The 112,063-nt window shown below is 67.2% G+C and carries 115 protein-coding genes (1 of these 115 cut by a window edge); 68 read left to right on the top strand and 47 right to left on the bottom strand.

Annotation, left to right across the window (positions count from 1 at the left end):
- Positions 1–829: the 5' portion of a monooxygenase gene (locus ACT3SZ_RS00575; RefSeq protein ID WP_444615883.1), read on the bottom strand. Its footprint begins 515 nt before the window's first position; 829 of the gene's 1,344 nt are visible here — the first part of the coding sequence; its start codon is at positions 827–829; its stop codon lies beyond the left edge, outside the window.
- Positions 830–1,123: 294 nt separating this feature from the next.
- Here ACT3SZ_RS00575 and ACT3SZ_RS00570 point away from each other — a divergent pair, with 294 nt between their 5' ends.
- A complete protein-coding gene (locus tag ACT3SZ_RS00570) occupies positions 1,124–2,425 on the top strand; it encodes an MFS transporter (protein ID WP_444617023.1) in 1,302 nt (433 codons plus the stop codon).
- Positions 2,426–2,446: 21 nt separating this feature from the next.
- Here ACT3SZ_RS00570 and ACT3SZ_RS00565 read toward each other — a convergent pair whose 3' ends face one another.
- Complete coding sequence (locus tag ACT3SZ_RS00565) at positions 2,447–3,457, bottom strand: type IV toxin-antitoxin system AbiEi family antitoxin (protein WP_444615882.1); 1,011 nt, start codon at positions 3,455–3,457, stop codon at positions 2,447–2,449.
- A gap of 286 nt (positions 3,458–3,743) precedes the next feature.
- Between ACT3SZ_RS00565 and ACT3SZ_RS00560 the strand changes: the two genes are divergently transcribed.
- The 5 genes from ACT3SZ_RS00560 to ACT3SZ_RS00540 are packed head-to-tail and all read left to right on the top strand — an operon-like array spanning position 3,744 to position 8,694.
- Positions 3,744–4,940 carry an LLM class flavin-dependent oxidoreductase gene (locus tag ACT3SZ_RS00560; protein WP_444615880.1) on the top strand — a complete coding sequence of 399 codons (1,197 nt, stop codon included), beginning with the start codon at positions 3,744–3,746 and terminating at the stop codon, positions 4,938–4,940.
- Positions 4,937–5,977 carry an ABC transporter substrate-binding protein gene (locus ACT3SZ_RS00555; RefSeq protein WP_444615878.1) on the top strand — a complete coding sequence of 347 codons (1,041 nt, stop codon included), beginning with the start codon at positions 4,937–4,939 and terminating at the stop codon, positions 5,975–5,977. The genes ACT3SZ_RS00560 and ACT3SZ_RS00555 overlap by 4 nt, the downstream gene beginning before the upstream one ends.
- Positions 5,974–6,888: an ABC transporter permease gene (locus ACT3SZ_RS00550; protein WP_444615876.1), complete on the top strand. Its 915-nt coding sequence runs from the start codon at positions 5,974–5,976 to the stop codon at positions 6,886–6,888. Before ACT3SZ_RS00555 ends, ACT3SZ_RS00550 begins: the two co-directional genes overlap by 4 nt.
- Positions 6,867–7,571, top strand: a complete 705-nt coding sequence (locus ACT3SZ_RS00545; protein ID WP_444615874.1) for an ABC transporter ATP-binding protein — start codon at positions 6,867–6,869, stop codon at positions 7,569–7,571. Before ACT3SZ_RS00550 ends, ACT3SZ_RS00545 begins: the two co-directional genes overlap by 22 nt.
- A 1-nt stretch (position 7,572) precedes the next feature.
- Positions 7,573–8,694 (top strand): serine hydrolase domain-containing protein, encoded by a 1,122-nt coding sequence (locus ACT3SZ_RS00540; protein ID WP_444615872.1) that lies wholly within the window; start codon positions 7,573–7,575, stop codon positions 8,692–8,694.
- A 13-nt stretch (positions 8,695–8,707) separates the two neighbouring features.
- Here ACT3SZ_RS00540 and ACT3SZ_RS00535 read toward each other — a convergent pair whose 3' ends face one another.
- The 7 genes from ACT3SZ_RS00535 to ACT3SZ_RS00505 all read right to left on the bottom strand — a co-directional run bounded on the left by ACT3SZ_RS00535 (position 8,708) and on the right by ACT3SZ_RS00505 (position 14,621).
- Complete coding sequence (locus tag ACT3SZ_RS00535; protein WP_444615871.1) at positions 8,708–9,604, bottom strand: siderophore-interacting protein; 897 nt, start codon at positions 9,602–9,604, stop codon at positions 8,708–8,710.
- Between the two features lie 31 nt (positions 9,605–9,635).
- On the bottom strand, positions 9,636–10,475 hold the full coding sequence (locus tag ACT3SZ_RS00530) for an ABC transporter ATP-binding protein (protein ID WP_444615869.1): 840 nt from the start codon (positions 10,473–10,475) through the stop codon (positions 9,636–9,638).
- A complete protein-coding gene (locus ACT3SZ_RS00525) occupies positions 10,472–11,641 on the bottom strand; it encodes a FecCD family ABC transporter permease (protein ID WP_444615867.1) in 1,170 nt (389 codons plus the stop codon). Before ACT3SZ_RS00525 ends, ACT3SZ_RS00530 begins: the two co-directional genes overlap by 4 nt.
- Positions 11,638–12,714, bottom strand: coding sequence for a FecCD family ABC transporter permease (locus ACT3SZ_RS00520; protein WP_444615865.1), 1,077 nt, complete (start codon positions 12,712–12,714; stop codon positions 11,638–11,640). Before ACT3SZ_RS00520 ends, ACT3SZ_RS00525 begins: the two co-directional genes overlap by 4 nt.
- Before the next feature lie 154 nt (positions 12,715–12,868).
- Entirely contained in the window at positions 12,869–13,258 is a 390-nt protein-coding gene (locus ACT3SZ_RS00515) for a hypothetical protein (RefSeq protein ID WP_444615863.1), read from the bottom strand.
- A 202-nt stretch (positions 13,259–13,460) separates the two neighbouring features.
- The gene (locus ACT3SZ_RS00510) at positions 13,461–13,862 is read right to left on the bottom strand and encodes a hypothetical protein (RefSeq protein WP_444615861.1); all 402 of its coding nucleotides are present in this window, start codon (positions 13,860–13,862) and stop codon (positions 13,461–13,463) included.
- A gap of 399 nt (positions 13,863–14,261) precedes the next feature.
- A complete protein-coding gene (locus tag ACT3SZ_RS00505; RefSeq protein ID WP_444615859.1) occupies positions 14,262–14,621 on the bottom strand; it encodes a hypothetical protein in 360 nt (119 codons plus the stop codon).
- 682 nt (positions 14,622–15,303) lie between these two features.
- Here ACT3SZ_RS00505 and rplN point away from each other — a divergent pair.
- From rplN to ACT3SZ_RS00485, 4 genes are all read left to right on the top strand, one after another.
- A complete protein-coding gene (gene rplN / locus ACT3SZ_RS00500) occupies positions 15,304–15,678 on the top strand; it encodes a 50S ribosomal protein L14 (RefSeq protein ID WP_444615858.1) in 375 nt (124 codons plus the stop codon).
- Positions 15,679–15,681: 3 nt separating this feature from the next.
- Entirely contained in the window at positions 15,682–15,996 is a 315-nt protein-coding gene (gene rplX / locus ACT3SZ_RS00495) for a 50S ribosomal protein L24 (protein ID WP_301442353.1), read from the top strand.
- Positions 15,996–16,568 (top strand): 50S ribosomal protein L5, encoded by a 573-nt coding sequence (rplE, locus tag ACT3SZ_RS00490; RefSeq protein WP_444615856.1) that lies wholly within the window; start codon positions 15,996–15,998, stop codon positions 16,566–16,568. The genes rplX and rplE overlap by 1 nt, the downstream gene beginning before the upstream one ends.
- 126 nt (positions 16,569–16,694) lie before the next feature.
- Positions 16,695–17,099 (top strand): DMT family transporter, encoded by a 405-nt coding sequence (locus ACT3SZ_RS00485; protein WP_444615854.1) that lies wholly within the window; start codon positions 16,695–16,697, stop codon positions 17,097–17,099.
- A gap of 452 nt (positions 17,100–17,551) precedes the next feature.
- On the opposite strand, the gene putP is transcribed toward ACT3SZ_RS00485, so the two are convergent.
- The 5 genes from putP to ACT3SZ_RS00460 form a co-directional block, all read right to left on the bottom strand.
- The gene (gene putP, locus ACT3SZ_RS00480) at positions 17,552–19,063 is read right to left on the bottom strand and encodes a sodium/proline symporter PutP (RefSeq protein WP_444615852.1); all 1,512 of its coding nucleotides are present in this window, start codon (positions 19,061–19,063) and stop codon (positions 17,552–17,554) included.
- Positions 19,064–19,143: 80 nt separating this feature from the next.
- On the bottom strand, positions 19,144–19,905 hold the full coding sequence (locus ACT3SZ_RS00475) for an SDR family NAD(P)-dependent oxidoreductase (RefSeq protein ID WP_444615851.1): 762 nt from the start codon (positions 19,903–19,905) through the stop codon (positions 19,144–19,146).
- Between the two features lie 9 nt (positions 19,906–19,914).
- Positions 19,915–20,658, bottom strand: coding sequence for an acetoacetate decarboxylase family protein (locus ACT3SZ_RS00470; protein WP_444615850.1), 744 nt, complete (start codon positions 20,656–20,658; stop codon positions 19,915–19,917).
- Positions 20,659–20,702: 44 nt separating this feature from the next.
- The gene (locus tag ACT3SZ_RS00465; protein ID WP_444615848.1) at positions 20,703–21,464 is read right to left on the bottom strand and encodes an acetoacetate decarboxylase family protein; all 762 of its coding nucleotides are present in this window, start codon (positions 21,462–21,464) and stop codon (positions 20,703–20,705) included.
- Between the two features lie 153 nt (positions 21,465–21,617).
- Positions 21,618–22,298: a GntR family transcriptional regulator gene (locus ACT3SZ_RS00460; protein ID WP_444615846.1), complete on the bottom strand. Its 681-nt coding sequence runs from the start codon at positions 22,296–22,298 to the stop codon at positions 21,618–21,620.
- 240 nt (positions 22,299–22,538) lie between these two features.
- On the opposite strand from ACT3SZ_RS00460, the gene ACT3SZ_RS00455 reads away from it, so the two are divergent.
- The gene (locus tag ACT3SZ_RS00455) at positions 22,539–23,756 is read left to right on the top strand and encodes a molybdopterin molybdotransferase MoeA (RefSeq protein WP_444615845.1); all 1,218 of its coding nucleotides are present in this window, start codon (positions 22,539–22,541) and stop codon (positions 23,754–23,756) included.
- A gap of 28 nt (positions 23,757–23,784) precedes the next feature.
- Positions 23,785–24,297: an HPP family protein gene (locus tag ACT3SZ_RS00450; RefSeq protein ID WP_444615844.1), complete on the top strand. Its 513-nt coding sequence runs from the start codon at positions 23,785–23,787 to the stop codon at positions 24,295–24,297.
- Positions 24,298–24,315: 18 nt separating this feature from the next.
- Here ACT3SZ_RS00450 and ACT3SZ_RS00445 read toward each other — a convergent pair whose 3' ends face one another.
- Genes ACT3SZ_RS00445 through ACT3SZ_RS00410 form a run of 8 tightly spaced genes read right to left on the bottom strand, consistent with a single transcriptional unit; the run spans position 24,316 to position 30,231 of the window.
- A complete protein-coding gene (locus ACT3SZ_RS00445) occupies positions 24,316–24,759 on the bottom strand; it encodes a riboflavin kinase (protein WP_444615842.1) in 444 nt (147 codons plus the stop codon).
- Positions 24,760–24,780: 21 nt separating this feature from the next.
- The gene (locus ACT3SZ_RS00440; protein ID WP_444615840.1) at positions 24,781–25,827 is read right to left on the bottom strand and encodes an LLM class flavin-dependent oxidoreductase; all 1,047 of its coding nucleotides are present in this window, start codon (positions 25,825–25,827) and stop codon (positions 24,781–24,783) included.
- Between the two features lies 1 nt (position 25,828).
- Positions 25,829–26,017: a tautomerase family protein gene (locus ACT3SZ_RS00435; RefSeq protein ID WP_444615838.1), complete on the bottom strand. Its 189-nt coding sequence runs from the start codon at positions 26,015–26,017 to the stop codon at positions 25,829–25,831.
- A 6-nt stretch (positions 26,018–26,023) separates the two neighbouring features.
- The gene (locus ACT3SZ_RS00430; RefSeq protein ID WP_444615836.1) at positions 26,024–27,508 is read right to left on the bottom strand and encodes an aldehyde dehydrogenase; all 1,485 of its coding nucleotides are present in this window, start codon (positions 27,506–27,508) and stop codon (positions 26,024–26,026) included.
- 40 nt (positions 27,509–27,548) lie between these two features.
- On the bottom strand, positions 27,549–28,319 hold the full coding sequence (locus tag ACT3SZ_RS00425; RefSeq protein WP_444615835.1) for an alpha/beta fold hydrolase: 771 nt from the start codon (positions 28,317–28,319) through the stop codon (positions 27,549–27,551).
- Positions 28,320–28,331: 12 nt separating this feature from the next.
- Positions 28,332–28,886, bottom strand: coding sequence for an amino acid synthesis family protein (locus ACT3SZ_RS00420; protein WP_444615834.1), 555 nt, complete (start codon positions 28,884–28,886; stop codon positions 28,332–28,334).
- Positions 28,886–29,518 carry an amino acid synthesis family protein gene (locus tag ACT3SZ_RS00415; RefSeq protein WP_444615833.1) on the bottom strand — a complete coding sequence of 211 codons (633 nt, stop codon included), beginning with the start codon at positions 29,516–29,518 and terminating at the stop codon, positions 28,886–28,888. The genes ACT3SZ_RS00420 and ACT3SZ_RS00415 overlap by 1 nt, the downstream gene beginning before the upstream one ends.
- Positions 29,515–30,231, bottom strand: a complete 717-nt coding sequence (locus ACT3SZ_RS00410; protein WP_444615831.1) for a GntR family transcriptional regulator — start codon at positions 30,229–30,231, stop codon at positions 29,515–29,517. Before ACT3SZ_RS00410 ends, ACT3SZ_RS00415 begins: the two co-directional genes overlap by 4 nt.
- Before the next feature lie 616 nt (positions 30,232–30,847).
- On the opposite strand from ACT3SZ_RS00410, the gene ACT3SZ_RS00405 reads away from it, so the two are divergent.
- Genes ACT3SZ_RS00405 through ACT3SZ_RS00395 form a run of 3 tightly spaced genes read left to right on the top strand, consistent with a single transcriptional unit; the run spans position 30,848 to position 35,312 of the window.
- Positions 30,848–31,810, top strand: a complete 963-nt coding sequence (locus ACT3SZ_RS00405; protein WP_444615829.1) for a flavin reductase — start codon at positions 30,848–30,850, stop codon at positions 31,808–31,810.
- Between the two features lie 32 nt (positions 31,811–31,842).
- On the top strand, positions 31,843–33,300 hold the full coding sequence (locus ACT3SZ_RS00400) for an NAD-dependent succinate-semialdehyde dehydrogenase (protein WP_444615827.1): 1,458 nt from the start codon (positions 31,843–31,845) through the stop codon (positions 33,298–33,300).
- 47 nt (positions 33,301–33,347) lie between these two features.
- Complete coding sequence (locus ACT3SZ_RS00395) at positions 33,348–35,312, top strand: BCCT family transporter (RefSeq protein WP_444615825.1); 1,965 nt, start codon at positions 33,348–33,350, stop codon at positions 35,310–35,312.
- A 51-nt stretch (positions 35,313–35,363) separates the two neighbouring features.
- Here the strand turns inward: ACT3SZ_RS00395 and moaA are convergent, their stop codons facing one another.
- Positions 35,364–36,473, bottom strand: a complete 1,110-nt coding sequence (gene moaA / locus ACT3SZ_RS00390; RefSeq protein ID WP_444615823.1) for a GTP 3',8-cyclase MoaA — start codon at positions 36,471–36,473, stop codon at positions 35,364–35,366.
- Positions 36,474–36,693: 220 nt separating this feature from the next.
- On the opposite strand from moaA, the gene modA reads away from it, so the two are divergent.
- The 4 genes from modA (at position 36,694) to ACT3SZ_RS00370 (ending at position 40,327) form a co-directional block, all read left to right on the top strand.
- Positions 36,694–37,500 (top strand): molybdate ABC transporter substrate-binding protein, encoded by an 807-nt coding sequence (gene modA / locus ACT3SZ_RS00385; protein ID WP_444615821.1) that lies wholly within the window; start codon positions 36,694–36,696, stop codon positions 37,498–37,500.
- A complete protein-coding gene (locus tag ACT3SZ_RS00380) occupies positions 37,481–38,314 on the top strand; it encodes a molybdate ABC transporter permease subunit (protein ID WP_444615819.1) in 834 nt (277 codons plus the stop codon). Before modA ends, ACT3SZ_RS00380 begins: the two co-directional genes overlap by 20 nt.
- 10 nt (positions 38,315–38,324) lie before the next feature.
- Complete coding sequence (locus ACT3SZ_RS00375) at positions 38,325–39,221, top strand: LysR family transcriptional regulator (protein WP_444615817.1); 897 nt, start codon at positions 38,325–38,327, stop codon at positions 39,219–39,221.
- Positions 39,222–39,463: 242 nt separating this feature from the next.
- Complete coding sequence (locus tag ACT3SZ_RS00370) at positions 39,464–40,327, top strand: formate/nitrite transporter family protein (RefSeq protein WP_444615815.1); 864 nt, start codon at positions 39,464–39,466, stop codon at positions 40,325–40,327.
- Positions 40,328–40,330: 3 nt separating this feature from the next.
- Here ACT3SZ_RS00370 and ACT3SZ_RS00365 read toward each other — a convergent pair whose 3' ends face one another.
- The 3 genes from ACT3SZ_RS00365 to ACT3SZ_RS00355 are packed head-to-tail and all read right to left on the bottom strand — an operon-like array spanning position 40,331 to position 42,441.
- A complete protein-coding gene (locus ACT3SZ_RS00365; protein WP_444615814.1) occupies positions 40,331–41,569 on the bottom strand; it encodes a molybdopterin molybdotransferase MoeA in 1,239 nt (412 codons plus the stop codon).
- On the bottom strand, positions 41,566–42,174 hold the full coding sequence (gene mobA, locus ACT3SZ_RS00360; RefSeq protein WP_444615812.1) for a molybdenum cofactor guanylyltransferase: 609 nt from the start codon (positions 42,172–42,174) through the stop codon (positions 41,566–41,568). Before mobA ends, ACT3SZ_RS00365 begins: the two co-directional genes overlap by 4 nt.
- Positions 42,175–42,441, bottom strand: coding sequence for a MoaD/ThiS family protein (locus tag ACT3SZ_RS00355; protein ID WP_444617021.1), 267 nt, complete (start codon positions 42,439–42,441; stop codon positions 42,175–42,177). It abuts the gene before it with no gap.
- Between the two features lie 38 nt (positions 42,442–42,479).
- On the opposite strand from ACT3SZ_RS00355, the gene moaC reads away from it, so the two are divergent.
- The 6 genes from moaC (at position 42,480) to ACT3SZ_RS00325 (ending at position 46,725) form a co-directional block, all read left to right on the top strand.
- Entirely contained in the window at positions 42,480–42,995 is a 516-nt protein-coding gene (gene moaC / locus ACT3SZ_RS00350; protein ID WP_444615811.1) for a cyclic pyranopterin monophosphate synthase MoaC, read from the top strand.
- Positions 42,996–43,003: 8 nt separating this feature from the next.
- Positions 43,004–43,513, top strand: a complete 510-nt coding sequence (locus tag ACT3SZ_RS00345) for a MogA/MoaB family molybdenum cofactor biosynthesis protein (protein WP_444615809.1) — start codon at positions 43,004–43,006, stop codon at positions 43,511–43,513.
- Positions 43,506–43,970: a molybdenum cofactor biosynthesis protein MoaE gene (locus ACT3SZ_RS00340; RefSeq protein ID WP_444615807.1), complete on the top strand. Its 465-nt coding sequence runs from the start codon at positions 43,506–43,508 to the stop codon at positions 43,968–43,970. The genes ACT3SZ_RS00345 and ACT3SZ_RS00340 overlap by 8 nt, the downstream gene beginning before the upstream one ends.
- Positions 43,970–45,034: a ThiF family adenylyltransferase gene (locus ACT3SZ_RS00335; protein ID WP_444615805.1), complete on the top strand. Its 1,065-nt coding sequence runs from the start codon at positions 43,970–43,972 to the stop codon at positions 45,032–45,034. Before ACT3SZ_RS00340 ends, ACT3SZ_RS00335 begins: the two co-directional genes overlap by 1 nt.
- A complete protein-coding gene (locus ACT3SZ_RS00330; protein ID WP_444615803.1) occupies positions 45,031–45,642 on the top strand; it encodes a pyridoxamine 5'-phosphate oxidase family protein in 612 nt (203 codons plus the stop codon). The genes ACT3SZ_RS00335 and ACT3SZ_RS00330 overlap by 4 nt, the downstream gene beginning before the upstream one ends.
- 135 nt (positions 45,643–45,777) lie before the next feature.
- Positions 45,778–46,725, top strand: a complete 948-nt coding sequence (locus tag ACT3SZ_RS00325; protein ID WP_444615801.1) for a hypothetical protein — start codon at positions 45,778–45,780, stop codon at positions 46,723–46,725.
- A gap of 133 nt (positions 46,726–46,858) precedes the next feature.
- On the opposite strand, the gene fdhD is transcribed toward ACT3SZ_RS00325, so the two are convergent.
- From fdhD to purF, 7 genes are all read right to left on the bottom strand, one after another.
- Positions 46,859–47,695 (bottom strand): formate dehydrogenase accessory sulfurtransferase FdhD, encoded by an 837-nt coding sequence (gene fdhD / locus ACT3SZ_RS00320; RefSeq protein WP_444615799.1) that lies wholly within the window; start codon positions 47,693–47,695, stop codon positions 46,859–46,861.
- Between the two features lie 19 nt (positions 47,696–47,714).
- Positions 47,715–50,033, bottom strand: a complete 2,319-nt coding sequence (locus ACT3SZ_RS00315) for an FdhF/YdeP family oxidoreductase (protein ID WP_444615797.1) — start codon at positions 50,031–50,033, stop codon at positions 47,715–47,717.
- A 109-nt stretch (positions 50,034–50,142) separates the two neighbouring features.
- Positions 50,143–50,442 carry a DUF6457 domain-containing protein gene (locus tag ACT3SZ_RS00310; protein WP_301443231.1) on the bottom strand — a complete coding sequence of 100 codons (300 nt, stop codon included), beginning with the start codon at positions 50,440–50,442 and terminating at the stop codon, positions 50,143–50,145.
- A gap of 51 nt (positions 50,443–50,493) precedes the next feature.
- Positions 50,494–51,660, bottom strand: coding sequence for a heme/hemin ABC transporter substrate-binding protein (locus ACT3SZ_RS00305; RefSeq protein ID WP_444615796.1), 1,167 nt, complete (start codon positions 51,658–51,660; stop codon positions 50,494–50,496).
- 50 nt (positions 51,661–51,710) lie between these two features.
- Positions 51,711–52,499 (bottom strand): hypothetical protein, encoded by a 789-nt coding sequence (locus ACT3SZ_RS00300; RefSeq protein WP_444615795.1) that lies wholly within the window; start codon positions 52,497–52,499, stop codon positions 51,711–51,713.
- 134 nt (positions 52,500–52,633) lie between these two features.
- Positions 52,634–53,254: a nucleosidase gene (locus ACT3SZ_RS00295; RefSeq protein WP_444615793.1), complete on the bottom strand. Its 621-nt coding sequence runs from the start codon at positions 53,252–53,254 to the stop codon at positions 52,634–52,636.
- A gap of 17 nt (positions 53,255–53,271) precedes the next feature.
- Positions 53,272–54,765: an amidophosphoribosyltransferase gene (gene purF, locus ACT3SZ_RS00290; RefSeq protein WP_444615791.1), complete on the bottom strand. Its 1,494-nt coding sequence runs from the start codon at positions 54,763–54,765 to the stop codon at positions 53,272–53,274.
- A gap of 400 nt (positions 54,766–55,165) precedes the next feature.
- Here purF and rpsH point away from each other — a divergent pair, with 400 nt between their 5' ends.
- The 17 genes from rpsH (at position 55,166) to truA (ending at position 66,717) form a co-directional block, all read left to right on the top strand.
- Positions 55,166–55,564 (top strand): 30S ribosomal protein S8, encoded by a 399-nt coding sequence (rpsH, locus tag ACT3SZ_RS00285; RefSeq protein ID WP_444615790.1) that lies wholly within the window; start codon positions 55,166–55,168, stop codon positions 55,562–55,564.
- 15 nt (positions 55,565–55,579) lie between these two features.
- Positions 55,580–56,116, top strand: coding sequence for a 50S ribosomal protein L6 (rplF, locus tag ACT3SZ_RS00280; RefSeq protein WP_444615788.1), 537 nt, complete (start codon positions 55,580–55,582; stop codon positions 56,114–56,116).
- 2 nt (positions 56,117–56,118) lie between these two features.
- A complete protein-coding gene (rplR, locus tag ACT3SZ_RS00275) occupies positions 56,119–56,523 on the top strand; it encodes a 50S ribosomal protein L18 (protein ID WP_444615786.1) in 405 nt (134 codons plus the stop codon).
- A 40-nt stretch (positions 56,524–56,563) separates the two neighbouring features.
- Complete coding sequence (gene rpsE / locus ACT3SZ_RS00270) at positions 56,564–57,208, top strand: 30S ribosomal protein S5 (protein WP_444615784.1); 645 nt, start codon at positions 56,564–56,566, stop codon at positions 57,206–57,208.
- Positions 57,209–57,213: 5 nt separating this feature from the next.
- Positions 57,214–57,399, top strand: a complete 186-nt coding sequence (gene rpmD, locus ACT3SZ_RS00265; RefSeq protein WP_441578941.1) for a 50S ribosomal protein L30 — start codon at positions 57,214–57,216, stop codon at positions 57,397–57,399.
- A 2-nt stretch (positions 57,400–57,401) separates the two neighbouring features.
- A complete protein-coding gene (gene rplO / locus ACT3SZ_RS00260; RefSeq protein ID WP_441578942.1) occupies positions 57,402–57,860 on the top strand; it encodes a 50S ribosomal protein L15 in 459 nt (152 codons plus the stop codon).
- A 448-nt stretch (positions 57,861–58,308) separates the two neighbouring features.
- Positions 58,309–59,640: a preprotein translocase subunit SecY gene (gene secY / locus ACT3SZ_RS00255; RefSeq protein WP_444615782.1), complete on the top strand. Its 1,332-nt coding sequence runs from the start codon at positions 58,309–58,311 to the stop codon at positions 59,638–59,640.
- Positions 59,637–60,182, top strand: coding sequence for an adenylate kinase (locus ACT3SZ_RS00250; RefSeq protein WP_444615780.1), 546 nt, complete (start codon positions 59,637–59,639; stop codon positions 60,180–60,182). Before secY ends, ACT3SZ_RS00250 begins: the two co-directional genes overlap by 4 nt.
- 19 nt (positions 60,183–60,201) lie before the next feature.
- Positions 60,202–61,005 (top strand): type I methionyl aminopeptidase, encoded by an 804-nt coding sequence (map, locus tag ACT3SZ_RS00245; RefSeq protein WP_444615778.1) that lies wholly within the window; start codon positions 60,202–60,204, stop codon positions 61,003–61,005.
- 196 nt (positions 61,006–61,201) lie between these two features.
- Positions 61,202–61,420: a translation initiation factor IF-1 gene (gene infA / locus ACT3SZ_RS00240; RefSeq protein WP_291477496.1), complete on the top strand. Its 219-nt coding sequence runs from the start codon at positions 61,202–61,204 to the stop codon at positions 61,418–61,420.
- 222 nt (positions 61,421–61,642) lie between these two features.
- The gene (gene rpsM / locus ACT3SZ_RS00235; protein WP_444615777.1) at positions 61,643–62,011 is read left to right on the top strand and encodes a 30S ribosomal protein S13; all 369 of its coding nucleotides are present in this window, start codon (positions 61,643–61,645) and stop codon (positions 62,009–62,011) included.
- A 3-nt stretch (positions 62,012–62,014) separates the two neighbouring features.
- Positions 62,015–62,419, top strand: a complete 405-nt coding sequence (gene rpsK, locus ACT3SZ_RS00230; RefSeq protein ID WP_038546448.1) for a 30S ribosomal protein S11 — start codon at positions 62,015–62,017, stop codon at positions 62,417–62,419.
- A 21-nt stretch (positions 62,420–62,440) separates the two neighbouring features.
- Positions 62,441–63,046, top strand: a complete 606-nt coding sequence (gene rpsD, locus ACT3SZ_RS00225) for a 30S ribosomal protein S4 (RefSeq protein ID WP_038546451.1) — start codon at positions 62,441–62,443, stop codon at positions 63,044–63,046.
- Positions 63,047–63,170: 124 nt separating this feature from the next.
- Positions 63,171–64,184, top strand: coding sequence for a DNA-directed RNA polymerase subunit alpha (locus ACT3SZ_RS00220; protein WP_444615775.1), 1,014 nt, complete (start codon positions 63,171–63,173; stop codon positions 64,182–64,184).
- Positions 64,185–64,289: 105 nt separating this feature from the next.
- Entirely contained in the window at positions 64,290–64,826 is a 537-nt protein-coding gene (rplQ, locus tag ACT3SZ_RS00215; protein ID WP_444615773.1) for a 50S ribosomal protein L17, read from the top strand.
- 131 nt (positions 64,827–64,957) lie between these two features.
- Positions 64,958–65,821, top strand: a complete 864-nt coding sequence (locus tag ACT3SZ_RS00210) for a DUF998 domain-containing protein (protein WP_444615771.1) — start codon at positions 64,958–64,960, stop codon at positions 65,819–65,821.
- Complete coding sequence (gene truA / locus ACT3SZ_RS00205; protein ID WP_444615769.1) at positions 65,818–66,717, top strand: tRNA pseudouridine(38-40) synthase TruA; 900 nt, start codon at positions 65,818–65,820, stop codon at positions 66,715–66,717. Before ACT3SZ_RS00210 ends, truA begins: the two co-directional genes overlap by 4 nt.
- Here the strand turns inward: truA and ACT3SZ_RS00200 are convergent.
- Positions 66,641–67,642 (bottom strand): arsenic resistance protein, encoded by a 1,002-nt coding sequence (locus ACT3SZ_RS00200; RefSeq protein WP_444615768.1) that lies wholly within the window; start codon positions 67,640–67,642, stop codon positions 66,641–66,643. The genes truA and ACT3SZ_RS00200 overlap by 77 nt on opposite strands.
- A gap of 10 nt (positions 67,643–67,652) precedes the next feature.
- Positions 67,653–68,423, bottom strand: coding sequence for a hypothetical protein (locus tag ACT3SZ_RS00195; protein WP_444615766.1), 771 nt, complete (start codon positions 68,421–68,423; stop codon positions 67,653–67,655).
- Between the two features lie 137 nt (positions 68,424–68,560).
- On the opposite strand from ACT3SZ_RS00195, the gene eccB reads away from it, so the two are divergent.
- Positions 68,561–69,730 (top strand): type VII secretion protein EccB, encoded by a 1,170-nt coding sequence (gene eccB, locus ACT3SZ_RS00190; RefSeq protein WP_444615764.1) that lies wholly within the window; start codon positions 68,561–68,563, stop codon positions 69,728–69,730.
- Here eccB and ACT3SZ_RS00185 read toward each other — a convergent pair.
- Together ACT3SZ_RS00185 and ACT3SZ_RS00180 are read right to left on the bottom strand one after the other, a co-directional pair.
- A complete protein-coding gene (locus tag ACT3SZ_RS00185; protein WP_444615762.1) occupies positions 69,727–70,659 on the bottom strand; it encodes a S8 family peptidase in 933 nt (310 codons plus the stop codon). The two genes, eccB and ACT3SZ_RS00185, sit on opposite strands and share 4 nt — an antisense overlap.
- The gene (locus ACT3SZ_RS00180; RefSeq protein ID WP_444615760.1) at positions 70,572–72,077 is read right to left on the bottom strand and encodes an EsaB/YukD family protein; all 1,506 of its coding nucleotides are present in this window, start codon (positions 72,075–72,077) and stop codon (positions 70,572–70,574) included. The genes ACT3SZ_RS00185 and ACT3SZ_RS00180 overlap by 88 nt, the downstream gene beginning before the upstream one ends.
- Before the next feature lie 166 nt (positions 72,078–72,243).
- Between ACT3SZ_RS00180 and ACT3SZ_RS00175 the strand changes: the two genes are divergently transcribed.
- Positions 72,244–75,573 carry an FtsK/SpoIIIE domain-containing protein gene (locus tag ACT3SZ_RS00175; RefSeq protein ID WP_444615759.1) on the top strand — a complete coding sequence of 1,110 codons (3,330 nt, stop codon included), beginning with the start codon at positions 72,244–72,246 and terminating at the stop codon, positions 75,571–75,573.
- Entirely contained in the window at positions 75,570–76,676 is a 1,107-nt protein-coding gene (locus ACT3SZ_RS00170; protein WP_444615758.1) for a type VII secretion-associated protein, read from the top strand. Before ACT3SZ_RS00175 ends, ACT3SZ_RS00170 begins: the two co-directional genes overlap by 4 nt.
- Here ACT3SZ_RS00170 and ACT3SZ_RS00165 read toward each other — a convergent pair.
- Complete coding sequence (locus ACT3SZ_RS00165) at positions 76,662–77,918, bottom strand: alpha-hydroxy acid oxidase (protein ID WP_444615757.1); 1,257 nt, start codon at positions 77,916–77,918, stop codon at positions 76,662–76,664. The genes ACT3SZ_RS00170 and ACT3SZ_RS00165 overlap by 15 nt on opposite strands.
- An 84-nt stretch (positions 77,919–78,002) precedes the next feature.
- On the bottom strand, positions 78,003–79,709 hold the full coding sequence (locus ACT3SZ_RS00160; protein WP_444615755.1) for an L-lactate permease: 1,707 nt from the start codon (positions 79,707–79,709) through the stop codon (positions 78,003–78,005).
- A 192-nt stretch (positions 79,710–79,901) separates the two neighbouring features.
- Between ACT3SZ_RS00160 and ACT3SZ_RS00155 the strand changes: the two genes are divergently transcribed.
- From ACT3SZ_RS00155 to glmM, 6 genes are all read left to right on the top strand, one after another.
- Positions 79,902–80,624 carry a FadR/GntR family transcriptional regulator gene (locus ACT3SZ_RS00155; protein WP_444615754.1) on the top strand — a complete coding sequence of 241 codons (723 nt, stop codon included), beginning with the start codon at positions 79,902–79,904 and terminating at the stop codon, positions 80,622–80,624.
- A 190-nt stretch (positions 80,625–80,814) separates the two neighbouring features.
- A complete protein-coding gene (locus ACT3SZ_RS00150) occupies positions 80,815–81,099 on the top strand; it encodes a WXG100 family type VII secretion target (protein ID WP_444615752.1) in 285 nt (94 codons plus the stop codon).
- A 44-nt stretch (positions 81,100–81,143) separates the two neighbouring features.
- The gene (locus tag ACT3SZ_RS00145; protein WP_444615751.1) at positions 81,144–81,425 is read left to right on the top strand and encodes a WXG100 family type VII secretion target; all 282 of its coding nucleotides are present in this window, start codon (positions 81,144–81,146) and stop codon (positions 81,423–81,425) included.
- Positions 81,426–81,701: 276 nt separating this feature from the next.
- On the top strand, positions 81,702–82,145 hold the full coding sequence (gene rplM, locus ACT3SZ_RS00140) for a 50S ribosomal protein L13 (protein WP_301443776.1): 444 nt from the start codon (positions 81,702–81,704) through the stop codon (positions 82,143–82,145).
- Positions 82,142–82,684 (top strand): 30S ribosomal protein S9, encoded by a 543-nt coding sequence (rpsI, locus tag ACT3SZ_RS00135; protein WP_444615750.1) that lies wholly within the window; start codon positions 82,142–82,144, stop codon positions 82,682–82,684. Before rplM ends, rpsI begins: the two co-directional genes overlap by 4 nt.
- Before the next feature lie 144 nt (positions 82,685–82,828).
- The gene (glmM, locus tag ACT3SZ_RS00130; RefSeq protein ID WP_444615749.1) at positions 82,829–84,175 is read left to right on the top strand and encodes a phosphoglucosamine mutase; all 1,347 of its coding nucleotides are present in this window, start codon (positions 82,829–82,831) and stop codon (positions 84,173–84,175) included.
- A 26-nt stretch (positions 84,176–84,201) separates the two neighbouring features.
- On the opposite strand, the gene ACT3SZ_RS00125 is transcribed toward glmM, so the two are convergent.
- A complete protein-coding gene (locus ACT3SZ_RS00125) occupies positions 84,202–85,641 on the bottom strand; it encodes an FAD-dependent monooxygenase (RefSeq protein ID WP_444615748.1) in 1,440 nt (479 codons plus the stop codon).
- Positions 85,642–85,695: 54 nt separating this feature from the next.
- Between ACT3SZ_RS00125 and ACT3SZ_RS00120 the strand changes: the two genes are divergently transcribed.
- The 4 genes from ACT3SZ_RS00120 to ACT3SZ_RS00105 all read left to right on the top strand — a co-directional run bounded on the left by ACT3SZ_RS00120 (position 85,696) and on the right by ACT3SZ_RS00105 (position 88,523).
- Complete coding sequence (locus ACT3SZ_RS00120; protein ID WP_444615747.1) at positions 85,696–86,409, top strand: TetR/AcrR family transcriptional regulator; 714 nt, start codon at positions 85,696–85,698, stop codon at positions 86,407–86,409.
- Positions 86,410–86,554: 145 nt separating this feature from the next.
- Positions 86,555–86,872 carry a hypothetical protein gene (locus ACT3SZ_RS00115; RefSeq protein WP_444615746.1) on the top strand — a complete coding sequence of 106 codons (318 nt, stop codon included), beginning with the start codon at positions 86,555–86,557 and terminating at the stop codon, positions 86,870–86,872.
- Positions 86,869–88,293 (top strand): hypothetical protein, encoded by a 1,425-nt coding sequence (locus ACT3SZ_RS00110; protein ID WP_444615745.1) that lies wholly within the window; start codon positions 86,869–86,871, stop codon positions 88,291–88,293. Before ACT3SZ_RS00115 ends, ACT3SZ_RS00110 begins: the two co-directional genes overlap by 4 nt.
- Positions 88,290–88,523, top strand: coding sequence for a hypothetical protein (locus ACT3SZ_RS00105; RefSeq protein WP_444615744.1), 234 nt, complete (start codon positions 88,290–88,292; stop codon positions 88,521–88,523). Before ACT3SZ_RS00110 ends, ACT3SZ_RS00105 begins: the two co-directional genes overlap by 4 nt.
- A 14-nt stretch (positions 88,524–88,537) precedes the next feature.
- Here the strand turns inward: ACT3SZ_RS00105 and ACT3SZ_RS00100 are convergent, their stop codons facing one another.
- Positions 88,538–89,434 carry an alpha/beta hydrolase gene (locus tag ACT3SZ_RS00100; protein WP_444615743.1) on the bottom strand — a complete coding sequence of 299 codons (897 nt, stop codon included), beginning with the start codon at positions 89,432–89,434 and terminating at the stop codon, positions 88,538–88,540.
- 143 nt (positions 89,435–89,577) lie between these two features.
- Here ACT3SZ_RS00100 and glmS point away from each other — a divergent pair, with 143 nt between their 5' ends.
- The 5 genes from glmS to groL all read left to right on the top strand — a co-directional run bounded on the left by glmS (position 89,578) and on the right by groL (position 97,792).
- On the top strand, positions 89,578–91,452 hold the full coding sequence (glmS, locus tag ACT3SZ_RS00095; RefSeq protein ID WP_444615742.1) for a glutamine--fructose-6-phosphate transaminase (isomerizing): 1,875 nt from the start codon (positions 89,578–89,580) through the stop codon (positions 91,450–91,452).
- Positions 91,453–91,469: 17 nt separating this feature from the next.
- Entirely contained in the window at positions 91,470–93,209 is a 1,740-nt protein-coding gene (gene alr / locus ACT3SZ_RS00090; protein ID WP_444615741.1) for an alanine racemase, read from the top strand.
- A gap of 179 nt (positions 93,210–93,388) precedes the next feature.
- Complete coding sequence (gene tsaD / locus ACT3SZ_RS00085) at positions 93,389–95,725, top strand: tRNA (adenosine(37)-N6)-threonylcarbamoyltransferase complex transferase subunit TsaD (RefSeq protein ID WP_444615740.1); 2,337 nt, start codon at positions 93,389–93,391, stop codon at positions 95,723–95,725.
- A gap of 136 nt (positions 95,726–95,861) precedes the next feature.
- A complete protein-coding gene (gene groES, locus ACT3SZ_RS00080) occupies positions 95,862–96,164 on the top strand; it encodes a co-chaperone GroES (RefSeq protein ID WP_301442640.1) in 303 nt (100 codons plus the stop codon).
- Positions 96,165–96,175: 11 nt separating this feature from the next.
- Positions 96,176–97,792: a chaperonin GroEL gene (gene groL, locus ACT3SZ_RS00075; RefSeq protein WP_444615739.1), complete on the top strand. Its 1,617-nt coding sequence runs from the start codon at positions 96,176–96,178 to the stop codon at positions 97,790–97,792.
- 87 nt (positions 97,793–97,879) lie between these two features.
- On the opposite strand, the gene ACT3SZ_RS00070 is transcribed toward groL, so the two are convergent.
- Positions 97,880–98,194, bottom strand: coding sequence for a WhiB family transcriptional regulator (locus ACT3SZ_RS00070; protein ID WP_444615738.1), 315 nt, complete (start codon positions 98,192–98,194; stop codon positions 97,880–97,882).
- 298 nt (positions 98,195–98,492) lie between these two features.
- Between ACT3SZ_RS00070 and ACT3SZ_RS00065 the strand changes: the two genes are divergently transcribed.
- Together ACT3SZ_RS00065 and ACT3SZ_RS00060 are read left to right on the top strand one after the other, a co-directional pair.
- Complete coding sequence (locus ACT3SZ_RS00065) at positions 98,493–99,077, top strand: sigma-70 family RNA polymerase sigma factor (RefSeq protein WP_444615737.1); 585 nt, start codon at positions 98,493–98,495, stop codon at positions 99,075–99,077.
- Complete coding sequence (locus tag ACT3SZ_RS00060; protein WP_444615735.1) at positions 99,077–99,964, top strand: hypothetical protein; 888 nt, start codon at positions 99,077–99,079, stop codon at positions 99,962–99,964. Before ACT3SZ_RS00065 ends, ACT3SZ_RS00060 begins: the two co-directional genes overlap by 1 nt.
- A 17-nt stretch (positions 99,965–99,981) precedes the next feature.
- On the opposite strand, the gene ACT3SZ_RS00055 is transcribed toward ACT3SZ_RS00060, so the two are convergent.
- On the bottom strand, positions 99,982–100,389 hold the full coding sequence (locus ACT3SZ_RS00055) for a DUF5319 domain-containing protein (RefSeq protein ID WP_444615734.1): 408 nt from the start codon (positions 100,387–100,389) through the stop codon (positions 99,982–99,984).
- 160 nt (positions 100,390–100,549) lie between these two features.
- On the opposite strand from ACT3SZ_RS00055, the gene guaB reads away from it, so the two are divergent.
- Both guaB and ACT3SZ_RS00045 read left to right on the top strand, forming a co-directional pair.
- Entirely contained in the window at positions 100,550–102,079 is a 1,530-nt protein-coding gene (gene guaB / locus ACT3SZ_RS00050) for an IMP dehydrogenase (protein WP_444617020.1), read from the top strand.
- A 15-nt stretch (positions 102,080–102,094) separates the two neighbouring features.
- On the top strand, positions 102,095–103,246 hold the full coding sequence (locus tag ACT3SZ_RS00045) for a GuaB3 family IMP dehydrogenase-related protein (protein WP_444615733.1): 1,152 nt from the start codon (positions 102,095–102,097) through the stop codon (positions 103,244–103,246).
- 94 nt (positions 103,247–103,340) lie between these two features.
- Here ACT3SZ_RS00045 and ACT3SZ_RS00040 read toward each other — a convergent pair whose 3' ends face one another.
- The gene (locus ACT3SZ_RS00040) at positions 103,341–104,597 is read right to left on the bottom strand and encodes a Na/Pi symporter (RefSeq protein ID WP_444615732.1); all 1,257 of its coding nucleotides are present in this window, start codon (positions 104,595–104,597) and stop codon (positions 103,341–103,343) included.
- Positions 104,598–104,767: 170 nt separating this feature from the next.
- Here ACT3SZ_RS00040 and guaA point away from each other — a divergent pair, with 170 nt between their 5' ends.
- On the top strand, positions 104,768–106,360 hold the full coding sequence (gene guaA, locus ACT3SZ_RS00035) for a glutamine-hydrolyzing GMP synthase (RefSeq protein WP_444615731.1): 1,593 nt from the start codon (positions 104,768–104,770) through the stop codon (positions 106,358–106,360).
- Between the two features lie 47 nt (positions 106,361–106,407).
- Here the strand turns inward: guaA and ACT3SZ_RS00030 are convergent, their stop codons facing one another.
- The gene (locus ACT3SZ_RS00030; protein ID WP_444615730.1) at positions 106,408–106,872 is read right to left on the bottom strand and encodes a hypothetical protein; all 465 of its coding nucleotides are present in this window, start codon (positions 106,870–106,872) and stop codon (positions 106,408–106,410) included.
- Positions 106,873–107,044: 172 nt separating this feature from the next.
- On the opposite strand from ACT3SZ_RS00030, the gene ACT3SZ_RS00025 reads away from it, so the two are divergent.
- The 3 genes from ACT3SZ_RS00025 to ACT3SZ_RS00015 are packed head-to-tail and all read left to right on the top strand — an operon-like array spanning position 107,045 to position 110,653.
- Positions 107,045–107,800 carry a hypothetical protein gene (locus tag ACT3SZ_RS00025; protein ID WP_444615728.1) on the top strand — a complete coding sequence of 252 codons (756 nt, stop codon included), beginning with the start codon at positions 107,045–107,047 and terminating at the stop codon, positions 107,798–107,800.
- Complete coding sequence (locus ACT3SZ_RS00020; protein ID WP_444615726.1) at positions 107,797–109,425, top strand: Y-family DNA polymerase; 1,629 nt, start codon at positions 107,797–107,799, stop codon at positions 109,423–109,425. The genes ACT3SZ_RS00025 and ACT3SZ_RS00020 overlap by 4 nt, the downstream gene beginning before the upstream one ends.
- A gap of 10 nt (positions 109,426–109,435) precedes the next feature.
- Entirely contained in the window at positions 109,436–110,653 is a 1,218-nt protein-coding gene (locus ACT3SZ_RS00015) for a sucrase ferredoxin (RefSeq protein WP_444615725.1), read from the top strand.
- Here the strand turns inward: ACT3SZ_RS00015 and ACT3SZ_RS00010 are convergent.
- Together ACT3SZ_RS00010 and ACT3SZ_RS00005 are read right to left on the bottom strand one after the other, a co-directional pair.
- A complete protein-coding gene (locus tag ACT3SZ_RS00010; protein ID WP_444615724.1) occupies positions 110,650–111,303 on the bottom strand; it encodes an AMIN-like domain-containing (lipo)protein in 654 nt (217 codons plus the stop codon). The genes ACT3SZ_RS00015 and ACT3SZ_RS00010 overlap by 4 nt on opposite strands.
- Before the next feature lie 124 nt (positions 111,304–111,427).
- Positions 111,428–112,063 (bottom strand): methionine ABC transporter permease (locus ACT3SZ_RS00005; RefSeq protein ID WP_444615723.1); only part of this gene is annotated, 636 nt, incomplete at its 5' end.

The following is a 112,063-nucleotide window of genomic DNA, read 5'->3' as shown; positions in this document are numbered from 1 at the left end:
CGCGGTGGTGCAGATCCTGCAGGACGTCCAGGGCCGTGTCCGCGTCCACCGCCGAGCGGAACGCCTCCTCGGTGGCGGTGCCGGGGCGCGCCCAGGCGAGGATGACCCAGGTGCTTGTGTCGTCTGTGCTGTCAGGTTCCCCGTCCTTGTGCAGGTGCGGGCCCACGAACACCTCGCCCTCCTCGTGCAGCGACAGCAGGCCGCCGGGCACCGTGCTGCCGCGTCCGGCGAAGACGTGGTCGGCCGGCAGGCCCTGGGCGGTGACGGTGAGCAGGTAACGCTGGGCGGAGTCATAGGGGGTGCGGTCAGTGTCGGCGTCGAAGATATCGGCGAGCCCGGCCTTGCCCGTGGCCACGAACGTGAGGTCGTGCTCGGCGGCCACGGCGTCCAGCGAGTCGGCGGTGATGTCCTCGACGATGAAGCGGCTGCGTTCGTGGGCTTCGGCGAGGAATTCGCCGAGCCGGTCGTCGGCGCGCAGGCGGGGATCCACCGACTGCGCCTCGTAGGTGAAGTTGGCGGTGAAGGACGCCTCGGGCGGTGCTCCGGCGATGACGACGGAACTCGCGGCGAAGTGGGCGGCGGCGTGGGCTGAAGAATCTGCGGCGTAGCGGTCGGTGGTGATGGTGCGGTCGGGTTCGCGCGAGGCGCCGAAGAGGATCGCGGTACCCGTGGCTGGCACCTCGTCGCGCAGTTCAGCGCGGGTGCGGTTGCTGTAGAGGTCCACCGCCCAGCCCTCGCGGTGGAAGGCCAGGGCGGCGTTGACGCCGGCGAGGCCCGCGCCGATGATCGCGATGGTTGGGGTGCTGTTCGTGTCGTGTGTGCTTGTCATGCCCCGGAACCGTAGGGGCTTGCCGGGAGGCTCCGACACCCTTCGCCACACTGCGTGGCGAACCCTTGACCGGCGACGATGTGGCACGGTAGAAGGCAGGGCAGGTGCGTCTACTCTTGCCCGGTGTCCTGTGCACGACGGGTGGGGAGTAGGTTTGCAGGGGTTCTGACGGGCGCTTATGGTTCGTCAGGTAGCAGCGCGTATTTCTTGAGCAGGAGGTTTTCGACGGTGGCGGACGACAGGCAGGGTGGCGACCGGACGCAGAGGCGTGGCAGGTTGCCCGGCGGACCGGTGATCCCGGTGGTGCTGGCGTTCGTCGCCGTGGCCGTCGCCGCGGTGAACCTGCGCGCCGGCATCGCCTCGCTCGGCCCGGTGCTCTCCGACGTCCTCGACGCCTACGGCACCTCCAGCTCCTATGCCGGGCTGATCACCGCGCTGCCCGGAGTGCTCTTCGGTGTGATGGGCCTGTGCGCGGTCCCGTTGGCCCGACGCTTGGGGCTGAGCCGCACCATCCTCATCGGCATGATCGTCTCCCTGGTGGGCCTGGTGGCACGCCCGTGGGTCGGCTCCATGGCGGTGTTCATCACCCTGACCGGCCTGGTCGTGGCGGGAATCGCGCTGGGCAATGTGCTGATCCCGGCGTGGGCGAAGAACTACGGCGGACGCCGCACGGTGGCCTTGATGACCGTCTACAGCGCGCTGCTCGGAGTGTCCGGCGCGGTGGGCCCGCTGTCGGCACTGTGGTTCGACGGGTCGGACGCCTGGCGTTGGGCACTGTTCGTGTGGGCCTTCCTGTGCCTGTCGCAGGTGCTGGTGTGGGTGGTCGTCGCCCTGCGCACCGGCTCCGACTTCCCCGGCGCGGCGAAGAAGCAGGACGCGCAGGACGTGGCGGACGCTGCGGACGCTGCGGCGTCCGGTGCGTCCGACACGATCCCCTCGGCGCTGCCGCAGCCGACGGCGCAGGAGGTCGAGCGCCTCACGCGCACCTCGCTGTGGCGCTCGCCGACGGCGGTGTTCCTCACCCTGTTCTTCGGCGTGCAGGCGATGAACGCCTACCTGCAGATGGGTTGGCTGCCGCAGATCTACGTGGACTCCGGGGTGTCGCGCGACGTGGGCAGTGTGGCGCTGGCGATGATCGGCGCGTTCAACATCCTCGGCGGCATCGTGATGCCCACCGTCATCGACCGGGCACGTAGTCTCGCACCGTTCCCGCTGGTGTTCGCCCTGTTTACCGCGGCTGGCTACCTGGGCGTGCTGCTCGCGCCGACGGCCGCGCCGCTGCTGTGGGCCGGGCTGCTGGGTCTCGGCGGATTCTGCTTCCCGACGGCGATCGCGCTGATCACCGCGCGTAGCCGCTCTTCGCTGGTCACCGCCAGGCTGTCCGGTTTTGTGCAGCCGATGGGTTACTTCATCGCCGGCATCGGACCGTTCGTGATCGGCCTGGTGCACGGGCACACCGGCGACTGGACGGGGATCCTCATCGCTCTGGTGATCATCGCCCTGGTGATGGGTGTGCTGGGTGTGCGCGCCGGCAAGAACACCCTCATCGACGACGAGCTGCTTGCCACACACTGGCGCGAGTACACGGGGCACTAGGGCTGGGTGGCTAAAGGCTCGTCAGCGGAAGCCGTCCAGTACCTGCTCTTTTACCGTTACTGCGACCTCATGCAGTCGGGGATCGTCGATGTCCAGGAGATCCGCGTACACCAGCGGCAGCGGCGGCCTACCGATCCCTTCGCCCGAGTACTCGGACGACCAGAACCTCCGACGGACCGTCACTTCGCCACGGTCGTCCTGCCGCCATCTGTTCTCCACTAGGACGGGAACCGGGACCCTTCCGCGGTCGTTAGCGTCAAGGTAGACGGTCAGTGTCTCCGGATTCCGAATCAACTCCGGAACCGCCTGCTCACCGCTGATATCCGCACCGAATCCTGCCGGGACGGCAAAGTCACGGTCGGAACGTGAGGCCGTCATCAACAACAGGTCTCGACCGAGACCGGAGCGGAAGGAACTGGCCCAGGCATCGAGCAGCAGCTGCGGTTCCACGATCCACCGCTCCCGACTGGTGGTCTCCATGTACTTGGACTGCACAAGCAGGTCCATCGTCCCCTTGGCGATTGCCAGTGACGTACCCGATTCCCTCGCTATCTTCCGGAGCGGGGCTCGCGCCAGTGATGCCTCGGTGAGAAGCATGCAGATCACCTGCGACCGCCGCGGAGTGAACAGGTTTTGCGGCTGAGGCCGGGGCCGGACCTGCTTGCGAATGCGCTCCTGCCTGCCCCGAATGTCCACGTAAAGGCCGGGGCCGGACAGGAAGGCGTTGCCGGAACGGTCCACGAACCAGTATCCGATCTCTCGAAGTTGGTCTCCGATCATCGGGGTCACCCGGTCGGCGACCACGAGCGTGTAGATTCCGCCCTTCCGGGCATGGTCCAGTCGCGCGAGATCCGGGGAGCGGAGCTGTGGCATGACCTGAAGCTGCGCCAGGTGAGTGCCGCCTCCACCCGGGAGCTGGAATTCCAGACACGTACTCGTCGCCGCATTCCGGGCCTGCCCGGTGCCTTCCACCGGGCTGACAGCTAGGCCGGTGTTCTCGCGCAGCCGGCGCAGGATGCTGTCGACGTCCAACTGAGTCGCGTCCATGCTCTACAACTTATACGCTTGTTCGCTTGAACTGAACGTTCACTAGGACCGAACACGGGTGCCCGGACTCGCTCGGGTGGTCGCTGCTTAGCTCGCACCGTGAGGAGAGAGGCGCCAGTACGGGCGGGGCGGGGGCCAAGATCGAGCGTGGGATGTTTGAACCGGTGGATTCAAACATCCCACGCTCGATCTTGGCCCCTCAGTCGGTTCATTCGGTTCATGGGGAGCGGAAGCCTAGGGCTCGGACTAGACAGAGTGGTTCACTCGGGCCATGCCATTACATGATGAACACACCTTAGAGCGGCACCATGAACCCGAACTGACCTTCCACTGGTACCTGCCGCCCTTCGTCGACTCCCGTTACGTGGTCGGCGGCGGCCCCGGTGGTCGCGTCGCCGCCAACGGTCGCGACGGCCTGCCGGACCGCCCGGTCGACAGCCGTTACCTCACCCAACTCGCGCTGGCCGCCGAGCAGAATGGCTTCGACAGCGTGCTCATCCCGGTGGGCCTGTGGTGCGAGGACCCGTGGCTCATCGCCACCAGCCTGCTGGGCGTGACCGAGCGGCTGAAGTTCCTGGTCGCGGTGCGTCCGGGGCTGGCGACGGCGTTGAAGGAGGCGCAGTCGGTGGCCACCTTCCAGCGGCTGTCCGGCGATCGGCTGAACCTCAATGTCGTCACCGGTGGCGAGCCGGTGCAGCAGGCCGCCAGCGGGGATCGGCTGGACAAGGCGCAGCGCTATGAGCGCACCGCCGAGTACCTCGAGGTGTGGAAGCAGCTCTGGACCAGCGAGAACCAGATCGACTACGCAGGACGCCACGTCGACGTGCGCGGCGCACGTCTGCCGGTGCGTCCGGCGACGGTGCCGCCGGTGTACTTCTCCGGGTCGTCCCCGGAGGCGTTGCAGGTCGCCGCCGAGCACGCCGATACGTACCTGACCTGGGGGGAGCGTCCTGCCGAGGTGGGCGAGAAGTTGCGCGCCGTGCCGAAGGCGCGCGGCGGGCTGCGCGTCCACGTGATCGCCCGGGAAACCTCCGAGCAGGCGTGGGACGCTGCAGCACAGTTGCTCACCCACGTCTCGGAGGAGGACGTGCGCGCCGCGCAGGAGACCATCGCATCCTCGGAGTCGGAGAGCCAGCGGCGCATCGCCGAACTGCACGGGCGCGGAGCGTCCTTCCATCGCGGTGACGACGTACGCGCACTGCAGATCCACCCGGGCCTGTGGACGGGCGTGGGCCTGGTACGCGGCGGGGCGGGCACGGCGCTGGTGGGTTCCTATGAGGAGGTCGCTGACCTGGTCCTGGAGTATCAGCGTGAGGGGGTCACCGAGTTCGTGTTGTCGGGGTACCCGCACCTGGAGGAGACCTACCACGTGGGCGAGGGTGTGATCCCGGCGGTGCGTCGGCGCGGTGCCGCCGTGACACATCACGGCCCGGCGCTGGCAGAGCAGGCAGAGGTGAAAAGCGCATGACACGCAACACCAGCCTCACCGCCCTGACCGCTGTGGTCGCGTCGACCGCCCTGGCGGTCAGCGGCTGCAACGCCGTGTCCGACAGCGCCGGGGACGCCGACTACGACGAGACCGCCGCGATTTCCGATGTGGTCGACCCGGACACCGTCCTGCGCATCGGCGATCCGCGCACGCAGACGGCGCTGGAGGCGTCCGGCCTGATCGATGAGCTGGACTTCACCCCGGAGTGGGCGAATATCGACGGCGGGCCGAAAACGTTGGAGGCCTTCCGTGCCGACGCGCTGGACGTGGGCGCGGTCGCCGACATCCCGCCGCTGTTCGCCACGTGGACCAATGAGCCGGTGCGCATCGTCTCGGCGCGTCGGACCGTGGACCCGCTGGAGCACCCGACCTATGAGTTGGGTATCGCCCCCGGCGCGGACGTCGCCGATATCAAGGACCTGAAGGGTAAACGTATCGCCTACAGTCCTGGTCAGGCGCAGGGCGCGTTGGTGCTGCGCGTGCTGCAGGAGGCCGGGCTGAGCAAAGACGATGTGGATCTTGTGGAGCTGCAGAGCACCGATGACACCTTCGTCAACGTCATCGCCAAGGGCGAGGTGGACTTGGCCCCACTGGGCATCTCGCAGGCGCGGTCCTACCTGGCGAAATATGAGCAGGATGGGGCGTCCACCATCGCCCCGGGCGTGCCGGACGACCCCTGGCACCTCTACGTGCCGACGTCCACGCTGCAGGACGAGAAGAAGACCGCGGCGCTGAAGCAGTATGCGCAGGTGTGGGACAAGCTCAACCTGTGGATCAACGATCACCGCGAGGAGTACGCGCAGGCCTACCTCGTCGACCACGAGGGCTTGTCCGAGCAGGACGCCGCCTACGTCGTCGAGCGCCAGGGCGACTTCGCCGTGCCGGACACCTGGGACGACCTCATTGCCGAACACCAGCAGACCGCTGATCTGCTCTCCACGGAGCAGGACCACCCCGAGATCGACGTCGAGGACCTCTACGACCGTCGCTTCGAACCCGAGGAGTTGTCATCATGACCACCACACTGGAACCCACGACCTCCCCGCCTGTACAGGACGTTTCTGCGCAGGACGCACCGACGCAGGACGCACAGACGCAGGACGCGGCGCGCGCCGCGTCCGGCAGCACCGGCACAGATGTGCGCCCGGTGCGGCGCAGTTACGGCCCCGGGCGGGCCACACGCCGCGCGCGCGGCTCCGTCGGCGTCCTCGTCCTGCTGGCGGCGTGGGTCGTCGGCTCGGCGACGGGCCTGATCGACCCACGCATCCTCGCCGCCCCCTGGCAGGTGGCGAGTGCGTTCGGCGAGCTGGTGGCGTCCGGCCGTCTGCAGGAGTCGCTCGTGGCCTCGCTGACGCGTGCCGGCATCGGCATCGCCGCGGGCGTGGCCGCCGGTGTGACGCTGGCGCTGCTGGCCGGACTGTCGCGCTGGGGCGAGTCACTGATCGACGGCCCGGTGCAGGTCAAACGGTCGATCCCCACGCTGGCGCTCATGCCGCTGCTGATCCTGTGGTTCGGCATCGGTGAGGAAATGAAGATCACCACCATCGCCCTGGCCACGCTGATCCCGGTGTACATGAACACCTTCGACGGGCTGCGCTCGATCGACCGGCGGTTCGTGGAACTGGCCAGCACCCTGGAGTTGAGCCGGGTGGAGTTCCTGCGTCGGGTGATCCTGCCTGGCGCGCTGCCCGGGGTGATCCTGGGGCTGCGCTACGGGGTGACCGCGGGGCTGCTGGCCCTGGTCGTGGTGGAACAGGTGAATACGACCTCGGGGCTGGGGTACATGATCACCTTGGCGTCCAACTACGGGCAGACCGAGATCATCGTGGTGGGCCTGGTGGTCTACGCCGTGCTCGGCGTGGCCGCCGATGCACTGATCCGCACTATCGGAGGGAGGGCGCTGACATGGCGACGAACCATCAGCTGAGTGTCCGTAATCTGCACCGCACCTTCGACGGCACCCGCGATGTGCTCGCCGGGGTCGACCTGGACATCGCGCCGGGCGAGTTCGTGGCACTGCTGGGACGCAGCGGATCCGGCAAATCCACGCTGCTGCGTGCGCTGGCCGGGCTGGATGCCGATGTCGCCGGTCGCGGTGTCGTCGCCGTGCCGGAGCGGGTCTCGGTGGTGTTCCAGGACTCGCGCCTGGTGCCGTGGCTGCGCATCGCCGACAATGTGTCCCTCGGGTTGCCGTCCACCGGTGCCGCAGGGCGGGCGACCGAGAAAGCCGTGGCCGACGCCCTGGAGGAGGTCGGCCTGGCCGGGCGCGAACGTGCCTGGCCGGTGGAGTTGTCCGGTGGCGAGCAGCAGCGCGCCGCGCTGGCCCGTGCCCTGGTGCGCCAGCCGGAGTTGCTGCTGGCCGACGAGCCCTTCGGTGCGTTGGACGCGTTGACGAAGATTCGGATGCACGGCCTGCTGCGCGACCTGGTCGCCCGGCACCGACCGTCGGTCCTGATGATCACCCACGACGTGGACGAGGCGATCGCCCTGGCCGACCGGGTGGTGGTGCTGACTGACGGGCAACTGAGTCTTGATGTGCGCACGGACAGTACGGATGGCGATCTGCGTGAGCGCCTGCTGGAGGAGTTGGGGGTTGTGGCACACTCCTGACATGAGCACTTCTGCACAATCTGTGGCCGCGCTGATGCGCGCGAGGGCGGCGGACGGCCGGCTGCCCGGCGGTGTCGTCGCCGATGGGGAGGACGTGGCGGCCGTCGGCGTGCAGGACCTGGCGTCCGGCACGCCGGTCACGCCGGACACCCTCTTCTTCTGGGACTCCCTCGGCAAACCCGTCATCGCGGCGGTGGCGTTGACCTTCGTCGCCGAGGGGCTGCTTGACCTGGACACCCCGGTGACGCGCTGGATACCGGAACTCGCCAATCCGCGCGTGCTCGTCGACGCCACCGGCTCCCTGGAGCACACGGTGGACTGCAACCGTGAGGCCACGGTGGAGGACCTGCTCACCCTGCGCGGTGGGCTGGGCTACATCCCGGATTTCGAGGCTCCCTACAGCGTCCGGCTGTTCGCTGACCTGCAGGAAGGCCACCACGGGGAGGTGTCGCGTGAGCAGTACCTCGCTGCCGCCGCGGCGATGCCTTTGGCGCACCAGCCGGGGCAGGGGTGGACGTATAACACCGGGGCCACGCTGCTCGGTCTGCTCGTCGAGCGCGTCGGCGGGGCCTCACTCGAAGAACTGACCGCTACCCGTGTGCTGAGACCGCTGGGTATGGACGATACGACGTGGTGGGTGGACGCCGCGCGTCGTCCGCGCTTCGCCTCCCGCTACGTGGATTCGGCGGAAGGCATTCGTCTGGTGGACGCTGCGGACGGCGTGCACGCCGCACCGCCGTCGTTCGCAGACGGGGCGGGTGCGTTGATCGGCCCGGTGGGTGACTGGGTGCGTTTCGCCCGGATGCTCGCCGGCGGTGGGGAACTCGATGGGGTGCGGGTGCTGCCGAAGGAACTGGTCACCGCGATGATGACGGATCATCTCGACGACGCCCAGCGGGCGATGGGTGGCTTCTTCCTCACCGACATGGACGGTCAGGGCTGGGGCTACGGAGGCAGCGTGCGCCCGGACGGCTCCTATGGGTGGGCCGGTTCGGCCGGCACGTGGGGGCGGGTGGACCCGGTCACCGGTGAGGTGCTGGTGGTGTTCACCCAGTTGGCGCTACATGGCCCGCAGGGTTCGGCCCTGTTCGACGAGGTCGAGCAGGTGTGGGGCGCACGCTAGAGCCAACAACCGGTCACGGCCGGGGCTTGCCCTCGATCCAGTAGGCGACCCAGTCGACGAAGGCGGTGTCCACGCCCCAGTCGTCCACGGCCACACCGCGCACGGCCTTGGTCATGCCGACCTCCCCGCTGGCCCACACGTACTGGGCGGCGGTGCACGGGTGCGAGATCGAGGCGGCTTCGTGCAGGTGCCGGGTCACGGCCTCGGCCTCCATGCCGGGGGAGGTGTAGATGATCTGCAGCGAGGCGACCTTCTCCGACCAGTCCTCGGCGATCCCGCCCTCCAGGTCCTCGGGGGAGTGGGCGACGATAACCAGGTGGTAGCGGTGCAGGTCGTCCGGGTGGTGATCGGCGGTGAACTCCAGGATCGTCAGCAACGCCGGCACGGCCGAGGGGTCGGCGACGAAGAGCGGACGCTCGGCGTGCCGGATCCAGATCGCATTGCACAGCCACACTCCGGCGGTCGCTCCGGGGGAGACCTCGCTGACCCAGGTGGCACCGGGGCCGGGGTGGTCGTCGTGCATGACCACGTCCACGTCGATCTCGCCAACGTCCTGGCGCAGGTGGCGTACCGTGTACCAGCGCAGACCGGGCCGGACGTCCTCCTCGATGTCGGCGACGGCGGCGCGGATATTGCGTCCGGCGGTGTCGAAGGGCTCGAAGTCGCGTCCGTCCTGCGGCATGAGCAGGCCGAAGAACTCGTCCGGGCCGGTGAGTTCCAGCTCCCGGAAGTCCGGGGAGGCCAAGGTGAGCCGGCGCAGGTTCGGGGCGATGAGTTCATTGGCGGACACGGTGACCGCGATGAGCCGACCGCCGAAGTCGTCGGCGGGTTCGGTGCCCTCGGAGGCGTCGCGGCGCGGGTGCTCGCGCAGCTGGATGTCGCGGACGGCGGTGGCGGGTGTGGTGGCCATGGATGTGGTGTTCCTTATTCTCTTACGGTGTTTATATGGTGTCGGCGAGGTGGTCGCCGGTCTCCGGCGGGGCGGAGGGGACGATGAGCGGCCCGCCGACGACGGGGTCCTCGATGACGACGGCGTCCAGATTGAAGACGTCGGCCAGCAGTTCGGAGGTGATGATCTCACCGGGGCTACCGGTGGCCTCTATGGCACCGTTGCGCATCACCACGAGGTGGTCGGAGTAGCGCACGGCGAGGTTGAGGTCGTGCAGGACCATCACCACCGTACGGTCCAGGCGTCGCTTGAGTTCGCGGACCAGGTCGAGGACCTCGATGGAGTGCGAGAGGTCGAGGTAGGTGGTCGGCTCGTCGAGGAAGAGCACCTCGGTCTGCTGGGCCAGGACCATGGAGATCCACACGCGCTGGCGCTGCCCGCCGGACAGGGAGTCCACGGGACGGTCGGCGAGGTTGGCCACCGAGGTCATCTCGAGGGCGGCCATGACCTCATCCTCATCGGTGGAGGACCACTGGCGGATCCAGCTCTGGTGCGGGTGACGGCCGCGGGCGACGAGGTCGGAGACGATCAGCCCGGGAGGCGACAGCGGGGACTGCGGCAGCACGCTGATGACCTTCGCCAGGTCCTTGCGCTTCATCGAGCCGATGTCGGTCTCGTCGAGGAAAACGTCGCCGGTGCGCGAGGGCAGCAGGCGGGACAGGGAGCGCAGCAGCGTGGACTTGCCGCAGCCATTGGGCCCGATGATGGTGGTCACCTTGCCGCCGGGGATGTTCAGCGACAGGTCGCTGATGATCGGGTCGGCTTTGCCGTAGCCGACGGTGAGGCCGGAGGCGCTGATGGTGTTGGTCTGGAGACTCTTCTGGGTACTCATTCGGTGGAGGCCCTCCGGTTGTTCTGGATGAGGAGGTAGATCAGGAACAGGCCGCCGACGGCGGAGGTCAGCAGTCCGACGGGCAGTTCGACGGGGAGGATCGACTGCGTGGCCATGTCGGCGAGGATCAGCAGGCAGGAGCCGAACAGGCCGGACGCCAGCAGCGGCGGGGTGGAGCGTCCGCACAGTCGTTGCGCGATCTGCGGGGAGACGAAGGCGACGAAGCCGATGGGGCCGGCGGCGGAGACCGCGACGGCGGCCAGCGCGACGGAGAACACCAGCAGCGCGACCTGCACGCCGGTGACGTTCTGGCCCAGCGAGCGGGCGACGTCCGGCCCCAAAATGCTGGCCATGAGCTGGAAGGAGATCCAGGCGAACACCGGCACACCGATGAGCACCACGAGGATCACCGGCATGGCGCGCGTCCAGTTGGAGGCGTTCAGCGAGCCGGACAGCCACATCTGTGCGGTGGTGGCGTCGCGCAGGTCCGCGCGTGTCATCAGGAAGGAGATATAGGCCATCAGCAGCGCGGAGATGATGATGCCGGAGAGCACCAGGCGGAAGGGGTCCATGCCGCGCTGGTAGGCGAGCAGCCAGATGGCCACACCGGTGAGCAGGCCGCCGATCAGGGCGGCGACGGGGATGCCGACGCCGGAGAGCCAGCCGACCAGACCGCCGGACGCTCCGCCGCCGAGCACGATGATCGTTACGGCCATGGCGGAGGCGCCGGTGGTGATACCGAGGATATCGGGGCTGGCCAGAGCGTTGCGGGTGACGGACTGCGTCAGCGCGCCGGAGAGCCCCAGGGCGGCGCCGACGACGATGGCGGTCACCGAGCGGGGCATGCGCCAGTCGAAGACCACGAGTTCCTCGATGCGGGAGGGCTCTACGATCATGTCGCGCAGGCCGGTGAGGTGCAGGGCGTCGAAGAGGCGGGAGCCGATGACCTCGGCCACGCGGATCGGGGTCAGCGGGTAGTCGCCGAGGCAGATGGACACCAGCAGCAAGAGGACGACGCCGACGGCGAGGGTCGCCGAGACGGCGAACTGCCGGGGACGCCAGACCATCGATAGTGCCCCGAGGCGGAAGGCAGGACGCCCGGGGACGCTGCCCTCGTGGACGTAGGTGCGCTTGGCGCGCTTGCGCGTGTCGGCGTTCTGGGTCATAGCTGCACGACCTTCCTGCGCACGAGCATGTAGATGAACAGCGGGGCACCGACGAAGGCCAGCACGATGCCGACCTGGAGCTCACCGGGGCGGGCGACGAGGCGTCCGAGCACGTCGGCGTAGAGCAGCAGGGTGGCACCGCCGAGCGCGGAGTACGGCAGGATCCACCGGTAGTCCGGCCCGGTGATGGAGCGCACCAGGTGGGGGACGACGAGTCCGAGGAAGGCGATGGGGCCGGCGGCGGCGGTGGCGGCCGCGGCGAGCAGGGCGATGATCACCATGCCCATGAGGCGGGCGAGCTTGGTGTTCACGCCGAGGGCGGTGGCTACGTCGTCGCCGAGGTTGAGGAGGTTGAGCTGCGGGCCGGTAGCGAAGGCGAGGATCAGGCCGACGATGATGATCGGCAGCACGCCCCAGAAGATCGTCATGTCACGTCCGGCGACGGAACCGACGGTCCAGAAGCGCATCCGGTCGAGGTTGTTCTCATCGGTGAGGACGAAGGCACTGATGATGGCCTGCAGGACGGCGTTCATCGCGGCGCCGCCGAGGATGAGGGTCAAGGGGTGGACGTTGCCGCCGCCGACGGAGGCGAGTCCGAAGACGGCGCAGGTGGCGATCAGTGCACCGCCGAAGGCCCAGGCGGCGGTGGCGCCGGTGCTGGAGACGTTGAAGACCGCGAAGCTAACGACGACGGCGAGGGCGGCACCCGAGGAGATACCGAGGATGCCGGGGTCGGCCAGCGGGTTTCTGGTGTGTCCCTGGATCAGGGCACCGGCGACACCGAGTCCGGCACCAACGATGATGCCGATGAGGGTCCGGGGGAAGCGGAGTTCGGCGATGACCTGGAGATCGGGGTCGGTGATCTCGTCGGCGCGCAGCGCGGAGGGCAGCTGGCGCAGGGAGTCCAGCATCACATCGGTGGGGATGACGCGGGAGCCGTAGGCGAGGCTGAGGACGAAGCCGACGACGAGCAGGACGGTGAGGCCGAGGAGGCCGAGGAGCCGGCGTCTGCGAAGTCGGGAGGTGGCGGATGGGCCGGGTGGCGCGGCAACATCGGTGGTTCCCGTCGTCATCGGGCCCCTTTCACTCGTCGGAACGAGCGTGGAGGCATGGTTCGACCCCTGCATCCACGCTCGAGGATAGGTTCACCTTAGATCTTGGGTGAGCTATTCCGCAATGGATGCAGGGGTCGGGGGCGACCAGCGGGGAGTACCCGCCGGGGTCTCCTTAGATGACCAGGCTGCCCAGGCCGATGGCGGCGGAGATGAGGCTGATCACGGTGGTGATGTTGCTGACGCCGTTGGCCCAGTCGCCGTCTTCCCCGGTCACGAAGGAGCCGAGGATGCCCTCGTCGCCGAAGATGTCCGCGAGGAATGCCTCGATGTCGATGTCGGAGGAGCCCGAGAGGGAACCTTCGCTGGAGCCCTCGCCGGAGCCCTCGGAGGAGCCGTCGCCGAGGGAGGAGGTGATCGAGCTGAGATCGCTGGACTCGGTCTCGCTGGAGGTGGAGAAGGAGCCGGTGGGCAGGCTGCCTTCCTGCGCGGTGGCGATACCGGTGCCGGCGATCGCGAGGGTGGCGGCGGTGGCGCCGGCGAGCAGAGACTTCTTGAGCTTCATGGGGATTCCTCTTGTGTCAGTGTCCAGCTACGCCAGGTGGTGTAGCTGACGTGTTCGTTCCGCCTCTTATCATGTTGTATAGAGGAAGAAAGGTCCACAGCTAGATCTTATTGTGCCCCGATCGGGTGTAGTTGGACTGGGCTGACATGCAAAAACACCCCGCCGGAGGGGGCGGGGTGTTAAGCGGTCGGCTGTTTTTCGCTTAGTCGAGCTGGCTCTCGATGAAACCGCGGCTGTTCTCGACGACACCCTGGAAAGCATCAGATGCGTCGACGACGGCGACGTAAGCACCGGCGAGGGTGGCGACGGCTGCGCCACCGGCGGCAAGGCTGACGAGGGCCTCAGAGGCCTTGTCGTAGTCGAACTGTCCGTCGGTCCAGGAGCCGAGGGCATCGGCGCCGGTGACGGAGCCCAGGACGTCGCGCTCGTTCGAGAGCTCGGCCGACGGAGCGGTCGGGGCGCTGCCGGACTCGTCGTTGGAGGCCGAGCTTCCCGTGCTGCCGGTCTCGTCAGGCAGGTCCTCCTGTGCGGAGGCGATACCGGTGCTGGCGATCGCCAGGGTGGCGGCGGTGGCGGCGGTCAGGAGAGTCTTACGGGTCTTCATGCTTGTTTCGCTCCTCTTGAGGATCGGTGGTGAGGGGGACAAAGCAGAACGTAGCATGAACGATTTTCTCCGGGTAGGGATATATTCGCACTGGTCAAAGTGAAATACAGGGGAGGGTATCGGTGTGTGGGGCGGCCTTGTGGCGTCCATGTCGGCAGGGGGATACGGGGCAGGGTACGAGAGCGTCGGCGGTGACGGGCGGGATCGTTGGCGTAGGGAGAGGGGGTATGTCCTGAAGTGTCGGTATGGAGAAGGACGCTGAGAGGATGTACCTGTGTCGAGGGTGCTGGCCCTCGTTTGGGGGTGCAGGCATGTGAAACGGCCCCGACCGTGTGGTCGGGGCCGTTCAGCTTCTTCTGACCCCTCTATGGGGCTGTCTACCGCGTGGGCGGTGTCAGATCAGAAGGGGAGGGCGGGGAGGTTGCCGGAGATGTCCTCGACCATGTCCTGGAAGTCCTGGACGGCGGAGTAGATGGCCGGAGCGGCACCGATCGAACCGGCAACGGCGGCACCGGTCACGGCAACGGCACCGAGTGCATTGAGCGCCTGCTCGATCGTGGCTGATTCTCCACCCTCCGGGACGGAGCCGAAGATCTGTGAGCCTTCGGTCGACAGCGCTTCGCCGTCGAAGGAGCCTTCCACGGAGCCAGCTCCGGCGTCGGGAAGGTCGCCTCCGTCGGCGGCGGAAGCGATGCCGGTGCCGGCGATGGCGAGGGTGGTGGCGGTGGCTGCGGCGAGCAGGCTCTTCTTGATGGTCATGAAAGTGTGTTTCCTCACTGAACTGGGGTGTCCGTCCGGAGCGTCAGGTCTCCGATCGGGGGCGGAGGTCCCGCCGTTCGGGAGAAAAGTTACCAGCGCGACGCGCGCTTGTCGCGGGGTAAAACAGTTTCATTAGCCCTACGTTCTATCCTGAAATGTAATTGGAGGCTTACCTGAGTCCACGGCATTACGCCCCTGGGTATGCGTCCGATGAGTTCTAAATCATCGAAATGTGGCATCACGCCGAGGTGCCAACAGGCTTGCTGGCGCTGTGAAACTACTGGTAGGCGACTGGATGGCGGTGTTATGAACGGTGCGTGTGGACTGGGTGGTGCAGGGGCACCGCGGTGGCGAGAATGGGTGAATGTGACGTAATTCGCCCCTGTGGGAAAAGTGAGCCAAACACAGATTGAGCCGTTACTGTGACGTACCCCATAGGGTAATTTACGGGGGTACTTTCGTCGTAATGCGCGGACCGCGACCGTCGCGGACGTAGACAGGTTTGGCTCGTGGCGGTGCTGGTGGCATACTTGAGCGGTTGCCTGTGGTCCATAGGTCGCTCTGGTGTGCTTCGCGCGTACCGGATCGCCGACCGGCTGGACCACGAAGAGGCACGGACCGCGCACGTGAGGGTCGGTAATCCCACGTGCACAGAACTACTAGGTCTACAAGGAGACTAGAAGTGATTCAGCAGGAATCGCGTCTGAAGGTCGCCGATAACACCGGAGCCCGGGAAATCCTGGTCATCCGCGTGCTCGGCGGCTCCACCCGACGCTCCGGCGGTATCGGCGACGTTGTCGTCGCCACCGTCAAGGAAGCAACCCCCGGCGGAAACGTGAAGTCCGGTGACATCGTCAAGGCTGTCATCGTGCGCACCAAGAAGGAGACCCGTCGTCCGGACGGCTCCTACATCAAGTTTGATGAGAACGCTGCCGTTCTCATCAAGGGTGTCGACAACGCCGACCCCCGCGGTACCCGCATCTTCGGGCCGGTCGCCCGTGAGCTGCGCGACAAGCGCTTCATGCGCATCGTTTCTCTCGCACCGGAGGTGATCTAACCCATGAAGATTCATAAGGGCGATACCGTCCTGGTCATCTCGGGTCCGGACAAGGGCGCAAAGGGTCGGGTCATCGAGGCCTTCCCGCAGCGCGACAAGGTCCTGGTCGAGGGCGTTAACCGCATCAAGAAGCACGTCGTGAACTCCGCACCCGAGCGTGGTGCTGAGTCCGAGGGCATCGTCACCCAGGAGGCCCCCATCCACGTGTCCAACGTGATGGTCCTCGACGCTGACGGCGAGCCCACCCGCGTCGGCTTCCGCTTCGATGAGGACGGCAAGAAGATCCGCATCTCCCGCCGCACCGGGAAGGACATCTGATGAGCGACAACTACACCCCCCGTCTCAAGACCCGCTACCGCGGTGAGATCCGGGAGAACCTGAACAACGAGTTCAACTTCGACAACGTCATGCAGATCCCCGGCGTGACCAAGGTCGTCGTGAACATGGGTGTCGGCGAGGCTGCCCGCGACTCCAAGCTGATCAACGGTGCCATCAAGGACCTCACCCTGATCACCGGTCAGAAGCCGCAGATCCGCCAGGCCAAGAAGGCGATCTCGAACTTCAAGCTGCGTGAGGGCATGCCCATCGGCGCCCGCGTCACCCTGCGTGGCGACCGCATGTGGGAGTTCCTCGACCGCCTGCTGACCGTGGCCCTGCCCCGAATCCGCGACTTCCGCGGTCTCTCGGACCAGCAGTTCGACGGCAACGGTAACTACACCTTCGGTCTCAACGAGCAGTCCATGTTCTACGAGATCGACGTCGACTCCATCGACCGTCCCCGCGGTATGAACATCACCGTGGTGACCACCGCCACCAACAACGAGGAAGGCCGCGCGCTGCTGCGCGAGCTGGGCTTCCCGTTCGAGGCCGGCCAGAACGCCGAGAAGTAGTCTTCCGGCCGCGTCGAGTTCTTCTCGACGCCACTGACGCCGTTCCGTCCTGCCGATCCGGCTGGACGGGACGGCGTTTTCTGTGTTGTTTTCAGGTGGGCACTCCTGGCCTTTGCCCGCGAGCCCGTGGTGGCGCTGGGGAAGTGCGAGTGCCGGAGCAATTCGCATGATTCGCTAGTTGAGGTTCTTGGCGGCAATTCAGTCTGGGGTGGGCGCGTCACTGTATCCGAAGCGGCGGCGGAAAATCCGGGCTGGTATCTCGTCGTTGCAGGTTACTCGTTCGTGTTCTACGTGCTGTTTCGGACATTAAAGGCTGGCCTGGGATGGGGAGTTGCCTTCGGATTCTGGACGGTGGCCGGCGCGGCACTGACAGCCGTCCTCGGGTTGGCGGTCTACGGCGGCCCGATGACGGCGGCGAAATCCGTGGGGACATTGCTGGTGGAGATCGGTGTTTGCAGCGCACCTCACAGCAGGCCGAGGAAAAGATCTACCGATTGCCTGGCTGCTTCTGACCGTCGCTGTCGTCTTTGAAGTGGCTTCGCGGTTTGCCTCCGGATGTCCGTCACTGGATCCCCGACTGGTGCGGCCTCGTCGCCGCCGGCTAGGTTCTAGCGTTCACTTCACTGGCAATGGGCTTGGGGGCACGGGATGGGAATTCGCATAGCGTACGGCAGAAAGTTCCTCGGGTGAGGCGGTGTCAGGCGTGGTGACGGTGGCCCGGAGTGCTTTCTCGGGGCCCGGTCATCCGCGCCCCGCTCATCGGCGAGGTCAGAGGAGCAAGTGCCCGTCGTCATCCAGGAGCAGTGTGGCATCCTGCATTGTCGGCACGGCGACCGATCTGGCGTCGATATAGTCGGTGACGAGCCAACGCAGTTCCCCGGGGAATTGTCGGAGGAACTAAGACCGGCGGTATTGCCGTGCAAGGGCGAGTTTCGTTACGGGTCGCGTGCTGAGGTAGGACGGACCAGTAGCTGGAGAAAACTCTACCCGTCGGTGGGCGTCTTCCGCGGCGCTTTCTCTGTGGCCACTAACTCTGAGCTTGCGGCGAACTCTGTCTCGATCTCCTCATTGCGTTGGTAGGTTATGAGGCTCACAGCCATCGTGGTGACGAGTGCGAGGATAAAGGCCGGGAGTAGTTCATATAGGCCCGTATCGAGGGCATTCCATCCGAACACGCTCGCTGCGCCGACGATCATCCCTGCGAGCGCGCCCCAGTTCGTGAGCTTCCTCCAGAGAAGACTGAGGAGAACAATCGGACCGAATGCGGCTCCGAAACCTGCCCATGCGAAACTGACTAGGCCGAGAATCGTGTCACTGGGCGAAAGTGCCAGCACTGCGGCCACTGCCGCAATCACCAGAACACCTACCCGTCCGTAGACGAGGAGCGTATGGTCGGGCGGCGGGTTCTTCCTCGCAACCTTGAAGAGGTCTTCGATGAGAGCCGAGGAGGTCACGATCAATTGGCTCGACATCGTGCTCATGATCGCGGCGAGAACAGCAGCCAGGATGAATCCAGCCACCAGCGGGTGCAGCAGTGTTTGAGCCAGAACAAGGACCACGGTTTCAGGGTTGTCAAGACTTCCGCCGGAGTGCGTGAAATAGGCGAGGCCGATGATTCCGGAAAGGATCGAGCCGAGCATTAGGACATATGTCCAGCCAACCGCAATATGGCGACCTCGCCGCGCATCCGCGGAGCTCCGAAGTGCCATGAATCGGACTAGGATGTGCGGCTGTCCGATATAACCCAGCCCCCACGCTAGACCAGAGACAATGGTTAGGATGGTGGCCGTACTCAGCCCCTCACCGACGAGGGAAAAGTAGGATGGATCGATATCATTCACGGTGGAGGTGACCTCGCCTATTCCGCCGACAGCGAAGAGCGCAGCGACAGGGACGGCAATTAGGGCGAGGACCATCATGATTCCCTGCACGACGTCCGTCCATGACGCGGCGAGGAATCCACCCACGAGCGTGTAGAGAATAGTCACGCCCGAGACTATGAGCATCCCGACCATGTAGTTCCCGCCCAATGAGCCCTCGACGAAGACTCCGCCGGCGACCATTCCCGATGACACGTACAAGGTGAAGAAGACCAGGACAATTACCCCGGCGACGATCCGGAGGATGCGGGTCTTGTCGCGGGTTCTGTTCTCGAAGAAACTCGGTAGGGTGATCGAGTTCTTAGAAACCTGACTGTAGGCGCGTAGCCGGGGAGCTATGACTTTCCAGTTGACATAGACCCCGATACCGAGCCCTACCGCAATCCATGCTTCGACCAGACCGCCGAGGTAGACCGCACCTGGAAGCCCCATCATGATCCATCCGGAAGAGTCGGATGCTCCCGAGCTCAGGGCGGCAACCCACGGTGGTAAAGCACGGCCACCGACCATATAGTCCTCGTGTCCTGTGGTCTTCCTGTAGGCGGCGTAGCCGATCAACAGCATGATAACGAGATAGATGGCGATGGCTGTGTAAATCAGAGTCTGGTCGGACACTGGCTTCTCCTTTGTCCGGTGGTGTGGGGACGGACGGTGGTGGGGAGGTGTCGAGACGGCATAACGCCCGTCAGGACCGATTAATATGCGGCCATCCAGCCACCATCGACGACTAGAGTGTGCCCGGTGACCCAGGATGACTCGCGGGAAGCCAGGAAGACGACGGCTCCTGCGAGGTCCTCGGGTTCTCCCACTCTCCCGAGGGGGATCTTGGTCTGCACTAGCTCTTCTTCGCCCGCGGTGTCGGGGATAAGGCCTTCGATCATCGAAGTGTGGATGTAACCAGGTGCTATTGCATTCACCCGGATCCCGTACTGTGCCCATTCATAGGCGAAATTGCCGGTGACGTGTTCAATGGCGGCCTTGGATGAGTCGTAGACGGATGACTGGGGTCCGTCGACAGTGAGGGCTCCGATTGATGCGATGTTGATAATGCTGCCGCCGCCCCGCGTTCGCATCAAGCGCGCCGCGGTTTGTGCAACAAAGTAGGCTCCACGCGAGTTAACGCTGAAAGTGCGGTCGTAGTCTTCCTCGGTAGCCTCAAGTGCGGAACGACGGAAGGACACCCCGGCGTTGTTGAGAAGAATCGACGGCACTTTTCCGTTGATTTCAAGATGCTCGAAGGCGGACCGGATCTGTGAGACGTCGCGGACATCCATCGGGAGAGATGTCGCTGTGAATCCTTCCGCGCACAACGTTTCGGCAGCGGTTCTACTGGTATTGGTGTCGTGGTCTGAGACGATGACTTCGGCACCGACCGAGGCGAGTGCGCGGGCTTGCGCGAGTCCGAGGCCTCGTGCGGCACCGGTGACTAGTGCGATTTCTCCGGTGAGGTTAAACATGTTTTCTCCTCAAATCAGGCTTTCCACGACGTGGGGGATGCCGTTCGCAGTAGTGGAGTGATAGTCCCCGATCTGCAGCTCGGCACCGAGAACTTCGAGAACTTCGAGCTTCTCGCCGTCGAGAATGTTGTTGGCGATGTCCACCTTGCCGATGGTTACCTTCGCCTGTCCGAGCCGCCGGCTCTTGGGAATGTAGTCGACGGACGGGTCGCGTGACACGACATCGAGGATGTCGAAACTGCTTCCGTTCTTCTGTGGGACTCCACGCACCTGGTACTGCGGATAGATAGCGAGATGGTCCCACTTTTCGTCACGGACTGAGTCATCGAATGTGACATCGACGGAGAAGACCTCGGTGTCGTAGTCGGTGACTTCGGCATGAATACCCTCGGTAGTCTCGGCGTACTCGACGCGGGCGAAGGCTTTCGGATAGCCCCAGGTTTCGCGGCCCATCGCTACGGACGCGTGTTGGTCTTCGTACTCGAAATAATAGGTTCCACCCTTCTCACCGTTGAATGTGATTGGGAGGATGATGCTGGCGTCAGCCCACCCAGGGCCGTCGGAGAAGTCCCCGACCCCCAGAATGAAGATGTCATCCTGCAACTCGAACGGAAGAAAACCTGATAGACGCTCGAGTTGAGCTCGGTCGCCGCGGCAGTAGACCCACAGCTGGTGAAGATCCTTAACGGAGTAGGTGCTGTTTCCCGGCATCATGCCGGTATAGGTCAGGAGGTTGTTGATCTGGTAGCTCATGGTGCTGTTCTCCAAAGGGGTAGCGCGCACGGAGGGTGATGGCGTCAGGCGAGCGAGTCGAGCACTTCGGGTGTCCCGTGTTCGGGCGTCGATGCGAAGTCCGTAACCAAGTATTCGCCGCCGAGTACCTCAAGGACCTCAAGGCCTCCGGGACCGAGGATGTCGGAACCGATGTCCACGCGACTTAGGTTCGCCGATGCACGGCCGAGTCGTCGCTGTTTGACTACGTTGTTCGCCGCCGTATTCCGCATTGATATGTCGAACTGTGAATAGGACGGGCCGTCGAGCTGCGGAACGGCGCGTGCCTGCAGCGTGGGGGCAAATACCGTCTCGGCCCATCCTTCGCCGGTGACTCGGTGGTCAAACTCCACGGCGATGTCGAGGATCGGGGTCTCGTAGCTCCAGATTTTTCCTCGTGCGCCGCTGTCGTCGACGTCCATGGAGAACTTGGCGTATCGCTTGGGATAGCCCCAGAGCTCTCGACCGGCTGCCGTGCTCCAGTGTTCATCCTCGAATTCGAAGAAGTAGGTGCCTGCAGCGCGACCGTTGTAGGAGATTGGCAGGATCACCCCGCCGTCGAAGTAGCTGCCTTGGGTCATCGTGCAGTTCGCGAAGTCAGCAATGGTAACGACAAAGATGTCGCTTTCCATAGTAAAAGGGGTCAGGTGAACGAGGTCCTGCAGCTGTTCCCGGTTCCCCCTGCAGTAAACATTGATCGTTGCAAGGTCAGGGCACTCATACTGTTGGTCGCCGGGGTCGAAGCCGAGGAACGTGAAGAATCTGTGCGGGTCGAATTGTCCTTGCATGGTGTCGTTCCTCCTGCAGCGTGATGGTGGTGGCAGGTAAGAGCCGTGAGTACGGCTCGTGACCTACTGCAAAGACTAACATTTCAGTAGTTGGATCACCAGTATTTTTCGCTATGAACGCTCTTGTCGGGGCCAGGTCAGGCCTGCGCGGGCCTAAAGGTCCAGGTCGCGAACCATAGAGAGGGCAGATTCGGTGTCAGCGTGCACGTGTTGCCTCATTGCCTGCTCAGCAGCGCCACCGTCCCGGTCACGGATCGCCTGCACTATCTCGCGGTAGATGCTGGCGTCGTATCTGGACAGCGAGAACGTCTGGGCCCGGTGGCAGTAATGCCAGATTCTCAGCGCATGGGCAAAGTGTCGTTCAAGGTCAGGGATGAGGCTGGGGTTGTGGGTCTCGCGGTAGATTATCCGGTGCAGAGCACTGTCAAGATCGGTGAACTTCATGAGTGTGGGAAGTTCGTCCTCGTCAGCATTCTCCGAGAGGTTCTCCATCATCCCCACGTGGGTGAGCATCTCGGAATGGGCGGCGGATGAACTTCGCTTAGCGGCGAGCCGGGCGGCGAACCCCTCGAGCTCTTCGCGTATCTCAAGCTCCCATTTCACGGAGCTGAGTCCGATCTCGGTGGTAAGTGTGCCTCGGCGTGGAAGTATCATCACGAGCCCGTCGTACTCCAACCGACGTAGTGCCTGTCGGACGGGGGAGAGGCCCATGCCGAGGTTCAGGCTGAGTTCTTTCTCGTTGAGAGTCGTGAGCGGGGGGTAGTCGAGATGGACGATTCTCTGCCAGATCTCCTGATAGGCGCGTTTCCCGAGAGTGTCATCGGCGTTCGCCACAGGTATTCCTCCGCTAGGGTCAGTCGCAATGGGGAAGATTCGTCGGCACGTATCGGCGAACTACATGTCAGACTAGCATTTCAGTTTGGTGTCAGAGTGCCGTCGACCCATCGTCGAGAGTTGATCAGGTGTGATCAGTGTAGGGAGTGCCTCGATCTCACAGGTAGGATCTGCCAGGCAGCCCGTCACGCAAACGCAATCGTTATACGATGACCCGGAAGCCGTAGAGGATCCCACACCATGAAGCCTGCAGATACTCGAACCCCCGACGAACACCTCGATGCCCTCCGCGCACTCGTCGGTGAGCTGCCCGTCGAGAACGTCGACCCGGCCCTGGCGCTTGGACGTCGCCTGGCCGCGGATGTCACGGCCGTCGAGGATTCGCCGCGCTTCGACAACTCCCAAATGGACGGTTACGCCCTGGCGTCCGCCCATTTGGCCGGCGGCACCTTCGCCGTGGACGCCACCATCGCCGCCGGGGCCGACCCTCGCGACGTCCTACCCGCCGGGGCGGTGGGGGACGCCGTGGTGCCGGTGATGACCGGCGCGCGTCTGCCCGCCCGCACCGCCGCCGTCGTACCCGTGGAGAAGTGCGCACCCGCGCACTTCGGCACCTCGCAGGTCACCGTCCCGCAGACACCGGACGCTCAGTTCGTCCGGCTGCGCGGCACCGACATCCGCACCGGCGACCTGCTCATCCCGGCCGGGGAGACGGTCAACCCCCGCACCGTCGGCGTCGCCGCCGCCCAAGGACTCGCCACCGTGCCGGTCACGCGCACGGCCCGCGTCCTGATCTGCACCGGTGGCGACGAAGTCACCGCCGGGCAGGACGCACCGGCACCGCTGCCCGGGGCCGCCACCATCCGCGACGCCAACGGCCCGATGCTGCGCGCCCTGTGCCACGTCCACCACATCGACGTCGCCGGCACCGTGCAGACCAGCGACAACCCCACCGCCTTCCGCGCCGCACTCTCGGCCGCCATCGCCAAGGCGCAGCCGGACGCCGTGGTCACCAGCGGCGGCATCAGCCACGGCGCCTTCGAGGTCGTCCGGCAGACCCTGGAGGACGCCCCCGACGCCTGGTTCGGCCACGTCGCCCAGCAGCCCGGCGGCCCGCAGGGCCTGGCACGCTTCGACGGCGTGCCGGTGATCTGCCTGCCCGGCAACCCGGTGTCCACGGCCGTGAGCTTCCGGCTCTTCGTCGCGCCCGCCCTCGGCGAGGCGTCCTGCGCGGTCACCGCCAGGATCACAGTCGCCGAGGACGGCCTGCCGGACAAGGACCGCTACCTGCGCGGACGCACGCAGGTGCGCGAGGGCGAACTGACCGTGAGCCCCGTCGGCGGTGCGGGCTCACACCTGCTGGCCCAGTCCGTCACGGCCGATGCCCTGATCCGTGTCCCTGCCGGAGCCACGCTGAGCGCCGGTGCGCTCGTGGAGATCCATCCTCTCGACAGATAGCCCCACCCCGGGGACGTACCCTGTACGCATGTCGACGCCGCCCCACCCGCACAACCCCTTCATCGGATTCTTCGCACGGACGCAGCCGAAGTTCACTCCGGCGGCCCTGCTGGTCTCCGGGGCGGCCGTGACCGTGGTCATCTGTGTGCTCGGCCTGCTCACCGAGGCCATCGGCCACCCGTTGTTGATGGCCGGGTTCGCGGCGTCCTGCGTCCTGGTCTTCGTCCTGCCCGCCGCACCGGTGTCCCAACCGATGAACGTGCTCGGCGGACACCTCGTAGTCGCCGTGGTGGCGGTGCTGGCCGACTACCTGCTGCCCACATCCTGGTGGGCGATCGGCCTGGTCACCGGCATTTCGGTGATGCTGATGTGCGCGCTGCGCATCCTGCACCCGCCGGCGGCGGTGCTGCCGATCGTGATGATGACCTCGCACGAGCACTGGGAATTCGTGCTCACCCCGGTGATGCTCGGTGCCCTGATCGTGACCCTCGCCGCCGTGGCCTACCGCGGTATCCTGCGCGGGCGCATCCGCTGGTTCTGAGGGCGGGGAGGTTTTCACCTAGCCGGCGAAGGCGTTGCTTTCCGCGCTTTCCGTCCGTGCGGGTTCGGCGGCAGCGTACGCTCTCGTGACGGCAACATCCTTCTCCATGCACACGATGAGTTCGTCCAGCGACGTGAACTCCTGTTGCCCACGGATGAATGTGTCGAGATGGACCTGGAGCTCTCGGCCGTACAGGTCTCCAGCGAAATCAAGGAGAAAGGCCTCTACCAGGAGTGGGCCCTGGTGATCGTAGAACGTGGGCCGCCTTCCTACCGAGACGGTGCTGATGAACGTGGCACCGGTCATCGTGTCCTTTACCCACCCGGCCCATACTCCCGTGAGCCCGGCTTCTCTGCCGGGGGAAACGTGGGAGATGTCGATATTCGCCGTCGGGAAACCGAGTTCGCGTCCACGGCGATCGCCGTGCTCTACGCTTCCGCAGATATCGTGGGTGCTGTCCATGATGCCTCCTTTGCAGATCTCTTACTGGAAGTTCGGGATAACGTCGTCGATGAACAACTGCAGGGACTTCTTCTTGTCCTCATGTGACATCGAGTTGTCGGTCCAGAATGCGTACTCGTCGTAGCCCATCTCTTCGTACGACTTCACCCGCTCGGTGATCTCTTCGGGAGTGCCGATCATCGCATTGCGATGCAGTGCGTCGACATCGAACTCGGGTCGATCCGCAACCGAGGACAACGGCTGAGGATCGAGGAAGCCGTCCTCGGGAGCCTGCTTGCCGAATGCCCAGGAACTGAAAGTGCGGTAGAAGCGGCTGACTGCTTCTGCGCCTGGCCGCCACCCCTCAGGATCGTTGGGAGAATGGACGTAGGTGTGCCGGAGGACCATGATCTCAGGCTCATGGGCGACCTCTGGATGGGCGGCCACTGCTGTATCGAACTTGTCCTTGAGGTCCTGTACCTCGGCATCACCCTTCATAAGCGGTGTGACCTGCACGTGGCAGCCATTCGCGATGGCAAACTCGTGAGTTTCTGGAGTGCGGGCCGCTACCCAAGTCTTTGGTCCAGGTTTCTGCACAGGCTTGGGTACCGATGTGGATACCGGGAAAGACCAGTGTTCCCCATCGTGCGCATAGTCGCCTTCCCACAGATTCTTCACGGCCGGGATGAGTTCCCGCAGGTAGGAACCGCCGTCCTTGGCGGACAGTCCATCAGCCAGCCGGTCGAACTCGAACTGGTAGGCACCTCGGGCCACTCCCAGTTCCGCGCGTCCTCCGCTGATCACGTCCAGGAGTGCGGTCTCTCCAGCGGCGCGGATGGGGTTCCAGAACGGTGCGATGATAGTGCCCGCGCCCAGACGGATGGTGGTCGTCTGAGCAGCAAGTGAGGCGAGTGCCACCATCGGGTTGGGGGCGACGGTGTACTCCATGGAATGGTGCTCGCCAGTCCAGACGGTTCCGAAACCACCAGCCTCAGCCATGGTCACCAGTTCGACGAGGTTATTCCAGTGCTCCTCGTGGCTGATGGAGTCATCCCAACGCTCCATGTGGATGAACAGTGAGAATCGCATGTCATTTCCTTTCTGCGATGGTGGTGTTTGTTCGTGCCCAGAGGTGATGAGGAACCTCCCGGACGATGACGGTGATGTTTTCTGGTGCCGCGTCGACCGTGGACTCTGCTACGCGGTGGAGACCGTCGATGAGGTCCCGTAGCTGTTCGGGTGTGCGGCCTTCGGCGATGGAAACGTCGATCAGTGGCATGGCGCTCTAGCCCCTCATGACGAATGGGTCGGCGACTGGAGATTCATCGGTGTTGATCCAGACGGACTTCAGCCGGGTGTACTCGTTCATTGACTCGATCCCGTGCTCGATGCCGACACCGGACTGTTTGAACCCCTGCCGCGGCGACATCGGTGACATTGCCCGGTAGGTGTTAATCCACACGGTGCCTGCGTCGAGGCGCTGGGACATGCGCATCGAACGCTGCAGGTTAGACGTCCATACCCCGGCAGCCAGTCCGTAGTCAGTGTCATTCGCCAGACGAAGGACTTCTTCCTCCGTATCGAACGGGATGACCGCTGCAACGGGTCCGAAGATCTCCTCCTGGCAGACCCGCATGTCGTTGGTCGCGCCAGTGAGGACAGTGGGGGAGAGGAAGTAGCCGGGAAGATCCAAGCCCTCGGGACGGGTACCGCCGTAGTGCAGGGTGGCTCCCTCATCGACACCGATGTCGACGTAGGACTTCACCTTGTTCAGCTGGTCCTCAAAGGCTAGGGGACCGAGTTCGGTGTCGTCGTCCAGCGGGTCACCGATCTTGATGGTCGACGCGCGGTGAGTGATCTTTTCGAGCAGCTCGTCGTGAATGCTCCGGTGTGCGAAGATCCGTGATCCTGCGATGCAGGTCTGGCCGGCTGCGGCGAAGATGCCGGCCACCGCGCCCATGGCGGCGTTGTCGATATTCGCGTCGTCGAAGACGATATTCGGGCTCTTGCCGCCCAACTCCAGGGTGCAACCGATGAAGCGCGAGGCAGCGCTGGAGGCAATGTTCGATCCGGTGGCGGTAGAGCCGGTGAATGAGATCTTCGCGAGTTCCGGGGAGGCGACAAGAGCGGCCCCGGCTTCTGCGCCGTAGCCGGTGACGACGTTGACGACACCCGCGGGGAAGCCTGCTTCGATAGCGAGCTCTGCCAGACGAAGGATGGTCCGAGACGTGTATTCACTCGGCTTGATGACCAGGGTGTTCCCCGCAGCGAGTGCAGGCGCAAGCTTGGAGATCGTCAGCGTGAGTGGTGAATTCCACGGTGTGATTGCTCCGACGACGCCCAGCGGCTCACGCATCGTGAAGTTGATGATGTCCAGCGAAGATGCCGGGATCTGTGAGCCCTGAACCTTGTCTGCTAGACCTGCGTAGTAGTAGAGGTACTCTGGCACGCTCTTGAGCTGGCCGGTCATTTCGCGCAGTAACTTGCCATTGTCCAGGCTCTCATACCGCGCGAGCTCGGGACCGTGCTCGCCGATCAGGTCGCCGAGTCGTCGCAACAGGTGGCCACGCTTCGTCGCGGTGAGACCTGCCCACGAAGGACTCCGGAATGCCTTTTCGGCGGCAGCTACCGCTGCGGCCACGTCTTCGGCGGTGCCTCGTGCGGCCTCGTAGAGGGGCTCGAGTGTGGCAGGGTTCGTTGAGGTGAAGTATTCCCCATCTGCCGGATTGTGGTGTTCTCCATTGATGAAATGGGTGAGGCGGTCAATCATGTGGTGCTCATCTCAGTGGTGAATGTTCAGGGGGTGATGCTCAGTGGTGGAGGTCAGTCGAGCGGGCTACGTTTCTTAGGATCAATGTCGACAGAACCTCCGGGTGAGTATCAGGGATCATGTGACGGGCCCCGTCGATGACATGGACCGGTGTTCCGGGGATCCGCTCAGCGATGCGCCTGCTCATCTCCGGTGTTGATCCAGGATCGAGTTCGCCTGTGACTGTCAAGACCGGTTGCTTTATGAGGTGGAGGTCTGGCTCCAGATCCTTGTCTCCTTGAGCGAAAACTCGGTAGGCGTGCAGATAAGAATCGACGTCGTTCGCGAGGAGGATCTTCTGTGTTCGCTCTCGGAGCGCCGCTGCGTCCGGTATGCCGGTGCCGTCCGGGAACCACCGTTCCAATGCTTTCTGCGCGCTTCGCTCGAAGTCCTCTGCGGCGGTATCCAGTCGCTGCATGACCGCGGCCGACTCTTCGTCGGTCCTGGCACACACGGAACTGACGCAGGTAAGGGACGCGACTCGGTCTGGGTAGTGCACGGCGAGGTACTGCGCTATGAGGGATCCCAGGGAAAAACCGACCAGATGCACTGGTTCATCGGGAACCCCGGGGAGGCGGCTCACGACGTCGGCGGTCAACTCCGCCAGGCTGGTGGCGCCTTTCAACGGGAGCTCGCCGCCATGTCCTGGCAGGTCGAGCGCGATGACCGGGCCGATGGCATCGCCTTCGGCGCCGGCCAGCGCGGAGATGACGGCGTCCCAGATGCTGGCGTCAAGGCCGACGCCGTGGAGGAGAACGATGGGATATCCCATGGGAACGACCCGCTACTTCGTTTCCGTCGAGAGGTCCGCGAGACGCTGCTGGGGCCGCCCGGTCCCCGTACCGCCGAGAGCGATGACGATCTCATCGGGATGCGGAGCGTCTGCAACCCGGCACTCCACGGTCTGGTGGTGTGAACGGATCGTGGCATCGGTGAAGTGCTTCAACGGCATGTCGAACGGAGCACCCGAAATGCCTCGTCGTTCCACGGCGGGCAGGAGGGTGGAGGCGTCAGCTGCGTCACGGAAGTGGTTGCCGAATTTCAGCGTGTGGATCAGGCCTGAACCGTGCTCGATTTCCCCATTCGTCCCGACGATGGCGGCCTTACCGTAGGCCTCCAGCGGAACTCCGAGAGCCTCCATGACCCGGGGGGCCAGCAGTGCTCCGAGCTCGGAGGCGTTGGCCTCGATCCCCGGGGCGAGGTCGTCGACGAATCCTTGGCCTGCCCACGGGTTCTTGATGACAGCAGCAACGACGACCACTCGCTTTACCGGGTCGACACTACGGCCGCCCTCGGAGAAGATCTCGTCGACAGTGGTGGTGAGTTTACGGAGTTCCATTAGATGAGTCCTTTCAGGATGTCAGTGGTGACGGGCTGATCAGTGCGGCGGTCGCCGATACGGGGGAACGGTCGAGGCCCGGTGGACGCGGCCGCAATCACACAGATCTCATCGGCGTGAGGTGCATCAGCGAGATTTACGTCGATCGTCTGGTAGTGGTCGCGGTTGGCAGCGTGGGTCTTGTGCCACATCGGCACGTGCACAGATGTGCCCTCCGGCACCCTCCCGTCGGTGAAGCAGATGATGGACGTACCGCCCAGCAGCTCGCGGACGAGATTGCCGAAGTACGGGGTGTGGACGAGTGCTCCAGCGTGCTCGAGCTCACCGTCCGTGCCGACGAGAGCGGCCTTTCCGAAGGCCTCGATGTTGTCGGCCCCGCCCAGCGAATCAGTCAACCGCTGCGCCAAGAGGGCCGCCAGGACCGGGGCCACTGTGCGCGTCTCTTCGGCCAGATCCTGCTCCGGTCCGCCGCCAACCCAGGGGTTGCGAAGTACCGCGATGGCCGCGGCTTTATGCACAGGCTGTGCCAGGCTGGTACCCGCCTCGGCGACGACTTCTTCATGAACCAGCGATAGTCTTCGCACGCCGAGGCTGGCTCCCAGTTCCTCAAAGGTGCTTGGTTTGTTCGTCATTTGTTCTCCTCTGTGGGGTCAGTCGGGACGCCAGGTCCGAAGTTGTCGCCGAAGCTTTGGTAGAGCGCTGCCCGGCTCGACGCCCCGACATGGGCTCGCATCGCCATTTCTGCGCCATACGGGTCTTTGTCCCGGATGGCCGCGAGTACGTCGTGATGCTCGCGGTCAGACTCGGTGAGGCGTTGGGGGTCGGTCACCGTCTTCTTGACGAGGTGGTCGTACGCCAGTTGGTTCATGAGCCACCCGTAGGTTTCGTAGAGTTTCTCGTTGTCGGCACCACGAACCAGGGTCCAATGGAACTCGCTGACCAGCCTGGCGTACCGATCGCTGTCACCGTCGCGAGCTGCGTCGTCCGAATCGAGGACATTGCGCTCCAGAACATCGAGTTCAGCAACCCGGCCCCGTTGCGCCATGAGGTTGGCAGCCAGTCCCTCGAGCGATTCCTTGAGCTGGAAAAGCTCGATGATCTCGCGGCGGGTCGGTGCCCGAACGAAGGTGCCGACCCGTGGCCGTATTTCCACGAGCCCGATCATCTGGAGGGCCTTGAGGGCTTCGCGGACCGGGGTTCGGCTTACCCCGTACTCCTCAGCGAGCGAGGTTTCGGGGATCTGGTCACCGGGAGCGAACTCGCCGGAGGCGATGCGAGCTCTGATGCGCTCATGGAGCGTCAGATCGGCATCGCTGTCCGAAAGGCCTGTGGTCGTCTGTTGCATACAAGAAACCTAGCGCGGATCTCGCCTGTAATGCAAGACGTTCAGCAAAACTATCTAAAAAATCCTGCACAAGGACCTCGGTTCCGTCCACGATGCTGGCGCTTACGGCCCGGTCAGGAGTGTCTCGCTCGGGCGTGTGGGGGCGCTTTTTTCGGCATCTCTTGCTGCATCGCTTTCCCGCCTGATCCTGCGGAGATGGGTTGCGCACCGCATGTCGATGGATGGGTGGGGCGGGTTGGCTGTGGATCGTCCAGTTCAGTTGTTACCCCACGATAATGGCTATTTCTGCAGGCGTTCCGATGTTGCCTTTGGTCCGGGGGAGTCTCGCTGAGGAGTGGGGTCAGAGAGGGGGAGTGGACATAGGTCACCTGCCTGCTACTGGCCTCGGTGACCCGCGCTCGTCTCGAAGAAGCGGCGGTAGGCCTCAGTGCGTCCTCTCGACCCTTTGGGTTGAGGCTGGGCGGACGGCGGAAGCTTGTTCAACGTGAGTCCTTGACGTGATGGCCAACACTCTCTATGGTTTGTTGTGTGCAACATAACGTTGCTGTTGAATACAACAGAGGCGTTGTCCTGAGGCCGACACGAGCCCGGACACGTATTGAGGAAAGAGGTGCGCATGAGTCAGAACTTGAAGAAGGCCATCACCGATGCCTGGCACGCAGCATGGGACAAGGGTGATGTCTCGGTCTTCGATAAGCTCATCGACGACAACTTCCGCCGCAAGAGCGCGCATTCGGGCGGACTGACCGATCTGAACGCGATCAAGACGGACATTCTCGGGATTCGAGCAGCGTTCCCCGACTTGACCACAGTTGTCGACCACATCGTCATCGACGGTGACGACCGGGACTGCAAGGCGGCGGTGTACTGGCATTCCACCGGGACCTTCACCGAGCCTTTGGGTGATGTGCCGCCCACGGGAACAAGCGTTGTCACCCATGGATCAAACCTGCTGACTTTCGACGCCGGCAAAATCATCCTGGAGGAAGCAACGTGGGACCCGAGCGCACTGCTCGCTGACCTCGGACTGAAGTCACTCAGCTCGGCCTTTGACCAGGAAGCCAGCTCGGTCAGTGACAATCTGGACGGAGAGCCGACAAAGGAAGCGCTGAAGGCGTTCAACCGGCAGTTCATCACAGGGGTCACCGTCGTGACGGCCGTGGACGCAGAGGGCAAGCCACGCGGACTCGCTGTGAACTCCTACAACTCGGTGTCTCTGGAACCGCCGCTGGTGATGGTCTGTGTGCAGAAGACCTCCTCCACGTATGCATCGCTGTTCCAGGCCACTCATATGGGCATCAACATTCTGGGCGGCGGCCAGCGGGATACGCTGCGCACTTTCGCATCCAAGGGGGCGGACAAATTCGCTGACCTGGACTGGCATCACGCGCCGAACGGGTCTCCACTGCTGGACGGCTCGTCGGCATCGATTGAGGTGGAGATCAAGGAACGCTTCCAGGCGAACACGCACACCATCTTCGTCGGTCGGGTGCGCTCGGCCGAAGCCACGGACGACGATCCCATCATCTACAAGGCCGGTCAGTTCTTCGAAGGCTCCGAACTTACCCCGCTCGACTGAGCGGGCCAGCGTTCCGAAAGGCGAACCAACGTATGTCCCTGCCAGCTTCTGTACCTACCGGTCTCCTCATCAACGGACAATGGCGTGAGTCGTCAGACCGCACCACCTTCGACGTGAATAACCCTGCGACCGGCGACACGATCGCTACCCTGGCATCGGCTACGTCTGAGGATGCCGTTGCCGCTCTCGATGCTGCCTGTGGCGTCCAGGACGATTGGGCCCGAACCTCACCGAGGTCACGTGCCGAGATTCTGCGCCGCGCTTTCGACCTCGTCAGTGAGCGCAGCGAGACGTTCGCTTCGCTGATGACGCTAGAAATGGGTAAACCTCTGCGCGAAGCCCGTGGGGAAGTCGCCTACGGTGCGGAGTATCTGCGATGGTTCGCCGAAGAAGCGGTCCGGCACTATGGTCGGCACGTCGAAGTTCCCGAAGGCACACTGCGCATGACGACCCGCCACAAACCTGTCGGCCCATGCCTGCTCATCACTCCCTGGAATTTCCCGTTGGCGATGGCGACGCGCAAGGTCGCTCCGGCCATCGCTGCTGGATGCACGATGGTGCTCAAACCCGCCAAGCTCACCCCGCTGACCGCGCAGTACTTTGCGCAGACACTGATCGATGCCGGGCTTCCCGATGGCGTGCTCAACGTCGTGTCCTCGGCAAGCGCCTCGCAGATTTCCGCGCCGTTGATGGCCGATTCGCGCTTGCGGAAAGTGTCGTTCACAGGATCCACGCCGGTGGGCGTGACATTGCTGAAAGCAGCGGCGGACAATGTGCTGCGTACCTCGATGGAACTCGGGGGAAACGCCCCGGTCATCGTCTTCGACGATGCCGACATTGATGCTGCCGTCGACGGGGCATTGGCAGCCAAGACCAGAAACGGCGGCGAAGCCTGCACCGCGGGCAATCGCATTCTGGTCCACGAGTCGATCGCCGAGGAGTTCACGGAGAAGTTCGCAGGAAAGATGACCGCCTTGTCTGTCGGCAATGGGATGGATGACGGCACCGACATCGGTCCGATGGTTGAACCCAAGGCGGTGACCAACCTGGAGTCACTGGTCAGCGACGCGGTAGCCCACGGGGCCAGGGCGATCACCGGTGATGCCCCGATCCCCGAGTCGGGGTACTTCTTCCGTCCGACCGTGATTGTTGACGCGCCGAGGGATGCACGGGTGTTCCGTGAGGAGATCTTCGGCCCGATAGCCCCCATTTTCACCTTCGGTTCGGAGGCGGAGGCGATTGCGATGGCCAACGACACGGAGTTCGGTCTGGCGTCGTATGTGTTCTCGGGGGATCCGAGTCGGATGTACCGGTTGGCAGACGGCTTGGAGTTCGGGTTGATGGGGTTCAACTCCGGGGTGATCTCCAACGCAGCCGCGCCATTCGGCGGGGTCAAGCAGTCCGGGATGGGCCGTGAGGGAGGCGCTGAAGGCATCGACGAGTACTCCACCGTGCAGTACATCGGACAACTCGACCCGTACCGGTCATAACCAGGACCCACACCGCCCAACCCATCACAGAGACAGGACTACCTGACATGAGCGGCAAAAATGACAACACCGAGCAACCCAATGAACGTCGCAAGCGCGGGCTGAAGCGATCATCACGGAACCCGGTTGACGCGCTCCGAACGTCGACCACCCACAGCTCAGTCGGGCTATACCCCCATGATCTCCATCCGGGGCTGGTCCCTGGCATCAGCGTTGAAGAGCAACGCAACAGGTTTGGCCTCGACAAAGTGGTTTTCGGGGTTGCCGCGGTGCTCATGGTCTCGTTCATCACATGGGGCATCGCGAGCCCCGAGTCGGTGGGCTCTGTCTCGTCGACGATGTTCGTGTGGGCTCTCGAGCACTTTGGGTGGTTGCTGAATACAACGATGATGCTCGGCGTCATCGTGATGGCATACCTGGCGTTCTCCCGCTTCGGAAAGATCAAGCTAGGCAAGGACGATGAGAAGCCGGAGTTTTCCCGTTTCGCCTGGATCGCCATGATGTTTGGTGCCGGCATCGGTGTGGGTATCTTCTTCTTCGGCCCATCGGAGCCGTTGTCGTACTACTTGAGTCCTCCGCCGGAGACTGTCGACGCAGAGACGCCAGCGGCGTTGCACCGTGCAATGGCGCAGTCGCACTTCCACTGGGGCCTGTTCATCTGGGGTCTGTATGCCATGGTCGGTGGGGCATTGGCCTACAGTTCCTATCGCCGAGGGCGCGTCACACTGATCAGTTCAGTTTTCCGGTCGCTCTTCGGCCGGCGCCACACCGAAGGAGTGGCGGGCCGACTCGTTGACATCATGGCGATCATCGCTACGCTCTTCGGCACCGCGGCCACCCTGGGCCTGTCCGCCATTCAGATCGGACAGGGCGTGCAGATCATCTCCGGCGTCAGCGAGGTAACGAATACCGTTCTTGTCGCCATCATCGCTGTGCTGACGATATGTTTCGTGGTCAGTGCAGTGTCTGGTGTTGCACGTGGAATCCGGTATCTGTCGAATACCAATATCACCTTGACGCTCGGGCTCGTTCTCTTTGTATTCCTGCTCGGCCCCACGCTGTTCCTGCTCAACCTCGTGCCCGCCGGTATTCTCAGCTACTTCGACAATATGCTCGACATGATGAGCCGCGGACTCTCCTGGGGTGACGAGACGGTGGAATTCCAGTCCTGGTGGACTGCCTTCTACTGGGCCTGGTGGATTGCCTGGACGCCCTTCGTGGGCATGTTCATCGCCAGGATCTCGCGCGGTCGAACAATCCGAGAATTCGCGATCGCAACGACCGTCGCACCGACGTTCATTCTCATCTTGGCGTTCACGATTTTCGGCGGAACTGCCATCAGCTTCAGCAGGGAAGGTAGAGAGGGATTCGACGGGTCGGCGTCGTCCGAAAACGTCCTGTTCTCGCTGTTTAATGAACTACCTCTCGGTACGATCACTCCCTTCCTCCTTATGTTGGTCCTCGCGATCTTCTTCATCACCTCGGCCGACTCCGCCTCCGTCGTGATGGGCACGCTCTCGGAGCGAGGCAATCCGGAACCCCGCAAGGTCATCGTGGTCTTCTGGGGGCTGTGCATGATGGGTATCGCTGTGGTGATGCTTCTTGTCGGCGGCGAAACGGCGTTGACTGGTCTCCAGAACCTGACCATCCTCGTCGCCATGCCGTTCTCGCTGGTCCTGGTAGGAATCGCAGTAGCGTTCATCAAGGATCTATCTACCGACCCTGCAGCGATCAGAAGGACATACGCCCAGAATGTGATTCAGAATGCCGTGATCAAGGGCCTTGAAGAGCATGGCGACGACTTTGAACTTGAAGTCTCAGCGTCGTCGGATGGGCGAGGGGCCGGTGCGGACTTTGACTCGACGGACCAAACCATCACCGACTGGTACCGGCGGACAGACGAGGACGGCAATGAGATTGGCTACGACTACGAGTCACGTGCCTGGGCAGATAGTGAGGAATCAACGGACGACAGGCATCCCGATACTGAGGGGAATCTGCCTCGGCACTAGCCGAATCACGACCGAGCCTCAGTGACCGCGGCCGGCATAGGGGAGGGGTAGTTACCCGCCGATGGCGCTCATCGTGCGCTCGGGCTGCACGTACTCCGGGTCGTTGAGCGTCACCGCGTCCGAGCCATAGGCCCGCGGCTTGCCCCACATGGCCGTGGCCCAGGCCTGCGCGACCTCCACGTCGTCGGCATCGCCGCGCAGCAGGTGCATCAGGTCGGTCTCCTGCTGGGAGAACAGGCAGGTCCGGATCCGCCCATCGGCGGTGATGCGGGTGCGCGAGCACGCCGCGCAGAACGACTCCGTCACCGAAGCGATGATGCCCACCTTCCCCAACGCGGGGGAGGACGCCGCGGCACCGTGCTCGCGGACCTCCCACAGCTCCGCCGGCGCGGAGCCGCGCGGGGTAGGGTCGGACGCCAGGTCGAAGCGTTGCGACAGGCGTGTGCGGATCTCCTCGGCGGAGACCAGGTTGTCGCGCGCCCACGTGTGGTCGGCGTCCAGGGGCATCTGCTCGATGAACCGCAGCTGGTAGCCGCGCTCCAGGCACCACTGCGCCAGGTCGGCCACGCCGTGGTCGTTGACCCCGCGCATCGCCACCGCGTTGATCTTCACCGGCTCCAGGCCGGCGGCCTTGGCCGCCTCCAGCCCGGCGATGACCTGCGGCAGACGGTCGCGACGGGTGACCTCGGCGAAGGTCTCGCGGTCCACAGTGTCCAGCGATACGTTCACCCTGGTCAGCCCGGCGTCCAGCAGTGCATCCACCCGCTTGTCCAGCCCGATCGCATTCGTCGTGATCGAGATCGGCACATGTGGGTGGAGGGCGCGCACCCCGGCGATGATCTCCTCCAGGTCCTTGCGCACCAGCGGCTCACCACCGGTGAACCGGATGTCCTTGACACCGAGCACCCGCACACCGATATCGGCGAGGCGCACGGCCTCGTCCGCGGTGAGCAGGGCGTCCTTCTTGAGCCACGGCAGCCCTTCGGCGGGCATGCAGTAGCTGCAGCGCAGGTTGCACTTGTCGATCAGCGAGATGCGCAGGTCGTCGGCGGTGCGTCCCCAGCGGTCGGTCAGGCGGAGGCCGGCCTCTGGACGGGTGGACGCGAGCGTTGCGGTGATGGGGGCCTCCTCCTTCGGGTGGTCGTGGTGCTGTTCTGCCATGGTAACCCCGTGGTGTGGGCCTGTCTCTCCACCCTGTCTACCGTGAACTGGGGTGCGTGCGTGAATGACGGGCGTGCGGCAGTTCCGAATGCCGGTCCGGAGGTACAGGCCGGTGCTAGCGCTTCCTGCCCGAGCGCCGTAGAGCGCACGCGGCTAGCATGTCTGAGATGCGCGCCTTCGGCGTCGGCAGAGGAGAACCACACAGCAGAACGGAAGAATAATGGCAGCACTCACGACCCGAATCCTTCGCACCACGGCCGTCCTGGCTGGGGCAGGGGGGCTGGTGCTGGCCGCAGCCTGTTCCACCTCCGGTTCTGATGGTTCTGAGCCCTCCTCTGTGCAGGTCTTCGCCGCCGCCTCGCTGAACAACGCTGGCGACGAGCTCGCCGAGGCCTTCGCTGACGAGCAGGGGGACGACGCCGACATCACGTACAACTTCGCCGGCTCCTCCGCGCTGGTTCAGCAGATTGACCAGGGTGCAGACGCCGACGTGTTCATCAGCGCCGACGAGAAGAATATGGACGACGCCCTCGCCCTCGACGCCTTCGACGGTGCCGAGCCCGAGGTCATCGCCACCAACCAGCTGGTGCTGGCCACCGCACCCGGCAACCCGGCGAATATCACCGCGCTGGACGACCTGGCCACCACCGCCGATGCACGACTGGCGATCTGCGCCGACGGCGTTCCCTGCGGCACCCTGGCCCACCAACTGCTCGAGGATAAGGGCTACGACCTGGCCAACTGGACGGTGTCCGAGGAAGCCAATGTCAGCGACGTCGCCACGAAGGTCTCCACCGGTGAGGTCGACGCCGGTTTCATGTACGCCACCGACGCGATGGCCCTGCAGAAGAACTCGTCCGAGGACATCACCGTCGTCGAGCTGGACGAGGACCTCGAGCCCAACGCCTACCCCGCGGCGCTGACCGTGGACGGCCAGGACAACGAGACCGCCGTCGAGTTCCTCGAGTGGCTGTCCTCCGACACCGCCCGTGGGATCCTCGAGACCTATGGCTTCGACACCCCGTAAGGCCCGAAACACCGGCGCACGACCGGTCACCGCTGTGCCGGTGGCGGTGGCCGGTGTCGCCCTGCTGGCCGTCCTGCTGTTGCTCGGCCCCCTGGTCGCGCTGCTGCTGAACATTCCCTGGGCCCGGGCCGTCGAACTGGTCACCGACCCGGCCACCGTCCAGTCGCTCACGCTGTCGCTGTCCACCGCGCTGGTGGCCACCGTGTTGTGCGTGGTCCTGGGCCTGCCGTTGTCGTTGTGGTTGGTGGAGTTGCTGCGCCGACACCCGCGCCGCGGCGATGTGGTCCAGGTCGTGATTTTCGCCCCGCTGGTGCTCTCCCCGGTGGTCTCCGGTCTGGCGCTGGTGTTCTTCTGGGGACGCCGCGGCCTGGTCGGGCAGTGGCTGGAGGGCCTCGGCCTGCACGTGGCCTATACCTCGCTGGCCGTGGTGGTGGTGCAGGTCTTCGTCGCCCTGCCCTTTTTCGTCGCCACCACGGCCACCGCGCTGCGCGCGATTCCCACGGTGGTCACCGAGGCCGCCGCGTTGGACGGTGCGAGCCGCTGGCAGACGGTCACCCGCGTGCTCGTGCCCCTGGCGTGGCCCGGCATGGCCGTCGGCGTGGTGCTCTCCTTCGCCCGCGCCCTGTCGGAGTACGGTGCCACGCTCACCTTCGCCGGCAATGTCGCCGGTGAGACCCGCACCATTCCGCTGCTCGTCGAGCTTGGCCTCAGCGCCAATGACATGGACCGGGCGCTGGGGGCGTGCCTGACTCTGATCGGGTTGTACGTGGTGGTGGTCGGGGGGATCGTCCTGGTCAGGAGGAGGAAGGGGTAGCGTCGACGGCATGCTCCTGACCCAGCTGACCTACTTCGAGGCGCTCGCCCGCGAGCAGCACTTCGGTCACGCCGCCGCGTCCTGCTATGTGTCGACGTCCACCTTGTCCGAGGCGATCAGAAAACTCGAGGCCGAGGTCGGTTTCCCGCTGGTCAACCGCGGCAAGTCCGCATTCCAGGGGATCACGCAGGAGGGCGAGATCGTGCTGGCCTATGCCCAGCGCATTCTCTCAGAGCAGCGCTCCCTGAGCCTCGACCTGGCCCACCGGCGCGGCAACCTGGAGGGCACGGTGCGTTTCGGCACCATCCCCTCCGGCACGGACCGGGCCGCCGGCATCGTGGCCAACCTCGTCGGCGAGCACCCCGCCCTGCGCGTGGACCTGGCCGCCGGGCTGACCAGCGAGGAGATCGTGACGCGGGTGCTCGACCACGACTTCGACGCCGGCATCGTGCACCCGCTCGGCGGCGTCGCCCGCGCCGGACGCCACGACCCCGCACTCACCTTCACCGCCCTGGGAACCACCCGCTTCGTGGCCGTCGGGCGCCCTGGCCTACTCGACGGTTTCGGCGGGCAGGTCACCGGCGCCGAGCTGGCCTCCTTGCCCACCGCGCTGCTATCGCGCGGCATGGTTGCCCGCGAGGAGTTCGACCGGGTGATGGGCGAGGCGGGTGTGCAGGTCACACCAGGGGTGGACGCCACCTCGGTGGAGTCGCTGCTCGCTCTGGCGCGCACCGGTAGGTGGGCGGTGGTGGTCCCGGCCCCGGCGGTGGGCACCACGCGGCTGACCACGCTGCCCATCGTGGAGCCGGAGGTGCGCCTGGATCTGGCGCTGGTGCGCCGCGACTCGCGTCCTGCCCCGGTGCTCTCGGCCGCCTTCGACGCTGCGGCGGAGGCCACCGTCACCTGAGTCATGCCCCAGGCACAAAAATGCCCGTTTTTCACCCTGGGGCATGACTCAGGTGACATGGGGCAGGGGAGCCCAGGGGAGTCAGGGGGACACCATGGGGGCGGATACGGCCCGGTATCTGCGAACGGTCGTTCGGCACGGCCGATCGCCATAGCGCGGCCTGCAGGTCAACGTCCTGTTTTTGCAGGTAAACGCAGGTTTGCTGGTCAAACCGGCCCCTGGTGCTGGAGTAGAAACTCCCTATGGCGACGACTACCGAGACGAGAACCGACAAGGAACCGCTGGCCGGGGCATTCAACACCGCCGCCGACGCCGCGGTGGCCAAGAAGACCGCCCTCTTCGGCGACGACCTGCCCCGCTACACCGTGCGCGGCGTGCTGGCCGGGGCCTACCTCACCCTCGGGACGGCCTTCGCCGCGGTGTCCGGCAACGCCGTGGAGCAGCTCGCCCCGGGGTTGGGCCCGGTGGTCTTCGGCTTCCTGTTCTTCATCGGCCTGGCCATGACCCTGCAGCTCGGCGCGGAGTTGGCCACCGGCTCGATGATGTTCATGGCCTACGGTGCCGCCCGACACCACATCGGCTGGGGACGCGCCACCACGATCGTGCTGTGGACGGTGCTGGCCAACCTCATCGGCGCGGTGATCATCGCGGTGATGCTCGGGCAGTCGGCGAAACTCGGCGGCATCGGCGTGGACCATCTCATTGCCGCGCTGGCCGACGGCAAGCTCACGAAGAGTCCGTCCGGCGTGCTCGTCGAGGCGGTGCTGGCGAACTTCGTGGTGAACATCGCCATCGTCGGCGGGCTGATGATCAAGGACTACGCGGGCAAGTTCCTGCTGACCCAGATGGTCATCGCCGTGTTCGTGGTGCTGGGCCTGGAGCACCTCATCGCGAACTTCTCCCTGTTCACCCTGGCCTTCTTCGGCCTGGGCGACGGCTTCGCTGCCGGGGCGGGCGTGCTGGACTCGTTGACCCTCGGCAATGTGGCGGTGAACTGGGCGATGGCGCTTATCGGCAATGTGATCGGCGGCGGCCTGCTCATCGGGGTGGTGTACGCGTGGCTGAACCGGGGGAGCAGCCGCGGCGGCGAACTCTACCGGGACTGAAAGCTACAGCTCCACGTACTCCACCTCGTCGCCGGCGGCCACCCCCTGCGGCGGGACGACGAGCAGGACGTCCGCCGCGGCGTAACCGCGCAGCATATGCGAGTGCGCGCCCGGCGCCGGGGTGAGACGGGGCGCATCAGAATCGCCGGGGGCACGGGTGGCGGGCAGCAGGCGCACCCGCTGGCGGGGCATCGACTCGATCGCCACGGCCATGGTTCCGGTGCGCGTCCCTACCGGGTCCGCAGCATCCAGCAGCGTGGCCACCGCCGGGGCGACGAAACTGTGCAGCGCCACGTGCGCGGCGAAAGGATTGCCCGGCACACCGATGACCAACTGGGTGTGTGACCCCGACCCCTGCACGGAATTCCGGGTCGTGACCAGGGTGGGGTGCCCGGGCCGGCAGGCGATCTCCTCGGCGAGCACCTCGTCGGCCGCGCGGGTGATGAAGCGGCGGGCGAAGTCCTGCCCGGAGCGTCCCGACCCGCCGGTGAGCACCACGATGTCGGCGCCGAGCACCTCGGGACGCCGCAGCCAGTCCTCCACGGCCACCGGGTCGTCCGGCAGACGCTGGGTGCCCACGACCTCGGCACCCCAGGCGTCCAGCAGGGCGGGGAAGGACGTGCCGAAGGCATCGCGCACCTCACCGGGGCGCGGCAGACCGTGGGTGATGACCTCGTTGCCGGTGAACGCGCAGGCCACGGTCGGGCGCGGCGTGACCTCCACGGTGTCGACGCCGCACGCGCCGAGCATCGCCACGTGGCGGGCGGTGAGCCGCACCCCGGCATCCACCAGGATCTCGCCGCTCGACCACTCCTGCCCGGCAGGGCGGATATCGCGGCCGGCGGAGGGGGTGGCGGCCGTCAGCGTGTCCCCGGTGACCTGCGCGTCTTCGGCGCGCACCACCGCGGTCGCCCCGTCGGGCACCAGGGAGCCGGTGAGCGCCGGTAGTGCTTCACCGTCGGCGAGGGTGCCGCCGGTGATGTGCACATTGCGTCCCTGCGCGCCGACGGCCGGGGCGTCCAGCAGTCGCCAGGGGCCGTCGCCTGCCACGGCGAATCCGTCCATCGCCGAGGACGCGTAGTGCGGCACGTCCATCGGCGCGGTGACCGCGGCGTGCAGGACGTCGCCCGGGGCAGGACGCTTCGTCACCGCTGCGCGCAGCTCACCGGTCGGGGAGAGTGCGGCGACGATGCGCCGCCGGGTCTCCGCCCAGCTCACCGGGTCGCTCGTGTGTCCGCTCATGACCTCTCACCACCGTATCCGTGTTCCACCGCATCCTCCCACGTGTCCACGTCCGCCGCCGTTGCGGCGTCGATCCCGTCGGCCTCGCCGACCTCCGCGAGGTCCAGGCCGCGCAGGACGGCCCGGACCGGGGCGTCGCGCAGGTCGCCGGTGATGGTTGCGCGCAGCCGGTCGAGGCGCACCAGGGCGAGCAGCGGCTGGCGCCGCCCGTCGACCACGGCGATACACCCGTCGCCACCGGTCCTCCGGTAGGTCTCAAGCAACCGGGCCATCGCGGCGGCCGGGGCGACGAGGTCCCCGGCGAGCAGGAACACAGCATCCCCGGGAGCGTCCCCGAGCGCGTCCACCCCGGTGGCCACCGCCGCCGCCGGGCCGGACAGGGGCGGGTCCTCCCGCACCAACGTCACGTCCTGCGGCAGGTCCATCGCCTGGGCGACGACCACCCGGCGTGTACACCCGACCTGCGCCGCGGCGTCCAGCACCACGTCGATAAGGCGGACGCCGTCGCGTCCGACGAGCAGGGGTTTCGCCGGCGTCCCGTCCGGCGCGGAAGCCGCCAGGCGGGAGCCCGCACCACCGGCGACGACGACCGCATGCACGTCCATCTATCCCCCTGCGAACGGCGGCAGCACGTCCACCCGCGACACCGCGTTAAGCGATGTGGTCGCGGCGTCCTCCCGGGCCACCGAGCGTCCGTCGACGAGGAAACTGCAGCGCTCGAAAACCTGCGACAGGCTCATCCCGCCGGCCGTGAGCCCGGTGTGACGGGAGCCCAGCACCTCCAGCAGCGAGGCCAGGTCGCGCTCGGGCGCAAGGGTCTCCTGTGCGACACCGCGGGCCGCCCGCGCCGCGGCGAAATAGTGGATCTCCAGCATGATGACAAGTGTAGGTCGGGGTAGCGTGTGACGGTATGGAGAGTCACCCCGATCACCTCACACACGTCCGGGAGGACGGGTCGGCGCACATGGTCGACGTCACCGCCAAACACGAGACCAGCCGCACCGCAGTCGCCACCGGGCGCGTGCGCACCCGCAGCGACGTGCTCGACATGATCTTTGACGGCTTGTCTGACGGCCTGCCGAAGGGCGACGCCCTGCCGGTCGCGCGCGTCGCCGGGATCATGGGGGCGAAGAAGACCCCCGAGATCGTCCCGCTGTGCCACCCGCTGCCGCTGGGGAAGATCACCGTGGACTTCACGCGGGAGGACTTCACGCAGGAGGACGGTGCCGTGCGCATCGAGGCGTCGGTGAAGACCCGCGGGGTCACCGGCGTGGAGATGGAGGCGCTCACCGCGGTGACCAGCGCCGCCCTGACCGTGGTGGACATGATCAAGGCCGTGGACAAGCACGCCGTGATCGAGGACGTCCGCGTGCTCGCCAAGTCCGGCGGCAAGTCCGGGGACTGGGACGTGCGGGAGGACGCGTGACAGCCCCCGTGCCAGCCCCCGTAACTGCCACCGTGATCGTGGCGTCCACCCGCGCCGCCGCCGGCACCTACCCCGACCGCACCGGCCCCGTGCTCGTCGGGTGGCTGCGCGGGCGCGGCCTGGACGTGCCGGACGCCACCGTCGTCGCCGACGCCGACATCGCGAAGCAGGTCGACCGCACGCTCGTCGACGAACAGCCGACGGTGCTGCTCACCACCGGGGGCACCGGGGTGAGCCCCACCGACCAGACCGTGGCCGCCGTCCGCCCGCACCTCACCCACGAACTGCCCGGGCTCATCACCGCCCTGCAGCAACGCGGGGTGGACGCCGGGGTGCCGACCGCGGTGCTCTCCGGCGGGGTCGCCGGCGTCGCCGGACGCACCTTCGTGATGACCCTGCCCGGCTCACGCGGGGGAGTGGCCGACGGCATCGCCGTCCTCGACCCGCTGCTGGACCACCTGCTCGACCAGCTGCTCGACCGTCCGACCGCCGACCACGCAGGAGACCACCATGGCTGACACCCCAGACCCCGCACGCGTGAACGCCGAGACCGGCGTGGTCGTGCACACCGCCGTCACCCACGAACCCCTGGAGAACCACCTCGCGCACGCCCGCGCCACCACCGCGACGGACGCGATGGGCGCGGTCGTCACCTTCGAGGGCGTGGTCCGCGACCACGACGGCGGCCACGAGGTCAGCGCCCTGACCTACACCAATCACCCCACCGCCGCCGCCACGCTCGCCGAGATCGCCGACGCCACGGTGCGCGCCCACCCGCAGGTCCGCCTGTGGGCCGAGCACCGCACCGGCCCGCTGGCCATCGGTGAGCTCGCCTTCCTCGTCGTCGTCGCCGCGGCCCACCGCGGGCCCGCCTTCACCGCCATCGCCGAGTTCGCCACCGCCGTGAAGGACGGCGTGCCGATCTGGAAGGAACAGGACCGCCCCGACGGCTCCACCGACTGGGTGGGGCTGTGATGGAGTTCTCCCCGCACGAGTACGCCCGCTACCGCCGCCAGATCACCCTCGAGGGCTTCGGTGCACAGGCCCAGCAGGCCCTGGCGGACGCCCACGTCGTGGTCATCGGCGCCGGCGGGCTCGGCTCGCCGGCGTTGCTCTACCTCGCCGCCGTCGGCGTCGGGCACGTCACCGTCATCGACGACGACGTCGTCGAACTGTCCAACCTGCACCGCCAGGTCATCCACACCGACGCCGCGCTCGGGCAGCCCAAGGCGGAGTCGGCGCGCCGGGAGATGCTCGCGCGCAACCCGGAGATGCGTGTGACGGTGGTGCGCGACCGCCTCGAGGCGTCCTGCGCGGTCTCTGTGCTGGACGGCGCGGACGTCGTGCTGGACGGCACGGACAACTTCGCCGCCCGCTACGCCGCCTCCCACGGCTGCGCGACGCTGGGGGTGCCGCACGTGTGGGCGTCGATCCTCGGCTTCGACGCCCAACTCTCCGTCTTCGGCATGCCGGACGCACCGGTCTACGAGGACGTATTCCCCACGCCGCCGCCGGCGGGCAGCGTCCCGTCCTGCGCGCAGGCGGGCGTCCTCGGCCCGCTGGTCGGCGTCGTCGGCGCGGCGATGGCGATGGAGGCGGTGAAGGTGCTCACCGGCGTCGGCACCCCGCTGGCCGGACGCATCGGCTACTACTCCGGGCTCACCGGGATGTGGGAGTACATCCCCGTCGCCGCAGACCCAGCGGTCGCCGCGCGCGTGCGCGCGACACCCACTCCCACGCAGGACGCACCGGGCGCCGCGCCTGCCGTACCGTCTCTGCCCTCCCTGGACGGTGCGACGCTGCTGGACGTCCGGGAGCCCGACGAATTCGCCACCGTGCGTATCCCCGGTGCGGTGAACGCACCCCTCAGCGTCCTGCTCGACCACGTCCCGGCGCAGGTGCGCTCGCTCGCAGGGGATCTGGTCGTGTACTGCGCCTCCGGCGTGCGCTCGGCGCAGGCCGTGGAGCTGCTTCAAGCCGCGGGGATCACCGCCACCAACTACCCCGGCGGCATCAACGCCTGGTTGGAGACCCAGTGAACTACGACGACATCGCCTTCGACGAGCACGTCCGCGCCCGCCAGCAGGCCCGCGGGGTCAGCAACAGAGTGGACACCACCGGCAGCGGCGGCAGTGAACTCGATGCCCGTGACATCAAGCTGATCCGTCAGGCGCGCATGTTCATGATGTCCACGGTTACCGGTACTGGCTGGCCGTATGTGCAGCACAAAGGCGGACCTTCCGGCTTCGTGAAGGTGTTGGGGGACGGCACACAACTGATGTTTCCTGACTTTGCGGGCAACCGGCAGTTCGTCACCGCAGGCAACCTCGACAGGGACGGACGGGTCTGCCTCTTCTTCGTCGACTTCGCGACGCGCTCGCGGGTGAAGGTGTTCGGGCACGCGCGCACCGTCGAGGCGTCCGACGCCCCTGAACTCGTCGAACAGGTCCGTGACCTGGGGGAGCGACGGATCACCTCGGTGATCGAGCGGGTGGTGATCGTGGACGTCGAGGCCTCGGACGCCAACTGCACCAAACAGATCACCCCGCGCTGGACGCGCGAGGAGGTCGAGGAACGCCTGGACCTCTACCGCGCGGACATCGCCGCGCTGAAGGACGAGATCGCGGCGCTTCGGGCTTCCCGGTAGCAACCCAGCAGCAACGCGGGCCGATTCTGCCGGACGGGGACACTGGAGCCAACAGATTCGGCCCGCATCCGGCTATGCTTGCGGCGAGCGGCAGGGGGCCGCGGCCGGGGAGGACTCGGGGGAGGGGACGTCACCATGGCGCACCACAACAAGAGAGACAAGCCTGCGAAGAAAGTGTGGACGACCGCGGAGCTGACGGCTGCCGGATGGAACAGCCGCAAGATCGCCGCCGCCGTTGAAGCGGGCACACTGCGCAAGGTAGCGAAGGGGCTCTACGTCACGGTCGCCGATGACAAGGTCGTGTTGAAAGCACTGCTGCGACCGGGACTGACGTACACCGGAGCGACCGCCGCCTTCCTGTACGGCGTGATGCCGATGGCCTACCCCGCCCAGGCCGCGCACCCCACCACCCACTTCTCTGACAGAGTGATCACCATCCGCCGGCGCGTGGCGCGCAAGGCGCACATGTTCGAGGGGATGCCGGTGAGCACGCCGGCGCAGACCGCCGTCGACCTCATGAAGGACGACGAGGACGCCGCGGTGAGAGTCCTTGACTTCGGCTACAACAACATCAAGGGCAACGCCAGGCTGGCTGCGGACATGGAGGATCTATCCCGCGCCGAGCGCAAGGCGCTGGAAGGGATTCGACACCGGACGCTGCTCGGCACCGCCAGCGGGCTGGAGAAGAAAGCGCTTAAGATCATCACCAAGGCGCTGCGTGATGAGGTGGAGAGCGGGGAGATCACCATCGTCGCCAATGCGATGGTCAGGGGCTACTGCTTCGACATCATGATCAAAGAGGCGCGCGTGCTCATCGAGATCGACAGTCACGCCTACCACGGGGAGGGCAATGCGCGACGCTCGAGTTTCACCAACGACCGCTGCAAGGGGAACCAGGCGGCACGGTGGGATTGGCTGCTGCTGCGCTTCGCGTGCTTCAGCATCAACAAAGCGCCGGGCTACGTGGCCGACGAGGTGGCGGACACGGTGCGCTTCGCGCTGCGGCGACTGCGCCGCTGCAGGAGGGAGGACGAGGCGATCGCCACGGACAAACCGATGCGGCTGTGGCACCCGGCGGTGTGAGGGAGGTGGGGTGTGGGGCGGCGCATGGGGCGGCGCGCAGGGATCCGGGCCGATTCTGTCACCGCGCGACAACGGGACCGACCGAATCGGCCCGCGTCCTCACCGTCCACCCCTTCACCCGTCCCACAGGCACCTACCCCAGCTCACCAGAGTACAGGTTGAACCGGTCGTCTCTGGTGAAACCGGTGAGCAGCAGGCCGGCCTCTCTAGCCATCTGTGCTGCCAAGGAAGTGGCCGCGGACACCGCAATCAACCCGGAGAACCCGGCGAGCACGGCCTTCTGCACTAACTCGAAGGACGCCCGGCTGCTCATCACCAGGTAGACCGGAGCGTCCTCGCCCTGTGCGTCCCCAGGGAGCCGGTCGGCGAGCAGCAGCGCGCCGATGACCTTGTCGGCGGCGTTGTGGCGTCCGACGTCCTCCCTGATCACCAGCGGACGCCCGTCGGCGGTGAAGGCGCCGGCGGCGTGGATGCCGCCGGTCTTGCGGAACGCCTGCTGCCCCTCGCCGAGACGTTGCGGCATCGCGACGACCTGCTGTGCCGTGGGGTGCACCGGCCGCAACGTGTAGCGGCTGGTCTTCATCAGGTCGTCGATGCTGGTGGTGCCGCACACCCCGCACGCGGAGTTGGTGGTCACGTTCCTGATCGGGATGTAGGGGGTCGGCTGGGGGACCAGTGCCACATCCAGCGTGTTGTAGGTGTTGGCGTTGTCCGGGCCCACCGCGCCGGCACAGTAGCGGGCGGTGACCACGTCCTGCGCTGTGGTGATCACGCCCTCGGCGTGCAGCAGGCCGTGGACGAGCTCGATGTCGTGGCCGGGCGTGCGCATCGTGGTGGTCAGGTCCGTGCCGTCCACCCGCACCTGCAGCGGTTCCTCCACGGCGAGCCGGTCGGCCCGGGTGTCGGTGGTCACCGAATCATCGGTGACCCGCACCTTCGTCACCCGCGCATTGTCGATCAACCGTCCCATGGGGCCGCAGCGTACCCCTCTACTTCTCGGACGCCGGCATCGGAGGCATGTCGGACGCCCTGCGCCCCGTGGGCTCCAGGCGCACCGGCGTGGACTTCGACACAGGGGTGTTGGACTCCTCGGCCGTGTGGTCCAGCGGGATCACCACGTTCGCCTCCGGGAAGTAGGTCGTGCAGCCGCCGCGCGAGTGGGAGTACTCCACCACGCGGAAGTCCGGGGCGCGACGCTGCCCGTCGGCCCAGTCGGAGACGATGTCGACCATGTCGCCGTCGGTGAGGCCGCGCTCGCGCAGGTCGTCCTTGTGCACGAAGACCACGCGGCGGCCGTTGCGGATCCCGCGGTAGCGGTCGTGCATGCCGTAGACCGTGGAGTTGTACTGGTCGTGGGTGCGCACGGTGTTCATCATCAGTTCGCCCTCGCGCAGCTGCACCGTATCCGGCTGGTTCACGGTGAGGTGCGCCTTGCCGTCGGAGGTGGTGAAGCGGCGCTCGCGCGGGCCATTGGGCAGGTAGAACCCGCCCGGGTGCTCCAGGCGTTCGTTGTAGTTCTCGAAGCCGGGGATCGTGGCGGCGATGTGGTCGCGGATCACGTCGTAGTTGTCGATCATCGGCTGCCAGAAGTCGTCGCCGAAGGTCTCGCGCCCGACCGAGCAGATGATGTCCATCTCGCTCTTCAGGTTCTCCTTCCGGTTCGCCCTGCGCTTACCGGTGGAGGCGTGGACCTTGCCCACGGAGTCCTCCACGGTGACCGACTGGCGTCCGGACTTCTGCAGGTCCAGGTCGGTCCGGGAGCGCACCGGCAGGATCAGCGACTTCGCACCGGGCCAGGCGTGCGAGCCGTTCGGCTTCGTCGACAGGTGCACGGTCAGATCGTTGGACGCCATGCCCTGCTCGGCGACGGAGGTGTCGGAGACCACGCGCACGAGGTTGCCGCCCAGCGACATGAAGAAGCGGTTGGTGCCCTCGCGCATGGCGCGCAGCGCGTCCACCGTGTCGTGGCCGTGCTCGCGGGGGACGGGGAATCCGAAGTGGTCCTCGATGGAGGACAGGAAGCTCTCCGGGGACCGCTCCCAGACGCCCATCGTCCGGTTGCCCTGCACATTGGAGTGGCCGCGCAGCGGGCAGGTGCCGGCGCCGGGCTTGCCGATATTGCCGGTGAGCAGCAGGGTGTTGGTCATCTCGCGGATGGTGGCCACGGCGTTCTTGTGCTGGGTCACCCCCAGGGTCCAGGTGATGATCATGGTGCTGGCGGCCACGATCTCGTCCACGGTGGACAGCACCTGGGCACGCGGGATGCCGTGCGCGGCGGCGAGTTCGTCGTCGTCGAGCGACAGCAGGTGCTCGCGGACCTCGTCGAAGCCGGTGGTGAACTGGTCGATGAAGGCGTGGTCCACCGCATCGCGGATCACGAGTTCCTTATTGATGGCCAGGAACAACGCCCGGTCGCCGTCGAGACGGACCTGCAGGTAGTCGTCCGCGAGCTTCTGCTTCAGGCCCACGTAGGTGCCCAGGGCCTGCGGCTCGCGGAAGTTCATCAGCCCGGTCTCGGGGATGGGGTTCACCGCGAGGATGCGTCCGCCGTTCTCCTTGCAGCGCGAGAACGCCGTCAGGGCGCGCGGGTGGTTGGTGCCCGGGTTCTGGCCGACGGAGATCAGCAGGTCGGTGGAGTGGATGTCGTTCATCGTCACCGACCCCTTGCCCAGCCCCAGGGTGGCGGACAGGGCGGAGCCGGTGGACTCGTGGCACATATTCGAGCAGTCCGGCAGGTTGTTGGTGCCCATGCGCCTGGCCAGCAGCTGGAAGACGTAGGCGGCCTCGTTGGACGCCTTGCCGGAGGTGTAGAACACCGCCTCCTCCGGCGCGGTGTCGCGCAGTTGCTCGGCGATCACGCCGAAGGCGGTCTCCCAGCTCACGGGACGGTAGTGCCCGTCGCCGGAGGCGCGGTCGTAGAGCATCGGCTCGGTGATGCGTCCGACCTTGCCGAGCCAGTGGTCGGTCTTCTCCCGCAGGTCCTCCACGGTGTGGGCGGCCCAGAAGTCCGGGCCGGCCTTCTTCGGGGTGGTCTCCTCGGCGACGGCCTTGGCGCCGTTCTCGCAGAACTCCACGATGTTCAGGTCGGCCTGGTCGGGCTCCGGCCAGGCGCAGCCCGGGCAGTCGAAGCCCTTGTGCTTGTTGATGGTCAGCAGGGAGGGCGCGGCGTTGTTCGGCACCGCGTGCTCCATGGCGTGGATCACGGCCGGGATGCCGGTGGCGATCTTCTCCGCCTCGCTGACGTCCGGGTGGTCGTACCGGTTGGCGACCGCATTCACCTGGGCGGAGGGTTCTTGCAGGCTAGTCATGGCGCCGATCCTAGTCGCGGGTGAGGTTCCCAAAACCCGCGCAGGACGCCCCGTCCGCCGCGCTACGCGGCGAAGGTGCTGGTGACGGCGCGGAGCGTCCGGCAGGGCCTCAGGGCTGTTCGGAGATTCCGTCCAGCGCCAGGGTGGTGATCCGCTCGACACGGGGGTGGGCCTCGGCGTAGAGGTCCTGATCTTGGCCCGCCGCGCGGCCGGCGGCCAGGCCGATGAGGAAGGCGGTGACGGGAGCGGCGGGGCGCGAACGGTGGTGCGCCACCGCGGATGTCAGGTCCAGTACGTCCTTCACGCTGGCGCGGACGACGTCCTGCGGCAGGCCGAGCTCCTCGGCCACCTGCTCCAGCCACGCGTGCGCGCTGAGCATCTGTTCGGGGGAGTCCTTCTGTGTACCCACGGGTGGCACCGACCTTCACGGGGGTTGGGGGCGAGGTTGTCGGCCCCCAAGTTACTCGCCGTCGGCGGCATTCCCGTAGAGGGCGGTCGCCGCGGTGAGTAGCATCTCGCCGGACTGCGGGCCGAAGCTCAGCGACTGGCTGTCCGGGATCGCCAAGATGCGCTCGTTCTGTCCGGCGGTGGTCTGCGCGATGCCGGGCTTGGCGAGCATGCCCTCCAGTCCGCCGGTGGAGTCCAGCCCGGCGGACATCATCACCATGACGTCCGGGTTGAGGTCCGCCAGCGACTCGGCGTTCGCGGGGGAGGCCTGGCCGATGCCCTCCTCCTTCGCCGCGTCCACCCCGCCGAGGGACTCGATGAGGTCGTCGGTGCCGTCGTCGGGCCCGAGGATGTAGAACACGCCGCCGTCGCCGCGGGCGTAGAGGAAGGCCATGCGCAGCGGATCGCCGGGGACGTCGCCGAGCGCATCGCCGATGGCCTCGACGGCGCGGGAGATCTCCGCGTCCGCACGCTCGCCGAGCCGCTCGCCATTGCCGGGCAGTCCGACGATGCCGGCGATGGTATCGATGTCCTCACTGACGGTGTCGATCGTGTGCTTCGGGTTGATCTTCACCACGGACACCCCGGCGTCGCGCAGCTGGTTGAGGGCGTCGTCCGGGCCGATAGTGCCGTCCACGACGACCAGGGAGGGGTTGAGGTTCAGCACGGCCTCGGCATTGATCGAGTGCCCGCCCTGGGTGACCACGGGCAGGTCCTGCAGGCTGGGTTCGGTGGAGGAGACGGTGCGTCCCACGATGTTGTCGCGCAGCCCGAGCCCGGCCAGCGTGCGCGAGATGGTGCCGTAGATGTCGAGCGGGATGATGCGGGAGACGTCGTCGACGGTGACGTCGCGGCCGTCGGCGTCGGTGAGCTCCACCGGCAGCTCGGCGTCCTCCGCAGCGCTACTGTCGCTGCTGTCCTCGTCGATCGGGGTGACGTCGCCGACGGTCTCGGCGTGCGACACCCCGCGCTGCTCGTGCGGGTCCGTGATCCCGGCGTCCGCCATCTCCGTGAAGTCGTCCAGGGCGGTGTCGAAGGACGTCTCCTGCGCCTCGGCGGTGGTGCCGGAACCGTTGTCGGCGCCGACGCCGCAGGCGGTCAGCGAGCCGGCGACCAGGACGGACGCAGCGGATACGGCGAGGAACAGGGACGGCAGGCGGCGCGAGGACAGCGAGAGCATGGCATGAAATTAGCACATGCTTACCGCAGTCACGGGCGGACGGTGGTGCCTCAGCGATCGAGGATGCGCGGGGCGTCCTCGGCCGTCAGCGACATGAGACCGAACTGGATGTACGGCAGCACCGCCGTGGCGTCCGGCTCTCCCGCGACGGACACCTTCGGGGTGACCTGGTGCAGGTCGTAGGAGTCGTCGCAGTCCACGTCGAAACTGACATCGGTCCTGGTGTTGGTCTCGATCTCCACGTCGGTGAACCGGGTGCCCGGGGCTGTGCCCGTGACCCCGGTGACCGGCCCGCCGGTCGGGGAGTTCTCCACGGAAAGTGACGTGGGGCCGCAGTCGGGGAGGACCCCAGGGTAGTCGCCGGTCGGGTGGATATCGGCTCCGGTGGACGTCGGCTCCGCTTGGTCGAGGCTCCACGAGCCCACGTCGAAGTGCTGAGCGCTCTGGTCTTCCCCCGTGGCCAGGCTGATCTGCGAGAGTTCGAAGGGCCTCTCGTCGACGTCGACGTCCACCGTGATCGAGCCGAATCGGGCACCGGCATGCTCGTCGCCGGGTTCGGCGGAGGCCGAATTCCCCGCCAGTATGATGTCGCCCTCGTCCGGTAGGTCGTTGGTGAGGGTGAGATCCTGGATGCCGGACCAGATGGGGTCGTCGACGGGGGCGGCGAACATCAGGTCGACCGGCAGTGTGCCGGGGTCGTCGGCGGCAGCCGTCAGCTGCGCGGAGGTGCGGAGGAACTGTGCCTGTGTGGGGCCGGAGTTCGACTCCTCTGCGCCGCAGGCGGTGAGGGGGAGAAGCAGGACGGACAGGGAGGCGAGGAGGGGGGAGCGCAGGGACACGAGGAGCCTTCGACGGTGGAGAGAACATACCCATGGGGGCATGCTGAACGCTGAATGAGCGCATTCGTAGAGCGCTCACAGCTTGCGAGGCTAGGTGTTGTGCCGGTGGCGGTCAACCGCAGTCACGGGCGCAGTCACGGGCGCGGTGTCTCCGGGCCGCCGATCGCCTGGCGGGAGTGCGCGGCCAGTTCGCGGGCGAGGGCAGGCATCTCCAGATGCCAGGTGTCGCCGGCGGTGTCGTCCGCCGAGTCGCTGACCACCTTGGCCAACTCGACCGGCACCCCGAACCACTGGGCGACGGCGGCGACGGCGTAGCCCTCCATGTCGACCAGGTCGGCGTCCTGCGCGAGTCGGTCGCGCGTGGCGCCGTCCTCGACGAAGACGTCGCCCGTGGCCAGGGTGAGGCCGTCGGTGCCCTGCGCGCCGAGGTCGATCGGCGGGTACTCGTCGCGTCCGGTCAGACGCGCCACGCCGTCGTGGGAGAAGTCGTGCAGCAGCACGCGGGAAATCCGACGCACCCCGGTGAGTCCGGGGCGCAGCGCCCCGGCCGTACCGATGTTCACGATCGCACTGGGCAGGCCGCCGGCCCGCAGGTAGCGGTGCAGGCAGTCAGTCAGCGCCAACGTCGCGTTAAGGCGTCCGATGCCGGTGATGAGGACGGGGGCGTCCTCGTCCATCTCGGCGGCCTCGGAGGCGACGGCGACGACGATCAGCGGCTGGCCGGGCGCGACCCGGCCGCGGAAGAGTTCGAGCATGCCTCCGAGAGTAGCGCTCAGGAGTCCTGGTTGTCGCGGACCCAGTCCAGGTACTCCTGGGTGACCGAGCCGGTCACGTACTCGCCGTCGAAGCAGCTCATGTCCAGCCCGTCGAGCTGGGTGTTCGTCTGCCCGTCGAGGATCGCACCCTCGAGGTCCTCGACCTTCTGGTACACGAGGTGATCGGCGCCGAGCACCTGGGCCACCTCCGGCACGGACCGTCCTGCGGCCACCAGTTCGGCGCGGTCGGGGATGTTGATGCCGTAGACGTGCGGGTAGCGGATCGGCGGGGCCGCGGAGGCGAAACTCACCTTGCGGGCACCGGCGGCGCGCGCCATCGCGATGATCTCGTAGCTGGTGGTGCCGCGCACGATCGAGTCGTCGATGAGCAGGACGTGCTTGCCGGCGAACTCCGTGGACATCGCGTTGAGTTTCTGGCGCACGCTCTTCTTGCGCACCGCCTGGCCCGGCATGATGAACGTGCGTCCCACATAGCGGTTCTTGAAGAAGCCCTCGCGGTAGGGCAGGTCCAGGACGCGGGCGACCTCCATCGCCGCCGGACGCGCGGAGTCCGGGATCGGCATGACCACGTCCACGTCCTCGGTGGGTACGTGCTCGGCGATGGTCTTCGCCAGCCGTGCGCCCATGCGCAGGCGGGAGTCGTAGACGCTGATGCCGTTCATGACCGAGTCCGGACGAGCCAGGTAGACGTACTCGAAGGAGCAGGGCTCCAGGGTGGCGTCCGCGACGCACTGGCGCGAGTGCAGCACACCGTTGGCGGTGATGAACACGGCCTCGCCCGGGGCGACCTCACGCACGATCTCGTAGTCGGCGTTCTCCAGCACCAGGGACTCGCTGGCCACAACCCACTCGTCGTGCCCGCCCACGGCGTGCGAACCGCCCGTGGCGGTCGGACGCCGACGGCCCAGCACCAGCGGACGGATGCCGTTGGGGTCGCGGAAGGCGAGCAGACCGTGGTGGGCGATCAGCGAGATCACGCCGTACGCGCCCTCGATGCGTCCCATCGTGGCGGTGACGGCGTCGAAGATGCCGTCGGCGTTGAGGTCGTCCGGCCCGGTGGTGGACTGCAGTTCATTAGCCAGGACGTTGAGCAGCAGCTCGGTGTCGCTGGTGGTGTTGAGGTGACGACGGTCGCGGTGACGCATCTCCGTGGTCAGCTCGCGGGTGTTGGTCAGGTTCCCGTTGTGCACCAGGGTGATGCCGTAGGGGGAGTTGACGTAGAAGGGCTGCGACTCCTGCTCATTGGAGGCCGCACCACGGGTCACGTACCGGACGTGTCCCAGCCCGGCGGTGCCGAGCAGTGCCCGCATGTCGCGGGTGCGGAAGGACTCCCGCACCATGCCACGGGCGTGGAAGAGGTGCATATGACCGCCGTCCTCGGCGGTGGCCATGCCCGTCGAGTCCTGCCCGCGGTGCTGCAGGAGCAGAAGAGCGTCGTAAATGTCCTGGTTGACCGGCTGGTTACCCACCATGCCGACGATGCCGCACATTGCGCTGGAGTGTCCTCACTGTGTCCCGGAAGATGGATGCAGGTGTAGAGCCTACGCCCATAGTTGTCCGGAACAACGATCGGGCGGGGTGGGCGGAAGGCTCGCGGTGGGCGGAGGGCGCTGGTTTTGCCTTTATTTGCCCAGGTTGGTAGCGTGAACAGGTCTCGCTGTGGGCCGAGTGCGTCCGATAAGGATCGCGCCGCGTTACTGCAGCATGTCGAGACTCTCTGAACATGAACCACTTTGTCGCAGGCCCACCGCCTATTGCGGCCGCGCGGAACACAAGGCAGCGAGCAATCCGGACTACTGAGTCCGGGGAGCGTCGAGTTGCCGGACACAAATGCGCGGTAACGCCCGGGTGGCCGGGGAACCGTGACGAGAAAGGCAAGAGGTCACTTTCATGACCATGACTGACCCCATCGCGGACATGCTGTCCCGCGTGCGGAACGCGTCCAACGCGTTCCACGACAGTGTCTCGATGCCGTCCTCGAAGATCAAGGCGAACATCGCCGAGATCCTCAAGTCCGAGGGCTACATCGCTGACTACGCCGTCGAGGATGCCTCGACCGGCAAGAAGCTCACCCTGGAACTGAAGTACAGCACGACCCGCGAGCGTTCGATCGCTGGTCTGCGTCGCGTGTCCAAGCCGGGCCTGCGCGTGTACGCCAAGTCCACCAACCTCCCGAAGGTCCTCGGCGGCCTGGGCGTGGCGATCATCTCCACCTCCCATGGCCTGCTGACCGACCGTCAGGCGACCGAGAAGGGCGTGGGTGGGGAAGTCCTCGCCTACGTCTGGTAGAAGGAGGACGAAGCAATGTCACGAATCGGTAAGAACCCCGTGGCCGTTCCCTCCGGCGTCACCGTCACCATCGACGGTCAGAACGTCGAGGTGAAGGGCCCCAAGGGAACTCTCTCGCAGGAAATCCCGGCCCCGATCTCTGTTGCCCAGGAGGACAACGAGCTCGTGGTGAGCCGTCCGGACGACCACCGCAAGAACCGCTCCCTGCACGGCCTGTCCCGGTCGCTCGTCAACAACATGGTTGTTGGCGTGACCGAGGGCTACACCACCAAGATGGAAATCTTCGGTGTCGGCTACCGCGTCCAGGCCAAGGGCAGCAACCTTGAGTTCGCTCTCGGCTACTCCCACCCGGTCCTCATCGAGGCTCCCGAGGGAATCACCTTCGCGGTCGACGGAAACACCAAGTTCTCCATCACCGGTATCGATAAGCAGCAGGTCGGACAGATCGCCGCAAATATCCGTCGTCTCCGTAAGGACGACCCCTACAAGGGCAAGGGTATCCGCTACGCGGGCGAGCAGATCCGTCGCAAGGTCGGAAAGACGGGTAAGTAGAGATGGCACAGAGCACTGCAAGCAACAAGCGCCTCCCGGTGGGCAAGGATATCTCCACCCGCCGCCGCGTCGCGCGCGCACGTCGTCACTACCGTCTGCGCAAGAACATCACCGGTACCCCCGAGACCCCGCGTCTCGTGGTGCACCGCACCTCCCGTCACATGCACGTCCAGGTCATCGACGACACCAAGGGCCACACCCTGGCCGCTGCGTCGACGATCGAGCCGGACGTCCGTGCGCTGGATGGTGACAAGAAGGACCGTGGCGCCCGTATCGGTCAGCTGATCGCCGAGCGCGCCAAGGCCGCCGGTGTCGAGGCTGTCGTCTTCGACCGTGGTGGTTACCAGTACCACGGCCGTGTCGCCGCCCTGGCCGATGCCGCCCGTGAAGGTGGTCTGAAGTTCTAATGCGCAACGACAATATTTTCACCGACGGAAGGACTGCGTGATGTCGGATCGTAACGGCGGACGCACCGCCGATAGCAACAACAAGGACAACAAGGACAACCGCGGCCGCGGCAACAACGGTGGTCGTGACGACCGTCGTGGTGGCCGTCGCGACCAGCAGGACGAGCGCTCGCAGTTCCTCGAGCGCGTCGTGACCATCAACCGCGTCTCCAAGGTCGTCAAGGGTGGTCGTCGCTTCAGCTTCACCGCTCTCGTGATCGTCGGCGACGGCAACGGCATGGTCGGCGTCGGCTACGGCAAGGCCAAGGAAGTTCCCGCCGCCATCCAGAAGGGTGCCGAGGAAGCTCGCAAGAACTTCTTCCGCGTCCCGATGATCGCCGGCACCATCACCCACGAGGTCCAGGGCGAAGCCGCCGCTGGCGTCGTGTGGATGAAGCCCGCTGCGCCGGGTACCGGTGTTATCGCCGGTGGCGCCGCCCGCCCCGTGCTCGAGTGCGCCGGCGTCCAGGACGTCCTGTCGAAGTCCCTGGGCTCCGACAACGCCATCAACGTGGTCCACGCCACCGTGGATGCACTCAAGCAGCTGGTTCGCCCCGAAGAGGTCGCCGCACGTCGCGGTAAGACCCTCGAAGAGGTCGCCCCGGCTCAGATGCTGCGCGCCCGCGCCGCAGGACAGGGAGCGTGATTGAGATGGCACTGAAGATCACCCAGCTCAAGGGCACTGTCGGAACCATTTCGAAGCAGCGCAACTCGCTGCGCTCGCTGGGCCTGAAGCGTATCGGTCAGTCGGTCACCCGTGAGGACGGTCCCATCGTCCGCGGTCAGATCAACACCGTGCGCCACCTGGTCCAGGTCGAGGAAGTAGCAGGGGAGTAATCATGAGCGAACCCATCAAGCTGCACGACCTGCGGCCCTCCAAGGGCGCCAACACCGCCAAGACCCGCGTGGGTCGTGGCGAGGCGTCCAAGGGTAAGACCGCCGGCCGTGGTACCAAGGGCACCCGCGCCCGCAAGCAGGTTTCTGCCGCCTTCGAGGGTGGACAGATGCCGCTGCACATGCGTCTGCCGAAGCTCAAGGGCTTCAAGAACCCGGCGAAGGTCGTCTTCCAGGTCGTCAACGTCTCTGACCTGGAGAAGGCATTCCCCAAGGGCGGCGACGTGACCGTGGCGGACATCGTGTCCGCCGGCCTGGTCCGCGTTAACCAGCCCGTCAAGGTCCTGGGCGACGGCGAGATCTCCGCATCACTGAACGTGACCGCGGACAAGTTCTCCCGCTCCGCCAAGGAGAAGATCGAGGCTGCCGGCGGTAGCGTGAAGAACGCTGCCGACGCATCCTAGTATCACCTGCGTGGTAGCCGTCGGGCCTTGTGCCTGACGGACTCTACCGGTGAACGAACCCCGCCCCCGCCGATTATTCGGCGGGGGCGGGGTTTTTGTGTGTGCCGGTGGCGGGGGAGCGGGGAGTGGGGGAGTCGTTCGGTGGTGGTCACACGGCGCTCGTAGCGTCCTCCCACGGCGCCCGCGGGCGCGCGACGGGGACGCCGCACGGCGGTGTGCGCACGGCGTTCGACGTCCGGCACCGCGGAGTTGGTCACGGAAGTGTAACCTTCCATGCGACCCCTGCTATCCTTGTGCAGTTGTCTGTCCCCATGAGGTGCGCCCAAAAGTTGTCGGGTGCGTCCGTCACAGGGACCCAGTGACCGAACACTTACCCCAAGCAGAAACCTTCGGCGGCCCGACCCGGGAGTGGTACTCCCGACCGTGACTGCCGAGCCAGGAGGCAAACGTGACCGCCTTGCTCTCGGCGTTCCGGGATGCTGATCTACGCAAGAAGATCTTCTTCACTCTTGCGATGATCATCCTCTACCGGATCGGAGCACAGATCCCGACGCCCGGTGTCGACTACGCGGAAGTCACTTCGCAGGTCCGTTCACTGACTGAGGACGGATCGAACAGCATGTACACGCTGATCAACCTGTTCTCCGGTGGCGCACTGCTGCAGTTGTCGGTCTTCGCGATCGGCATCATGCCGTACATCACCGCGTCGATCATCGTGCAGCTGTTGACCGTGGTCATTCCACGCTTCGAGCAGCTGAAGAAGGAGGGGCAGTCCGGTCAGGCAAAGATGACCGAGTACACCCGCTACCTCACGGTCGCTCTGGCCCTGCTGCAGTCGGCAGGCATCGTGGCGCTGGCGGACCGCCAGCAGCTGCTGGGCAGCAATGTCCGCGTGCTCCACGAGGACGTCGGAATCTTCGGCCTGGTGATGATGGTGCTCATCATGACCGCCGGTGCCGTGCTGGTCATGTGGTTCGGTGAGCTGATCACCGACCGCGGCGTCGGTAACGGTATGTCGCTGCTGATCTTCGCCGGTATCGCCACGCAGCTGCCCGCCCAGGGCATGCAGATTCTGCGCAGCTCGGGCGGATTCGTCTTCGCCGGTGTCGTTGTCGCCGTGCTGATCCTGGTCATCGCGGTCATCTTCATCGAGCAGGGGCAGCGCCGCATCCCGGTGCAGTACGCCAAGCGCATGGTCGGCCGTCGCCAGTACGGCGAGACCTCCACGTACCTGCCGCTGAAGGTGAACCAGGCCGGCGTTATCCCGGTGATCTTCGCTTCCTCGATCCTCACCGTGCCGATCCTGATCACGCAGATCATCCAGTCCGGCAACGCCGGGCAGGAGGACAACTGGTGGAACCGCAATGTGATGACCATGCTGTCGGACCCGTCCAGTTGGCCGTACATCCTGATCTTCGGTCTGCTGATCATCTTCTTCTCGTACTTCTACGTGTCGATCCAGTACGACCCGAACGACCAGGCCGACAACATGAAGAAGTACGGTGGATTCATCCCGGGCATCCGTCCGGGCCGTCCCACCGCCGAGTACCTCTGGTACGTCATGACCCGTCTGCTGCTTGTCGGTTCGGTCTATCTCGCCGTGATCGCCGTTCTGCCGAACGTTGCGATTACGATGGGACTTGCCTCTGACGGCGCCGCCTCAAGTCTTGGCGCCTTCGGTGGTACCGCTATCCTGATTATGGTCTCGGTCGCACTGACCACCGTCAAGCAGATCGAGTCCCAGCTCATGCAAGCCAACTACGAAGGATTCCTCAAATGAGACTCGTTCTCCTCGGCCCTCCCGGTGCAGGTAAGGGCACACAGGCCGCCATCCTCGCCGATTCGCTGGGCGTGCCGCACATCTCCACGGGTGATCTCTTCCGGGAGAACATCTCCAAGGAGACCGACCTCGGTCGCCAGGCGCAGGAGTACATGGACGCCGGCAAGCTCGTTCCCACCTCCGTCACCGCTGACATGGTCAGCAAGCGCCTCGACCAGCAGGACGCCGCCGACGGCTTCCTCCTCGACGGGTTCCCCCGCACGGTCGAGCAGGCCGAGATCCTCTCGGAGATCCTCGAGCGCAAGGGCACGTCCCTGAACAACGTCCTCAACTACCAGGTGTCCGAGGACGTCGTGGTGGAGCGCATGCTGGCCCGTGGCCGCAGCGACGACACCGAGGATACGATCCGCACCCGCCTGCAGGTCTACCGGGACGAGACCGCTCCGCTGATCGACTACTACGCCGACATCATCGTCAACGTGGACGCCGAGGGCACCGTCGAGGACATCTCGTCCTCCACGCTGGACGCACTGGACCGCTAAACGCGCTGATTGGTTGATGATGGGTTTCCGTAGGAAGAACAAGGTCATCCAGGGAAAGACCCCTGGGGAGCTCGACGCGATGCAGGCGTCCGGCGAGATCGTCGGACGTGCCCTGCAGGCCGTGCGCGCCGCCGCGAAGGCCGGCGTGAGCACCCTCGACCTGGACGCCGTCGCCGAGGAGACGATTCGCTCCGCCGGCGCCGTGCCCACCTTCAAGGGCTACGGCGGATTCCCGGGGAGCATCTGCTCCTCCGTGAACGACATGATCGTCCACGGCATCCCGGACGCCGCCACCGTCCTGAAGGACGGCGACCTGGTGTCCATCGACTGCGGTGCGACTCTCGACGGTTGGGTCGGCGACTCCGCCTGGACCTTCGCCGTCGGTGGGGACGAGTCGCTCGCCCCCGAGACCCTCAAGCTCAACCAGGCCACCGAGTGGGTCCTGTACCAGGGGATCCAGGCGATGCTCCCGGGCAACCGCCTCACCGATATCTCCTGGGCCTTGGAAGAGGCCACGGAGCAGGCCGTCGAGAAGTTCGGCGTGCAGCTCTACATCGTCGACGGGTACGGCGGTCACGGCATCGGTCACGAGATGCACGAGGACCCCTATCTCGCCAACGAGGGCGCTCCCGGTAAGGGTCCGCGCATCGAGGAGGGCAGCACACTGGCCATCGAGCCGATGCTCGCCCTCGGCACCGTGGACTCCTACGTCCTTGAGGACGACTGGGGCGTGAAGACGCTCGACGGCACGCCCGCCTCCCACTGGGAGCACACGGTCGCCGCCACGAAGGACGGCCCGCGGATCCTGACCCCGCGGTACTGAGTTCCCGGAGTACACCGGACCTCACGGCCCTGGACGTGACGAATGCACCCCGCATTTGTCATGTCCAGGGCCAATGCCGTATGGTCAACCGTTGGTGTGAACACTGGGGCACTGTGAAATAGCAGTCTGCCCGACACATCAACCAGACCAGACCTAAAGGTTCGTCCCACGGGGCGAACCGGGAAAAGTGGAGGATATGGCTAAAGAAGGCGCCATCGAGGTTGAGGGCAAGATTGTCGAGCCCCTGCCGAACGCGATGTTCCGCGTTGAGCTGGATAACGGGCACAAGGTGCTCGCACACATTTCCGGCAAGATGCGTCAGCACTACATCCGTATCCTCCCCGAGGACCGGGTCGTCGTGGAGCTGTCTCCCTACGACCTGACTCGCGGCCGGATCGTCTACCGCTACAAGTAGACGACTCCGACCGGTAGCGCTGGTCGCACAGTCATTCAAGCCTCCACACATCCGCCCGCACAGTAACGGGCCCCTCTACGGGGCCATGTTCTCCGGGCAACCACCTTCGGCCGCGGCGGCTGAAGCCCGCCGTCCTCTTCTTTCCCCTCGGGGGAGGACAAGGACGGAACCACGGGACGTGTGTGGAGAAAACCGCCGCAGTAATCCGGAAGGAACTGCCATATGGCACGCCTTGCTGGTGTTGACCTCCCGCGCGACAAGCGCATGGAAGTTGCACTCACTTACATCTACGGCATCGGCCCCGCCCGTGCCGCCGAGCTGCTGGAGAAGACCGGCATCTCTCCCGACCTGCGGTCCAAGGACCTCACGGACGAGCACATCTCCACTCTGAGGGACGCGATCGAAGGTACCTGGAAGGTCGAGGGCGATCTTCGCCGCGAGGTCCAGGCTGACATCCGTCGCAAGATCGAGATTGGTTGCTACCAGGGCATCCGCCACCGTCGTGGCCTGCCCGTGCGCGGTCAGCGCACGAAGACCAATGCTCGTACGCGCAAGGGCCCGAAGAAGACGATCGCAGGAAAGAAGAAGTAGTCTATGCCTCCCAAAGCACGCTCCGGCGCACGCCGTACCGGCCGTCGCGTCGTAAAGAAGAATGTGGCCCACGGCGCCGCATACATCAAGTCCACCTTCAACAACACCATCGTGTCCATCACGGACCCGAAGGGTGCTGTCATCTCCTGGGCCTCCTCGGGACACGTCGGCTTCAAGGGCTCCCGTAAGTCCACGCCGTTCGCTGCTCAGATGGCCGCCGAGTCCGCCGCCCGCAAGGCGATGGAGCACGGCATGAAGAAGGTTGACGTTTTCGTCAAGGGCCCGGGCTCCGGCCGCGAGACCGCCATCCGTTCCCTGTCCACCGCCGGCCTTGAGGTCGGAACGATCTCCGACGTGACGCCGCAGCCCCACAACGGCTGCCGTCCGCCGAAGCGTCGTCGCGTCTAGAAGAAAGGATAGGGATACCACATGGCTCGCTATACCGGATCCGCCACCCGTAAGTCCCGTCGTCTCCGCGTCGACCTCGTCGGCGGGGACCGCTCGTTCGAGCGTCGCCCGTACCCCCCGGGACAGGCCGGTCGTACGCGCATCAAGGAGTCGGAGTACCTGACTCAGCTGCAGGAGAAGCAGAAGGCTCGCTTCACCTACGGCGTCATGGAGAAGCAGTTCCGCCGTTACTACGCCGAGGCGAACCGTCGCCCCGGCAAGACCGGTGACAACTTGGTGATCCTCCTGGAGTCGCGTCTCGACAACGTCGTCTACCGTGCAGGCCTGGCCCGCACCCGTCGACAGGCACGTCAGCTCGTCTCGCACGGTCACTTCACCGTGAACGGCAAGAACATCAACGTGCCGTCCTTCCAGGTCTCCCAGTACGACATCATCGACGTCCGGGATCGCTCCCGCTCGATGCTGTGGTTCGAAGAGGCCCAGGAGCTCCTGGTCGACGCAGTCGTCCCGGCCTGGCTCCAGGTCGTGCCGTCCTCCCTGCGCATCCTCGTGCACCAGCTGCCCGAGCGCGCCCAGATCGACGTGCCGCTGCAGGAGCAGCTCATCGTCGAGTTCTACTCCAAGTAGGACGTTCGTCGCACCACCGTTTTACCCCGTCACCGCCTTTATTGGCCGGTGGCGGTTCCCGAGAAGTATTCAGTTTGTTCATCCCTACGGCGTCAAATAACGGTCGCCACCTAGGAGAAGCAAGATGCTCATTTCACAGCGCCCGGCGTTGAGCGAAGAGTTCGTCAGCCCCGCCCGTTCCCGGTTCGTCATCGAGCCGCTGGAGCCGGGTTTCGGCTACACCCTCGGAAACTCGCTGCGCCGTACCCTGCTGTCGTCCATCCCGGGCGCGGCAGTCACCTCCATCCGGATCGAGGGTGTGCTCCACGAGTTCACCACCATCCCCGGCGTGAAGGAGGATGTCTCCGACATCATCCTGAACATCAAGGCCTTGGTTCTGTCCTCGGACTCTGATGAGCCGGTCACGATGTACATCCGCAAGGAGGGTGCCGGTGAGGTCACCGGGGCCGACGTTGTCGCTCCGACCGGTGTGGAGGTCCACAACCCGGACCTGCACATCGCGACCCTGAATGAGCAGGGCAAGATCGACATCGAGCTCGTCGTCGAGCGTGGCCGCGGATACGTCCCGGCCGCACCCACCACCGGTGAGATCGGCCGCATCCCGGTCGACCAGATCTACTCCCCGGTGCTGAAGGTCAGCTACAAGGTCGAGGCAACCCGTGTGGAACAGCGCACGGACTTCGACAAGCTGGTCATCGACGTCGAGACGAAGAACTCCATCACCGCTCGCGACGCCATGGCGTCCGCAGGTAAGACCCTGGTGGAGCTGTTCGGTCTGGCCCAGGAACTTAACCTGGCTGCCGAAGGCATCGAGATCGGCCCGTCTCCGATGGAGACCGAGCACATCGCCGCCTACGGTACCGCGATTGAGGACCTCGACTTCTCCGTGCGGTCGTACAACTGCCTGAAGCGTGAGGACATCCACACTGTCGGCGAGCTCGCCGGCCGGACCGAGTCCGACCTGCTGGATATCCGCAACTTCGGTCAGAAGTCCATCAACGAGGTCAAGGTCAAGCTCGCTGAGCTGGGCCTGGGGCTCAAGGACGCGCCCGAGGGCTTTGACATCAACGACATTGAGGGCTACGACCCGGAGTCCGGCGAATTCGTCGACACCGAGGGCGAAGACATCGCAGAGTAGCAACTCGTTTCGGGAACCGCCGTCGGCTGTGCTGTGTGGGACACCGGTGGTTCGCGGACACCGCGCTTAACACAGTCTGACTAGAGAAACACACGAGGAGAAGTTATGCCTACCCCGAAGAAGGGTGCCCGCCTCGGCGGATCTGCTTCCCACCAGAAGAAGATCCTCGCCAACCTGGCAGCTCAGCTCATCGAGCACGGCGCCATCAAGACCACGGACGCGAAGGCCAAGCTGCTGCGCCCGTACGTCGAGAAGATCATCACGAAGGCGAAGAAGGGTACCGTCGCCGACCGTCGTAACGTGCTGAAGCTCATCACGGACAAGGAGGTCGTCGCCTACCTGTTCAACGAGCTCGCGCCGAAGTTCGAGGGCCGTCCCGGTGGTTACACCCGCATCATCAAGCTCGAGAACCGTAAGGGTGACAACGCTCCGATGAGCCAGATCTCCCTGGTCCTCGAGGAGCTCGCCTCCTCCGAGGCGACCCGTGCGACCCGCGCCGCTGCCTCCAAGGCAGCCGAGGAGACCCCGGTCTCCGAGGACGCACCGGTCGTCGAGGCCGATGAGGCTACCGACGCCGCTGCCGCCGATGAGGCTGCAGAGGCTGAGGTCACCGAGGCTGAGGAGTCCGCCGAGGAGAAGTAAGCCCCCGGCACTCTCCGCATCCGCGGAAACTGACCGCGCCCGTCCCCACCGTGCAACGGTGAGGGCGGGCGTTGTTGTATGTGCGGTCGCGACCGTGGTTCTCGGCTTTCTCCTTGGTAGAGTCAGGCCCTGTGTTGACCTACCGACTTTCCGGCGTGCTGCTGCTTCTCAGCGGTCTCGCCACCGGGTTCGGGCACATCGCCGCCTTGTTGAGCTGGCGTGGCCTGTACTCCTTCACGGACAACCGGCTCGGCGACTACACCGTCACCGAGTGCCAGGTGCTGCGCGACAACCTGGGGACCCGGTATGTCTGCAACCCCGCCTACCTGATCACCAATGCCTCGTATACGGCGGCGGGGTTCCTCATGGTGGTCGCCGCCGGGGTGATGTGGATCGCCGCCGGTGCCGAGAAGCACCGCTCGGTGCGCATGTCCGCGGTGCTCGTCGGCGGCGCTGGCGCCTTGTACATGTTGGCGGGGTTGTTCCCTTATGACGTCTCCGCGGCGATCCACGACCTGGCGATGCTCTTCTACGCGATCCTGATGTGGGCGTTCATGGCTTTCCTCACCGGGGTCGGTTCGGCACGCACCGCGGGGGGACGCGGTCCGCATCCGTTAATTTACGGCGGCTACCTGCCGATTACCCGTTTGATGCTGACCGCTTCGGTCGTGGGCCTGCTGGCGCTGTTGTTGCTCGGGCCGCGCGGCATGCCGGGCGCCTATGAGCGCCTCGCCTTCGACACGTTGACGGTCTGGTTGATGATCATTGGCGTGTGCATGTACTCCCTCGGCGGGGCGGGGGACCAGGAGAGCCGACGGGTCGCCGAGATGGCCGAAATGGCCGAGTTCGAGGCCCTCGAGTTCCCGGACTCCGCCCCCGGGCACAACCAGCGCCGCTACCCGGGCTTCGCCGGACTCTCCGGTTCCCGGGCGAGCGGCTGGGGCCGGCGCCGACACGACGACCGCGAAGATAACACCACCCAGGAGGATTCATGACCGGGCAGGTCCGCGTCCGACTCGACGTCGCCTACGATGGCACCGACTTCCACGGTTGGGCGCGCCAAAAGGGTCCGCAGGAGGGCCTGCGGACCGTCGCCGGTGTGCTGGAGGACGCCCTGTCGCTGGTTGTGCGGGAACCGGTGGAGCTCGTCGTCGCCGGACGCACCGACGCCGGCGTGCACGCCGACGGGCAGGTCGCGCACGTCGACCTGCCGTCCTCCGCGTTCGAGCAACGTTCGCTAGACCGTCCGGAGGCGCTGGTGCGTCGGCTGTCGCGGATGCTGCCGACGGACATCCGCCTGCACGGTGCCACCGCGGCACCGGAGGGTTTCGACGCGCGGTTCTCCGCGCTGTCGCGGCGCTACCGCTACCGGGTGACCACCGCGGACGCCGGGGTGCTGCCGGTGCGCGCCCGCGACACCGCCACCTGGCGGCGCGACGTGGACCTCGCCGCGGTGCAGACCGCGTCGGACGTCCTGGTCGGCCTGCACGACTTCGCCGCCTTCTGCAAGTACCGGCCCAACGCCACCACGGTGCGTGAACTCCAGGAGTTCACCTGGCGCGACGTGTCCACCGTCGCCGAGCCGAATACCTACGAGGCGACAGTCGTGGCGGACGCCTTCTGCTGGTCGATGGTGCGCTCCCTGGTGGGCGCGGTGTTGAGCGTGGGGGAGGGACGTCGCGACGAGGCCTTCACCCGCGGGCTGCTCGATGAGCGATCGCGCAGTTCGGCCGTGGCCGTGGCACCGGCCTGCGGACTGAACCTCGTAGAGGTCCAGTACCCGCCGCAGAACGAGATGGCCGCCCGCGTGGCCGTCACCCGCGACCGGCGGGCACCGGTGGACGCGCCGGACGCGGTGGACGCGCCGGAATCATCAGCGGAACCGTCCTGACCAGCACCACCATCGCCACCAGTTCGACGAGTGTCTGGGTGACCACCACCAGCGGGGTGAGTTCGTAGCCGGCGGGCAGGGCGAGTACCAGCGGCAGGACGACGAGGGAGTTGCGGGTTACCCCGGTGAACACCACCGCCCGACGCGCCGGCACATCCAGTGCACCGAAACGTCCGGCGAGCCATCCCAGCACCGTCATCACCACCACGAACGCCACGTATACCGGAACGACCTGCACCAGCCGCGAGAGTTGCCGGTTCACCCCGGCGATCTGTGATGTGACCACCAGCGCCAGGGTCAGCATCATCAGCGGGACCATGAGCCCGGCCATTCCGTCGCGCATGGCGTCCCCCGCCCGCCCAGGGATCGCCTGGGTCGCCGCGGCGCCGCACAGCGGCAGCACGATGAGCACCACGAAGGCTTCGACGAAGGGCCCGGCCTCGAATCCGGACAGTACCTCGGATCCGAGGAAGGCCCACAGGTACACCGGCAGCAGGAGCATCTGGGCGGCCATGAGCAGCGGGGCCGCGGCGAGCAACCGGTCGGCCGCGCCACCGGCCAGTCCGGTGAACACGATCACGTAGTCGATGCACGGGGCCAGCAGCACGAACAGCACCCCGACGAGCAGCACCTCGTCCCCGGCGATCGGCCGGGTCAGCAGCCACACGATCACTGGCACAATTACGAAGTTCACTACGGCCACGGTGGTCAGGAAGCGCAGGTCGCGCAGGGTGGACAATGCCCTGCTCAGCGGGATGCCCAGGAATGTCACGTAGAGCAGCAGACCCAGCACCGGGTTCACCAGGTGCCCGGCTGTCGCGGCGGTACCGGCCCCTGCCAGCATGCCGATGATCCCGCCGGCCAGGATGGCGAGCAGGTACAGGGCGATCTGGTGGCGCTCCATGCCCGCGACGAGTCTCTTCACGGCACCCAGGTTAGCGGGGCACCCGCAGCGGCAGGGCGGTCACCTCGACAACGGTGTCGGCCGATGTCAGTGTCCCGGCGTCGAGGTCGACCACCACGTCTGCCACCACATCGGCCAGGATCTCGTCCAACTCTCCGTCCTGCACCACCACGCGGCAACGCTGCGGGTGCCACGCGGAACGCCACGCCTCAACCGAGTCGACCAGCGTAACGTCCTGCCCTAAAACCCGGCCGGACGGCGCGACGGTGCGCGCGAGCGTCGCGGCGTCCTGCCCGCGCAGCAGCACGGTCGTCCCCGGCGGCAGGTGCAGCACCACCGGTGCGCCGTAGATGTCGGTGCCCACCATCCACCCAGGTAGCGGGCCGGCCTGTAGCCCGCTGCGCATCGTTGCCGCCGCGGGGAGATCGGGCAACCGGGAGGCCAGCAGTCCACAGCCGGCCGCCGACCACGGCATCCGCTCGGCCGTCTCAGCCGATTCAGCCGGCACGCCGATCAGGCAATGCCCAGGGATGCGCAATAGCGACGCCAGGCCCACGTAGGAACGCTCCAGCGGGGAAGCCGCCCGCGGCGGCGGTGCGACCGCGGTCGCCAGTAGGTCGGCGTCCACCCGCAGGCCCGCGGCGAGACGCTCGAGCAGTGAAGCGTCGAGCGCCACGGGGTCGACGTGCCCGTCACCCCAGGTGCGCGTATGCGGCACGTGCACGCGGAACCACACCCGGTCGCCACTGCCGGCGGAGACTCCGCCGCCGACCTGCCGGTGGTACCACTGCACTGCAGCCACGATTCTGCCCAGCATCCTGCCCATAGATTCCCCCTCAGTTTCCCCAGCCCCCGGCGCACCCGATGATGTACCATCCGCAAGCATAGGCACAGTGTGCCGGGGGAAACAATAGGGGAAACAATAGGGGGAAGACTTTCATGAGGACCACAGGTCTGCAGGTGTCCGGTTATTCGTTCCTGCTGCGACGTGCCGAATTGGCGCTGGTCACGGGGGATGCGCGTATGGCGCAGGACCCGTTGCGCACGCAGCGTCGGGCGGTGGGGGTGGGGGTGCTGCTCACCTTGCTCGTCACCGGCGGGATTCTGCTGGTGGCGATGCTGCGCCCCCAGCCGTCCATCGACGACGCCGGCATCGTCGCCGATGAGGCCGGTACCCTGCACGTTCGTATCGGCACCGACTTCCACCCGGTGACCAACGTCGCTTCCGCGCGCCTGCTGCTCGGCGCGCCCGAGGAGGTCACCACCTCGACGTCGGAGCAGTTGGCCTCCTATGGCACCGGCCCCACGCTCGGCATGCCGGACGCCCCGGGCCTGGTGCCCGCCCCCGTGGTGTCGTGGGCGCGTTGCGCCGACGGGGTGGTCGCCGCACCCGCGTTGCCGGACGCCGGGGCGGCGGTGCTTGCCGCACCGTCCGGCACGTGGCTGGCGGTGGACGGACGACGGTTACTGCTGCCGGACGGCCCCGTGCTGGCGCGCGCCCTGGGGGCGACCCCGGTTCCGGTGAGCCAGGACGTGCTGGAGGTCCTGGAGCGCGGGCCGGACGTGGCGCTGGGTTCCTTGCAGCACGCCGTCGCCGCCGGCGATCGGGTTTTCCTCACCGGGCAGGACGGTGTCGCCGAGGTCACCGGCGCACGGCGGGCGATCGTGGAGGCGCTGGTTCCGCACCAGGCCAGTGAGCCATTGTCGGTGGTGCTGTCACGACCGGAGGTCACCGGGCTGTCGGCGCTGTCGCATGTGCCGGTGGAGTTGGACCTGCTCGACGGGGCGACGGTGGGGGAGGTGTGCATCGGCGAGCATGTGGTGGCGGCCGAATCGCTGCAGCACGATGCTCCACACCCCGGCTCCCATTTCATGGGCCCACGGGGCACCTCCGCCCTGCTCACAGAGCGTGGTTATGTGCTCGTCGCCGAGTCCGGGGTGCGCTACTCGGTGACGGCCGCCCAGGACCTGCGGGTACTCGGGCTGGTCGAGGCCGATGATTCCGGTGTCGCCGACCTGGCACGGGTGTCCTTCGCTGTGGTGGAGGGGCTGCCGGACGGTGGGGTGCTCTCCGAGGAGCGGGCGAGCCGCACCCTCACCGGACGCTAGCGGCGGACCCGCAGGATGACGGCGGTGAGTATCGCCACCGCCACGACCCCCGCCAACACCAGGGGAACCCGCAGGTCCACCGGGACGTCGACGGACCGCACCACGGTGACCTCGGCGGGCATCTCGTAGTGCGCGGCGGCTTCAGCGTGCCCCGAAAGCTCTGGGTTTTCTGCGGAACCCGCCCGGTCCAGTACCGCGCCCACCGCCGCGACCGGGGAGACCACGGCCACCACACCCTGCTCGGCAGTGTCGACGAGTAAGGAATGCACCTCGGCGGCGGAGAGTTCGGGGCGCAGCTGCCACACCAGGGCGGCGGTACCGGCGACCACGGGTGCGGCGAAACTCGTGCCGGAGAACGGGGCGGGGTCGCCGACGATGGTCCTGGTGGTATCTCCGGTCTGCAAGGTCGCCGACACCGGCCCGCCCGGTGCGTGCAGGTCCACCCACTCGCCAGGCACGGAGTAGTCGGCGGGGCGGCGTCCGGCGTCGGGGTTGGAGTCGGGGTTGGTATCAAGCACCCTCGCATCGACCCCGCCCACGGTGAGCACGCCAGGCAGCGCGGCGGGGTAGGGGACCTGGTCGTCTCTGCACTGTCCGGCATTACCGGCGGCGGCGACGAGCAACAGGCCATCGCGTTCCACCGCGTCGACCGCCCGGCGTAGTTCGGCGGTGTCCTCGCAGGCCACCACGGAAACATTCAGAATGCGCACCCCGTGCTCGGAGGCGGTGGTGCGGGCCCGGTCGAGCGCGTCGACGAGATCGGCGACGGTGGTATTCGACCCCTCGCCTTGGCGCACGGACACCACCCGGGCGTCCGGGGCGGTCGTGCGCAGCACTCCGGTCACCGCGGTGCCGTGCAACAGGCAGTGGTCCCGGTCGCCGGGCCGGTCGGTGATGATGCCGGGGGCTGAAGCCCCGGTGTCCACCACGGCCACGCCCACGTCGCGCCCGGTGGACAGGTCGTGGGGCAGGGCGACGTCGATGGGTAGGACGTCGCCAACGAGCGGTTCATCGCAGCGTTGCTGCGCCTGTGCCGGCGCGAACGCCGGCATCGGAACCACCGCGCCGGACGCCACGAGCAAGGCCAGCGGTACCAGCACCGCCGCCCGTACACGCCGGCACATCCGATCCCCCGCCGCACCTCGAAGACACCGGTGGTGCTGATCAGCAGGGGGACGGCGACGGTGAAAGCAACGGTCTCCAGCACGTCGAGGACGCGTCCGGCCAGCGGGGAGGTGATCCGCACCGCCGGCAGGGCCACCGGTGCCAGGGCCAGCAGCGACCACGGTGCGGGCAGTTGTAAGACCACCCAGAGAAGCAGCAACACGGCGGTGACGGTGACGGCGACTGCGTGCACCGGGCGGGTCGCCCGCGCCGACAACCCGGTCACCGCGACGGTGAGCAAGGCGGCTTGCGTCCACAAGCTGGCCTCGCCGTGCAGCGGCAGGAGTTGCACGGCACCGGCGAGGATCACCACACAGCAGGTCACCACGATGGCCGGATGCAGGCGCAGCGCCCGGGCAGCCTCTGTGGCACTGGAGGACTCGGCAGTACCAGCGGCCCCGCTCTCCCGCGCGGCGGCAGCGAAAAGCCCGGTCGCCGGCACCCGCGGCAGGGTGATACCGGCCAGGCCCACCGCGAGTTGCCCGGAGAACGTCAACGCCACCACGGCCACCAGCGTGGTCAGCCCCGGGCTCACGTTGACCGCGGCGGCCAGCGCCAGACCCACCGTCATGGTGCGAACCACTCCGTGCCGCCACACCGACATCGCGGCGAATACGCAGGCCGTCAGAACGTTGACCTGCAAACCAAGCCCGAAGCCGAGGACCGCGGCGACCGGCAGGAAACGCCGGTCCACCAGGGAGCCGGCGGCCGCGGCCAGCGTGGCGAGCAGCAGCACCGCGCACACCACCAGCGCCTCGCCGCGTCCGGCGACGTCCCCGCCAAGCAGGCCCACCGCGAGGTCACTGATATCGGTGGGGTGCCAGCGCACGTGCTCCTCGGGGCTCCACAGCGGCGCCCACACCAGGGAGCACACCGTGGCGGTGAGTAGTGCAGCGACCCACACCGCCGGCGAGGACGCCACCGGCGCGCTGAGCCGTCCGACGTCATCGACCGGCGGGGCGGGCAGCGCGTCCTTGTCGAGGGTGAGGCGTTCGCCGGGGCGGACCCCGGACTGCGACAGGGAGTCTTCCGGGCGCAGCACCCCGAGCGGACCGGACAAGCGCCAGACCTCCCCGGGAGAGGCGTCGACCAGGTGCGGGACGAGTTCGGCGACGGGCACGGTGTCGGCCACGGTGGCCTCCACGGTGCGCTCGCGTGCGACGGTGATGCTCACGGCGATCATGGGTGGTGTTGTTCCCCGGTTCTGTACTTTCCTGAGTTCCGCGGCCGGTCACGTCCCCCTGACGTGTCCCCGACGGCCACGGTCGGATGCTTCGAGAGTGTACAGTGATGTTCCGACAGTTGTCGCGCAGGGGGCGTGGCAGGGGGACGCGAGGGGATTTTCGCAGATGAAGTCGCAGGCACCACCGACATTGCCGAAAAATAAGCAGCCGTTCATCCGGATTCTCATGCCCGTGGTGATGGTCGTGGCGGTGGTGGGTATGGTCGCCGCGATGGTGCTCTCGGGGATGGGCAGATCGCCTATGGCTTTTATTTTTCCTCTCATGATGTTGGGAAGCTTGGCGATGATGATCAGCCCCGGCGGGCAGGACGTTGACGAGGTCCGCCGGGGTTTCCACCGGCACCTGGACGCCCTGTCGGACTCGCTGCACCGGGCGCGCCGGGAGCAGTGGGCGCGCATGGCGGTGACACATCCGGATCCCCGTGCGCTATGGACGCGCGTGACGGCGGACGGCGCGACCGGCACAGCAGGCACGGCAGAGTCCGAGAGCACGGCCCAGCGTCCCGAGCCCGGGGTGGTGCGTATCGGCACCGCGGTGCAGGCGCCGGACGACCCGCTGGAGATCCCGGTCGACGCCCCGCCGGAGGACCTGGAGCCGGTGTGCGCGACGACCTTGCGCGACCTGGCGCGCACCTACGCCACCATCGAGGCGCCGGTGGCGGTGGACCTGCGCGAGTTCGACTGCGTGGTCGTCACCGGGGACGGGGCACCTGGACTGGTCAACGCGATGCAGGGGCAGGCGGTGATGCAGGACGATGCGTCGGTGCGGGTCTCCGGACCGCACGACAGGTGGCTGTCCGCGCAGGACGGCACGTTGCACGTGCGCTTCCGCCACGTGAGCGGGGTGGGTGGGGATGCCGGGGATGCTCTGCCACCTGCGGTGACCTTGGCGGCGGGCACGGTGACGGTGCTCGCCGATCCGGCGTCGGTGGCGGCCGGCTGGCAGGACGCCGCGGCGGACGGTGGGCTGCTGCTTCACGCGCAGGACGGCGTCCTGGCGGCGTGGACGGTCGACGGGTGGCGTCCTTTCGCCACCGCCGATGAGCTCAGCGATGTCGAACTCGCCGCGCTGTGCCGGTCGAGGACCTCGGCCCGGGCGTCCCGCTCCGTGCTGGACGTGCCGGGCGGGGGACTGCGCGCGGCGATCGGGTTCTCCCCTGCACCGGTGCACCTGGACATCCGGGAGGCGGCGAAGGGCGGCATCGGCCCACACGGGTTGTGCATCGGTGCCACAGGCAGCGGAAAGTCGGAACTCTTGCGGTCGGTGGTCACGAGTTTCGCCCACCGGCATTCCCCGGAGGAACTCAACTTCGTGCTCGTGGATTTCAAGGGCGGGGCCGCCTTCGCCGGCATGGAGCGGCTGCCGCACACCTCGGCGGTGATCACGAACCTCTCGGATGAGGCCGTGCTGGTCGACCGGATGCAGGACTCCCTGCTCGGTGAACTGCACCGTCGGCAGGAGCGGTTGCACGCCGCCGGTATGGCGACGGCCGCGCAGTACAACCAGGTCCATCCCGGGGAGATGCCGGCGTTGTTCATCATCGTCGACGAGTTCTCCGAGCTGCTGCACGCCCGTCCGGAGTTCGCCGAGGTCTTCGCCGCTATCGGACGCCTCGGCCGCAGTCTGCAGATCCACCTGCTGCTGGCCAGTCAGCGCCTGGAGGAGGGCAGGTTGCGCGGCCTGGAGTCGCACCTGTCGTACCGCATCGCCCTGCGCACGTTCTCTGCCTCGGAGTCGCGCCAGCTCATCGGCTCCACCGCGGCCTATGAACTGCCCTCGACCCCGGGCGCGGCGATCCTGAGTTCGGCGGGGTTGGGGTCCACCGGCCAGGTGCGTTTCCAGTCGGCCTATGTCTCCGGCCCCGAGGTGCCGCTGGACTCCCGGCTGGTGCGGGAGCTGGGCGTGGAGCTGGAGGCTGCGGGCACCACGATGGAACTGGTCATCGACCGGTTGGCGGGGCCGAACCGTAACCCGATCTGGTTGGAGCCCTTGCCGGAACTGCTGCCGGCCAGCGCGGTGATGGGTTCCGGCGATACCCACATCGAGCCCCTCACCGTGCACCTGGGTCTGGAGGACCTGCCTTTCGACGGGGTGCAGCGCCCGTGCGTGCTGGACCTGCGCCGCCGTCACTGGGCGGTCGTCGGGCAACCAGGCACCGGCAAGACCACATTGGTGCGTTCGCTGGTGCTCGGCCTGGCGTTGAGTTCGCCGGGTGTGGCGGTGTACGTGGTGGACCCCGGTGGTGGGCTGCGCGATCTGGAGCGGCTCCCGCAGGTCGCCGCGGTGGTGGGGGTGGAGCTGCTGGGCCGGGTCCTCGACGAGCTCGGGCAGGACGCCACGGGTGGTGCAGCGCACCGCGTGCTGGTCGTCGACGGTCTCGACGCTCTCGACCCCTCCGGCGATGACGACCGACGCCTGGCGTCGCTGGTCGCCGGCGGCATGCAGCGTGGGGTGCACGTGGTGGTCACCTCCTTGCGCTGGACGTTCCGTCCCGCCCTGCGTGACCTGCTCACCGGCGCGGTGGAGTTGCGGCTCACTCCCGCCGAGTCGCAGTTCCGCGATGCCCAACGCACCCTGCCCGATTATCCGGGGCGCGGGGTTTCCCCCGGTGGCAAGCACCTGCAGGTTGCTTATTCCGATGCCCAGGACGTGGAGCACGTGCGCAAGGTCAGCGTGGCGCGCGGAGAACCGGCCCGCGCCCTGCGCGTCCTCCCCTCGCAGGTGGACGTCAGTGCACTGGACGAGGTGACCGGCGTGCCGCTCGGCGTGGGTGGGCGGACCCTGTCCACGGTGCACTGGGATCCGGAGGCGTTCCCGCACCTCACGGTGGTGGGGCAGGCGCGCGCCGGGGCCACGACCGCGCTGCGCACCGTCGCCTGGGCGTCCTCGCGCCGGGAGGGTGTGGAGGTGCTGGCCACGGATGTGCGTCGGGGATTGCTCGGCGTGCCGGGGTACCGTCCGGCCGCGGGGTTCCTGCGCGCGCTGAGCAGCTGGGTCGAAGAGATGAAAGCGCGAGTGCCGGGGGAGGACGCCGAGCTCACCGCCGCACAATTGCGCGACCGTAGCTGGTGGAGCGGGACGCAGCGGGTGATCGTGGTCGATGATCTGGACCAGTCGGCCGACCTGGCCGCGGCGGTGGACCTGCTGGTGCCGTTGCTGCCGCATGCGGCGGACATCGGCCTGCACCTGGTCACCGCCCGACGCAGCGCGATGATCGGCCGCAGCGCCTACACCCCGCTGATGCAGGGGATCCGCGACCTGACCGGCTGGCTGGTGCTCTCGGCACCGCGGGAGGACGGCCCGGTCGCCGGGCAGGTGCTCACGTCCCGCCCGCCGGGACGCGGCGTGCTGGTGCAGGACGCCGCGGAGGACGTGCAGGTTGCGACGGTGGACACAGAGAACGCGAACACAGAAGACGCGGGGGTACAGGTGTGAGTTCGACGATGGTGGCTGATGCGGTGGCACTCACCGAATCCGGGGTGCTGGTCAACGGGTTGTGCGTGACGGACCTTCTCAGCGGGCTGGAGGTCCGTGGCGAAGATATAGAGGACACAGGGGACACGACCCCGGTCTTTCGTGGCTCAGGTGTACCACTGCGCCGATTGGAGTCCGTCCGTGAACTGGTGGAGGAGGCGCTGGAGGTCAGGGCGGCGGACCCGGAACTCACCAGCGCCAATCCGGTGGTGCCGCGCACCGTTTTTCCCTGGGGGATCGGTGCGCAGATCTCAGATGTGCTGGTCGCCGGGCCGGACAAGGAGGCCACGGCGGCGTATCTGCGGCTCCACGGGCTACGCGCCCGCACGGTGGACGTTGGCCCGGCGCTGCGGTTGGCCGGCGACCTGGCGGCGGCGCGCGCCGAACTCGAGGACCCCGCCCCACCGGAACTGGAGCCCGAGCCGGAACCGGCGCGGGACGTCCCGCGGCGTCGGGGGCTGATGTTGTCGGCGGTGGGGACGATTGCTGTGGTCGCCGTGGCCACCATCGCGCTGGTGTTTATCGGTGTCGTCGGCGGCGGCGCCGCCGACGTGGCGGGGGCAACGCACACGCCGGACGCCGCGACGCTCGCGGCGTCCGATGCGTCCGGCGTAGTGGAAGAACCTGAGCCGGAGCCCGAGGCGTGGCGGGAGATGAGTTCCGGCAGCGAGATGGAGTACGCCGACCGTCCGGACGCGCCGCAGGTGACGGTCGATGTTGCCGGGTGGGAGATTACCGAGAGCACCACCGAGCGCGACATCTGGACCTCGGGGGACGCCGGGATGCGGGTGCTCCTCGCCGCCGCGCCCACGCCGGTCGGGACGCAGGGGGAACTGGACACCGCGATGCTGCGCGCCCTCGACGGGACCGGCGACGTGGTGGTGACGAATCGCTCGCCGGTGACCTATGAAGAGCACTTCCCGGACTCGACGACGTCGTGGCGTGTCCGGCTGGTCGACGGCCACCAGGTGTCCATCGGCTGCCAGTATCGCGATCTCACCGAGGACCGGCAGGCGGTCTGCGACCGGTTCGGCGCGACCGCCCGGGTACTACTTCCCGAGTGAGCTGAGCGACGGGTCGATCCGGTTGAAGCGCGACAGCTGGGTGACGTGCTGCGGGCCGAGTTCCTCGAGGCTGGTGACCTGCAGCAGCTTCATGGTGCGCTCGATCTGGGAGCGCAGGATGCTGATCGTGCGGTCCACGCCCTCGCGTCCGCCGGCCATCAGGCCGTAGAGGTAGGCGCGGCCGACGAGGGTGAAGTCGGCGCCGAGGGCCATGGCGGCCACGATGTCGGCACCGTTCATGATGCCGGTGTCGACGAGGATCTCCATGTCGCCGCCGACCTCGCGGACGACCTCGGGCAGCAGCTGGAAGGGCACGGGTGCGCGGTCGAGCTGGCGTCCGCCGTGGTTGGACAGCACCACGGAGTCCACGCCGAGGTCGGCGAGGGTCTTGGCATCCTCCACGTTCTGCACGCCCTTGACGGAGATCTTGCCGGGCCACATCTCGCGGATGATCTCGAGGTCCTTGTAGTTGATGGTGGGGTCCATCGCGGAGTCGAGCATCTCGCCGACGGTGCCGCCGGTGGAGGTCAGGGAGGCGAACTCCAGCGGCGGGGTGGTCAGGAAGTCGATCCACCACCAGGGGCGCGGGATGGCGTCGAGCACGGTCTTGGCGGTGAGCTGCGGCGGGATGGAGAAGCCGTGGCGGGTGTCGCGCATACGGTTGCCGGCGACCGGTGTGTCGACGGTGAAGAACAGGGTGTCGAAGCCGGCCTTGGCGGCGCGCTCGACGAGCCCATAGGAGATGTCGCGGTCCTTCATCACGTAGAGCTGGAACCAGTTGCGGCCGTGCGGGTTGGTGGCCTTGACGTCCTCGATGGAGGTGGTGCCCAGGGTGGAGAGGCTGAAGGGGATGCCGGCGGCGGCCGCGGCACCGGCACCGGCGATCTCACCCTCGGTCTGCATCAGGCGGGTGAAACCGGTGGGCGCGATGCCGAAGGGCAGGGCGGAGGTGCCGCCGTGGATGCTGGCGGTGGTGTCGATCTGCGAGGCGTCCTTGAGGATGGACGGGTGGAACTCCACGTCCTCGAAGGCCTGGCGGGCGCGTGCGATGGAGATCTCCTCCTCGGCGGCACCGTCGGTGTAGTCGAAGGCGGAGGCCGGGGTGCGACGCTTGGCGATCTTGCGCAGGTCGTAGATGGTGAGGGCGGAGTCCAGGCGACGCTTCTTCGCGTTGAGCTCGGGCTTCTTGAACTGCATGAGTTCGAGGATCTCGGCGGGGTGGGGGAGTTGGCGCTTAACCATGGTGTTCTCCTTCGTGATGGGTATGTGTGGTTTGTTATGGGTCCTATGTGGTCGGACCACAGGGTCCGTTTCCGAGCGTACTCGCTACGGGATCATCCAATCCAGGACGGTGGCCTGCAGTCCGTTGATCAGGCAGATGCCGGCAAGCATGCCGATGCTCCACCACATGACCTTGCGCAGGATCTCCGACTCGCGGCCGGCCAGGCCCACCGCGGTGGCGACGATCGTCAGGTTCTGCGGGCTGACGAGCTTGGCGACGACACCGCCGGACGTATTGGACGCCACCATCAGTGCCGGATCCAGGCCGGCCTGGTTCGCCGCGGTCTGCTGCAGGGTGGCGAACAGGGCGTTGGCGCTGGTGTCCGAGCCGGTCACCGCGGTGCCCAGCCAGCCCAGGACGGGGGCGAAGAAAGCGAAGGCTGCACCGGCACCGGCGATCCAGTGTCCGATGGTGATGGTCTGGCCCGACTGGTTCATCACGTACGCCAGCGAGAGCACCGCGGCGACGGTGAGGATCGAGAACCGCATCTTCACCAGGTTCTCCCAGTACGCCTGCACGGCGACCTTCGGAGAGACCCGGTATACTGCGGCGACGATCACGCCGGTGATCATCAGCAGGGTGCCGGGCGAGGACAGCCACGGGAACCCGTAGACGGTGGAAGAGGAGACCGAGCCATCGGCGGTGAGCACATTGCCGTCCAGGCCCGGCCACGGGATCGATACATCGGTGGAGGCCAGGAAGTCGACGACCGGGTCCCACAGCTTGGCGATCGAGAAGATCACGATGACCAGCAGGTAGGGGAACAGGGCCATCAGGGTGCGCGAGGTCGTCAGTTCGCGGGTGACCACCTCGGCGCCGCCGGCGGCAGCGGCGTGGGCGTTGTCGGTGCTCGTGACGTCCTGCACGTCGCCCTGCTCCTCTTCTTCACGACGCTCGGTCAGGAGGCGCTCGCGTGCCTCGGCGGTGCCTGCCGGACGCCAGAACTGCAGCATGACCACCGCAACGGCCAGGCCGGCGAGTGCGGAGATGATGTCGGTGAGCTCCACGGAGATGTAGTTCGAGGAGGTGAACTGGACCACGGCGAAGACCGCGCCGATGACCAGGGCGATCGGCCAGCACTGCTTCAGTCCCTTCTTTCCGTCCACCAGCAGGCAGAGGAACAGCGGGACGAAGAGGGCGATGAACGGCGTCTGGCGTCCGACGATGGCACCGATGTGCTCGTAGTCGATGCCTGTCAGCGCACCGGCGGTGATGATCGGGGTGGCGATCGCGCCGAAGGCCACCGGGGCGGTGTTGGCGATGAGCACGGCGACGGCCGCACGCATGCGCGCGAAGCCGACGGCGAGCAGCATCACGCCGGTGATCGCCAGCGGGGCACCGAAGCCGGCGAGGGCCTCGAGCATGCCGCCGAAGCAGAAGGCGATGAGGATGGCCTGCACGCGCGGGTCGTCGGAGATGCGGTCGATCACCGCGCGCAGGTCGAGGAAGCGTCCGGAGCGCACGGTGAGTTCGTAGAACCAGATCGCCGCGACCACGATCCACATGATCGGGAACAGGCCGAAGATCGCGCCCTGGGTGGCGGAGAGCCCGGCCAAGTGAACGGGCATCCCGTAGACGGCAACGGCGATGACCAGGGACACCGCCAGGGCGCTGAGCCCGGCCCAGTGTGCGCGCCAGCGCAGCACGCCGAGGGTGACGAAGACAGTCGCCAGCGGCAGTAGCGCCACGAGTGACGAGAGGAAGAGATTGTCCGCGACCGGCGCGAGGTCGGGTAAATACGTGGAGCTCATGTGGTCCTCGAGGTGTCTCTAGGGTGTGTCTGGGTTATGACGGGGCGTCACTCTGCGGTCCGGTGACTCAGACCACATCAGTGGTCCGACCACAGCCTAAGACACATGCGGTTTTGGAGTCAAGACTTCTTCGTGGCTTTCTTCCGCTTCTTGTGTGCCCGCCGGGTAGGGGCGCCGTGGTAGAAAATGACCATGACTGACGAACCCGCCTGGGCACCGGTCCCGCGCATCCGGACCCACCAGATGGTCGTCGACGCCATCGAGAATCAGATTCTCTCCGGCGCCCTGCACGTCGGCGACCTGCTGCCCGCCGAACGCACTCTGTCCGAACAACTGCAGGTCAGCAGGGCCGCCGTGCGCGAGGCCATCCGGGTCCTGGAAGGTCAGGGGGTGCTGGAGTCCAATGTGGGCTCCGGGCACAAAGCCGGCACATTCATCGCCGCGATGCCCTCGGAGGCGCTGTCGCGTTTCCTGCGTCTGCACGTGGCCCTGTCCAACTTCGGGCTCGAAGAGGTAGTCCAGACCCGCACCATCCTGGAGGTTGAAAGCGCGCGGCTTTCCGCCGCCGAGCAGGACGAGGACGCCCTGGCGGGCATGCGCGCCGCCGTGGCGGACATGGACCGACCGGGGGTGAGCCGCGAGGAGTTCAACGACGCCGACACCCGCTTCCACGTTGCCCTCGCCCATGGGGCGGGCAACCGGCTCTTCGCCGACATGACCCAGGCGATCCGTGAGTCCTTGCGCGCGCCGATCCTGCGCGGCTTTCGTGGTCAGGACGACTGGGAGAGCGTGGCGGGCACGCTGCGTGCCCAGCACAAGGGCATTCTCGCCGCGGTCGAGGCCGGCGACGTGGACGGTGCAGGGGACCTGGTGGCCGAGCACATCTCGACGGCTTATCGCGCGCTGCTGGAGTAGACCCCGCGTCGCGTCGCATATTCGGGCGCAGCGTGCCACGGATGGGGCGAATCTGGCACGCGACGCGGGGTGGGGAACCTTTCGGGTGTCAGGTGAGTCTCTCTACGGTGACGTCCCTTCTCTACGGCCCATGCAACGGCTGTACGGAGGGCACCGATCAGAGCACTCGACACAAAAGGGGAGGGACCCAATGAGTTTCAGAACGACCACCGAAGTCATGCAGGCCACGGCAGGCAAGGTCGACACCGTCAACGGCCAGGTGCAGGCAGAGCTCACGCGCCTGCAGGGCACGGTCGACGGAGTCACGGGGGTGTGGAAGGGGGAGGCTCAGGCCGCATTCATGCAGCTCATGGCCCGATGGAGCGACTCGGCACGGGAATTGCGGCTCGCACTGGACGGTATTTCGGAGAACATCCGTGGCAACGCCCGGGCCTTCCAGCAGGTCGAGGACGACAACATGGCCGCCTTCCGCTGACGCATCATCCACCACGCACCACAGACACCCCAAGGAGCCAGATCTTGATTCAATACGACTTCGGCCACATCGCCCAGACGTCCGCCGACATTCACGCCACGAACCGCAACATCAATGGCATGCTCGACCAACTCAAGGGCGACATTGCCCCCATGGTGGCGGAGTGGGAGGGGGAGTCAGCTACGGCTTATCAAACTGCGCAGAAGCGGTGGGACGCCGCGGCGGAGGAGCTCAACATGGTGCTGCAGACCATCGCCCGAGCGGTGGACAATGCCGGCTCCCGGATGAGCCAGATCAACAACAGCGCCGCCAATAGCTGGGCCTGACCCGCTAGACCAGTACAGCCAGCACAGCCAGTACAGCTGCACTACCCAGCCGCCACCGTCACTACCCGTGACGGTGGCGGCCCCTTTTGGTTGTGCCGCGCGCGTCCGGTAACCTCAGTCAGGTTGCGACCACCCGTGCTGCGTTTTTACGGAACATCGGTGGTCGGCCCGCGGGTCCCCACCGGCCGCTGCGGGCACCATCGTCTTTTACGGGCCTGTCCCAAGAAGGCGAGGGGTCTCCCGGCTGGCAGTTCCATGAAGACCAAGGAGTCATAAATGACTACTTTCCACCCGAAGAGCGGTGACCTGACCCGTAAGTGGTACGTCATCGACGCCGAAGACGTGGTCCTGGGTCGTCTCGCCACCCACGCAGCTTCCCTGCTGCGCGGCAAGGGCAAGGCTATCTACGCGCCCAACGTCGACTGTGGTGACAATGTCATCATCATCAATGCGGACAAGGTTCACATCTCGTCCAACAAGCGGGACCGCGAGTTCCGTTACCGTCACTCCGGTTACCCGGGCGGCCTCAAGACCATGTCCCTGGGTCGCTCCATGGAGCTGCACCCGGAGCGCGTCATCGCTGACGCCATCGTCGGCATGATGCCGCACAACCGGCTCAACCGCGAGTCCGCCAAGAAGCTCCGCGTCTTCGCCGGCGCCGAGCACCCCTTCGCGGCTCAGCAGCCCGAGTCCTACGAGATCAAGAAGGTGGAACAGTGACCGACAACGAGAACTACGAGGCCGAGTCCGTGGACGAAGAGGTCTTCGCCGCCACTGACGCCGTCAACGAGGAGTTCGTCGCCAGCATCGGTGACTCCATCTCCGAGGTCTCCGAGGACGAGGGTGACGACGTCGTCGCCCCCACCGTCTTCGACGGCCCGATCCAGACTGTCGGTCGCCGCAAGGAGGCCGTCGTCCGTATCCGCATGGTGCAGGGCTCCGGCCAGTTCACCTGCAACGGTCGTTCGCTGGAGGACTACTTCCCGAACAAGCTGCACCAGCAGCTGATCAAGGCTCCGCTCGTCCTGCTCGAGCGCGAGAACCAGTTCGACTTCCAGGTCAACCTCAAGGGCGGTGGCCCGTCCGGTCAGGCCGGTGCGATGCGTCTCGCCATCTCCCGCGCGCTGAATAAGTACAACCCGGAAGAGCGTGCCGAGCTGAAGAAGGCTGGCTTCCTCACTCGTGACGCCCGTGCCGTGGAGCGCAAGAAGGCTGGTCTGCACAAGGCCCGTCGCGCACCGCAGTACTCGAAGCGCTGATTCTTCGGAGTCTTTGCTCGATCCTCGTGCAGCATCACGCTGCATGATCCGACGCCGCCCCGTCCCGCACACATCGTGCGGGGTGGGGCGGCGTTGCCTGTCGGTGGGGGATGTGGCGGGTGCCAGCGTCTAGACTGGCACCCCATGAGCAGACTTTTCGGTACGGACGGGGTTCGGGGCCTCGCCAACAGGTCTCTGACGGCACCACTGGCACTGCGGTTGGGGGCGGCCGCGGCGCGGGTGCTGACGACGACCGGGCAGTCCTCGCAGCGGCGTCCCACCGCGGTGATCGGACGGGACCCGCGGGTCTCCGGTGAGATGCTGGCGAGCGCGTTGTCGGCGGGTATGGCGTCGCAGGGGGTGGACGTGCTGGACGTGGGCGTGCTGCCCACGCCGGCGGTGGCATTCCTCACCGACGACTACGGTGCGGATATGGGTGTGGTGATCTCGGCGTCGCACAATCCGATGCCGGATAACGGCATCAAGTTCTTCGCCGGCGGCGGGCGCAAGCTCGACGACGCGGTGGAGGACGAGATCGAGGGCGCCATGCTGGAGCTCGAGGAGTCCGGCCCCACCGGCGCGGCGATCGGCCGGGTCATCGAGGAGTCCGGCGACGCGCTGGAGCGCTACCTCTTCCATCTGCAGGACGCCGCCCCCCGCGCGCTGGACGGCATCCGCGTGGTCGTGGACTGCGCCAATGGTGCTGCGAGTCTCGCCGCCCCCATGGCCTATGAGGCCGCCGGGGCCGAGGTCGTGGCGATCCACAATTCGCCGAACTCCTTCAACATCAACGACAACTGCGGCTCGACCCATATCGAGGTCATCCAGAAGGCCGTCCTGGAGCACCAGGCGGATCTGGGGCTCTCCCACGACGGCGACGCCGACCGCTGCCTCGCGGTGGATTCACAGGGCAATGTCATCGACGGCGACCAGATCATGGCGATCCTGGCGGTGGCGATGAAGGAGTCCGGCGAGCTGCGCAAGAACACGCTCGTAGCCACGGTGATGTCGAACCTGGGCCTGACTCTGGCGATGAAGGAGCACGGCATCACTTTGCGGCGCACCAAGGTCGGCGACCGCTATGTGCTGGCCGATCTCAACGCCAATGATTTCTCGCTGGGTGGCGAGCAGTCCGGCCACATCGTCATCCCTTCGCACGCGACCACCGGCGACGGCACACTCACCGGCCTGCGCATCATGGCGCGCATGGCGGACACCGGCCAGTCGCTGCGCGAGTTGGCCGACGTGATGACGGTGCTGCCGCAGACCCTGGTCAACGTCCCGGTGGAGGAGAAGGAGCGCATCCACACCTCCGAGGTCGTGCGCGAGGCGATCGCCGAGGCTGAGGCCGAGCTGGGCGACACCGGCCGGGTGCTGCTGCGCCCCAGCGGTACCGAGCAGGTCTATCGCGTGATGGTCGAGGCGCCGACGTCCGCGGAGGCCAAACGCGTCGCAGGACGCCTCGCCGGCGTCGTCGTCGCCGAGGGGTAGGCGCGCGTCTCGCCGCGCGCAGCGCGTCAGGGGGTAGGACGCCGCATGCGGCGCAGCGCATCGTCGACGCCGGTGGGGGCGTCGGTGGGGGAGCTGGCGGCACCGATGTAGCCGACGTAGCCGTCGGGGCGCACCAGGATCAGCGTCGGTTCCTTGATGCCGTAGGCACCGGCCGGCAGTTCGTGGACGGCGGGCCAGTCGTGCGCCAGCGTCGCCGCATCCAGGCCGATAGCGAGGATGCTGAACCCGGGGCCGGCGGTGAGGTCGAAAACCCGGTTGCCGTGTGCATCGCGGGCGTCGGGGAGGCGGTCGCCGGCATGTAGCGTGCCGGCCTGCCCCTCGGGGCACAGCGATGAGGCGCGGTAGGAGAGCAGCAGTTGGCGTTCCTCGTCGCCGCGGGTCGTTGCGGCCCGGGCGTCTTTCTCGAAACTGTCGTAGCGCTCCGTGGAGATCTTGAGCACACGCGCGGCGACCGGGCGTCGCTCCTCCTCGTAGGTGTCGAGCAGGGTGGCTGGAGCGCCGTGGAGTACCTCGTCGAGTTTCCAGCCGAGGTTGTACGAGTCCTGCACACCGGTGTTCAGCCCCTGGCCGCCGGCAGGGGTGTGGCAGTGGGCGGCGTCGCCGGCGAGCAGGACGCGTCCGGCGCGGTAGTGCTCGGCAAGCCGGATATTGGGGCGGAACAGCGAGACCCAGGAGAACTCGCCGACGGTGAGTTTCTTCGCCGCCAGCGCCTCGCGCACCTCCTCTCGCAAGGCGTCGGGGTCGTCCGTCATGGGGGTTGCGGCGGGCAGACGGAGCATGACCTGGAAGAGCTCGCCGTCCGGCAGCGGGCAGGCGCCGAGGAAGCGTCCGGAGCGACCGGGCCACACGTGCCAGCGATTGCGGCGCAGGCCGGGGATCGTCACATCCGCGATGATCATGTGGTCCTCGTCGTCGGTGCTGCCGGCGAAGCCGATGCCGGCCTGTTTACGCACCGTGCTGGCCCCACCGTCGGCGCCGACCACGTAGGCGCTGTGGACGCTGCCGCCGTCGGCGAAGGTGGTGGTCACGCCATCGTCGTGCTGCTCCACGCTGACGACGTGGCGCCCGTAGTCGACGGTGACGCCAGCGGTGCGCAGGGCGTCCTGCAGGACGCGGTCGGTGTGGAACTGGGGTGAGAGCACCGTGTCCGGGTACGGGACGTCCTCGGTTACGGGCTGGTGGGCGATCATGGTGCGCGGGATGGTCAGTGGTCCGAGGTGGATGCCGAGCCGGGGGTAGGACGAGGCGCCGGCGAGCAGCGCGTCGAGGACGCCGAGGTCCTCGAGGACCTCCAGGGTGCGTGGTTGCACGCCTTTGGCGCGCGAGCCGGGGAAGGGGCCGTCGGCACGATCGACGATGCGCACGGGGACGCCGCGGCGGGTCAGGTCGAGCGCGAGTGCGGAGCCGACGGGCCCGGCCCCTACGATGAGGATGAGATCAGTCATAATGAACACAGTGTTGTCGTTATTGCGGCAGTCTGTCAAGAGGAGGTTGGGCACATGGACTCCGATGCATCGCCGACGCCGGGAAGTCCCAGGTGGTGGGCGCAGGTGGAGGCCCCCACCGGCGGACGGGGACGCCCGCCGGTGCCGGTGGCACGCATCGTCGCCGCGGGTCTGGAGTTGCTGGACGACGCCGACGGCCCGGAGTACAGCGTCCGCAATGTCGCCTCGCGGCTCGGCTCGAGCACAGCGACGCTCTACCGGCGCCTCGGCGGGCGTCCCGGGTTGGACGCGCTCATCGTCGATCACGTGCTGGGTGAGGCCGTGGGGGAGACGGTGGGTGAGGCGGCGCATGAGGATGCCGATTGGCAGGAGGCATCAGCGGCGGGGGCCGAGGCGATCTTCACCGCGCTCGCCCGGCACCCTGGGGTCGTCCCACTGCTCGCGGCGGACGTCCCGCGGGGGCCGAATTCGGCACTGTTGCGCGAGCGGTTCGTGGCCCGCCTGCTGGACGCGGGGTTCGCACCGTCGGTGGCGGCGCGGACGTATACGACCGTTGCGCACGTCACCGTGGGTTTTGCCCTGCAGCTCACCTTCGCCGCACCGCCGGCAGGCGGGGGAGATGGGGGAGACGGGAAAGAAGGCGCTGCGGAGCCTGACCCGCACTACCCGGCAACCGCCCAGGTCGCGCAACACCTCGACGCGGACCTCCGTGAGGAGTTCACGTTCGGGCTGTCGATGCTGCTGAAGGGCATCGCGGAGTCCCGGTAGCTCTCGGTTTGGGGCGTGGTCTGGCGGGGGCGGGGAACCTTTCGGCGCGGCGGGGAGTCTCTCTTGTCACGTTGTAGACAAGTGGATGATCGATGACCCGTGCCGGCGGCGTGCCGACGGTGGCGGGAGGACGAAGGGGGTTCATGTGGCACCGGATATCGGCAGGCTCGGGGTGGACGACGGCGCGGCGCAGTCGGCATTGTCGGAGGCGCTTGCCGCCGTAGGTACCAGGAGGGCGGAGGTCGCAGCGGCCGCGCCCCGACGGACGGCGGCCAGTTATGGTCGGGGACTGGCTGAGCGAGCGGCGCGTCTGGTGGAATTGCGGGAGCGTGCGCACCGCGTGAGACTTGCCCACATTGACCGGTTACGCCGTGGTCTGGAGACCGCCGCGGGCACCGTTTCCGCGGTGTCGACCGCCGAGGGGGATTCGCAGCGCGGGTTCGGTGCGGGGGAGAAGCAGTGAGCGCGGTGCAGGCGGACCAGGCCCGCATCGCCGCATCGGTGGCGAAGCTCGACGCATCGGGTCGGCAGGTGACCAAGCTGGCACCGGTGGTTCCGTGGATCATCACCTTCGTTTTGACGGCGGCGGACTTCGTCATCGGCATGGTCGGCGGCGGTGATGACGACGGTGACGGCAAGGACGATAAGGACGGCAGCAAGAAGGGCAAGGGGATCATCGGCGAAGTGCTCGAGGGTGCCAAGGATCTGATTACTGGTATCGCTGGCGGCATGATTGCCGGCAAGTTGGGCGAGGGAGGTGAGGAGGCCGACGAGCACGAGGCTGAGGTGGACCGTGCAGATGACGCGGTGGCCACCTGTGACCGAGTGTTGGAGTCCATCCAGTCCCTGTGTGCTGACGAGGTGGAAGCCTGCGTGGACGGGGCGGTCGCCACGGCCGAGGAGCTCTGCGCTGCGGGGCTGGCCTTGCGTGCCACCGATCCGGCGGCATCGCGTGCGCTGCTCCAGATGGCGGCGCAGCTCCTGTGCGGGGCACGCGACGGGGTGGGCGCGTTGCTGGAGGGCAGAAACACGCAGATGGGTGAGTGTATGGACCTCACCATCGCCGAGTGCGCCCCGGCCGCCGAGGAGGGAACCTGTCAGGTGCCCTTGGCCACGGAGCCTGCTCCGGTGGCTCCGGCACCAGACTGCGACGTTGCCCCGGTTCCGACCGAGGTCGCCACGGTCGCAGCCGGTGGTGGCGGTGGCGGGGTGCTGCCGACTCCGGAGCCATGCCCGCCGGCCGCCCCTGTTGCTTCAGCCGCCTCGGCTGCAACATCGATGGCGTCCTTGTCGGGGATCGTCGGTTCCTCGGTCGTCACACCAACGCTCCCTGATGTCTCTGGCCAGATAGGCGGCCAGGTTAGCGGCTGGATCAAGGGTGCGGTCGAGGGCGTTGTGGAGAGTGTCGTCGAGGGGGCGGCAAATTTCTCGGTGGAGAATTCCGGTTCGTTGATCGATATCGATCTGAACCTCTGCCCACCCGAGCCATGTGAGTCTGAACCAGAGCCGGAGCCGGTGCCCGAACCAGAACCAGAGCCGTGTGAGCCGGCACCAGAACCGGAACCGTGCGAACCTGAGCCGGAACCGGAACCCTGTGATGAGCCGGAGCCGCCCACGGTGGACCCCGAGAAGGGATTCGACAAGAGTTCCTACCAGCCGGGGACGGAGACCGCGGCCACGCAGACACCGCCGCCTGACACAGCGGCCGCACCGGTGGAAGCCCCCTCGGTCGGCACTGCGGCGGTGGAGGGCCAGGACGATTCGTCCGGGGATGATGGCTGGGTGCCCGACTTGTGGACCACCGGCGAGAAATCCGGCGAGGTCGGCCAGTCTGGCGAGGTCGGCCAAGATGCACCATCGGTGCAGAGGAGTGAGCAGTGGTGAGCAGGAGCCCGATAGAGGCGGCGTTGGAGGGCTACATCAGGCAGGTCGACGATGCCGCCGGAAAGTTCCAACGTCAGATGGATGAGGCGACGGAGCTGCTCGGTGAGCTTGGCGATCTCAGCGACCTCCGGGAGCTTCTCGAGGCCAACGGCACCGACAACAACGATGCGGCACCCCGGCAGGACACCGCCGGACGTCCCCCGCGGCGGAGTCCGGGGATCTTCGACTAACTGGGGAGCGAGGCTTAGGCGCGCAGGGCCTTGTTCACCGCGTCGATCGGATCGGCGAACTCCGGGAGGCTATCGAAGAGCTCGCCGCGGGTCATCACCTCAGACTTCTTGATCTCAGCCGCAGGGTCGCGGAAAGCCGCGTAGTGCTTGTCGTCCTCGGCGAGCACGAATCCGGTCATCAGTGCGCGGATGAAGTCCTGCGCCGCCAGCTCCAGCCCACTGTTCGTGGTGAGGAACTTACGGATCACCTTCTCGTGGAAGCCGGTGGACGAGGCCTTCTCGATGCGACGGAATACGGCCTCGCCGCCCCAAAGCGCGGCAACGCGCTCGGGCTCGCCGGCCTCGACACCCAAGGTGCGTCCCGGGGCCAGGACCAGGCCGGGGGCGTGCACGTGCCGGGCTGCCTGATAGCAGCTGGGCGCGGTGTCCGAGGGGTGCACGGCGATGACGCCGGCCACCGTCGGACGGTCCCGGTAACGCTTCTTCGCCGGCTCGGCAGCCGCCCGTCCGGTAGCCGCGAGGATCGCCGCGCCGGCGCCCATGCCGTGCCCGGCGAAGAAGAGCTTGTTCGGGTCCACGGTGATATTGCCGACACCCAGGCGCACACCGGAGAGGATCTGCAGGCAGGACTCCAGGTCCGAGGCGAAACCCCGGTGGTTCGGCAACAGGCCACGCTCGGTGTCCGGGGCCGCAACGGCGATGCCCCAGCTGGCCAGGTGGCGCAGGGTGCCGTGGTAGGCGTCCACGCCGACGCGCCAGTCGTGGCCAAAGGCCACACCGGCGATCGCCTTGCCCTCGGCAGGCGTGTAGATACGGCCGGGAATGCCGGCGAAGTCGAGTTCGCCGACCAGGACCCTGTGCGGGCCCCGCTTCTCCAACCGGGGGACCAGGTTCTTCGCGTTGTCTGCCACGTCACTTACCCTAGTTGATAGATCCTCAACGCGGGGCGGGGGCCGGCTCCACCGGCACTCCACCGGCCCACCACAGGCCCAGAGGGGTGGTCAACGGGGATGCGCTTCACGGGTGTCCAGGGGGACCAGTATGGTTGTCCAGTATGTGTGGCATCGTTGGATATATCGGAAGCGCCCGTAGCTCTGCAAAGGCGCTCGACATCGGCCTAGAGTCGCTGGCCAGGATGGAGTACCGCGGGTACGACTCCGCCGGAATCGCCGTCGTCTCAGACGGCGATATCGAGATGGAGAAGAAGGCCGGCAAGCTGGCGAACCTGCAGCAGCGCATCGCCGAGACCGGCCGCGAACGCTTCACCGGCAAGACCTGCATCGGCCACACCCGCTGGGCCACGCACGGTCGCCCCAACGACGTCAACGCGCACCCGCACGTCTCCTTCGACGGCAAGGCCGTGATCGTCCACAACGGCATCATCGAGAACTTCGCGCCGCTGCGCGCCGAGGTCGAGGCCGCCGGCATCGAACTGACCAGCGAGACCGACTCCGAGGTCGCCGCCCACCTGCTCGCCCTGGCCTACGCCGCAGGGCCGACCGCCGGCGACCTGGAGGCGTCCGCCCTGGCGGTGCTGCGTCGCCTGGAGGGCGCGTTCACCGTCCTGTTCGCCCACGCCGACGAGCCGGGCAAGATCGTCGCCGGCCGCCACTCCACCCCGCTGATCGTGGGCGTGGGGGAGGACGGCATGTTCCTGGGCTCCGACGTCGCCGGTTTCATCGCCCACACCCGTGAGGCCGTGGAACTCGACGACGACAGCGCCGTGGTCATCACCGACCACGACTACCGCGTCATGGACTTCGACGGCACGCCCACCGAGGGCCGCCCGTTCACCATCGACTGGGACCTCGCCGCCGCAGAGAAGGGCGGTTTCGACTCCTTCATGATGAAGGAGATCTTCGACCAGCCCGCCGCCGTGCGCGACACCCTCGCCGGCCACTTCGACGATGGCCGGGTGGTGCTCGACGAGCAGCGCCTGTCGGACGATGATCTCCGCCAGATCGAGAAGGTCTTCGTGGTGGCCTGCGGTTCGGCCTACCACTCCGGCCTGTTGGCGAAGTACGCCATCGAGCACTGGGTGCGCCTGCCCGTGGAGATCGAGGTCGCCAGCGAGTTCCGCTACCGCGACCCGGTGCTCGACCGGCAGACGCTGGTCGTGGCAGTCTCCCAGTCCGGCGAGACCGCCGACACCCTGGAGGCCGTCCGGCACGCCAAGAAGCAGGGCGCGCGTGTCCTGGCGGTGTGCAATACCAATGGTTCGCAGATCCCGCGCGAGGCGGACGCGGTGCTCTACACCCACGCCGGACCCGAAATCGGCGTGGCGTCCACCAAGGCCTTCCTGGCGCAGGTCGCGGCGAATTACATTGTGGGTCTCGCCCTCGCCCAGGCCCGCGGCACGAAGTTCTCCGATGAGATCGAGGCGATCTACCAGCAGCTCGAGGAGATCCCTAGCAAGATCGAGCAGGTTCTGGAGCTCAAGGACAAGGTCCTGGACCTGGCCGGGGAACTGGGCCCGATCCCCACGATGCTCTTCCTGGGCCGCCACGTGGGCTACCCGGTGGCGCTGGAGGGTGCCCTCAAGCTCAAGGAGCTGGCGTACATCCACGCCGAGGGGTTCCCCGCCGGCGAGCTTAAGCACGGTCCGATCGCCCTGATCGAGGACGACCTGCCGGTGGTCGTGGTCGTGCCGTCGCCGCAGGGCAGGGAGATCCTGCACTCCAAGATCGTGACGAATATCCAGGAGATCCGCGCCCGCGGTGCCCGGACGATCGTCATCGCCGAGGAGGGCGACGAGGCTGTGCGCCCGTTCGCCAATGACCTGCTGGAGATCCCGCAGTGCCCCACGCTGCTCCAGCCGTTGCTGTCCACGGTGCCCCTGCAGTTCCTGTCGGCGGAGATCGCCCGCCAGTGCGGCAATACCGACATCGACAAGCCGCGTAACCTCGCCAAGTCCGTGACGGTGGAGTAGGACCGGTACCTGCGCTGATGAGCGAACTACCCGGCACCGACCCGTATCCGCTGGCCGAGCTCGTCGTCGACCTGGACGCCGTCGACCACAATGTGCGCACCCTGGTGCGGGTCGCCGCGCCCGCCGGCGTGATGGCGATCGTGAAGGCCAACGGCTACAACCACGGCATGGTGGACGTCGCCCGCACCGCGATGGACGCTGGGGCGGCGGCGCTCGGCGTCGCCACGCTCGGCGAGGCGCTGGCGCTGCGCGACGCTGGGGTCGACGCCCCGGTCACCGCGTGGATGTGGCTGCCGGACGCAGCACTCGGACACGTGGCCGCGGCCTGCGCGGCCGATATCACCCTGGGCGTTCCCTCCGTGGAGCATCTCCTCGCCGCCGTGGACGCCTCGCGCGCCGCGGTCGCCGGCGGAGCGTCCTGCCTGTCGGTCGGTCTGATGGCAGACACCGGCCTGTCGCGCTCGGGTATCGAGGCAGCCCGGTGGGACGAGGCCGTGCGGATCGCGGTGGACGCGGTCGACGAGGGCGTGCTCACCGTGACCGGTGTGCTCTCGCACCTGGCCGTCGCTGATGATCCGTCGTCGCCGGTCACCGACATGCAGGCAGCACGGTTCACCGACGCCGTGCAGGCCTGCCGCGCGGCGGGGCTGGACGTGCCGGTGAATCACCTCGCCAACACTCCGGCGACCTTGACGCGTCCCGACCTGCGCCACGAGATGGTGCGCCCCGGAGTGAGCGTCTACGGCGTCTACGCGGTGGATCCCACGGTCATTCCGGTGGGGGAGTCCGGCCCGGTGGAGTTGCGCGAGGCGATGACGGTGCGCGCCCGGGTGGTCACCACCCGCGTCGTGCCGGACGGTGAGGGCGTGAGTTATGGGCACATGTGGCGGGCACCGCGCGATACCCGCACCGCCGTGGTGGCGATGGGTTACGCCGACGGGCTGCCGCGCGCCCTGTCGGGACGCTTCGGCGTGACCATCGACGGCACCTGGTACCCGCAGATCGGGCGGGTGTGCATGGACCAGATCGTGGTCGACCTCGGCCCTGCGCACGAGGACGGCCCCGGTGCCGCGGTGCGTCCCGGCGACTGGGCGGTGATCTTCGGCCAGGGCGGACGCTCCGTCGAGGAGATCGCCGAGGCCGCCGGCACCATTGCTTATGAGGTGCTCACGATGCCGCGCGGACGCCTGTCGCGTCGCACGCTGCCGGTGCGCTCTGTTTTCGACCCCGCCGATGCGGCGGAGGGCTCGGTGGAGGTCACCTCCGCCGAGCAGATGCGCGACCTGGGTCGTTCGCTGGGGCGCACGCTGCGCGCCGGCGATGTGGTGGTGCTGACCGGTGCCTTGGGTGCCGGTAAGACCACCGTGACCCAGGGCATTGCCGCTGGGCTGGAGGTCAAGGGTCGGGTGCAGTCGCCGACGTTCACGATCATCCGCGAGCACCGGCCGGGTCCGAACTCCGCGCGTCCGGGCCTGTTGCATATGGACGCCTACCGGTTGCTCGGCGAGCAGGCGCACGACGGCACCACCCCTTCGCCGGACGTGGTCCTCGATGCCCTGGAGTCCCTCGACATCGACGCGGACCTGGAGGACCGGGTGCTCGTGGCCGAGTGGGGTCGCGGGGTTGTGGAGTCCCTGGCGCCGCAGCGGTGGATCGACGTGGAGATCGACCGGGGGGAAATCGACGACACCGACGACTCCGCCGGCGAAACGGTCGAGCCGCCACGGATGCTCCATTGGCGCTGGTCACAAAGGTAGCAGTTGTGAATCCCCCCGATAAGTTCCCCCATTAGTCAGATTGATTGGCACGAATGAGTATCTGGTGCCAGAATGGGTGACGGATCACCGTGAGGGGTGTATCCAGAGGCCCCGTCGCAATTGGAGAGTGTGACGGGGCTTCGCCTATGTCTGGGGCCGGGGGGCTAAGATTCCTGAGCATGTATGTTCTCGCGGTCGACACCTCCACCTCCTTCGTTGTTGCCGGGGTGGTGGACTGCCCGGATGATGCGTCGGCCCCGCCCCGCCTGCTCGCGGAGCACACCGAGCTCAACCCGCGGGGCCATATGGAGGTGCTGACCCCGAATATCCTCACCGCGCTGGGGGAGGCCAGCCTCACGCCGGACGACCTGGCCGCCGTCGTCGTCGGCGTGGGCCCCGGTCCCTTCACCGGCCTGCGCGTGGGCATGGCCACCGGTGCCGCCTTCGGCGACGCATTGGGCATCCCCGTGCATGGTGTGCCCGGGCACCTCGCGACTGCCGCCACCGCCGCAGCAGGCTCATCACCCCTCCTCGTCCTCAGCGACGCCCGTCGTCGCGAGTGGTACTGGACGCTCGTGGACCGCGCGTCCGGCCAGGTGCTGGACGGCCCGGCCGTCGCCGCGCCGGACTACGTCGTGGCGTCCTACCCGGAGGCGGACGTCCTGGCGTCCCGCGAGGTCGCGCAGCGCGCCGGCGAGGTCGAGGGCTGGACGGTGACCGATGCGGACGCCCGGCCGACGCCGATCGGTCTGGTCACCGCCGCGGTCAGCGTCCTGGGCGGGGCCCAGGGGCTGCTGCACCCCGGCACCGCGTTGCGCGCGCTCTACCTGCGGCGTCCGGACGCCGCCGAGCCGAAGCCGGTCCAGGTCTCTGCGGCGCTGGACTTCAGTGCGGTGGGGGAGAAGGACGACACGGCGTCGACGGCGGTGCCGACCGTGGGGCCGTTGGTCGTCAGCGCGGCGGGGCGGTGCGCGGAGATCGAGGCGGAGCTCTTCGTCGGTGATTCACCGTGGCCCGAGGCGGGTTTTGCCTCGGAGATCGGCGCGCCGAATACCGTCTACCTCGGTGTCGTCACCGGTCAGGGTGGCGCGGAGGAACGACTGGTGGGTTATGCCGGGTTGGCGAAGAATGGCCCGGCGAATGATCCCGAGTTCGAGATCCACACCATCGGCCTGGAAACCTCGGTGCAGGGGCGCGGCTGGTCGCGGCTGCTCATGGACCCGCTGATGGAACTGGCCGACCGCGACGACGGCCCGGTGTACCTGGAGGTCAGGACGGACAATACCTCGGCGATCGGGCTGTACCGCAGCTACGGTTTCGAGGTGACCGGCACGCGCCGCAACTACTACCGGCCCTCCGGCGCGGACGCCTATACGATGTGCCGTCCGGCGCTCTCGGAGCGGTCTCAGGGGCAGCAGGACGCTCCGATGCTGGTCATGGGCGTGGAGAGTTCCTGCGATGAGACCGGTGTGGGTGTGGTCGAGCTGCACGCCGACGGCCGGGTGCGCCAGGTGGCGAACCGGGTGGCGTCCTCGATGGAGCAGCACGCCCGGTTTGGCGGGGTGGTGCCGGAGATCGCCTCGCGCGCGCACCTGGAGGCCATGGGCCCGACGATGGCCGCGGCGCTGGACGACCTGCGCGCGGAGACGGCGGGACGTCGGCGGCGTCCGGACGCCGTGGCGGCGACGGTGGGGCCCGGTCTCGCCGGTGCGCTGCTGGTCGGCGCGGCGGCGGCGAAGGCCTATGCGGCGGCCTGGGGCGTGCCCTTTTACGGGGTCAACCACCTCGGCGGGCACGTGGCCGTGGGCACGCTCGACACCGGCGACGGTACCGTTGCCGGCGACCTTGGCACGGCCGTCGCGCTGCTGGTCAGCGGCGGACACACACAGATCCTGCAGGTCAACGGCGTGGGACGTCCGATGAAGGAGTTGGGTTCCACGCTGGACGACGCCGCCGGCGAGGCCTATGACAAGGTCGCCCGCCTGCTCGGGCTGGGCTACCCGGGCGGCCCGGTGATCGACCGGCTGGCCGCCCAGGGTGACCCCACGGCGATCGCCTTCCCGCGCGGTATGAGCCGCCCGGGCGACGCCGCCTACGACTTCTCCTTCTCCGGGCTCAAGACCTCCGTCGCCCGTTTCGTGGAGAAGGCGGACAAGGAAGGACGCAGCGTGCCGGTGGAGGACGTGTGCGCGTCCTTCCAGGAGGCGGTGGTGGACGTGCTGACCGCCAAGGCGGTGCGCGCGTGCGTGGACACCGGGGCGGACGTGATGCTGCTCGGCGGGGGAGTGTCGGCGAACCGTCGGCTGCGTGCGCTGGCGGAAGAGCGCTGTGCGGCGGCCGGGGTGCGCATGGTAGTGCCGGAGATCTCGCTGTGCACGGACAATGGTGTGATGATCGCCGCGCTCGCCGCCCGCCTGATCGAGGCGGGTGCCCCGGCCAGTTCGCTGGACGCGGCGACGGACCCGTCGATGGACGTGGAGGTTCCCGTTCTGGCACCCTCCCTTGTTGAGGGCTAGCACTTGGCAGGGTAGAGTGCCAAGTGGTTGTGTGACACACAGTTGTTCACCCGCGACGACGGCTGTGCAGGATATACCAACCGGAAGACAAGACAATTCGGATCACTGCATGTACGCAAACACGGAGGTATTCAACGTGGCTAACGTCAACATCAAGCCGCTCGAGGACCGCGTCCTCGTCCAGATCGTCGAGGCTGAGACCACGACCGCATCCGGTCTGGTCATCCCGGACTCCGCCAAGGAGAAGCCGCAGGAGGCCACCGTCGTGGCCGTCGGCCCGGGCCGTTGGAACGACGACGCCCGCGTCCCGATGGACGTCGCCGAGGGCGACACGGTCGTGTTCTCCCGCTACGGCGGCACCGAGCTCAAGTACGACGGGGAAGAGTTCCTGCTGCTCAACCAGCGCGACATCCTCGCCGTCGTCGACTCCGCGAAGTAGGTCGGTGACGCATGGCTAAACTCATCGCATTCGACGAGGAGGCCCGCAAGGGCCTCCAGCGCGGTGTGGACACGCTGGCGGACTCGGTTCGCGTCACCCTCGGCCCCAAGGGCCGTAACGTGGTCCTGGACAAGGCCTTCGGCGGTCCGACCGTGACTAACGACGGTGTCACCATCGCCCGCGACATCGACCTCGAGGACCCCTTCGAGAACCTCGGTGCGCAGCTGGTGAAGTCGGTGGCCGTGAAGACCAACGACATCGCCGGTGACGGCACCACCACCGCCACCCTGCTCGCCCAGGCTCTGATCAACGAGGGCATGCGCATCGTCGCCGCCGGTGGCAACCCCATCGCCGTCAACGAGGGCATCGCCGTCGCCGCGGAGAAGGTTATCGAGGCGCTGCAGCAGCGCGCGGAGCCGGTCGCCGACTCCGCCGCCATCGCCAACGTGGCCACCGTCTCCTCGCGTGACGAGGGCATCGGCGCCAAGGTTGCCGAGGCCATGGAGAAGGTCGGCAAGGACGGCGTCCTGACCGTCGAGGAGTCCCAGTCCCTGGTCGACGAGCTCGTGGTCACCGAGGGCGTCTCCTTCGACAAGGGCTACCTCTCGCCGTACTTCGTCACCGAGGAAGAGTCGGCCCAGGCCATCCTGGAGAACCCGGCGATCCTGCTGGTGCGCGACAAGATCAGCTCCCTGCCCGACTTCCTGCCCCTGCTGGAGCAGATCGCGAAGGCCGGCAAGGAACTGTTCATCGTGGCCGAGGACGTCGACGGCGAGCCGCTGCAGATGCTCGTCGTCAACTCCATCCGCAAGTCCATCAAGGCCGTGGCCGTGAAGGCCCCGTACTTCGGTGACCGCCGTAAGGCGTTCATGGACGACCTCGCCGTCGTCACCGGTTCCACCGTGGTGGACAAGGAAGTCGGCCAGAACCTCTCCGAGATGACCCTGGAGCAGCTGGGTACCGCCCGCCGCATCACGGTCACCAAGGACGAGACGGTCATCGTCGACGGTGCCGGCACCGCCGAGGACCTCGACACCCGCCGCAACCAGATCCGTTCCGACATCGAGCGCACCGATTCCACCTGGGACCGGGAGAAGCTGGAGGAGCGTCTGGCGAAGCTGTCCGGAGGTGTCGCCGTCATCCGTGCCGGTGGTGCCACCGAGACCGAGGTCAACGAGCGCAAGCTGCGCGTCGAGGACGCCATCAACGCTGCCCGCGCCGCCGCGCAGGAGGGCGTGATCGCCGGTGGCGGTTCCGTCCTGGTGCAGATCGCCGCCGAGCTCGACGAGTTCGCCACCGAGTTCGAGGGCGACAAGGCCGTGGGCGTGAAGGCTCTGGCCCGCGCCCTGCGCCGTCCGGCGTACTGGATCGCCGACAACGCAGGCCTCGATGGGGCCGTCGTGGTCTCCAAGATCGCCGAGCGCCCCAACGGTGAGGGCTACAACGCCGCCACCGGTGTGTACGGCAACCTGCTGGAGCAGGGGATCATTGACCCGGTCAAGGTCACCCACTCCGCCGTCGTCAACGCGACCTCCGTGGCACGCATGGTGCTGACCACGGAAACCGCCGTCGTCGAGAAGCCCGCCGCTGCGGCCGCTGCCGCTGCCGGCCACGGACACCACCACTAGATTCGGTGGTGCCCTTAAGGGCATACAAGACCCCCACCACCCCGACGGTCCCGAGGACCGTGGGGGAGGCGGGGGTCTTCCTGTGCGTCAGGACGCCAGCCGGCGGGGCGCGCGTTTCTCGCGGCGGGGTCGCCCGCTCTGCGCGGCGGCGCGTTCCGACTCGCCCATCCCGCCCCAGATGCCGTAGACCTCGCCCACGCTGAGGGCGTGCTCCTTGCAGTGGGCCAGCACCGGGCACTCATTGCAGATCGCCTTGGCGCGGTGCTCGCGCAGCGAGCGGGCGCGTCCGCGCTCACCATCGGGGTGGAAGAAGACGGCGGACTCGGCCCCACGGCAGGAACCGTGCAGTTGCCAGTCCCAGAAGGTGGTTGCGGGGCCCGGGAGATCGCTCGTCTGCGGCATGGGTTTTTCTCCTGTACATCGTGAGGGTGGATCGGCTGGGGTGTTCTCCAGTGCCTCCCACCCTGTCCGGTCGATATGAACAACAGGTGTCCGCTAGCTGTTCGGCATGTGACATTTTTGGACCCCACTCCAGACCCCGTTCGAGTCCCCGATCCGGAGGTACCCTCCCGGGTGAGTCCCGAGCGGATGGTTTGCTGTGGTAATTTCAGCCCACAGGCAGGGCCAGTTCTAGTGACGACTAGTACGACGACCAGTACGACGACCAGTACCCTGCCGCGACCGTGTTATCCCGAGGACTATGACAGCGACTGACGACATCGACGAGGCACTGCCCCGTCTCGTCCCCTCCGCAGTGGAGGGGGACGGGCGGGCGCTCCAGCGCATCATCGATCTCATTCATCCGCCGGTCGTTCGCTACTGCAGGGCCCGGGTGCCGTCCACGAAGTACCCCACGCCGGAGGACCTCGCGCAGGAGATTTGTCTGGCTGTCGCGCGCGCCATACCCGGTTATGAGGACCAGGGCAAGCCGTTCATGGCTTTCGTCTACCGGATCGCGGCGAACAAGATTGTGGATGCACGGCGTTCACAATCGCGTGACCTGGCTGTTCCCACCGATGAGGTGCCGGATCAGGAAGTCGTGACAAATACGCCGGAAACCGTGGCGTTGGATGTGAGTTCCTGTAACGAAGTCGTACAGCTTCTCGATACGCTCAGTGAGAAGGCACGGCAGATCGTGACTCTCAGGGTCTTCGGCGGATATTCCGCCGAGGAGACCGCCGAGATCGTCGGCTCTACCGCTGGAGCGGTCCGGGTCGCCCAATTTCGGGCGCTGGCCAAGATGCGGGAGACCCTGGAGTCCCGTGAGAATTCGAGGACGGAATAATGGACGAGCACAGGTGGGACCCGCAGGGTTTCGACGGCGACGGTACCGAGGGTGCCGACGCTGACGCCGTGCGCGCCACCGACCGGATGCTGGACGCTTTGGCGGCCGGCCGGGAACCGGACGGTGCTGAGGGTGCTGACCCGCTCCTGCGTCTGCTGGCCGACGTCCGTGCCGAGGCTGACCGCGACATCCCCGCCGCCCCAGTCGTCCCCGCCGTGGACGCTGCGCCGGTGACGTCCCTGGCGGGTCGTCGCCGTCGCCGTGCGATGCGTCGTGCCGGGGGAGTGGCTGCTCTGGGAGGCATCTCGCTGACCTCGCTGGTGGTGGGCAGTGGTGTTGCCGCGGCCCTCGTTGTCGGCGGGTTCACCGTTGGCGCGTTGACCACCGGCAACTCCGGTGGCTCCGATTCCATCGTCGCTGAGTCCGCCCGTGAGGGCGACGGCGGTACGTCCGGTCAGGGTGGGGCCTCCGAGGCCCCCGACCGCGATGATGCCACGCGCGACGGGCAGGACGTCCCGGACGATTCTGATGGTGACGGCGCCCCGGTGGAGAGCGACGGCGGCGACACTAGTGTCGGTAACGACGCCGATGCCGGCGGCATGATCCTCGCGGAGCCGGAGAGCGGTGACGAGTCGCAGTCCGGCGACCAGACCGACACCACCGGCGACGGTGTGCAGGACGGTGAGGGCGGCGACGCCGAGGCGTCCGACGTTCAGACCGAGACGCCCGCCGACGGCGGGGCTATGCTCATGGCCGAACCGCAGGGCCGTGCCGCGTCCCCGGTGAAGCCGTCCGGCACGAGCTCGAGCACGTCGAGCAGTTCCTCCTCGGCGACGAGCGCGCCCAAGGCGCAGCGCGACGCCGAGGAGAGCGAACCGACCGAATAGGTCAGGCTAGATCAGGCTCAGCGGCCCCAGCGGCGGAAGGTGCGCGGGCCGCGGCTCAGCCAGTCGGCGGCGTCGGCATAACCGGCGCAGTAGTCCCAGGGGACGTAGAAGTCGGGGTCGGGGTCCGCACCGGGCTCGTGCACGGGGATGGGGCCGTCGTTCAGCATCGTCGACAGATTCGAGACCAGGATCGGCCAGTCGTAGTAGTGCAGCTCCTGGCAGTCGTCACAGGTCATCGTTACACCAAGGATGCCGCGGGGTTCCAGCAGCTCCCGGAAACGACGGACATTCGCCAGATCCTCGCGCAGCGCCCCACGCTCCTCATCGGAGAGGGGCTCATCCAGCTCCTCGTCGAACAGGGCGGCCGGGTCCTCCGGGTCGCCGGCAAACGGGTCCGGGGGCATCAGGGAATCGTCGAAGTCCACGCGCACAATCGTACCTGTTGCCGACGGTGAGGGGAACCATAGCCGGGCACCGGTCGCACACCGGGTGCGGATGGCGGACCATGGGGGCAGACAGGCTATCCTGTCTGGTACAACCCGACGACAGTGACGTGGAATGAAGGATGCAGGAGGCCTGACCGGCATGACCGATGCCCAGCTTGTGACCACTGGTGGCGACGACCCGAGGAAGGTGGAGCTGGTCGGTCTGACCTTCGACGACGTCCTGCTTCTCCCCGCGGCGTCCGACATCATCCCCTCCGACGTGGCGACGACCACGCAGCTGACCCGCAACATCACCCTCAACGTCCCGGTGATCTCCGCGGCGATGGACACCGTCACCGAGGCCCGCATGGCCATCGGCATGGCCCGCCAGGGTGGCATGGGTGTGCTGCACCGCAACCTGTCCATCGAGGACCAGGCCGAGCAGGTCGAGATCGTGAAGCGCAGCGAGGCCGGCATGGTCACCGACCCGGTGACCTGCTCGCCGGAGATGACCATCGGCGAGGTCGACGATATGTGCGCCCGCTACCGGATCTCCGGTCTGCCCGTGGTGGACGCCTCCGGGCACCTGGTCGGCATCTGCACCAACCGTGACATGCGCTTCGAGGAGGACTTCTCCGCCAAGGTCGCCGACGTCATGACCCCCATGCCGCTCGTCGTCGCGGAGAAGGGCGTCTCGGCGGACGCCGCCCTGCGCCTGCTGCGCGAGAACAAGGTGGAGAAGCTCCCCATCGTCGACGGCGAGGGTGTGCTCACCGGTCTGATCACGGTGAAGGACTTCGCCAAGCGCGAGAAGTTCCCCAACGCCGCGAAGGACGCCTCGGGCCGTCTGCTCGCCGGCGCGTCGATCGGCACCGGTGAGGACTCCTGGCGCCGGGCCGGCGCGCTCGTCGACGCCGGGGTGGACGCCCTGGTCGTCGACACCGCCCACGCCCACAACACCGGCGTGCTGGAGATGGTCTCGCGGGTCAAGAAGGAGTTCGGCGACCGCGTCGACGTCATCGGCGGCAACCTCGCCACCCGCAGTGCGGCCGAGGCCATGATCGAGGCCGGTGCGGACGCTCTCAAGGTCGGTATCGGCCCGGGTTCCATCTGCACCACCCGCGTCGTCGCCGGCGTGGGCGCCCCGCAGATCACCGCCATCCTCGAGGCGGCCGTGCCCGCCCGCAAGGCTGGTGTGCCGATCATCGCCGACGGCGGTATGCAGTACTCCGGCGACATCGCCAAGGCGCTGGCCGCCGGTGCGTCGTCGGTGATGCTGGGCTCCCTGCTCGCCGGCACCAGCGAGGCCCCCGGTGAGATCACGGTGATCAACGGCAAGCAGTACAAGATGTACCGCGGCATGGGCTCCCTCGGGGCGATGAAGGGCCGCGGCCTGCACGGCGAGCAGCGCTCCTACTCCAAGGACCGCTACTTCCAGGCGGACGTCACCAGCGAGGAGAAGCTGGTGCCGGAGGGCATCGAGGGGCGCATCCCCTTCCGCGGCAACGTGGACACGATCATCTACCAGATGGTCGGCGGCCTGCGCGCCGCGATGGGCTACACCGGCTCGCGCAATGTCGCCGAGCTCAACGACGCCCACTTCGTCCGGATCACCGGTGCGGGCCTGCGCGAGTCGCACCCGCACGACGTCCAGATGACCGTCGAAGCCCCGAACTACTACCAGCGTTAGGAAACGGTCTCAGCCATGCAGGAACAGGTGAACATCGGGATGGGTCGCACGGCCCGCCGGGTCGTGGGATTCGACCAGATCAACATCGTGCCCTCGCGCCGTACGCGCTCCTCGCACGACGTGGACACCACGTGGCGCATCGACGCCTACCGTTTCGACATCCCGTTCATGGCGCACCCCTCGGACGCCGTGGTGACCCCGGAGTTCGCCGTGGAGTTCGGCCGTCTCGGCGGTCTGCCCGTCATCAACGCCGAGGGCCTGTGGGGACGCCACCGCGACCTCGACGGTGCCCTGGAGAAGGTCCGCGCCGCCGCCGGCGACTCCGACCCGCTGGGCCTGCCGGCCGCAGACAACGCCGCCCAGCGCGTGCTGCAGGAACTGCATGCCGCGCCGCTGGACCGCGGGCTGCTGGCCGAGCGCCTCGCCGAGGTGCGCGAGTCGGGTGTGACCTTCGGTGTGCGTGTCTCCCCGCAGAACGCCCGCGACTTCGCCCCGGACCTGATCAAGGCCGGTATCGATCTGCTGGTCATCCAGGGCACCCTGGTCTCCGCCGAGCACGTGTACTCCAATGGTGAGCCGCTGAACCTCAAGGAGTTCATCGGTTCGATCGACGTGCCCGTCATCGCCGGTGGCGTGGTGGACTACACCACCGCCATGCACCTGATGCGTACCGGTGCCGCCGGTGTGATCGTGGGCTCCGGCACCACCACGAACAGCCAGGCTCTCGGCATCGACGTGCCCATGGCCTCTGCCGTGGCCGATGCCGCCGCCGCCCGTCTGGACTACCTGGACGAGACCGGTGGCCGCTACGTGCACGTCATCGCCGACTCCCACATGGAGTACTCCGGCGACATCGCCAAGGCGATCGCCTGCGGTGCGGACGCGGTCTCCCTGGGCGCGCCCCTGTCGATGGCGGACAGCTCGGGCGGACGCGGCCACTTCTGGCCGTCCGTCGCCGCGCACCCGAGCCTGCCGCGTGGCGAGGCCGAGGGTGTGTTCGGTGCCTTCGGTGCCCGCGAGACCCTGCCGCTGGAGAAGCTGCTGTTCGGCCCCACGGACAACCCTTACGGCGAGGAGAACCTGGTCGGCGGGCTGCGCCGTTCCATGGCCAAGTGCGGTTACACCGACCTGAAGAGTTTCCAGAAGGTGCCGCTGGCCGTGCGCTGACGCACGCCCCTTGCCTTAAAACCCCGCGCGATTGGTGGTCCTGAATTCTCAGACCACCAATCGCGCGGGGTTTCGGCGTTCTAGAGCAGGGGAGTCAGAGCAGCACGGTGAGCAGGACCAGGGTGGCGGGCAGGGCGAGGAAGACACCAATGACCCAGCCGGCCACGTAGAGCTTATTGCGCGCACCGAGGCGTGCCAGCGTGGTCGCCCCGGCCAGCGGGATCCACCGTAGGAAAGGCAGTCCGTAGATGATCAGCAGCGCGAAGATGTTGTAGAGCACGTGTACAAGTGCGGCCTGCAGGGCGAGCTCTGCCTCGGGGCCACTGAAGGCGAAGGCGGCGATGAGTGCGGTCAGCGTGGTGCCCACGTTGGCGCCAATGGTGAACGGGTAGACCTGCCGCAGGGAGAAGGTGCCGGAGCCGGCGAGGGGGACGATCAGGGAGGTCGTGGTCGAGGAGGACTGGACCATCACGGTGATCAGCGTGCCGGAGGCGATGCCGGAGATCGGGCCGCGTCCGATGGCGGTGTGCAGCACCTTCTCGGCGCGCCCGACCATCACCACCTTGAGCAGGGTGCCGATCACGCTGATCACCCCGAGGATGAGCGCGATGCCGACCAGGATGAGCAGGATGCCGTCCCACGGGCCGGGCAGGACGCCGGACGCTGCGACGATCGCGTCGCCCAGGGGCTCTGTCACGCCGGTCACGGCGTCGCCGAGACCGCCGAAGACGGTGGCGAGCACGCCGCCGTCACTGCCGGCCATCTGGTGGGAGAGCCAGCCGGAGGACTTCTCGAGGATGCCGAAGGCGAGTTCGAGGGGGAGGAAGATCACCACGGCGAGCAGGTTGTAGCAGTCGTGGATGGACGCGGCGGCGAAGGCGCGGCGGAAGGACTCCCGGTCGCGGACCATGCCCAGGCTGACCAGGGTGCTGGTGATCGTGGTTCCCACGTTCGCGCCGATAAGCATGGGGATGGCGGTGGCCATGGGCAGCCCACCGGCGCAGAGTCCGACGATGATGGCGGTGACCGTGGTGGACGACTGGATCAGCGCGGTGGCCAGCAGCCCGATCATCAGGGCGACCAGCGGGTTGGAGGCGAAGGCGAAGAGTTCCTCGGCCTGGCCACCGGTCGCTGCCTTGAAGCCGTCGCCGACCACGGAGACCGCGGTGATCAGCAGGTAGATGCCCAGCGCCACCCCGATCCAGTTGGCCCAGGCCAGGGGCTTGCCATGGAGCCCGAGGCGGGTGAAGGGGCTGCGCACCGGTGCGGGTGTGGGGTTTACACCGGTAGGTGCGGTGTCGCTCGTGGTGTTGTGGGCGACGGATAGGTGGTCGGTGACCTCTGCCGGCACGTGGGGCTCCGTTTCCTGGTCGACTACGTGTCGTGGGGTACTGCCGTCGAGTGTATGGGGTTCACCCTGGTTGGCGAATTCGGGAGGTGAACGGCGAATGAACTCTCCCGGCACGGCCTGCAGGGTGACCGGCGGTATCGGCTGGTGGGACGTTCGGTAGAGTTGGCGTCGTGACACATCAGCAGCAGTCCGGCGCATCTGCCGACAGTCCCCGTCCCGTCCTCGTCGTCGACTTCGGCGCGCAGTACGCGCAACTCATCGCACGTCGTGTGCGTGAGGCGCGGCTGTACTCCGAGGTCGTCCCGCACTCCATGTCCGCCGAGGAGGTTGCCGCGAAGAACCCGGCGGCGCTGATCCTCTCCGGCGGCCCGTCCTCCGTCTACGCCGACGGCGCCCCTGCCCTGCAGAAGGAACTGCTGGAGCTGGGTGTTCCGGTCCTCGGCATCTGCTACGGCTTCCAGGCGATGACCCACGCCCTCGGCGGCACGGTCGCGCACACCGGTGACCGCGAGTACGGCCGTACCGAGATCTCGGTCGACGGCGGTTCCTTGCACAACGGTTTCGAGTCCAGCCACCAGGCGTGGATGAGCCACGGCGATGCGGTGAGCGAGGCCCCGGCGGGCTTCACCGTCACCGCGCACTCCGAGGGTGCGCCGGTTGCCGCGTTCGAGTGCCTGGACAAGCGCATGGCGGGCGTCCAGTACCACCCGGAGGTCCAGCACTCCCCGCACGGCCAGGAGGTGCTGACCCGCTTCCTGTACGACGTTGCCGGTCTGGAGCCGACCTGGACCGCGGGCAATATCGCCGAGCAGCTCATCGCCGCCGTGCGCGAGCAGGTCGGCCCCGAAGGCCGCGCGATCTGCGCGCTGTCCGGCGGCGTGGACTCCGCCGTGGCCGCCACAATCGTGCAGGCGGCCATCGGCGACCGTTTGACCTGTGTCTTCGTCGACCACGGGCTGCTGCGCGCCGGCGAGCGTGAGCAGGTCGAGCACGACTTCGTCGCGGCGACCGGCGCGAAGCTCGTCACTCTCGACGAGCGGGCGGCGTTCCTGGACAAGTTGTCCGGGCTCACCGACCCGGAGGCCAAGCGCAAGGCGATCGGCGCGGAGTTCATTCGTTCCTTCGAGCGTGCGGTCACCGGTGTGCTGGAGGACGCCCCGGAGGGCTCTTCGGTGGACTTCCTGGTCCAGGGCACCCTGTACCCGGACGTCGTGGAGTCCGGCGGCGGTTCGGGCACGGCGAACATCAAGAGCCACCACAACGTCGGCGGCCTTCCGGACGATGTGGAGTTCACCCTCGTCGAGCCGCTGCGTCTGCTGTTCAAGGACGAGGTCCGCGCGGTGGGCCGCGAGCTCGGCCTGCCGGAGGTCATCGTGGGACGCCAGCCGTTCCCCGGACCGGGCCTGGGTATCCGCATCATCGGTGAGGTCACCGAGGATCGGTTGGAGACCCTGCGTGCCGCGGACGCCATCGCGCGTGCCGAGCTGACCGCCGCCGGGCTGGACAATACGATCTGGCAGTGCCCGGTCGTGCTGCTCGCCGACGTGCGTTCGGTGGGCGTGCAGGGCGACGGCCGCACCTACGGCCACCCGGTCGTCCTGCGCCCGGTGACCAGTGAGGACGCCATGACGGCGGACTGGACCCGGGTGCCCTACGAGACCCTGGAGCGGATCTCGACGCGGATCACCAACGAGGTTGAGGAAGTCAACCGTGTGGTGCTGGACGTGACCAGCAAGCCGCCGGGAACCATCGAGTGGGAGTGAGTCCACTCCCCGCAGCCTGACCCCCTTCCCGTTCTACGGGGAGGGGGTTAGTTGTTTTTCTCGGCGGCGTTGGCGGCGTTAGCAGCGTTAGCGAGGTCCTCGAGTTCACGGGTGCCGTCGATGCGGGGGATGACCTGCCAGGTGTACACCCCGGCGACGGCCCACGTGATCACGGCGATGGCCCAGTTGTCGAACTCGAAGCCGGGCACCAGCATCAGGGCCAGCCAGATGGGGAACAGGGGGACGACCTGCTTGATGCGGGTGGTGTAGCGGTCGCCGCGGGCCTCGACGGCGGCGCGCACCTTATGGCGGTAGGGGTGGCTGAACAGGCAGAGCAGGCCAGCCGCGAGAAGGACCAGCATCAGGATGACCCGGACGCCGGTGGGCAGCGGTGTGGCGAGCGCGCCCACTCCGGCGCCCATGAGGACGGCGACGCCGGCCCGTAGTGCGCGTGGGGTGACGGGGGTGGGGTCGACGTGGTCGGTGCCGGAGGGTGTCTCGCTGCGTGCCATGGCTGTCCATGCTAGCCGGACGAGGGGGTTTGACCGTCACCCGCCGGGGTAATAGGCTTACACTCGCTAGAACGGATGTTCTAATTATCGCACGACTGGGTATTCCATGTCCTGGCCAGCGCGTAGTGTGCGTGACGGCATCGTGAACAGGGTCGTGAACAGGGTCGGCAAAATGATCGCGGAACAGGAGGTGAGGGTGGTGGAGCAGCGAGACCGGGGGAGTATCGTCGCCGAGTTGCGCAGCCGGATCGCGACGATCGGCGGCGGCGACACTAATGCAGTCGTCGAACCTGTCGAATCAGCCGAACCTGCTGAACGTGCCAGCTCGCCCCACATCACGGTCCCCGACTGGTTGGCCGGTTCCCTGATCGCCGGGGGCCTGCCGCAGGGCGCGGTCACCGCGGCGGACGATTGCCCCGCCGCCCTGGTGGACGTGCTGGCCACGCTGACCGCGTCTGGCGGGTGCGCGGCGGTCGTCGGCTACCCGCGGCTGGCGGTGGCGGCGGTGGAGGCCGCCGGTGGGGACCTGGAGCGCCTCGTGCTGGTGCCGGATCCCACTCCGCATGCTTCGGCGGTGCTCGGCACCCTGGTCGAGGGCCTGGACCTGGTGGTCTATGCGGCCCCGGCGACGGTGTCGCCGTCGGCGGCGCGTCCGGTGGAAGCCCGGTTGCGCCGCAGCAGCTGTGCGCTGTTGGTGTGCTCGGGTGTGCGTTCCTGGCCGGGCGCGCGGCTGCACCTGTCGTGGCGTACGGAGGGCGTCACCGGGCTGGGCGTGGGGTCCGGCCGGGTGCGTGGTGTGTCGGTGGCGGGTCAGGCGTGGGGCCAGGGCCAGCCGCCGCAAACCTTCGGCGGCACAATAGGCACAGTGGGCACAGTCGGCACAGCAACCCCTGCCCTCCAGGACGCCCCGCGGGAGCGTGCATTGTGAGCGCGCGTCGGGTCGTCGTCCTGTGGTTTCCGGACTGGCCGGTGTACACCGCGGCGCTGCGGCGTGGCTGGGACCTGCTCGCCCCGGCGGCGGTGGTGGACAACCACCGCATCCACGCGGCGAACGCGGCGGCGCGTCGGGCGGGGGTGCAGCAGGGCATGAGGGAGCGTCATGCGCTGGGAACCTGCCCGTCGTTGCAGGTCGGCGAGGTGGAGGACGCCGCGGAGGCGGAGGCGCACGAGGAGGTGCTCGTGGCGCTGGAGTCCGTGGCCGCCGGTGTGGAGACCCTGCGTCCCGGGTTGCTGGCGTTCTCGGCGTCCTCGCTGGTGAAGTACTACGGGGACGAGTCGACGGCGGTGGAGCTGCTGGTGGACGCGGCGGCGCGCGCGGGCGCGGACTGCCTGGCGGGCGTCGCCGACGACGTGGTCACCGCGGTGTGGGCGGCGAGGGAAGGACGCAGCGTGGCGTCCGGCGGGTCGGCGTCCTACCTGGCGGGCCTGCCGTTGCGGGTGCTGGTGGCGGAGGCGTCGCTGGGCACGCCGCAGGCGATGGTCGCGGTGCTGTCCCAGCTGGGTGTGCGCACGCTCGCGGACTTCACGGCGTTGCCCGTGTCGGACGTGGCCGGACGGTTCGGCGACGAGGGGGTGCGCTGGCACCGTATCGCCTCAGGCGAGCCGGAGCGTCCGGTGTCCCCGGAGCGCACCGCGGTCCCGCTGGAGGTGCGGGTGGAGCCGGACGAGCCGGTGTCGGACACGGGTACGGCGGCTTTCCTCGCCCGGCAGGCGGCGGTGCGTCTGCACGCTCGTCTGGCGGAGTCGGGGCAGGTGTGTCTGCGTCTGGCGGTGCGTGCGCATCTGGATCCGCCCGCCGGTTACGACGGCCCGGTGACGGTGGAGCGGGTGTGGCGGTGTCGTGAACCCCTGGCGGAGGACGACACGGCCCAGCGGGTGCGCTGGCAGCTGGACGGTTGGCTCACCCGCGTGCGCGCGCAGATGCCGGACACTCCGGACGGGGTCGGCGGCATCGCCGCGATCGACCTGGTTCCGGTGGAGTGCCTTCCCGCCGGCGACGTCGCCGAGGCGTTGTGGGGTGGCCCGGACGTGGGCATCCGCGCAGCCCGCGCGGCCGCCGCGCGCGCCCAGGCGCTGATCGGCACCCGTGGGGTGCTGCGTCCGGTGCACCGTGGAGGACGCGCCGTCGGCGGGCGGGTGCTCACGGTCCCGTACGGGGAGCAGGACCCCGAGGAGGTCACGGCGACCTCGACCAGACGGTGGGACGGGGAACTCCCCGCCCCGCTCCCGGCGCTGGTCGGGGCGCCGGCGGAGCGGATGAACGCCCCAGGGCCGGGTCATCCGGCGTCCGCCGTGCACCTGCTCGACGCCGAGGGTTCCCCGGTGTGGGTCACCGGACGAGGGCTGATGAGCTCGGTGCCGGTGGCGTTGCGCTGGGGCGGCAGGGTCCACCGGCTGACCGGGTGGGCCGGGCCGTGGCCGGTGGACGAGATGTGGTGGTCGCAGGGCGCAACGGCCCGCCGCTACGCCAGGCTCCAGGTCGCCACCGACGAACCCTCGGCGTTCCTGCTGGTCTGCCGTGGGAGGTCGTGGCGGATCGAGGCGACGTACTAGGATTAGGGGTATGCCCACCACACGGAACCCCCGGTCGGGACTGTGTTCCGACATCACCCGGGAGCCCCTCCCCGGAACCGCAAAGACGGGGCGGCTGATCGTCGCCGTCGAATACCCGCAGGGGTGGGGCAAGGACATTCTCGACGGCGAGGCGCTGGGTAAAGAACTCACCGGCGAGGTGAAGCGCTGGCTCAAACGTCACCACGCGCAACTGCAGTTCATCCGCCGGCCCGGCCGCAGCGGACAGAAGGGACAGGCGGGGGACGGCACCACCGTGGTCTTCATCGCTGACGCCGGGGCGACTCCGCCCACCCTCGAACGCCTCGAGGTCACCGGCGGGGTGCGCGGATTGTTGGACGTGGACCTGTCCACGCCCGGTGCGGTGCCGGGCGCCACCCGGGTCGAGCATCCGCTCCTGCTGGTCTGCACCCACGGCAAGCGGGACACCTGCTGTGCGGTGAAGGGCCGCCCCATGGCCGCCGCCCTTGCCGAGGGGCATGGCGGCGAGACCGTCTGGGAGTCCTCGCACACCAAGGGGCACCGCTTCGCCCCGTCGATGATCCTGCTGCCGCACAACTACTCCTTCGGCGGGTTGGACGTCCCGGGCGCCTCGGCGATGCTGGACACTGCCGCCCGCGGCGAGGTGCCCGTCGCCGGCAACCGCGGACGCGGCACCTTCGACACTCACGGCCAGGTCGCCGAACTGGCGGTCGCTGAACTTCTCGCCGAGCAGGGGACGCCCGCCCGGCTGGGCGAGCTGAGCGTGGAGAAGTACACCGTTCCCGTTACGCAGGACGCAGCGCCTGTCGCCCAAAACGCCGAGCAGGACGCTTATGCCGCCGCGCGCGCGGACGTCGACGCGGACTTGCGGCGCCGGGCGGGGGAGCTGATCACCGAGCGGATCGAGATGAAGGCCACCGGACGGCGCGAGGAACTCAAGGCGTTGCACCGACGGGGCTACTTCCAGCCCATCCGCGACTACGAGTACGCGGTGCGGGAGGCTGCTGCGGCCCACGGGCTCGGTGGAAAGAAAGACAAGAAGCACAAGGACCACAAGGGGAAGAAGGGAGGCGCTCCTGCCGTGCGGGTCACCGGGGACGCCGGCTCCTGGATCGTCACCCTGGAGTCGCAGACGTGCCACCCGGTCGTGTCGTCCTGCGGGGACCGTCCTAAGGAGGGCAGGTCCTGGGTCGCCGCCGACGTCGCGGCCGTGGCGGCCGTGAACTAGTCGGTCTTGAGGATATCCACCACGATGCGGGTGGGCGAGTCCAGGACGTTGAGGGTGAAGTCCGGGTTATCCTCGCCGAGACCGACGACGATGCGCTGCGAGCCCTCGAAGACGCCCTTCGCTTCGACGGACTCGATGAGGTCCGTGCTGATCTTCTTGACCGGGACGTCGGTGCTGCTCTCCGACATCTCCAGGCCGCGGACATCGATGACCAGGGCCGTGTCGCCGTCGTAGTCGATCGGGGCGCCGGAGCCGTCGGCGGCGGGCTCATCGTCGGTGGTGACGAACCAGCCGGGGGAGCCGTCCCCCTCCAGTTCGATGACGATGCGTTCGAATGTGCCGTGGCTGGCGGCCCGGACCTCACTGATCGTCATCTGCGTGCCCTCCTCGGGGAGGACGTCCAGGGGCTGGGAGCCGGACAGCGGGCCGGACTCGCTTGAGGAGCGGGGGGCCGGGGAGGCGAGTTCGGCGCCGGGGGCGGCGAACTGCGGGGAACTGGTACTGGCGCTCACGGGATTGAACTCGTTGTCGTCGTCCGCGCCACCGCCACTGCAGGCGGTGAGGGAGACGCAGAGACACCCGCACACCAGGGCGGCGACGCCAGAGGCGACGGGGTGTCCGGTGCGGCGGGTGTCTTCGGTTCTACTCACGACGTGAAAGATTACCGGGCGAGCAAGTGAAAGGCACGGCTTATGACAAAATACTTCCGAATATGACCGGAATGTGACCTCGCTGTGACCGCGCCGTGACCCTGATGGTGATGCACGGCACAGGTCAGCGGCGCATGACCCGCCGGGCGAGCCAGTTGCCGAACAGCTGCGCGGCCTGGACAATCACGATGATCGTGACCAGCGCGACATAAGTCACGTTGTTGTCGTAGGCACGGTAGCCGTACTGGATAGCGAAGTCGCCCAGGCCGCCGGCACCGACGTAGCCGGCCATCGCGGACATGTCGACGACGGCGATGAACATGAACGTCGCGCCCAGGATCAGCGGGCCGAGGGCTTCGGGGATGATCACGGTGAAGATGATCCGCAACGGACCGGCACCCATGGCGCGGGCCGCCTCGATCACGCCCGGGTCGATCGACACCAGGTTCTGCTCCACGATGCGCGCGGCACCGAAGGCCGCGGCGATGATGATCGCGAAGGTTGCGGCATTGATACCCAGGATCGACCCGGTCACGATCCTCGTCAACGGCCCCAGGGCCGTCAACAAGATGATGAACGGGATCGGACGGACGATGTTGACCAGGATGTTCAGGACCCAGAACACCGGCCGGTTGGCCAGCACTCCGCCACCGCGGGTGGTGTAGAGCAGGATGCCCAGAACCAGGCCGGCGAGCCCGCCGATGAGCAGGCCCCAGATCGCCATGTACAGCGTCTCGACGATGGCGTCCTGGTAGATCGG

It is taken from the genome of Corynebacterium sp. AOP40-9SA-29 (assembly GCF_052377405.1).
GTDB lineage: Bacteria > Actinomycetota > Actinomycetes > Mycobacteriales > Mycobacteriaceae > Corynebacterium.
The sequence above is the reverse complement of the archived record's forward strand: the minus strand, read 5'-3'. Positions and strand labels throughout refer to the sequence as shown.

Bases quoted from the DNA above. Each gene is read 5' to 3' on its own strand.
- ACT3SZ_RS00560 (WP_444615880.1), top strand. From the start codon at position 3,744: ATGCCATTACATGATGAACACACCTTAGAGCGGCACCATGAACCCGAA.
- ACT3SZ_RS00555 (WP_444615878.1), top strand. From the start codon at position 4,937: ATGACACGCAACACCAGCCTCACCGCCCTGACCGCTGTGGTCGCGTCG.
- ACT3SZ_RS00550 (WP_444615876.1), top strand. From the start codon at position 5,974: ATGACCACCACACTGGAACCCACGACCTCCCCGCCTGTACAGGACGTT.
- ACT3SZ_RS00545 (WP_444615874.1), top strand. From the start codon at position 6,867: ATGGCGACGAACCATCAGCTGAGTGTCCGTAATCTGCACCGCACCTTC.
- ACT3SZ_RS00540 (WP_444615872.1), top strand. From the start codon at position 7,573: ATGAGCACTTCTGCACAATCTGTGGCCGCGCTGATGCGCGCGAGGGCG.
- ACT3SZ_RS00535 (WP_444615871.1), bottom strand. From the start codon at position 9,604: ATGGCCACCACACCCGCCACCGCCGTCCGCGACATCCAGCTGCGCGAG.
- ACT3SZ_RS00530 (WP_444615869.1), bottom strand. From the start codon at position 10,475: ATGAGTACCCAGAAGAGTCTCCAGACCAACACCATCAGCGCCTCCGGC.
- ACT3SZ_RS00525 (WP_444615867.1), bottom strand. From the start codon at position 11,641: ATGACCCAGAACGCCGACACGCGCAAGCGCGCCAAGCGCACCTACGTC.
- ACT3SZ_RS00520 (WP_444615865.1), bottom strand. From the start codon at position 12,714: ATGACGACGGGAACCACCGATGTTGCCGCGCCACCCGGCCCATCCGCC.
- ACT3SZ_RS00515 (WP_444615863.1), bottom strand. From the start codon at position 13,258: ATGAAGCTCAAGAAGTCTCTGCTCGCCGGCGCCACCGCCGCCACCCTC.
- ACT3SZ_RS00510 (WP_444615861.1), bottom strand. From the start codon at position 13,862: ATGAAGACCCGTAAGACTCTCCTGACCGCCGCCACCGCCGCCACCCTG.
- ACT3SZ_RS00505 (WP_444615859.1), bottom strand. From the start codon at position 14,621: ATGACCATCAAGAAGAGCCTGCTCGCCGCAGCCACCGCCACCACCCTC.
- rplX (WP_301442353.1), top strand. From the start codon at position 15,682: ATGAAGATTCATAAGGGCGATACCGTCCTGGTCATCTCGGGTCCGGAC.
- rplE (WP_444615856.1), top strand. From the start codon at position 15,996: ATGAGCGACAACTACACCCCCCGTCTCAAGACCCGCTACCGCGGTGAG.
- ACT3SZ_RS00475 (WP_444615851.1), bottom strand. From the start codon at position 19,905: ATGTTTAACCTCACCGGAGAAATCGCACTAGTCACCGGTGCCGCACGA.
- ACT3SZ_RS00470 (WP_444615850.1), bottom strand. From the start codon at position 20,658: ATGAGCTACCAGATCAACAACCTCCTGACCTATACCGGCATGATGCCG.
- ACT3SZ_RS00465 (WP_444615848.1), bottom strand. From the start codon at position 21,464: ATGCAAGGACAATTCGACCCGCACAGATTCTTCACGTTCCTCGGCTTC.
- ACT3SZ_RS00455 (WP_444615845.1), top strand. From the start codon at position 22,539: ATGAAGCCTGCAGATACTCGAACCCCCGACGAACACCTCGATGCCCTC.
- ACT3SZ_RS00450 (WP_444615844.1), top strand. From the start codon at position 23,785: ATGTCGACGCCGCCCCACCCGCACAACCCCTTCATCGGATTCTTCGCA.
- ACT3SZ_RS00445 (WP_444615842.1), bottom strand. From the start codon at position 24,759: ATGGACAGCACCCACGATATCTGCGGAAGCGTAGAGCACGGCGATCGC.
- ACT3SZ_RS00440 (WP_444615840.1), bottom strand. From the start codon at position 25,827: ATGCGATTCTCACTGTTCATCCACATGGAGCGTTGGGATGACTCCATC.
- ACT3SZ_RS00435 (WP_444615838.1), bottom strand. From the start codon at position 26,017: ATGCCACTGATCGACGTTTCCATCGCCGAAGGCCGCACACCCGAACAG.
- ACT3SZ_RS00430 (WP_444615836.1), bottom strand. From the start codon at position 27,508: ATGATTGACCGCCTCACCCATTTCATCAATGGAGAACACCACAATCCG.
- ACT3SZ_RS00425 (WP_444615835.1), bottom strand. From the start codon at position 28,319: ATGGGATATCCCATCGTTCTCCTCCACGGCGTCGGCCTTGACGCCAGC.
- ACT3SZ_RS00420 (WP_444615834.1), bottom strand. From the start codon at position 28,886: ATGGAACTCCGTAAACTCACCACCACTGTCGACGAGATCTTCTCCGAG.
- ACT3SZ_RS00415 (WP_444615833.1), bottom strand. From the start codon at position 29,518: ATGACGAACAAACCAAGCACCTTTGAGGAACTGGGAGCCAGCCTCGGC.
- ACT3SZ_RS00410 (WP_444615831.1), bottom strand. From the start codon at position 30,231: ATGCAACAGACGACCACAGGCCTTTCGGACAGCGATGCCGATCTGACG.
- ACT3SZ_RS00405 (WP_444615829.1), top strand. From the start codon at position 30,848: ATGAGTCAGAACTTGAAGAAGGCCATCACCGATGCCTGGCACGCAGCA.
- ACT3SZ_RS00400 (WP_444615827.1), top strand. From the start codon at position 31,843: ATGTCCCTGCCAGCTTCTGTACCTACCGGTCTCCTCATCAACGGACAA.
- ACT3SZ_RS00395 (WP_444615825.1), top strand. From the start codon at position 33,348: ATGAGCGGCAAAAATGACAACACCGAGCAACCCAATGAACGTCGCAAG.
- moaA (WP_444615823.1), bottom strand. From the start codon at position 36,473: ATGGCAGAACAGCACCACGACCACCCGAAGGAGGAGGCCCCCATCACC.
- modA (WP_444615821.1), top strand. From the start codon at position 36,694: ATGGCAGCACTCACGACCCGAATCCTTCGCACCACGGCCGTCCTGGCT.
- ACT3SZ_RS00380 (WP_444615819.1), top strand. From the start codon at position 37,481: ATGGCTTCGACACCCCGTAAGGCCCGAAACACCGGCGCACGACCGGTC.
- ACT3SZ_RS00375 (WP_444615817.1), top strand. From the start codon at position 38,325: ATGCTCCTGACCCAGCTGACCTACTTCGAGGCGCTCGCCCGCGAGCAG.
- ACT3SZ_RS00370 (WP_444615815.1), top strand. From the start codon at position 39,464: ATGGCGACGACTACCGAGACGAGAACCGACAAGGAACCGCTGGCCGGG.
- ACT3SZ_RS00365 (WP_444615814.1), bottom strand. From the start codon at position 41,569: ATGAGCGGACACACGAGCGACCCGGTGAGCTGGGCGGAGACCCGGCGG.
- mobA (WP_444615812.1), bottom strand. From the start codon at position 42,174: ATGGACGTGCATGCGGTCGTCGTCGCCGGTGGTGCGGGCTCCCGCCTG.
- moaC (WP_444615811.1), top strand. From the start codon at position 42,480: ATGGAGAGTCACCCCGATCACCTCACACACGTCCGGGAGGACGGGTCG.
- ACT3SZ_RS00340 (WP_444615807.1), top strand. From the start codon at position 43,506: ATGGCTGACACCCCAGACCCCGCACGCGTGAACGCCGAGACCGGCGTG.
- ACT3SZ_RS00335 (WP_444615805.1), top strand. From the start codon at position 43,970: ATGGAGTTCTCCCCGCACGAGTACGCCCGCTACCGCCGCCAGATCACC.
- ACT3SZ_RS00325 (WP_444615801.1), top strand. From the start codon at position 45,778: ATGGCGCACCACAACAAGAGAGACAAGCCTGCGAAGAAAGTGTGGACG.
- fdhD (WP_444615799.1), bottom strand. From the start codon at position 47,695: ATGGGACGGTTGATCGACAATGCGCGGGTGACGAAGGTGCGGGTCACC.
- ACT3SZ_RS00315 (WP_444615797.1), bottom strand. From the start codon at position 50,033: ATGACTAGCCTGCAAGAACCCTCCGCCCAGGTGAATGCGGTCGCCAAC.
- ACT3SZ_RS00305 (WP_444615796.1), bottom strand. From the start codon at position 51,660: ATGCTCTCGCTGTCCTCGCGCCGCCTGCCGTCCCTGTTCCTCGCCGTA.
- ACT3SZ_RS00295 (WP_444615793.1), bottom strand. From the start codon at position 53,254: ATGCTCGAACTCTTCCGCGGCCGGGTCGCGCCCGGCCAGCCGCTGATC.
- purF (WP_444615791.1), bottom strand. From the start codon at position 54,765: ATGTGCGGCATCGTCGGCATGGTGGGTAACCAGCCGGTCAACCAGGAC.
- rpsH (WP_444615790.1), top strand. From the start codon at position 55,166: ATGACCATGACTGACCCCATCGCGGACATGCTGTCCCGCGTGCGGAAC.
- rplF (WP_444615788.1), top strand. From the start codon at position 55,580: ATGTCACGAATCGGTAAGAACCCCGTGGCCGTTCCCTCCGGCGTCACC.
- rplR (WP_444615786.1), top strand. From the start codon at position 56,119: ATGGCACAGAGCACTGCAAGCAACAAGCGCCTCCCGGTGGGCAAGGAT.
- rpsE (WP_444615784.1), top strand. From the start codon at position 56,564: ATGTCGGATCGTAACGGCGGACGCACCGCCGATAGCAACAACAAGGAC.
- rpmD (WP_441578941.1), top strand. From the start codon at position 57,214: ATGGCACTGAAGATCACCCAGCTCAAGGGCACTGTCGGAACCATTTCG.
- rplO (WP_441578942.1), top strand. From the start codon at position 57,402: ATGAGCGAACCCATCAAGCTGCACGACCTGCGGCCCTCCAAGGGCGCC.
- ACT3SZ_RS00250 (WP_444615780.1), top strand. From the start codon at position 59,637: ATGAGACTCGTTCTCCTCGGCCCTCCCGGTGCAGGTAAGGGCACACAG.
- map (WP_444615778.1), top strand. From the start codon at position 60,202: ATGGGTTTCCGTAGGAAGAACAAGGTCATCCAGGGAAAGACCCCTGGG.
- infA (WP_291477496.1), top strand. From the start codon at position 61,202: ATGGCTAAAGAAGGCGCCATCGAGGTTGAGGGCAAGATTGTCGAGCCC.
- rpsM (WP_444615777.1), top strand. From the start codon at position 61,643: ATGGCACGCCTTGCTGGTGTTGACCTCCCGCGCGACAAGCGCATGGAA.
- rpsK (WP_038546448.1), top strand. From the start codon at position 62,015: ATGCCTCCCAAAGCACGCTCCGGCGCACGCCGTACCGGCCGTCGCGTC.
- rpsD (WP_038546451.1), top strand. From the start codon at position 62,441: ATGGCTCGCTATACCGGATCCGCCACCCGTAAGTCCCGTCGTCTCCGC.
- ACT3SZ_RS00220 (WP_444615775.1), top strand. From the start codon at position 63,171: ATGCTCATTTCACAGCGCCCGGCGTTGAGCGAAGAGTTCGTCAGCCCC.
- rplQ (WP_444615773.1), top strand. From the start codon at position 64,290: ATGCCTACCCCGAAGAAGGGTGCCCGCCTCGGCGGATCTGCTTCCCAC.
- truA (WP_444615769.1), top strand. From the start codon at position 65,818: ATGACCGGGCAGGTCCGCGTCCGACTCGACGTCGCCTACGATGGCACC.
- eccB (WP_444615764.1), top strand. From the start codon at position 68,561: ATGAGGACCACAGGTCTGCAGGTGTCCGGTTATTCGTTCCTGCTGCGA.
- ACT3SZ_RS00180 (WP_444615760.1), bottom strand. From the start codon at position 72,077: ATGATCGCCGTGAGCATCACCGTCGCACGCGAGCGCACCGTGGAGGCC.
- ACT3SZ_RS00175 (WP_444615759.1), top strand. From the start codon at position 72,244: ATGAAGTCGCAGGCACCACCGACATTGCCGAAAAATAAGCAGCCGTTC.
- ACT3SZ_RS00165 (WP_444615757.1), bottom strand. From the start codon at position 77,918: ATGGTTAAGCGCCAACTCCCCCACCCCGCCGAGATCCTCGAACTCATG.
- ACT3SZ_RS00160 (WP_444615755.1), bottom strand. From the start codon at position 79,709: ATGAGCTCCACGTATTTACCCGACCTCGCGCCGGTCGCGGACAATCTC.
- ACT3SZ_RS00155 (WP_444615754.1), top strand. From the start codon at position 79,902: ATGACTGACGAACCCGCCTGGGCACCGGTCCCGCGCATCCGGACCCAC.
- ACT3SZ_RS00150 (WP_444615752.1), top strand. From the start codon at position 80,815: ATGAGTTTCAGAACGACCACCGAAGTCATGCAGGCCACGGCAGGCAAG.
- rplM (WP_301443776.1), top strand. From the start codon at position 81,702: ATGACTACTTTCCACCCGAAGAGCGGTGACCTGACCCGTAAGTGGTAC.
- glmM (WP_444615749.1), top strand. From the start codon at position 82,829: ATGAGCAGACTTTTCGGTACGGACGGGGTTCGGGGCCTCGCCAACAGG.
- ACT3SZ_RS00125 (WP_444615748.1), bottom strand. From the start codon at position 85,641: ATGACTGATCTCATCCTCATCGTAGGGGCCGGGCCCGTCGGCTCCGCA.
- ACT3SZ_RS00120 (WP_444615747.1), top strand. From the start codon at position 85,696: ATGGACTCCGATGCATCGCCGACGCCGGGAAGTCCCAGGTGGTGGGCG.
- glmS (WP_444615742.1), top strand. From the start codon at position 89,578: ATGTGTGGCATCGTTGGATATATCGGAAGCGCCCGTAGCTCTGCAAAG.
- alr (WP_444615741.1), top strand. From the start codon at position 91,470: ATGAGCGAACTACCCGGCACCGACCCGTATCCGCTGGCCGAGCTCGTC.
- tsaD (WP_444615740.1), top strand. From the start codon at position 93,389: ATGTATGTTCTCGCGGTCGACACCTCCACCTCCTTCGTTGTTGCCGGG.
- groL (WP_444615739.1), top strand. From the start codon at position 96,176: ATGGCTAAACTCATCGCATTCGACGAGGAGGCCCGCAAGGGCCTCCAG.
- ACT3SZ_RS00070 (WP_444615738.1), bottom strand. From the start codon at position 98,194: ATGCCGCAGACGAGCGATCTCCCGGGCCCCGCAACCACCTTCTGGGAC.
- ACT3SZ_RS00065 (WP_444615737.1), top strand. From the start codon at position 98,493: ATGACAGCGACTGACGACATCGACGAGGCACTGCCCCGTCTCGTCCCC.
- ACT3SZ_RS00060 (WP_444615735.1), top strand. From the start codon at position 99,077: ATGGACGAGCACAGGTGGGACCCGCAGGGTTTCGACGGCGACGGTACC.
- guaB (WP_444617020.1), top strand. From the start codon at position 100,550: ATGACCGATGCCCAGCTTGTGACCACTGGTGGCGACGACCCGAGGAAG.
- ACT3SZ_RS00045 (WP_444615733.1), top strand. From the start codon at position 102,095: ATGCAGGAACAGGTGAACATCGGGATGGGTCGCACGGCCCGCCGGGTC.
- ACT3SZ_RS00030 (WP_444615730.1), bottom strand. From the start codon at position 106,872: ATGGCACGCAGCGAGACACCCTCCGGCACCGACCACGTCGACCCCACC.
- ACT3SZ_RS00025 (WP_444615728.1), top strand. From the start codon at position 107,045: ATGATCGCGGAACAGGAGGTGAGGGTGGTGGAGCAGCGAGACCGGGGG.
- ACT3SZ_RS00015 (WP_444615725.1), top strand. From the start codon at position 109,436: ATGCCCACCACACGGAACCCCCGGTCGGGACTGTGTTCCGACATCACC.